A 115343-nucleotide genomic window follows, 5' to 3' on the forward strand; every position below is an offset into this window, starting at 1 on the left:
AGCAGGTAAAGCGACAGTACCACACGGTAACCATCGGGCAGTTGTTTCATGCCTTCTTTTACCAAAGCCACCTGGTATTGTATGTCTTCATCATCTTCTGGTTCTTCATCCGGTATATTTTCCAGATGGTCGCCCTCCAGTTCAATCAGTTCCAGTCTGCGCTTGCGCAACAGGTTGATAGAGCGGTTCACCACAATTTGTTTCAACCATAAACCAAATGTAGTATCCTGCCTGAAATCCCTTAATTTGTTAAAAGCATCCAGAAAAGCTTCCTGCAAAACATCTTCAGCTTCGGCAATATTGCCCACGATCCTAAAGGCGACGTTCAACATCGCTTTAGAATACAACCGGTACAACTCGTAACTGGCCTTTTTGCTTCCCTGTTTGCATTCAACCACCAGGTTATAATGCTTATCTACATATATGGCTTCCAAATTTCTGATCAGGTTTCAGATTAAATGACGCATCAGTTTTTGCAACGTTGCATCACCATGAAAAATAATTTACAGGAATAATAATTTTTTTTTCAAATAGGCGTTCTTGACCGTTGATTTAAGATGATTACACTGATGTCGTTGATTTGCTTAAACGCTTATTAACATAGTAAAAGGAGATATTCCTAATCCAGATATACGCTCTAAATAAGATCAAAAAAGCTGCGTAATCAATGAAATCATCTTAAATCAACGGTCAAGAAATTATCAACGGCTTTCACCGCGTTTTCATATCGGTCGTTCCCTATGCCGGATATGACCACGTAGCGGGCCTGTAATGCGGTAAGTTCCTGATGCCATATGGCCATAAAATGTTCACGTAATTCGGGGAAATTACGCAAAGGGTCATCCTGCCAGGGCAGGTCGATATCTAACAATAAATAAAAATCGTAAGGGTGTTTGGGAAGTTCGTCCAGTACTTCCTGCGGTGCCCGACCAAACATATGCTCGCTCCATATTTTTACGGTTAAAAAAGTGGTGTCGCATATCAGGAGCCCATTGGCTTTGGGTAGCAAAGCGGTTTCCAGCGCCAGTTGCCCTTGAAACATGTTGATCTCATCCTGCCAGGTACAGGGCCCGGTAAGCGCCGCACAATACTCCCGTGAATACTCGGGTACGGCAATGGTATGATAATGCGCGGCCAGATAATCAGACATGGTTGATTTTCCCGTTGATTCAGGCCCGACAACCGCTATTTTGGGAATGTGTTTCATGTGGTATCAAATGAAAATAGAGACGCATGTAATGCGTCTCTACAATGATTAAACGTAGAGACACATCACATGTGTCTCCTGCTGTCCTATTATCTTTCCAGTTTCGGTACCCTTGTAGGCGTATCCTTACCCGAAACAATAGTGCGAGAACTTAAGGCTATGGCCCGGATGGTAGAGGTGATATTGTTTACATCCAGCGAGCTAAATTCGTCTTTTACGGTATGGTACAGTTTATCAATATCTATCTGATCGGTTGATATGGTATGAGCCGGTACACCTTTTTCTGCTAATGACGCGTTATCGCTGCGGTAAAACAGGTCCTGATCTGGATAAGGATCGGGGTGAAACTCAAATTTGGTTCCCTTGAGGTTATTCTGCAGGATGGTGCCAAAATTGGAACGCTCAAACCCGGTGATAAAAGCCGAATTTTCACCAAATTTAGAAGCCTTGCCGATCATCTCGATATTGAACATGGCTACCACTTTATCCGGATCAACCTGGGTAGCAAAATACTGTGAGCCGTATTCGCCTATCTCTTCGGCGGTAAAGGCCACAAAGATGAGCGTGCGGGCATTGTTATTTAACTTTTTGTAGTATTTGGCTAAAGATATCACAGCCGTAGTGCCCGAAGCATCATCATCGGCACCGTTGGCTATGCTATCACCCTCCATGGCCTTGATGATACCCAAATGATCATAATGGCCCGAGAAAACTACAAACTCATTAGGCTTGGTTTTACCGGGGATGATACCTGCTATGTTAAACAGCGGCAATTCTTCGCTTTTGTTTTCATAGCTGATATTAAAGGAACTGATATTATCAAACTTGCCTAATATAAATGAAATGGAAGAAGCCGTTTTGCCTTTAAAACTCACGTTGCCTCTTGACGAATAATCGCGGATGCGGTTAAACAGACTCTGGAATTTTGGATCGACGATCATCAGTGTTTTTTTGCCGCTTTTTTGTGCGCCCATATATTCCTGCCTGAAATTTTTGTCGGCGGTTACGTTTACCACCTGTACATCCTTGTCGCTGGCCCAGGTAAAGGGTGCGCTGCCAATGGTGAAAACGCTATCGGGTACAATAGCTTTGCCATTTATTACCGCGGTTGTTTTTATGGGCGTTGAGCGTATCATCGTAAAACTCTGGCGGTAACCTGTATTGCCTGTCAGTGGTTTTAAGCCCGCTTGGATATACTCGCCCTCAATAAATTTGGCTGCTTTTTCAATACCCGGAGTAAAAGTTGCCCGGCCCTGCATATCATCGGCACTCAGGGTTTTGATGATGCGGGTTACATCATCCTGGTCAATCAGCTTGTTTACATCTTGCCCAAAGCTGTAGGTTGATGCAGCTAAAAGAGCGGTTATTATGGCGAGTTTTTTCATGATTATTAGCTTTTTCCCTCATGTCATTTCGAACGAGGTACGAGGAGAAATCTTTTGCAAGCGATATACTAAACGTTTAAGATTTCTCCCTCCGGTCAAAATGACAAGTGGGGTGTTAATTTGAGTCTGCAAATTTTATTTAACTTTTGATTGTAACCAGTTATTACGGAAAGTTTCCTGTTCTTTTGAAAGCGTTTTGCCTGCTTTTTCATAAGTAACCACTTCAAAGTACGGGCTTTCTTCCAGCGCAATGGTAGTTTCATGAGCGCCGGTGCGGTTCTTATAGTTCACAGTTATTTTGTCGCCTGGTTTTTTGCCGGCCAGTACATCCGAGAATGATTTTGGATCGGTAATGGTTTGGCCATCGGCTTTCAGTATAATATCACCTGCATCTAAACCCGCTTTGTAAACCGGTGTACCTATAATGGTGCTCGACAGGATAGGTAATCCCTCGGCACCGGCAGCACGCTGCTGACCCGAACGGCCGCGACCTGCATTGGTAGCCAGTGAACCTGCCCATGCTTTGCCGGGCTGCATTTTACGCAGTACCAGTCCGGCTTTGTTCAATAGTTCCTCATAATTGTTTTTGTCGGTACCGTAAATGTAGCGTTTAAAGAAATCGGCGGCAAACTTGGGGTTGTTGGTCATCTTTGCCAAATCGGCCTGCAGATCGGGAATGGTATATGGTTTCATGACCTTGCCGCGGTTTAACCAAACCTGGCGCATATAATCGTCAAGCGTAAGGTTAAATTCGCCACGCAAGCGCATATCCAGCGCCAGCGCTATGGCGCCCCCATAGGTGTAATAGCTGGTAAAATCGTTGATATTGTTGTTTGGGTCGATAGATACCCCGGCATCGGCAAATACCGAGTAACGGCTCATTTGTGTTGCCGGATATTTGGCAGCACCCGGTGTATTCAGGATCTGGTTAACCAGGCCGGCCAGCGTGCGGGTATAATCATCAAGAGGCGTAAACCCCGAGCGGACAAGCAGCAGCTCGCCATAATACTGGGTAAAGCCCTCGGCAAACCAAAGCTCGCTGCTCATGTTGGCATGCTCGAAATTAAAGGGTTCTAACGATTTTGGACGGATGCGTTTTACATTCCAGCTGTGGAAATACTCGTGAGAGAATATGCCCAGCAGGTCGTTCTCATTACCGGCAACCTTATTCAAGGGATCAACAATACAGGTGGAGTTGCGGTGTTCCATACCATCGCCCGAGTCGGTTGGGTAAACATCTGTCAGGAAAGTATATTCGCCGTAATCATAAGCAGGCAGTTCGCCAAAAACGGCTTTCTCTTCCAGTACCAGCTTTTGAACCATTTTACCGAAATTATCCACCGTGGCCTGGTCGTCATCAGAATGGATGCTTACATTTATTTTTTCTTTTTTGCCGTCGGTATTGGTCACATCCCAGTTGGTTACCCTGGAATTGGCCAGCTCGGTAGGGCTATCCATCATGTATTGCAGGTTTGGCGCGCTGTACACGTTGGCGCCTTCGGGTTTTAATTGTGTGGATACCTTCCAGCCGTATTTATCCAGGTCATTAAATTCAAATTTGACAGGTCTTTTTTCCTGGCCCAGCACCCACATAAAAGCGGCAGGCATGTTTAAGTGGGCATGACTGGGATCAATACTGGCATAAGTGCCATCGGTCCAGTTGCCAAACAGGGTATAACTTATTTTGATATTGTCCGGATGGGTACCCACTTCATACAGGTCGCCCTCTATTTGCGTAAAAGGAATTTCTGTACCATCAATAGCGGTTACTTTAACATTATAGATGTTTTTACCAAACTCATGCGTGGCATAACGCCCTGCCGATGAGCGACTCATCCGGAAACGTAAACTCATAGGCGCCTGTGGAATGGTCATCACCACTTCTGCCTCATGATGAGCGGCATTGGGGAATGATATGGAATAATAAATGGGTTTTATTTTATCCTGCGCTATAGCGGCAGTGCTCAATAAAGCAGCAACGGTAAATAGAAATATTTTTTTCATGAAGATCAGTATTATACTGGGCTGAAATTACAAATTAATCGGTGAAAAATGGAGTGGTGGTTTGTTAGTTGATAGCCACATTGCAGACGACAGGATGAGTTGGCCGTTTGATGATTTTAAACCGCATCTGAACTATTATACGTATATTTAAACAAATACCGAACTCATGATCCTTTTTTCAAGAAGAAATTTACATTATACCGATTACAAATGGAGTGTTTATAATCAAAACGATCCGCGGGTAAACGGTAAACCGGACACTACGCCGTTTACTAAGGATGAGGGCAATGAGGTAGTTTACCTGATCAATAAATTAATGATACTTTGGGATTACCGCTTTGCCAATACCGGTAACAAAATGGAAAAACTGATACATGACCAGTTACCTCCCGAAATTACCATGCAGGAAGATGTACAGCAATGGCTTAAAGCTAATTTGAAGTTTTAACATCTTACAAAACTTTTAGCAATAAAAAGATATCCCAGAACAGGAATGGGATTTTGTGCCCAATTAGCCAGCTCCGAAGTTATTATTTAATGATAACAGCGGTTCTTCTATCTATCTGATTATTTCGTTATATTTGTATATAACAAAACGGCCCGGTTCTTTGTAAAAAAGAGAACCGGGCCGCTTTGTTTACGGAAATAAAAAGCCAAAAAACTAACTGTTTGATATATAGGTTATTTGACAATCAATTATTTAATACTTTTTAAAGTTTTCAAAACTGCTCAAAAACGAGTTGGAATTTGTTAAAAAGTGTTAAAACGAGGTTTTTTCAACGGTTTTTTACCTGTTTTAGCCTGTTTTCGCGTAGAAAAGTGTTAAAATTTAAGGTTTAAAAAGTTTTTTGAGAGGTGTTTGACGATTAGTTTTGGCGCCACTCAATACTCACAACTCGCTATTCCTTTTTAAAATCATAAGCGCCGCGTTCTACAAAGTCGGCTACCTTAACTTTTACGCCAGTAACCCTGCCATTTTGTACATTGAACGGAAAAATAGCCTTACCCATAACCGGGTCAGAAAAAGTTACAAAGAAACGGTTACCACCCAGCGGTTGCAATTTGGCAAACATGGTGGGATGATGTTCAAAACGCATTTCCAGGTCGCTGTTTTCGCCCTGGGTTACGGTCATGCTGCCATAAAAGCTGTTGGTATACTTGCCGAGGTAGGAAGCTGAGGGTAATGCTGGTTTCAAGGCAAGCGCCACAGTATCACGTAGTTTGCGCTCAGCTTGTTGTTCGGAAGTGGTGTGTGCCTTATAATTTTTCAGGTAAGCATCACTGTAATTATGATAGGGCCTGCCAAAAAAGGCATCCAGAATTTCCCAGCGCAGGGCCTCATAAAGCAGGTTTTGATCGGTATTGGTGAGTATCACAATACCCAGGTTGTCCTGCGGTGAAAGGGTAACTGATGATAAATAGCCGTTTACGCCACCCTCGTGCATAATCAGGCGGTGGTTTAAATAATCCTGTATAAACCAGCCCAGTCCGTATAACTCAAAATTGTTTTCGCCATTCAGGTGGTATTCGCTGCCTACTATATCCTGCGGTTCGCGGGTGGCCATAACGGCTGCTTGGGGTATAATTTGGCGGTTGCCTACTTTGCCATTGTTTAGTAAAGCCATTACCCACTTGCCCATGTCGCTGGCCGATGAACTGATGGCGCCGGCTGGGGCAAGTCCGTCCAACTGGCAATAAGGTATAGGGGCAAGCCTGCCGTCGGTTAGGGTATGTGGTACGGTACGGTTGAGCGATTTAGGCAGATCTTTAGTTAATGCCAGGGTATTAGTCATACCCAGGGGAGCAAAAATGGCCTCTTTGAGGTAAACCTCCCATGGTTTGGTAGTTACCCTGGGAATAATTTCGCCGGCTGTTAAAAAAGCGGCGTTGGTATAACCCCATTTGGTACGGAAAGGGTAGACAGCTTTAAGTTCGCCAAGCTTTTGGATCACCTGCTGGCGGGTAAGATTGGTGTTGTAAAAAGTGAAGTCGCCCTGAAAGGTCTGGAAACCAAGCCGGTGGCATAGCAGATCGCGCACGGTAGCTTCCTGGCCGGCAAATTTATTCTCCAGTTTAAACTCAGGAATATATTTGGTTACTTTTTCATCAAGGGATAATTTATTGTTAGCCTGAAGCATAGCCAAAGCGGTGGCTGTAAAGGCTTTGGTATTGCTGCCTATCATAAACAGGGTGTTGATATCAACGGTATTTGGCAGCCCCAGTTCTTTAATACCATAGCCCTTCACCAGTACTATTTTGTTATCCTTTATAATACAAACCGCAATTCCGGGTACACGCCAGTTGGTTAAAGCCCGGCTGATATACAGGTCAAGACTGTCCCTGATAAACTTGGAGCGGTCGGTATGCTGGGCCTGAGCGGTTGTAAAAAGAGAGAAACAAATAACAAAAGATAGCAATATTTTTTTCATTACACTGGATAATTTACGTGCTTGATTTGTGCTAATTTAATGCAAAATTTACAGCGGCTTTACTTAATTATAAAATAACGCCGCAATCTTCATTAAAACACGCAGTATATGAAATTTTTTCGTTTGGGATCATTATTCCTTACCGCTGTATTGCTCATTTTGGGCGGGTACACAGCAAAAGCGCAACGGCTGCCAACCCATTGGACAAAGGATGGTTACCAGTATTACAAAATTACCGGTGATGGTATCCGAATCCTGGATACCCGCGATACCGGCAAAAAAACCTTGTGGATAAGCAAGGATATGCTTACCCCGCAGGGGCAGGCTCCGTTGAGCGTAAAAAGGTTTTCGGTATCAGCCGATGGCCAAAAATTATTGATCAATACCAATACCAAAAAAGTGTGGCGTTATGATACTCGGGGCGACTATTGGGTGTATGATACCAATACCAAAAAATTATGGCAACTGGGTAAAAACCCGCCGGAATCGTCGCTAATGTTTGCCAAGTTTTCGCCCGATGGTAATAAGGCCGCCTATGTAAGCGGGCATAATATTTACGTAGAGGATCTGGCAGATGCCTCGGTTAAGCAATTAACTACAGATGGTAGTACCAGGTTAATCAACGGAACGTTCGACTGGGCTTATGAAGAAGAATTTGGCTGTCGCGATGGTTTCCGCTGGTCACCAGACAGCAAATCGATAGCCTATTGGCAAATAGATGCTACCAAAATAAAAAGCTACCTGATGCTGAATACTACCGACTCTATATACCCTTATGTGGTACCTGTAGAATACCCTGTTGCCGGCCAGGATCCCAGTTCATGCAAAGTAGGCGTTGTGGATATTACTACCGGTAAAACTAATTGGATAAATACCCCTGGTGATGCCGTACAGCATTATATACCACGTATGGAATGGACATTGAACTCCAACGAAATTATCCTGGAGCAACTGAACAGGGCACAAACCGAAAGCAGGGTATTTATCGGCAACGTATCAAATGGTACTGCCCGCCTGATCCGTGAAGAAAAAAGCAATGCCTGGATTGATGGCAAAGAACGCTGGAACAATGGTGACCCCATGGGTTGGGAATGGGTAAATAAAGGTAAAGAGTTTTTATGGGTTAGCGAAAAAGATGGCTGGAAACATATTTACCGCGTAACCCGCGAAGGTAAAGAAACACTGGTAACCAAAGGGGATTACGATGTGATCAGCATAAACCTGATTGATGAAACCTCCGGTTATATTTACTTTATGGCTTCGCCGGATAATGCTACGCAGAAATATCTGTATCGCATTAAAATTGCCGGTGCAGCAAAACCTGAGCGGGTTTCACCGGCCGATGAACTGGGTACGCACGGTTATGATATATCGCCAAACGGCAAGGTTGCCCTGCATAATTTCTCCAATAGTTATACACCACCTGTAAGCGAGGTAGTGAGCCTGCCCGAGCATAAGCATATCGGTGGCAGCACTATAACACTGGATAAAAATGCCAAAAACAAGACCGAATTTTTTAAGGTTAAAACGGTTGACGGTATTGAAATGGATGGCTGGATGAAAAAGCCCACCAATTTTGATCCGCATAAAAAATATCCGGTGGTATTTATGGTTTATGGCGAACCGGCTTCGCAAACGGTTACCGATACATGGGGCGCTGGCAATAATAGACTTTATGTAGGCAGTATGGCCGATGACGGGTACATCTATATGTCGGTTGAAGGGCGTGGTGCACCGGCTCCAAAAGGCACAGCCTGGCGCAAGGCTATCTATAAAAATATAGGTATCGTGAACATCCGCGACCAGGCAATGGCGGCAAAGGAGATCTTAAAATGGCCTTTTGTTGATTCAACCCGTATAGCTGTTCATGGCTGGAGCGGTGGTGGTTCATCAACCCTTAACCTGATGTTCCAGTACCCGGATATTTATAAAACGGGTATAGCTGTAGCTGCCGTCGGCGACCAGCTGACTTATGATAATATTTATCAGGAACGCTATATGGGCGTACCCGTTAATGATGAAGGCCGTGCAGCATTTATCAAAGGATCGCCGGTTACGTATGCCAAAAATCTACGCGGTAATCTGTTATATATTCATGGCACAGGCGACGATAACGTTCATTATAAAAATGCCGAAGAGCTGATCAATGAGTTGGTAAAGTATAACTGCCAGTTTGAATTGATGTCGTATCCCAATCGCACACACAGTATTTCTGAAGGTGAGGGTACGGGACAACATTTAAGAACACTGTTCACCAGGTATTTAAAAGAGCACTGCCCGCCGGGTGGCAGATAGGTAAATGTATCAGCAAAATTTTGAGTTTACTCTCTGCGCCTGTGACACGGTGCAGAGAGTTTTTTGTTATGACTGTATCATTATAGTTTAAGGGGGCGTAAAGGTTGTTATACTTATCAAAATCCTGTTTTATGAAAAAAATAGCCAATCTTAACGCAGCTTTTACCCCATTGATATTGGCGTTGTTGTTTATGTTCTCTGCTTGTAAAAAAGACGCAGCTAATAACGACAACCTGATAGGAAAATGGCAGACAATTATTCCCTTGTCAACGCAGAAATCCGCCTACGAATTCAAAAGCGATCAGTCTTATGAACATACATTGTATGGTATCGATACCGTCACCAAAAAAGATCTGGGTATACTTGCCCGGGAAACGGGTAAATACAAGCGTACCGGTGCCAAATTAGTGCTTTATGATATATTGAGTTATCTGAGTAAAGATGGTAACCCTGCTCCTATTGATGATCTTAAAGCTATTGAGGGCTTAAAAACTATAGATTACGATATAGCTGTTACCGGTGGCAATAAGCTTATTTTAAATCATCAATGTGGTATTAATGAACTTTGCACTGCCAATTATGTGCCACCATTTTATTATAGGCTACAGTGATGTAATCATACTATAAAAATGTCTGCTGGTAATTTCAGCGGGCATTTTGCAGGCAGTACAGATATCAATAGGATTGATCACCATTTGTTGGGTTATCCAGGTAATTGAGCTGATCTTCTGGTTTAAAGCTCGATCTGTTTTCACCTTCAAAATCACTTTTGCGGCCAAGCATAGTGAAGTTTTCGGCCACTACTTCGGTGGTGTATTTTCTAATACCCTCTTTATCTTCAAAGGAGCGGGTACGTAGTTTGCCTTCAATATAAACTAATTTACCTTTTTGTAAAAATTTGGCAGCCATATCGGCCAGGCCACGCCACATTACAATATTATGCCATTCGGTTTGTTCAACTTTGCGGCCGTCTTTGTTAAAGGTTTCAGAAGTAGCTAAAGGGAAACTGGTTACGGATACTCCGCCTTCTAAAATTCGTACTTCTGGATCTTTACCTAAATGACCTACAAGTATTACTTTATTAATTCCTGACATGCCATAAAATAACGAAAATTATTTTATAAATTAAAAATATATTTTATTAATATAACTATGGGTTTTGGAAGAGCTAAATTTGGCAGGTTTTCAACTGTAGCGTAAAACCAGTTGAGTTCTAATTTAGTGGGCTTTGATTGTACTTTGATGACTCTGATATTCAGCCGTTGGTGGGTAAGTATATGCTTTTGTATCGGTACGATATCTTCTGATATTTTGATGTCATTGCCAAAAAACTCTTTTACCGCGGGATGATCCATCAGTTCAGGGAACGGTAAAAGTGAAGCGGTTTCCACCATAGGAAGGTCGTATAAATTGGCCCAGATGTCTTTATCGGCCCTTTTGTTCATTAATATGGAGTTACCATCGGTTACTAAAAAGTAATTAAAAAAGCGTTCGCGCACTTTTACCGTTTTTAATTTAACAGGTAAGGCAGTGGTGGCGTTAGTTGTAAAAGCCACGCAACTCAAGTGTACAGGGCAAATACCGCAAGCCGGATTTTTTGGTTTGCATAACATGGCGCCAAACTCCATCATGGCCTGATTATGTAATCCTGGAGTTTTCTTATTAATTAAATTATTGGCAAGTTCCTGGAATGTTTTTTTACCTCCGGTTGAATTGATCGGTTCAGCAATGCCAAAATAACGGGCAAGTACCCGGTAAACATTGCCATCAACAACAGCTTTGGCTTCGTTTGCCGAAAATGAGGCAATAGCCGCAGCGGTGTACTCGCCTATACCTTTTAATTTAATGAGCTCATCATAACGCTGAGGGAATTTACCCTGGTATTGCTCTTGCACCAGTTTGGCCGTTTTAAGCATGTTACGGCCGCGTGAATAATAACCCAGGCCTTGCCATAGTTTTAATACCTCATCCTCATGAGCCGTGGCAAAACTACTTACGTTTGGAAATCTTTCTAAAAAACGATAAAAGTAAGGCATCCCTTGTTCCACCCGTGTTTGCTGCAGGATGATCTCCGAAAGCCAGATTACGTAAGCATCGGTAGTATTGCGCCAGGGGAGGTCGCGTTTATTTTGAAGATACCATTGTACCAATTCGTCAGTAAAATTCATGGCTGCAAAAGTAAGGACTTTTGTGAGGAGCAAAGAGTAAGGATTTTTGGAGTAAGGATTTTAGGATAAGGTATTTTTAGACCTTAGAGGAAGGTAAGAAATATGTCTTTGATCCTTGTTCTTTGCTCCCGAAATCCTTGCTTCCTCAATCCCTTATCCTTACTCTAAAAATCCTTGCTCCTTAACGATTTAGCTTGCAATTTGTAACGATATTGTCCGTTTTGCATACTTGCAAAAAAAAAACTGTTAAATATTTCGCTCTTAAAATATAAAGCGATACTTTTGCAACCCCAAAACAGTTAAGTATTTATATATTAAATAAAAGTAAATCAGATATGACTAAGGCAGAAATTATAACTGAAATCTCATCTAAGACAGGTATAGAGAAAGTAGACGTGCAGGAAACAGTTGAGGCATTTTTTAAAGTAGTGAAAAGCTCAATGGTTGGCGGCGAGAACGTTTATGTAAGAGGATTCGGAAGTTTTGTTGTAAAGAAAAGAGCGAAAAAAACAGCCCGCAATATTTCAAAAAATACTGCCATCATTATTCCAGAGCATTTTGTACCAAGCTTTAAACCAGCAAAAACTTTTGTTGAAAAAGTTAAAACAGGTAACAAAAACAGCAAATAATTTATAAGCATGAATAAGAAACAAATAGCCATTAGTGCAGCCGTAGTTGTGATTATGGGCTATTTGTACTATTTACCCGTTAAAGGTTTAATAAAACCCAAAGAGGCTAAACCAGATAAAACAAGTGTAATGACAGGGAACCGCAAAGCGGCTACTGCTGTAACAGTTGATATGGTATCTGCAACTGCTAAAACCGCAATTGGGGCGGCATTAACAGCAAAGATAAACGACCTTGAAGGGCAATTAAAAAACGCATCAGGCGCGGATGAGCAAAAATTGCAGCAGCAGTTAGCCAGTCAGTGGGATGATGTTAACCAGCCGGCCCCGGCAGCTTTCTATTATCAGGCTTTGGCCCGTAAGGAAAACAAGCTGGAGGATTGGTTAAATGCAGGTAATCGTTTTAACGATGCTTACAAACTTACACAAGACACTTTATTGCAACCTGCATTTGTTACAAATGCGGTAGAAGCATTTCAAAGTGCCCTTAAATTAAAACCAGAAAGCCTTGTGGGTAAAACAGGATTAGGTGTTGCCTATGTAAATGGCGGCGCCAGCCCTATGCAAGGTATAGCCTTATTGCTTGAAGTAGTAAAAAAGGATCCGAATAACTGGAATGCAAACCTGAATTTAGGAATGTTTGCCATGAAATCGGGCCAATACGAAAAAGCGGTAGGCAGGTTTAAAACATTAATTGCCCAAAAACAAGAGCTGGAGCCAACTTTTTACCTGGCCGAAAGCTACAAACAACTGGGCATGAAAAAGGAAGCTATTGACGCTTACCAAAAATGTAAAGAAATGATGCCCGATCCTGTATTCGGGCAGCGCATTGATGAATACATCAAGGAGTTAAAGAATTAATCACACATTAAAATTATTATTATGCCGAGCGGTAAAAAACGTAAAAGACACAAAATGGCTACCCACAAACGCAAAAAGCGTTTAAGAAAAAACAGACATAAAAAGAAATAAGCTGCTTTTTTTAAAGCAGCTTACCTGCTTTTTTATGAAGCAGATAACTTTAGTAGTGTTTTTTACCCACTTATTAACATGCGGTTTTTACCGTTTTAAGAAATGGAGTAGCAGTTGATAAAAGAATTAATTATCGATTCATCCCCAAATGGGGCTACCATTGCATTATTACAGGACAAACAACTCGTAGAACTCCATAAAGAGCAGATCAGCAACAATTATACTGTTGGTGATATTTACCTGGGGCGTATCAAAAAGATTATGCCCAGTTTAAATGCAGCCTTTGTAGACGTTGGCTACGAGAAGGATGCCTTTTTGCATTATCTTGATCTTGGTCCGCAGGTACAAAGCCTGCTTAAATTAACCAAACAAGTACGTAGCGGGGGATACCAATCGAAGCTTTTGGACGGCTTTAAGCTGGAAGGTGATATCAATAAAGGAGGAAAGATCTCGGAGATATTATCAAAAAACCAGCTTATACCGGTACAAATAGCTAAGGAACCTATATCAACCAAAGGACCACGTTTAAGTTCTGATCTTTCAATAGCCGGCCGTTATGTGGTATTAGTACCATTTTCGGAGGCTATCTCTATTTCCAAAAAAATAAAGAGCAATACAGAGCGAAATCGTTTACGGAAGGTTGTTGAAAGCATTAAGCCAAAACATTTTGGCGTTATTATCCGTACAGTATCTGAAGGCAAAGGGGTTGATGAATTACAAAAAGACCTGCTTGATCTGATATCTAAATGGGAATCATTCATCACCAAGCTGCCGTCTGTTGAACCATCAAAAAAGGTTTTAGGCGAAATTGGACGTACATCAACTATCCTCCGTGATATATTGAACCCCGATTTTCAGCATATTTATGTGAATGATAATGGTATGTTCGAAGAGATTCGGTCATATATCCATGAAATATCACCTGATATGGAAAGTATAGTCCGGATGCATAAGCATAAGGAACCTATATTTGAGCATTTTGGTGTTGATAAGCAGATCAAGGGCGCTTTTGGTAAAACAGTTAATCTGGCTGGTGGCGCTTACCTGGTAATTGAACATACAGAGGCATTGCACGTTATTGATGTTAACAGCGGTAACCGTACAGCCAATAAGGAAAACCAGGAAGAGAATGCCTACCAGGTAAATAAAGAAGCGGCTAAAGAAATTGCCCGTCAGTTGCGCCTGCGCGATATGGGCGGCATTGTGGTGATCGATTTTATTGATATGCACAAGCCGCAAAACCGCAAGGAGCTATTTGACTATTTGCGTGCCGAAATGCAGTATGACAGGGCCAAGCATACCATTTTACCACCAAGTAAATTTGGTTTGGTGCAAATTACCCGCCAGCGTGTAAGGCCCGAAATGAATATTGTTACCAGCGAAGTGTGCCCAACCTGTAACGGTACAGGTACCATAAGGCCAACCATTTTGCTAATGGATGATATCGAAAATAACTTCAATTATATATTGGATGAGCAAAACGAAAAGGGCATTACCCTATGTGTACATCCATATATTGAGGCCTACATTAAAAAGGGCATTTACAACCGCCAGATGAAGTGGTTTGTAAAATACGGTCAATGGATCAAGGTTAAAAGCAACCCTGCTTACCAGATTACAGAGTTTCGTTTCTTCTCGTCAAAAGACGAAGAAATAAAACTGTAAAGAGATTGATTTGCAGCTATGCAGATTTCAAGTATGCAGCTATTTTAAAATAGCTGCATATTTTGTTTATAGGGGGTGTGAAATCAATGTATCCTGAATAGTAAACCATACCCAACATAATCGGCTTCGGTGCCATGAACATAGCCTTTAGCCTGTAGTGCCAGGTAAGGAGTTATAAAGTATTTAAAACCGGCGGTCCAGTATGTTTTGGTTGGATAGTAACTGTTATAGTGCAAATAATAACCATAGCCGGTCATCAGACCCAGTTTACCCAACCACAGATCAGGGCCCAGGGCAATACCAACCCTCCAGCGGTCGTAAGATGTGGCATGAGACTGAAAAGTATTCAGGAAGCTTTGTTCTGTATTGGTTTTTTTATCATAAATGGTGTTATAGTAAACGGCATCAGTACCCAGTTTAATACTTAATACCGGGCTAAACTTATAATTATAACCCATGTAAAACCCTGCTTTATAAAGTCCCTTGTTATTACTTATAGCCCCCCGGCTGCCAACATTGGCGCCAATTTCAAAAAAGTGCTTATTCTCAGTTTGTTGTTCATTGTCATTTACCGGGCCACTTTGGTTTATTTTTTGTACAAGGCCCAGTGTATAGGCAAACGCATTTATACCATTGTTAGGCAACTTGGTTGCACCGTTAGAGTAATGAAAAACCTCAACACCTGCCTGTATACCGGTTGTATGGGTTATGGGGGTAAATATCTTGAGGCCGGCTTGAGTGGCTAAATTGATGTGACTGCCTATAATAACGTTTTGGCTGTTGGTTACATGGGTTTCAGTAGCATACAAAAAGCCAAAGCCGGGGGTAAACAATAATTCGGTACGATTTATTTTTAACAAACCGATCTCTAAACGGCCCAGCACAGCATAGGTATTGCCGATGATGCCTTTAGTTGCCTGATCATGGTTTAATATTACACGGCTCATGTTGCGATAAGAAAATACTGCATCGATACTCTTGATGTTTAGTATCCGGATGTAATCACTTTTATTATCTGCCATATTAAAGTGATAAGCCAGCTCTCCGCCAAGCAGGGGGCCTGATAGATAATTTTTATCAGGTGTGAATATTTTGATGCCCGAAGTACCACTTATTTCAATACTGTTCCCTGTATCCTGCGCCTTTGCTGCAAAGCTGAATAGCACAAATCCAATAATAACGGATAAAAATTTATTCATAAAGGTGAGTTACAATAGTTAAAAACGCGATCGCCAATTGTGTTTTGAACATCCTCCGCTCTGATCAAGTATGAAACACGACAGTGATACGGCTAAAGATAGGTTTATGTTTCCTGATAGTTGCTTTAAGGATAATTAATTAAGCTTTTGCAAAATTGCATTTAAGGTATAATATATAGCGTAATAAATGCTAATTTAATTAGTAATTATATCTAGAATTAACATATAAATCTGCATATTTGTGCATCTGTAATATGCAGATTTAGATATGGCCAAAACCAGGTTCGCGTACTTCTGTCAAAGCTGTGGCTTTGAATCGGCTAAGTGGCTGGGCAAATGTCCCTCATGCCAGCAGTGGAATACTTTTGTTGAAGAAATTATTGATAAAGGTACCACCACATCGGTACCTACCTGGAAAGTGACATCGAATACCCAACAGCGCGCCAATAAGCCGGTGCAGGTGGCAGATATTACTTTTAGCGAAGAACACCGTATGCAAACACCCGATAAGGAATTTAACCGGGTGTTAGGTGGAGGCATAGTAGCGGGTTCATTGGTGCTTATTGGTGGCGAGCCTGGAATAGGAAAATCAACCCTGATGCTGCAACTAGCGCTCAATATGCCCGATCTGAAAGTGCTTTATGTATCGGGTGAGGAAAGTGAGCGGCAGATCAAAATGCGGGCCGAGCGGTTAGCCCCCCTGCCTTCCCAGCCACCTCAAGGGGGAGCTAAAGAGAATGGTTCAATAGTAATAAATTCAGAAACTTCCACTGCAGGAGGCGGGAGGGCTTGTTATGTACTTTGTGAAACCTCTACCCAAAACATCTTTAAACAGATAGAAGCCCTGGAGCCCGATCTGGTAGTGATAGACTCTATACAGACGCTGCATTCCTCACATATTGAGTCAACTCCCGGCAGCGTGTCACAGGTGCGTGAGTGTACTGCCGAGATGCTGCGCTTTGCCAAGGAGACTTCAACCCCTGTATTCCTGATAGGACATATTACGAAAGATGGTATGATTGCCGGGCCAAAAATACTGGAACATATGGTTGATACCGTTTTGCAGTTTGAAGGCGACAGACACCATATTTACCGCATATTACGCACGGTAAAAAACAGGTTTGGTTCTGCCTCGGAATTGGGAATTTATGAAATGCTGGGTGAGGGTTTAAGGGAGGTTTCCAACCCCTCAGAAATATTATTATCACAACGCGATGAACCTTTAAGCGGTATCACCATATCAGCTACACTGGAGGGGATGCGTCCCATGCTGATAGAAACGCAGGCATTGGTAAGTACATCGGCTTATGGTACACCGCAACGTACGGCCACTGGTTTTGATACCAAACGAATGAGCATGTTGTTGGCCGTATTAGAAAAACGCTGTGGTTTCAGATTAGGCGCCAAGGATGTGTTTTTAAATATTACGGGGGGCATCAGGGTTGAAGACCCTGCCATTGACCTGGGTTTGGCCGCCGCCATTATATCTTCGCATGAGGATATGCCTATACCTTTTAAAACCTGCTTTGCGGGTGAGTTGGGTTTATCGGGCGAGATAAGGGCCGTAAACCGGGTAGAACAACGTATTGCCGAAGCGCAAAAACTGGGCTTTAATCAGATATTTATATCCAAATATAATCTTCCAGCGGCAGGGCAGGATAAAAAGCGGATGGATCTGTCGCGCTATGATATCGACATAAAGATAGTAAGTAGCATAGAAGAGGTATTTAGCCTGCTTTTTGGATAAATTAGGGATTTTTTGGACTATAGGACTTTTGGATAAAAGATAAAGGACGAATAGATAAAGGATTTTATACCATCCCTGTTCCTTCGTCCTTTATATATAAGGATAATGGATCCTTTGTCTTTCAGCCCTCTTTTCCAAAAGTCTCCAAATCCAATAGTCCTATAATCCCAAATTCTATATTCCTGACGGAGGGACAAGCTTACGGATACGGTTATTGTTGCTGTCGGCTATCCAGATATTACCGCTGGCATCAGCTGCGAGGCCTTGTGGGGCGTTAAATAAAGCACTTGTACCTTGTCCGTCTGCAAATCCTGCTGTAGCGCTTTTTCCGGCTAATGAAAGTAAAACCTTATTGGCTGTAAGCTCTAATACACGGCCATTTTGATCGCTTATAAACAAGTTCCCTTTAGCATCAAAAGTAAGCGCTCCTGGATTGCTAATCAGTGCGGATAATTTAAGACCGCCAACAACAGTGGTTACCACCCCCGCAGCTGTTATTTTACGAATGGCGTAATTTTGCAGATCCGCAACATAAATATTGCCCTGTGCGTCCAATGCAATGCCATTGGGCTGATTGAACTGTGCGGTGGTAGCTGTAGCATTGTCAACGTAACCGGCTGTCGTTTTACCTGCAATGGTAGTTACAACCCCTGCAGCCGTAACTTTACGGATAAGATTATTACCCTGATCGGCCACATATAAATTACCCTGAGCATCCAGCGCCAAACCGCGTGGACTGTTAAACGTAGCTTTATTCCCTGTGCCATCGGCATAGCCGGCATCACCGCTTCCGGCTAAGGTGCTTACTGTGCCGTTTGCTGATATTTTACGGATCATATTGTTGCCAAAATCAGCTATATAAATATTCCCTGAAGCATCGGCCACCAGGCTTTGCGGCGCATAAAACTTAGCGCCGGCAATTGGGCCGTCAATATAACCTATGCTTCCGTCGCCGGCCACAGTTGTTACCACACCAGATGGTGTAACTTTTCGAATGGCACTATTAAAGGAGTCAGCCACGTAAATATTACCGGCGGCATCAATAGTTAGGCCCTGCGGACTGTCAAATACCGCACTTGAACCGGTTCCATCGGCGAACCCCGTAGTCGCACTGCCGGCAACCGTGCTCACCGTACCCCCTAAGGCCGATACGTCTGCGCTGGTGGTAAACTGTATAGTATTACCATAGGAGGTTCCGGAGGCGCTAATGGCATATGCCCTTAAATAATACGTTGTTTTAGGAGTTAAGCCGGTTATCTTACTGGCATAGCTCTCTATGGTAACTGTGTCCGCGGTTTTAGAGTCGGCAGTAGTTGGGTTTTGATTACTGGCGCTCCAGCATACGCCAATTCCTGTCAGGGTTTCGGTTAAAGGGGTTGTAATTAATCCACCGCTATACGCGCCTGTTCCGGTAGCGGTAGTAGTTACATCCATTGTTACCAGAGTTGGTGGGGTGCCGGTTGTATTTGTGCTTTTATTACATCCGGTAACTGTGAAAAAAATTGCTAACAGATATGCAGCAAAAAAGAACGATTTAGTTGAAGTTTTGTTCATGTGTGTTAATAGATTAAGTAATAAGTATGTTTATTAAGCACTTTATTAACTCTATGCATAGCTGCATATTATTCAGCTGCAGGGGTTTTAACATATATTAACAAATGGCATTAAAATCCTTTTTTGTAGTCTAAAAATGGCCTTTGTGATGTCTAAATAGATATTTTAGAATGAGCATAGTATGAAGAAGATAATATTAACAGGGCGGATAACATTTTGCCTATATAATTGTTACAAATCAACAAACAATAGCCATGAAATCTCTCCTATTTCCAATTGCTCTTTTACTTTCAACTGTTGCTTTTGCACAGCAGCATGTTCCGCTGCCCCATGGTATGGTTTATGGCGATAAACCAAATACTCAGGCCATGATGAGTGCCGCAAAGCTGGAAACCTTTATGGGGAAAAAAACCAGGATCAGTACCACTATTGAAGGCCGGGTGATCAGAGTGATCCGCGGAAAAGGTGGTTGGTTTGAGCTGGATGCCGGCAGAGGGAAAGTGATAACCGCGCATTTTAAAAATTACAGTATAAACATCCCGGATAATTTAGCCGGGCGTACAGTGATTATTGAAGGTGTGGCCCAAAAGCAATTTATAGCCGACGATCTGCAACATCTGGCCGGCGATACTGTTATTGACAAAAAACAGCATAAGGTAAAAACGGATACTAAAAGGAAACTAACCTTTGAGGTAAAAGGATTACTGGTAGATAGGTAGGCCCCTGAGGAGAACTTAAGCGGAATAATATCGAATAATGAATTTTGAATTTCCAACAAGGCTGTCATGGAGCTCCGTCGAAGCATGGTGAGCAGGCCTCTGCCCTCTACCCTTCGACGGAGCTCAGGGTGGCACCCTTTTTTAGTATTATCTTTTAATGCTGATTAAAACTTAGCGTCGCGTGTTAATACTGATGGTTCCAGGTATAGGTCGGAAGTGAAGAGCTCTTTTACCTTTTGGGCTACTTCATTACGATTAACAGTTGAGGCATCACGACGGCATTTGATATAATGTTCGCGGGCCACTTTTTCGGCCAGGTCTCCTAATGTTTTTACTTTAAGCTCCTTGCCAAATTTACCTGCAAGCATTAAGCCGGTTATAGCAATCAGTGCACCAATAAAAGCCATTGCAGGCTGATAAAAGAAACCAACTGCCGATGCTGCAAGCACAAATATAAATGTGCCTACAATGCCCTGTTTCGGCTGCAAAAGATTGATCTTGAAACCCATTTCGCGTTCAATCTCAGTGATCACTTGTAAGCGGGTATCTCTGGGGAAAATATCAGCCAGTTTGGTTTGGGGTTTTATTAACTCCTTTGGGGGTGAAATGGTGGAGTTAATGGCATTGCGTATTTTATAAAATGCCTGCTGAGTGGTACAGCTGTCGTTATTGGTTTGTTTTACCTTCTCTACCACAATATCACAAAGCTTGCCGAAGGTTTTTACATCCTTGCAGGATGTGTCGTCTAAACGGATATTAAAGGATCTTTCAATTTTTACAAGAACATCACCTATCTCCTCAGGATCAACATTATTCAGGTTGAATGCCTGTGTATTATTCGAATTAGCTTTCAATATATACTAACTTAGTTCAACAATATATTACCTGCAGCCCTGGCTGCAGGTAAATGTTATCGGTAATTAAACTGCATGCGCAATCTAATGTTTTAATTATTTTATTTGCTCAGGTACATTGACTTTTCTTTGTACAAATGCCTGAAATAAGGATCTTGAAGGTTAGGTATAAAACGGATAGCCTCGCCGGTCGATTTCATTTCGGGGCCCAATTCTTTGTTCACTTCAGGGAATTTATCGAAAGAGAACACCGGTTCTTTGATGGCATAGCCCCAAAGTTTGCGTTCAATGGTGAAATCTTTAAGCTTGTTAACGCCAAGCATTATTTTGGCGGCAATATTGATGTAAGGTACGTCGTAAGCTTTGGCAATGAATGGTACGGTACGTGAGGCGCGTGGATTAGCTTCGATCACATATACCTGATCATTTTTTACCGCGAACTGGATATTCAATAAACCGCGTACGTTTAATGCCTTGGCTATTTTTATAGTATATTCTTCCATCTGGCTGATCACATTGTCTGACAGGTCAAACGGAGGTAATACGGAGAATGAATCGCCGGAATGGATACCAGCGGGCTCAATGTGCTCCATCATACCTATAATGTGTACATCGTCACCGTCACTAATCGAGTCAGTTTCAGCTTCGGCAGCACGGTCAAGGAAGTGGTCAATCAGTACACGATTTCCGGGCAGGTTTTTCAACAAGCTAACTACGGCTTTTTCCAAATCTTCATCATTGATCACAATGCTCATACCCTGGCCGCCTAAGACATAGCTTGGGCGTACCAATACCGGGTACCCAACCTGATGGGCTACTTCAAGTGCTTCTTCAGCGCTTTCTGCAACACCATATTTAGGATAAGGGATCTCAAGCTCTTTTAACAGATCCGAAAAGCGGCCGCGATCTTCGGCGATGTCCATATCATTAAATGATGTACCGATGATCCTGATGCCATGCTCGTGCATTTTTTCGGCCATCTTTAAGGCTGTTTGCCCGCCAAGCTGAACAATTACACCATAAGGTTTTTCCAGCTCGATGATCTCACGTACGTGTTCCCAGTATACCGGCTCAAAGTAAAGCTTATCGGCCATATTAAAATCGGTCGAAACAGTTTCGGGGTTACAGTTCACCATGATGGCTTCAAAACCCGATTCTTTGGCGGCAAGCAGGCCGTGTACACAGCTGTAATCAAATTCAATACCCTGGCCTATACGGTTAGGACCTGATCCTAATACAATTATTTTCTTTTTATCAGACGATACAGATTCGTTCTCGCCTTCATAAGTAGAGTAGTAGTAAGGTGTTTTGGCCGGGAATTCTGCAGCGCAGGTATCAACCATTTTGTAAACCCGGTTAATGCCCAAAGCTTTGCGGCGCTGGTAAACATCCTCTTCGGTTACATTCCCCAATATATACGCTATTTGAGTGTCTGAGAACCCTTTTTGTTTCAAAGTATACAGGAACTCCTCGGGGATGTTGGTTAATGAATATCTGCGCAGTTCGTTTTCCAGGTTTACTACATCCTGGATCTGGTTCAGGAACCAGCGATCAATTTTGGTAACTTTACGTACAGATTCAATCGGAACGCCGAGACTTAATGCGTCATATACGTGGAAAAGTCTGTCCCAGCTTGGATGCTCCAGGCTGTGCATGATCTCTTCCAAATTGCGGCTCTGACGGCCATCGGCACCTAAACCGGCACGACCGATCTCTAAACTCTGGCAGGCTTTCTGCAAGGCTTCAATAAAGCTGCGGCCAATGCCCATCACTTCGCCTACCGATTTCATTTGCAGACCCAACTCACGGTTGGCGCCCTTAAATTTATCAAAGTTCCAGCGAGGTATTTTAACGATCACATAATCCAGCGTTGGCTCAAAATAAGCTGAAGTGGTTTTGGTGATCTGATTTTCAATTTCGTCAAGGTTATAACCTATAGCCAGTTTGGCTGCAATTTTAGCGATTGGGTAACCGGTTGCTTTTGATGCCAGGGCTGATGAGCGTGAAACGCGTGGGTTAATTTCAATGGCGATGATAGATTCATCGGCAGGGTTAACCGAAAACTGTACGTTACAGCCGCCGGCAAAGTTACCAATAGCACGCATCATTTTGATAGCCTGGTTACGCATATCCTGGTAACAGCGATCGCTAAGGGTCATGGCCGGGGCCACGGTGATCGAGTCGCCGGTATGGATACCCATCGGATCAAAGTTCTCGATAGAGCAAATGATGATCACATTATCGTTATTGTCACGTAACAGCTCCAGTTCATACTCTTTCCAGCCTAAAACCGCCTGCTCCACCAAAACCTCGTGGGTTGGCGATGCCTGCAAGCCACGGCTTAAAGCAGCATCAAAATCTTCTTTTTTGTGCACGAAACCGGCGCCTTTGCCACCCAGCGTATAGCTTGGACGGATAACCAATGGAAAGCCGATCTCCTGGGCCGCTTCTTTACCTTCTAAAAACGAGTTGGCAATTTTTGATGTAGCAACACCAACACCAATATCAACCATCAGTTGGCGGAAAGCTTCGCGGTTTTCGGTTTTTTCAATAGCGGCCAGGTCAACACCAACAATTTTAACACCATATTTTTCCCAGATGCCGAGCTCGGCAACGCTAATACAAAGGTTAAGCGCGGTTTGGCCGCCCATGGTAGGCAGTACTGCGTCTATCTGCTGTTCCTGTAGTATTTTTTCAATGCTTTCAGGTTCAAGCGGCAGCAGGTACACGTGATCGGCAATAACCTTATCTGTCATGATGGTAGCAGGGTTACTGTTAATGATGGATACGGTAATACCTTCGTCTTTCAGGGAAAGGGCAGCTTGAGAGCCGGCGTAATCAAATTCGCAGGCCTGGCCGATAATAATAGGGCCGGAGCCAATAATGAGAACGGATTTGATGGAATTATCTTTGGGCATAGGGCTTTTTTTAAATAAAAGTTCTAAGTCAAAAGTTAAAGGCTTTTTGAGGGCCAGTAAACGATTTTTCCTATGCACTGAAGGCGAGAAATCCCGACCTCAGTGTCGGGGTGCAAAGATATGCTTTTGTTAAACTTTTTTGAGTATTTTTTTATAAAATTTCAGAAAGCTCTTCTGGTTCAATTTTGCATGGCTTTTCATGCACTAAAATGTGTTTTTAAATACAAAAAATGTATTTTTAAATATTGTTGCGATAAACCAGTTCAAAACCTGCACATATTGTGTTTTTATAGGAATTTAAGGTAAATTATACCGAACTTTAGGTCGAGCTCCGTATAAGAGAATCCCCGGACTTTTATCCGTAGCTTACCGGTCAACCATCTGAATTAAAATGATGAAGAAACTTACATTTATTTTGCTTGCTTCAATTTTATTTTTGGGGAGCTGCGCCATGATGCAACGTGTTGTAAAGGGGACGTTCCCATATACAGCCAATATGGTAATCCCGGCATCAGCAAGTATAAGTGAGCCTCATACGGCTATAAGTACCGCAAACAGCTTTGATCAGGATTTTACCAAGGATGGAAATAATGCGGGTAAAATAAGCGAGGTGCGCATCTCATCAGCCAAGTTGGAATCGAAAGATCCCGCTAACTATAACATTGGCAATATCGCGTCATTACGGGTATATATGGCCAAAGCTGATGGGAGTGATGAGGTCATGGTGGCTGTACGAAATGATATTAGTGCTACCGTGGGGAATAGTATTGTGCTGGATATTGATAATTCACATTTTCTTGACGAGTTGGTGCGGCAATCCAGTGTACGTATCCGAATGGTTTACAAATTACGTAAAGCTGGTGATGTGGATGTAAGCCTGAAGCTATCACTCGGTATAGGTGCTGATCCCCGGTAGTTAATTACCAAGTGTAAAACTAATAGGAACGCTGTATTGTACCCTTACGGGCATGCCAAACTGTGTGCCTGGTATCCATTTAGGTGATTCCTTAAGCACCCGTATGGCTTCGTCATCAATAAGCGGAATTACCGATTTGCTTACTTTTATATCAGAAAGCTCACCATTTTTTTCAACTACAAATGTGAGTATTACCCTGCCTTGTATACCTTTTTGGCGAGCCAGATCCGGGTATCTAATGTTTCTTGATAAATACCGCCCAAAGCTTTCAATTCCGCCTTTAAACTCTGGAGGCACTCCTCTTGTGCCCGAGTAGGTGCTGGTTTTGCCATCTTCAGTTTGCGCATTTCCGGTTAACAGTTTACCATTGTCGTAATTTTCGGTAAATGTAACATGGGTGTGTTTATATTCACCTTTCCATTTTCCATCCCTTTTGCCGTTTTTGATATTGCCCTCTTCCTCAATATAGGTAAACTTATCGTCGTAGCCTTTGTAATATCCGTTTCCATTGGTTACGGTGGCGTTTCCTAATGAGTCTCTATTGGTTTGTATCAAGTGATTATCCCAGAATTGCGAACCCTGAGTGTAATCACCACCGAGATGTATAGTTTCCAGGTAAATTTTACCGTTTGGATAAAATTCAAGATCACTCCCTGTTTTAACTCCTTTTTTATAATTGATCACAGATTGTTTATTACCGTTTGCATAATAAGTAACACATGGGCCTTCATACTTGGGTGGATCGATACTTATTGATTTTCCTACAAGCTTCTGGGTACCATTGAGGTAAAACTCAGCCACATTGTATAGTGTTGAAGCGGAATCAGGTTCTCTCACTATTCTGATGTAATCGGCGCTGTCACGAACATCTACATATTTACCATTGTTTTTCAGGAAGTAAACATTTTGCCTTTGTGCAAAGCATATGCTTGCAGCCAGGAGAAAGAGAGAGGTAAAAAATAATTTCATCGAAATAGTGATGGTTTAGTCCTCAAAGCTACAGCAATAATTATAATTATTTACTATAAGAAGTAATCTGTTCAATGTGTATTTTAAATTTAAACAGGAGATAATCGTGGGAAGCCTGCCTATAGGTAAACTTCCCCGATTGTTAGTATTATAGATTTTGTAGCTGCCCTTATTATCCGTTATGTTGATGACATAATAACCGGGGATAAGCCGTTCAGGTCCAGTTTGCAATGTGTGGGCCGAGATGGGTTGAGCCTATGTCAGATTTACAGTAATAGATTTTAATTAACAGGCCGATATTATTTACCGGATATGTTCTTTTTTAAGAAACTGTATGTTTAAGAAGGGAGAAAATATGCAATAATATACCTATCCTCCTTGGAGCAGGGGCTTAGAAGAGAGATGTTTTTGAAAATCAGGCTTATTTGATCAGCTTATTATCAGCGTCGGGGAATATCAATATAGGTTCATAGGAACGGGCCTCTTCGGCATCCATATAAGCGTATGACATAATGATCACGATGTCGCCAACCTGGGCCAGGCGGGCGGTGGCTCCATTAAGGCAAACGGTGCCGCTGCCGCGCTCGCCTTTTATTACATAAGTTTCAAAACGGGCGCCGTTATTATTATTTACAATCTGCACCTTTTCATTAGGTATTATATTGGCTGCCTCAATCAAATCTTCGTCAATTGTAATACTGCCCACGTAATTCAATTCGGCCTGTGTTACCTTAACCCGGTGAAGTTTGGACTTTAATACTTCAATAATCATAGCGCAAAGTTAGGAATAATTAGTTGATTAGAAGTTCATAGTTAATGGTTGATGGTTCATAGTTGAGAATTTACAAAAAGATGTAAATAGCATGCGATAAAACACGATTAAATATAAAGTTATACGAGTTTCTGCTATGATCTATGAACCATAACCAATTGCTATTAGCCAATCAACATGTTATCTATCAGTCTTGTTTTGCCGGCACGGGCAGCAACAAGCGCAACAATGTTTTTGGTATCGGCGGTTGCGGTATACAAAGTTTTTCCATCGACTATCTCCAAATATTCCAGTTCAATTCCTGGCTCATTGCTAATCATTGCTTCGGCCTGTTGTTTTATTGTGGGGATATCGCCTGCATCAAAATTGGTTTTAACCCAGTTGAGTGTTTTTGACAGAACAAGTGCGTGTTCGCGATCATAAGGAGTTAAATGGATGTTTCTTGAGCTCATGGCCAATCCGTCAGTTTCACGTTGAATAGGGCACATGACCAGTTGAACAGGCATATGTAACAGATCAACCATTTTGCTGATCACCAGGAACTGTTGGTAGTCTTTCTGACCAAAAAAAGCAAGATCGGGTTTTACAATATTAAACAGTTTATTAACCACCTGGGTAACCCCCTGGTAGTGCCCTGGTCTGAATTTACCTTCGAGTAAATGTTCCAGATCACCTATGTCTAAATGCCATTTCTCATTATCATCATACATTTCATTAACCACGGGATTAAACAGCACATCACATCCGGCTTGTTCCAGCATGGCAATGTCTGCTGCTATAGGCCGGGGATATTTTTCAAGATCTTTTGGATCGTTAAACTGGGTCGGGTTTACAAAAATACTGCAAATTACTTCATCGCTATTTTGCTGAGCCTGTTTAATTAATGATATATGGCCCTGGTGCAGAGCGCCCATAGTGGGAACAAAGCCCACTATTTTGCCTTGTTTAGAGGTGAAATGATGAGCTATTTCATTTTTGGTGGTAAATATTTTCAACGTAAAAGTTATTACAAATTTTGGTAAAGGTGTGCATTTGTATAAAAAATACCAAAAGTTACTTGCGTAATTCGTTGACAGTTTATATAATAATGCTTATATTTGCAGACTCAAATTTTTTGACTTCTTTACATATTAATACTGATTAAGTGATGGGTAAATCTAAGCTTTTGTTTATAACTCATGAAATGTCTCCCTTTCTCGAACTCACTAAAATTGCTGAAATAACACGCCAACTTCCGCAGGCTATGCAGGAGAAAGGTTACGAGATCCGTATCCTTATGCCGCGTTTTGGCAATATCAACGAGCGCAGGAACAGACTTCATGAAGTGATCCGTTTATCGGGAATGAACATCATTATCAACGATAATGATAACCCGCTGATCATTAAAGTGGCATCTATCCCGGCGGCGCGTATGCAGGTATATTTTTTAGATAATGAAGAATATTTTCAGCGTAAACATGTGTTTGGCGATAAAGACGGTAAGTTTTACGCTGATAACGATGAAAGAATGATCTTCTTTTGTAAAGGTGCATTGGAAACAGTAAAAAAATTAGGCTGGGCTCCTGATATTATTCACTGCCATGGCTGGTTAAGCGCATTGGTTCCTGCTTACCTGAAAACTACTTATAAAGACGATCCGACGTTTAAAAACTCCAAGATCATTTATTCTATCTACGAAAATGATTTTAAAGAGAAATTAGATGTTGATTTTGCACAAAAAGCGGTAATGAGCAACATGACCGAACAACACGTTGAGGCTTATAAAGATGGCTCCAACTCTGCATTGTATGCAGGGGCTATCCAGTACTCAGACGGAATTGTTTTGGGCAGTGAGAATATAGATGCAGATGTGTTAAATAATGTTAAAAACAGCAATAAATCGGTTTTAGAATTTGATTCTACCGCAGATTTCGAAAATTATTACAATTTTTACGACGAAATTACCAACGACGAATTGGTGCATGTTGCTTAATCTTTAATATTATATATGAAATTTTTAAGATTAGACTTATTGACCCTGTTAATAAGTCTTTTTATTTTTAATAGTTGTAAACGACAGGATGGAATTGGTTTAGGTATTGATCCAACCAATCAGATCAATGGTAGCCTGGTTGTGGATACCAATATCATTATCCGCACAGAAGTTGACTCTACTGCTGTAACATCTGCACTTGCAAAAACACCGCTGGGTAATTTTACTGATCCTGCACTTGGATCTGTTACTTCAAGTGTGGCTTTGGGGATTTCATTACCTAACGACGCGGCTTATACTGTACCTGCAGGTACGTTGACTATTGATTCCGCCGTACTTGTGCTAAGATATGCTGATGGCTTTTACGGCGACTCGGTTGCAACGCGTTATACTGCCAATATTTATCAGTTAAATGAAAAGGCAACAGCCCAAACCTATTACAATACTAAGCGCTGGCAGGTGAATACAGGACTTGTATTAGGAACAAGAACATTCACAGCACGCACACACGATAGTGTAACTATTGCCAGGATCAGAAAAGATACGGTTGATACCGTACAAAAGGTAGGTCCGCAATTGCGTATTCCCTTTAGTAAGACGTTTATATATAATAACCTGTTTAATGCCAACAGCTCACAATTGGCCTCTACGTTACTTTTTCAAAATGCGATAAAGGGTTTATATGTTAGCTTGAGTAAGGGACAGGCTACAGATGCCGGAGGCATTCTACAATTAGCTCTAAACTCTTCACAGTTAGATGTATTCTATAAAACGGTTAATGGTTCAACAATTGACACGGCTTCGGTGACGTTGCCAATTGTATCACATAGTGCGGCGATAGAATATGTTTATAATGAAACTATCAAGGCATCATTAGCAGATCAAACAAATTCACAGAACACGATTTATTTACAGGGATTGGCAGGATTACGGGCTAAAATAAGTTTTCCGGGCCTTGATAAATTTAATCCGGATTCTATTGTGTTGAACCGGGCCGAATTGGTCATTACGCCTCAACCTAATTCCGGAATACCTTATGCACCATTACCAAAGTTAACTATGTATCAGTTAGACATAGCCCATCAACGGACGTATATTCAGGATGCTTCACCTGCCGATGCGCGTAATCAAATATCGGCGTTTGGGGGTAGGTACGATAAAACTAAGAAGGAATATCATTTTTTGGTTACAGCCTATATTCAGGATCTGATACGTAAAAAAACAATAGATTACGGAACTTTTGTTGCCCCTATTGATACCACTGAGATCACTACCCAAAGCGGAAGCAGCCTCAGTACAACAAGTATTACCCCGAGTGTACAAACTGCTGCCCGTACCGTTGTAATAGGGAGCGATAAAGCTTCACCGTACAAGATTAAGCTAAACATTATTTACACCCGGATACGTAAGTAAGTAAAAGCATATATAATTAAAGAATCCCCGTTAAGGGGATTTTTTGTTTAAGCAACTTCTACTTTTTAAAATTTATTTTTAAGTAGGGAAAAACTCTTCCTGTTTGTGAAAAAATCAAAATAATAAGCCGCGATTTATGTTATATAGCTAATTATTTTTGCTCCATTTACATCTTATTAAATTTATTATGTGCGGAATTGTTGGTTATATAGGTTACCGGGATGCTTATCCCATTATTATAAAAGGGCTTCATCGTTTAGAGTATCGGGGCTATGATAGTGCCGGTATTGCTTTGATTGACGAAGAACTGAAAGTTTATAAAAAGGCCGGCAAGGTTGATGACCTTGAAAAGTTTGTAAAAAATATTGACCTGAAAGGATCAATTGGGATGGGACATACCCGTTGGGCTACACATGGAGAACCCAGCGACCGTAACTCTCATCCTCATTCATCAGGAAACCGTAAGTTGACCATTATTCATAATGGCATTATCGAAAACTACGGTGTTATAAAAGAAACTTTACTGGCCAAAGGTCATATCTTTAAAAGTGATACTGATACAGAGGTTTTAATTCACCTGATAGAAGATATACAATTACAAGGCAAACTTGAGCTGCGCGAAGCCGTTCGGGTTGCTTTAAACAAGGTAATAGGGGCCTACGCTATTGTGATCATGAGTGTTGATGAACCTGACCAGTTAATAGCAGCCCGTAAAGGAAGCCCTATGGTGATAGGTGTGGGCAAAGGCGAATACTTTATTGCTTCGGACGCTACTCCAATTGTCGAATATACCAAAAATGTGATCTATTTAAATGATAATGAAATAGCTTACATCAATCGGGAAAATCTGCTGATCAAAAATATTGATAACTCGGTTCAGACACCATACATACAGGAGCTGGATCTGAAGCTCGAGATGCTTGAAAAGGGAGGCTATGACCACTTTATGCTTAAAGAGATATATGAGCAGCCCCGCTCCATCCGGGATTGCCTGCGTGGGCGTATATACCCGCAACAGGGTAAAGTACAATTGGGAGGTATTAAGGAGTATGCTGAAAAGCTAAAAAATGTAGATCGCATCATTATTATAGCCTGTGGTACTTCCTGGCATGCTGGTTTGGTTGGTGAATATCTGATCGAAGAGTATGCCCGTGTACCCGTTGAGGTGGAATATGCATCGGAGTTCAGGTACCGGAATCCCATCATTACCGAAAAAGACCTGGTGATAGCCATTTCACAGTCTGGAGAAACTGCCGATACCATGGCTGCTATTGAACTGGCGAAAGAAAAAGGGGCTACCATATTTGGAGTTTGTAATGTGGTGGGCGCTTCTATTCCACGCATTACCCATGCAGGGGTTTACACCCATGCCGGGCCGGAAATTGGTGTGGCTTCTACAAAAGCCTTTACAGCCCAGGTGAGCGTATTAACGCTAATGGCATTTTACATTGCGCAACAAAGGGGTACTATAACCCAAAGCAAACTGATAGAATACCTGACAGAATTGAACGAGGTTCCGCAATTGGTAGAAACAGCGTTGAGATCAAATGAACGCGTACAAGAAATTGCCGCGAAATTCAAGGATTCAACTAATTGTCTGTTCCTGGGCAGAGGAAGCTCTTTTCCGGTAGCATTAGAGGGTGCTTTAAAGCTTAAGGAAATATCTTACATACATGCCGAAGGCTATCCTGCTGCCGAAATGAAACATGGTCCTATTGCCTTAATTGACAATGAAATGCCAGTGGTATTTATAGCCACACAGCATTCATCATATGAAAAAGTGATCAGTAACATTCAGGAGGTGAAAGCCCGTAAAGGCCACGTTATAGCCATTGTTACCGAAGGGGATACCGAGGTGAAAAATATGGCCGATTATGTGATCGAGATACCGCAAACCAACGAAGCGTTCGTGCCGTTAATCGCTACTATACCGCTACAACTATTAGCCTACCATATTGCCGTAATGCGGGGCTGTAATGTAGATCAGCCGCGTAACCTGGCTAAATCTGTTACGGTGGAGTAACAGAGATTTGAGATATTAGATGTGAGATATGAGAATTTTAAATCTTATGCTCACATCTGATTTTTACAAATATGATGGCGCTTGATTTGTTAATCTCATGTCTCACGTCTCATATCTCAAATCTAAAACTATACCGCTTATGGAATTTACGATATTGGTTATCAGGTCATGCTTTGCCTGTGCCCCATTAATCGATATAAATTGCCTGGCTTCATTATAATATTTCGATAGAAAAAATCAATATTTGTTATATATTTGAATAGGATTTATCTATATGACTATTACCCAACTGGAATATATTGTTGCTGTTGATACCTACCGGAGTTTCGTGATCGCGGCCGAAAAATGCTTTGTTACGCAGCCTACATTAAGTATGCAGGTTCAAAAACTGGAAGATACCCTGGGTGTGAAGCTGTTTGACCGGAGCAAGCAGCCTGTAACCCCTACCGAAATTGGCATCGAGATTATTACGCAGGCTCGTATTATGCTATCGGAAAGCGAAAAAATAAAAGAAATTATTACCGACAGGCAAAAAGAATTATCGGGTGAATTAAGAGTTGGCATTATACCCACGGTTTCACCTTATATATTACCCAAAATTATTCGCGGTTTTATTGAAAAATACCCTCATGTTAAGCTAATAGTTTGGGAGCAAACTACGGAAGAGATCATACAACAATTAAAATTAGGCATGATTGATTGCGGTATCATGTCGACCCCGCTCCATGAAAGTTCATTGACAGAGATTCCTGTATTTTACGAAAACTTTGTAGCCTATGTGTCTAAAAATAGTAAACTCTCCAAAAAGAGAAATATCAACCCCGAAGATATTGATATGGAAGAGATCTGGGTGCTTAACGAAGGGCATTGTATGCGCGAACAGGTTTTAAATATTTGTCAGCGGCGTAAATCAACCAAAGGGTTTCTGCACTTTGAATATAATACCGGCAGTGTTGAAACCCTAAAGCGCATGGTTGACCAAAACAATGGCGCTACTATATTGCCTGAGCTGGCTTTAGCTGAACTAACGGAGAAGCAACTGGACAAGGTGCGCTATTTTAAGTCGCCTGAACCTGCACGCGAAGTAAGTATAGTGATACAACGTAATTTTTTAAAGCGCAGAATGATCGAAGCCCTAAAAAATGAAATACTTGAATTTGTACCCAAACGAATGAAGAGTAAAAAGAAAAAAGAGGTAATGGATATCTAAATTTTAACTAAATAAGTTGGTTTCGCTAATTTCCTGGTGCTGAATTTATTATTTAGAATAATTATAAATAATTTGGATTGTTAGGATCCGTGTCTTATTTTTGACGCATTGTTTATAATTAGTCTAAATAAAATGACGCAATCCCAACTTAATTTTCACAAACTATTCCCCCTCTCACTTTTTGCAATTATACTGCTCTTCAATTCAGCTGCAATTGCTCAGCAATCTAAAGGAACTATCAAAGGCCATGTTGTCATTCAAAATGATGGCCCGGCCGAAAATGTTTCGGTTACCTTAAAAGGTACAAAATACGGAACCATCACCAATGAAGATGGTGATTTTACTTTAAGAGCACCGCAAGGTAAATACACCATGGTTATATCGCAGGTAGGTAGCAAGAGCCAGGAAACGCTTGTCGACCTGGCGGCAGGGCAATCTCTTACATTACCTCAATTTACCGTTAGCAAAGCCTCCAACAACTTGCAGGAAGTAAGTATCAGTGGAAGTAAGGTAAATAAGTTTAAAACTAAAAAGAGTGTTGATGTTGCTAAAATGCCCTTAAGTAATCTTGAAAATGCTCAGGTTTATACTACTATAACCAACCAGTTAATACAAGAACAGCAACTTTTTTCGGTAGATGATGCTTTGCGTAACGCACCTGGCATACAAAAAATGTGGGAAGCAACCGGTCGTGGTGGCGACGGTGGCAGTTATTACAACTCGCGTGGTTTTATTGTACAAGCCAAGTTGCGCAATGGTATAGCAGGTAACATAACCTCAGGTATTGATGCCGTTAACCTGGATAGAATAGAGGTGATCAAGGGCCCATCAGCAACTTTGTTCGGAAGCACCTTAACTTCTTACGGCGGTTTAATTAACCGGGTAACCAAATCACCTTATGATTCATTTGGTGGCGAAGTTTCATTTGCCGATGGTAATTATAACTTTCACCGCGTGGCACTTGATATAAACACTCCCTTGGATGTTCAAAAAAGGGTATTGTTCCGCTTAAATACGGCCTTTAATAACGAGGGGAGTTTCCAGAATAATGGCTTTAACCGTGCATGGGCTATTGCACCAAGTTTGCTTTATAAAGTTAACGACAGGCTAACAATATCAGCAGATGCAGAATTGTCTTATGGTAAAAACATCGGCAAATCGATCTTCTTTATGCCTTATGGACAATCAGTTGCTGCTTTGGGATACACCAGTGCCGATCAGTTAAAACTGGATTATAAACAATCCTACTATGGCGATGATCTGACACAAACGTCAAGAAGCACCAACTTTTTTGGACAGATAAAATATAAAATATCCGATCAGTGGACAACAAGTACCAACATCAGTTCAACCCATAGTTTTTCAAACGGCTTTGGCCCTTACTATTATTTACTTCCCGGTGATTCAGTTTCGCGCAATGATCAGTCAACCCGTAACAGTACGGATAACATGATCGAGATACAGCAAAACTTCAACGGCGATTTTAAAATAGGCAAGTTCAGGAACCGGGTAGTTGCCGGGCTGGATTTCTTTCGCGAAAATTCCAATCAGTTCTTTTTCGGCAGCACGCTTGATACCGTATCGGTAAAAGGTAGTCATAACTACTCCAATTTTAACCAGGCAGCTATGAATGCTTTGTATGCTACTGGCAAATATGGTTTTACTTACCCTTCAATCTATAAAACAAATACTTACAGCGCTTATGTTTCTGATGTGTTTAATATCACCGATCAGTTAATAGCCTCGGCCGCATTACGTGTCGATCGATTTGATAATAAAGGTAATTACGACCCAACAACCAATACTACATCCGGAGGTTATAAGCAAACCGCGTTTTCACCAAAGTTCGGTCTGATCTATCAGCCGGTTAAGGATCATGTGGCATTATTTGCCAACTATCAGAATGGGTTTACCAATAAAAACGGAATAAGTGAAAATAGTAAGCCGTTGAAGCCAGAGCAAGCTAACCAAATTGAAGGCGGGGTTAAAATTGATCTGTTTGATGGTAAACTAAGCAGTACTTTAAGCTATTATAATATTAAGGTAAAAGACATCGTTCGTCAATCAACTATTAATCAGGCTCTATCTGTGCAGGACGGTACACAGATAAGCAAGGGCTTTGAGGCTGAAATAATAGCTAACCCTGTAACAGGCTTAAATATTATTGCAGGATTTGCATACAATGATTCAAAACTGGAGAAAACCGCTGATCTTACGGTAGAAGGTTTGCGGCCAACCACAGCCGGATCTCCTTATAGTGCCAATTTTTGGGCCAGCTATCGTATTTCAAAAGGTCTTGTAAAAGGTTTGGGCTTTGGTTTTGGCGGTAACTATGCAAGCGATAACAAGATTATAAACAGTAAAACGCTTGGTGTATTTTCGTTACCCGCTTATACTGTGTTAAATGCATCAGCATTTTATGATGTGCGCCAATACAGGGTAGGATTTAAAATGGATAACCTCAGCAACCAGAAATACTGGATTGGCTATACCACCGTTAATCCGCAAAAATTAAGAAGTTACGCTCTTACATTCGCCTACAAATTTTAACACTGATGACGAAATTTAAAAAAGTCATATTATTTTGTCATCGCTGGCTCGGATTTATTTCCGGGCTGGTGGTGTTTATAGTAAGTGTTACCGGCTGTCTTTTCTGTTTTCAGGATGAGATACAGGATGCTTTTTACAGTTACCGCAAAGTTGAGGTGCAGCATAAACCCTATCTTAATCCGTCAATTTTAAAAGCTGAAGCGTTAAATGGTCATAAGGGAGCTACGGCTACTTATATGTATTATTATGGGATTGACCGCCCTGCTGGTATATTGGTTAACCTACCTAAGGATGGGATGTTGTATGTTTACCTTAACCCCTATACCGGCAAAATAACTTATACAGAAAATCCCGCGAAGAACTTTTTTATAGTAGTAGAGTTTATACACCTTTACCTGTTACTACCTCCCAAAATAGGCAGCCTGGTGGTGGGTATATCCGTTATTATATTTATGGTGATTATGATCACCGGGTTAATATTATGGTGGCCAAAACGTAAAAGCGACCGCAAGCGCAGTTTCAATATCAAATGGAATGGGCGTTGGCGCAGGGTAAACTATGATCTGCATAACGTATTGGGCTTTTATGCTACCGCTATAGCGCTTATATTATCCATAACCGGTTTATCTATGGTGTTTGAATTGGTTAGGGAGGGGATTTATACTACTGCTAACCTGGGCCGTTCTTATCCTTCAGAAAAAGAAGTACTCAAGTCCGATTCGCTTTTAAAGAACAAAGTAAACGGCAAGCCGGTTATTGATCAGGTATTTGCAATTGCACAGGCACATTCACCCAAAGCCGAAATGTTTTCCATTAGTGAGGATGCCTCGGCAGCCGGAACCATTGGTATAAATGCCTACGCCCAAACGCTGCATTATTACAAAAGCGATGAGTTTGTTTTTGAAAAATATACGGGCAAACTCCTAAAACAAACCCCGCATAATAAAAAAAGTCCAGGCAAGAGAATGAACGACATGAATTATGATTTGCACGTAGGGCAAATAGGGGGGCTAACCACCAAGATCATCGCGTTTTTAATCAGTTTGATCTGCGCCTCATTACCCATAACCGGTTTTATTATCTGGCTCGGGAAACGCAAAAAATCCAAATCAAAAAAAGTAAAAGAAGTGGTGCATCGCAGGGGACATAAACAGCATTTGGCTTGATTTATAAAGAGGACCTGTCATCCTGAGTTATAAAATCCGCTGGATTCTGAAGGTGAAATGACATAGCTTTGTATAGCGGTGCAGCGTGGCCGACTGAGTTATAGCGCTTATTGCCTGTTCCTGAGTAATAGAGTCTGTAGGTATGGTACGTTCTGTGGCTAAGCAGATCTGTCCGATGGGTAGCCTGTCTTTTCCTTATGCTCCTTCGGGCACGGCTTATTTAAGGTAAGTTATTATGGAGAAAATGCGGATTCATGCAGCCGGTATAGATATCGGTTCAAGGCAGGTTTTTGTGAGTATAGAAAACCAGCCGGTTAAAATCTTTGAGACGTTCACCAGTGACCTGGAGTCGCTTAGTACCTATCTTTTAAGTAATGAGATAACTACGGTAGCCATGGAAGCCACCGGAAGCTACTGGTATGTCCTTTATGATATCCTGGCAGATTCAGGATTGGGTGTATGGTTGGTTGATGGGAGACAAACCCGGCAGGTGCCGGGCAGGAAAACAGATATCAAAGATTGTCAGTGGATACAGCAGCTGCACAGCTATGGTTTGTTGAACCGTTGTTATGTACCGGATTTACTGATCAAGGAATTGCGCAGTTACGAACGGTTGCGTGAGGATCATATCCGGAGTGCAGGGATACATGTTCAGCATATGCAAAAAGCGCTGATCGAGATGAATATCCGTTTGCCTGAAGTATTAAGCCAGGTTCATGGTGCAAGTGGAACAGCTTTGATAACGGCTATACTGTCAGGGGAAAGGGACCGGCATAAATTGGTATCATTATGTCACAAAAGTGTGCGGGAAAAGAAAGGAGAAGAACTGCTGAAAGCTTTGGAGGGCCATTATACACCACAAGGGCTTTTTGCTTTGGATCAGGCTTATAAAGCCTACTTGTTTTACCAGGGACAAATACTTGAATGCGATAAACAAATACAACGCACACTGGAAAAAATAAACAAAGATAAAAACCTTCCAGCAGATACGTCAGCAGGCAGCCGCAAACCGATCCGCCATAATAAACCTAAAGTAGACGGTCTTGGAAATCATCTGTTAAAGATATTTGACGGCCGGGATGCAACCAAACTACCGGGTATAACGGATTATAACTGGTTACAGCTTTATTCAGAACTGGGTTCAGACCTTAATAAATGGCCCAGTGAAAAGCATTTCACCAGTTGGCTTGGCTTATCGCCAGGTCAAAACAATTCAGGAAAACGTAATAAAAGCAAGGGCAAGCCCTCTGTCGGGCAGATATTCAAAGAAATGGCGCATGGCTTATTAAACAGCAAGTATATCGGCCTGGGGGCATTTGCGAAAAGATTGAGAAGTAAGAAAGGACCTGCCATAGCTATTAAGGCAACAGCGCGAAAACTGGCCGTTCAATACTGGCGCTTGATGGTTAAAGGAAGCGAATATATTGAAAAAGGTGTAGAAAACTACAAAGCAATCCTTAAACAACAACGACACAGATTATTACAGAGGCTTTCCTTAGAATTGAACGTTGGTTTAGTCCCTCTCTAATTTACATGTCATGGGTAGCTTGTTGAAGACTCGTGCGCAGAGGCCTGCCCACCATACTTCAACGGGCTCAGCATGACACCCTGTAGGTAAGTTACTCCCCAAACGCTATCACCACATCATCACTTACCGGGTGACCGGTACAGGTGAGCACCCAACCTTCGGCTATATCGGCATCAGTGAGCACATCATTTTTTACCATTTCAATTCTGCCGCTGGTGCACCGGGCGGTACAGGTTGAGCATACGCCGTTCCGGCAGCTATAGGGTAGCTGTACATTGTTTTGCAAGGCCGCCTGTAATATGGACTGATTTTCGCCGACAGGCAGGTCATGTAGTTCATTTTTAAACCTGATCCTGATAGTTCTGGGCGGAAAATTCAATACCGTGCGGGCAACGGGCACGGTTTCCAATACAAAATTTTCCCGGCGGATCTGCTTAGGGTCGATCCCCATATATACCAATGCGAACCTGATCATGCGCATATAAGGGAAAGGGCCGCACAGATAAAATTCCGCTTTATCTATACCTTGTTGTACTATCTGACGGGTAAGGGCTTCCACCTTATCGTTATTTAGCCGGTTGGCTTCGCTGCTGAGCAGGTAAATAATTTTAAACCTGTCGGAATGTTGTGCTGCCAGTTGATCCAGATCTTCTTTAAATACAATAGAATCAGCATCCTGGTTACTGTAAATAAGGGTAAGCCTACTTTTTCCCGGACGTTTGAGTACATACTTAATTTGCGAAAATATCGGGGTAATACCCGTGCCTCCTGCAAACAACAAAATATCTTTTTCCTGTTCAAATTGACTGATGGTGAACCTGCCTGCCGGAGCCAGCGCGGTTAAAACGTCGCCTGGATGTTCTTTAGCCAGCATAAAACGGGATATTTCGCCATTGGCGATACGCTTTACAGTGATGGATAATAATTCTTCATCCGGTGATGAACCTAAAGAATACGATCGCCTGATCTCCTCATTACGATGGTTAAATATCAGGGTAACAAACTGCCCGGCCTTATATGGGATGGGTTTGCCCGAAACATTGCTCAAATAAAAGGTAGCTGTATCCTTTGTTTCCCACTTTATTCGTTCAATTTTTAGTTTTATTATATCCTCATTCATGAAAGCTATTCCTATTTAGCTGCAAGTCTTTTGCGTATCACGCTGTTCTTTTTACCATAGGTGAAATATATAGCTAAACCAATTGCCAACCAAATTATTAATCGTAACCAGGTATCGCCAGGTAAAAAGGTCATCATGGCAAAACAAACCAAAATGCCCAATATAGGTACTACCGGTACCCATGGTGTTTTAAATGGCCGGTGAATATTGGGCTGCTGTTTGCGTAAAATAAGTACACCCGCGCATACCATCACAAAGGCCAGCAAGGTACCTATGCTGGTCATTTCGCCTACCACACGGATAGGGACAAATGCGGCGAACAGCGCGATAAAGGCACAAAGTACGATATTCGATTTCCATGGTGTGCGGAATTTGGTGTGCACATCTGAAAATACTTTAGGTAATAATCCATCTTTCGACATAGAGAAAAATACCCGTGACTGCCCCAGCAGATCAACCAGGATCACCGAAGTATAACCTATCAATATAGCCAGTACAATGGCCTTGCTCAGCCACTGGTAATGCGTTTTCTCAATAGCGATGGCAACCGGCGCGCCCGAACCGATGAACTCTTTATAATTGGCCATACCTGTCATCACATGGGCAAAGATCACAAACAGGATAGTACAGACCACCAACGAACCGATAATGCCTATGGGCATATTGCGCTGTGGGTTTTTAGCTTCTTGAGCTGCGGTTGATACCGCATCAAAGCCGATGAATACAAAGAACACCAATCCGGCGCCTCTCAATATGCCCGACCATCCGTAGTCGCCCCATACGCCCGTATTTTGGGGTATATAAGGATGGTAGTTCTGCGGGTTGATGAACGACCAGCCCACAGCTATAAATACCAACACCACGCCCACTTTTAAACTCACAATAATGGCATTCACCAGCGCCGAGCCTTTGGTGCCCCTGATAATGATACTGGTAACTACAATAACGATGAGTGCCGCGGGCAGGTTAATGATGCCCCTTACAATATCGCCATTGGCCGCTTTGGAAGTTTCAAATGGCGACAAGATCAATTGCGGCGGCAGGTAAAGATCGAACCAGGACAAAAACTTGGTTAAATATTGCGACCAACTGATGGCCACAGTTGCCGCGCCTACTGAATACTCTAACACCAGGTCCCAGCCAATGATCCAGGCAAAAAGCTCGCCCATAGTGGCATAGGAATAGGTATAAGCGCTGCCGGCCACCGGGATCATGGCCGAAAATTCGGCATAACAAAGAGCCGCGAAGGCACAACCTACGGCAGCTATTAAAAATGATATGGTAACCGCCGGCCCAGAATGTTGCCCGGCCGCAATGCCAGTTAGGGAAAATAAGCCGGCTCCAATGATAATGCCTATCCCGATGAGGATAAGGTTAACCGGGCCTAAGGTGCGTTTTAAAGAGTGCTCGCCCTCTTCCGCAGATTCCTGCAGCAGCAGGTCGATGGGTTTTTTGATCATGCCTAAAATAAAGTCCACAAAATTAGTAGATTATTTGCAATCATTTTATTTAATGGCCGGCAAGCACGAAATAAGTGTATTTAATAAATTAAAACATTGATAATAAAGTTTTTACATATTAACACCATAAATTTTGTAGCACAATTTTACCAAACTGTGAGGATTTTTCCATTTTGTCGATAGCTTTTTGGGCGTTTTTGAAATCGTATACCTCATCAACTACCGGCACCAACTCGTGTTTGCTTACAAAAGCCAGCATTGCCGTAAAATCGTCAGGAGTACCCATCGTGGTACCCAATAACTGCAGCTGTTTCCAGAATATTTTACGCCCATCAAGCGGGGGAATGTTGCCTGCTGTTCCGCCGAACACGACGATGCGACCACCGGGGTTACAAAGATCGGGGAATTTGGCAAAACCCGCACCAAGGGCGCTATCAATAATAATGTCAAAGCCATGAGCCATCATTTTCAGCTGTTCGGCCCAGTCCTGCGCTTTGTAGTTTACACCAGCCGCCGCACCCAGTTTTTTGGCACGTTCAATTTTTTCGCCGCTGCCTGATGTTACGAAAACCTGACAGCCTGCGGCAACTGCCCATTGCAGGGCAAAAACACCTGTGCCGGCGCCCACGCCCGATATCAAAACCTTATCACCTTTTTTTGCCTTAGCCTTGGTAAACAGCGCACGATAGGCAGTTAAACCGGCCAACGGAATGGCCGCAGCCTGCTCCCAGGTAAGGTGATTGGGTTTGGGATGCAGGTATTCTACCCGGGTTTTTACATATTCGGCAAAAGTACCATCATCGGGCAGGCCCAGTATTTTAAAATCGGTACCCTGGTAATCGTCGCTTTTACCATAGTTATTGCTGGGGTTAATCACCACTTCTTTATTGAGCCAATGTTTGTCCTCCTCGCTGCCTGCTTCGGCTACCACGCCGGCACCGTCTGAGCCCAATATGCTCGGGTATTTGATGCCAGCATATTTACCTACGGTTATCCAGTAATCGCGACGGTTTAGGGCGGCGGCTTTGATATGGACTAAAACCTCGCCAGGGGCAAGCGTTGGTTTCTCAACTTCTTTACATACCAATGGTTTATCGGCGGCTTCTAAAACGATGGCTCTCATAGGTTAATTATTGAATTATTCGTTAATAATTTGTTTTAAATGGTACTCATGAGTACTACGTAGTTATTGATTTAGTGAATTAGTGATTTTTTTTGGAACCTCATCTGCATATTTGCACATCTGCATATCCGGACATCTGTTCTTAAGACTTTTTAAAGTTAGAATTTTAACAATTTTTAGTCGAAAACAGGGCAAAAAACACATTAAAAACTGCTCAAAATTCATTCAAAATCATCGATTTTAACACTTTTTAACAAATTTTTAGCACGTTTTGAAAGTTTAAAAAGTATTGATCTATTGATTGTCAAATAACAATATGTTAGATGGTCGGTTTTTGTTCTTAACCAAGCAGCCCGGTTTTCTGTTTTTTAGAAAACCGGGCTGCTATATAAATGTAAGAAATTTTTTAGTGAGATAAAAGTTATACCGAGCTTATCTCGGCATCTCATAAGCAAGGTGTACAAGATAATGGTTAGTCTGTTCTGTGGGATCCTGAAACAGTTCAGGATGACGACTTATTATATAAGCCAATCTATCAACCATGTTGTTGTTAAACTAAAAAAGCGGCAGAATCATCAGATCCTACCGCTTTAAATATATGGGTGCTTAAAAAATTAAGCGGTTGCTTTTGCGTAAAGCTCGGCAACGTGTTTCCAGTTGATCACGTTCCAGATAGCCGCCAGGTAATCCGGGCGACGGTTCTGATATTTCAGGTAGTACGCGTGTTCCCAAACGTCGATACCTAAAATTGGGGTGCCTTTTACTTCGGCGATATCCATTAATGGGTTGTCCTGGTTAGGGGTTGAAGTTATAGCCAGTTTTTTATCGGCAGTAACAATAAGCCATGCCCAGCCAGATCCGAAACGGGTTGCACCAGCTTCAGATACTTTGGTTTTGAAATCGGCAAATGAACCGAATGTGCTGTTAATCGCATCGGCCAAAGCGCCTGTAGGCTCGCCGCCTCCGCTTGGAGAAAGCAAGGTCCAGAATAAGGAGTGGTTATAATGACCGCCGCCATTGTTGCGTACAGCAGGCGGGAATTTAGAAATGTTTTTGATGATATCGTCGATATTGCTGTCGGCCTCTGGCTTGCCTTCTAAAGCTTTGTTTAAGTTAGTTACGTAAGCCTGGTGATGTTTGCCATGGTGAATTTCCATAGTCAGTTTATCAATATGCGGTTCCAATGCATCTGTAGCGTAGGATAACGCCGGTAGTGTAAATGCCATAATAGTTATTTTATTAAGTTTAAAAGTTTAATGTTGTGACGTAACAAATATAAGAGATGAACTGAGTTTTTGTTCTAAAAAAATTGTCAGGTATTTGTCGGAACTCGAATTCGTAGAATTAAAGAATTGACAGAATGAATTAGCCGTTGTAGGCAAATTCGAAAATTCATTAATTCGATAAATTCCAGTTCAGACTTATCTCCTTTTTCCCTTAAAAAAACTCTTCACCAACTCCGAACATTCGTTTTCGCGGATGCCGCCGGTGATCACGGTTTTAGGATGGGTTATTTTTTGGTTGAGCCTGCCGAAACCCAGTTTGGCATCATAGGCCCCAAATACTATCCGGCTTACCTGGAACCAATACGATGCCCCGGCGCACATGACACAGGGTTCCATAGTTACATAAAGGGTGCAGCCTTGCAGGTATTTGCCGCCCATGGAGTTGGCCGCCGCGGTAAGGGCCTGCATTTCGGCATGGGCCGATACATCGCTTAACCGCTCGGTAAGGTTATGGCCCCTGCCGATGATCTTACCTCCAGATACCACAATGGCGCCGATGGGTATTTCGTCTTCTTCCAGGGCATATTTGGCTTCTTTTAATGCTTCGCCCATAAAAAAATCATCCGGCGAGATCGTCGGCTCGTCCTCAAAATTGAAGTATCTCATTTTTGTTCCTTATCAAAGGTTTTTTCTAAATGGTTTTCTGTTGATACAATTAAAAACAAACATGGGATTGGTCCGGAAGCAATTAAAAATAATGCGGTTAGGCCTTCTTTGAGTCGTACCGGAATGCTTACCTCTTTTAATATAAAGGTGACCAGCAATCCTGCTACCACTAAAAATATCCCGGTTTTTACCATGTAAATGGCCCAATAACGATTAGCCTCATCCCAGGTTGCCTGGTTTTTTTGTGCCGATGGCATTCTATAACCGTACCATTTATTAATATGTTTAGGAGGGTAGTAATGAAAGATAGATCCCAGCAATAGTAAAATCACTCCAACTATTTGCGGTCCTATTATCCAGGGGGCTACATTCATTCTAAATTAATTTGCTGCCGTTGGGCACAGGTTTATCCACAGCGGCTAAAACAATATCCCCGTTTTCATCGGCAAAGCCGGTCACCAAAAACTCCGACATAAATTTGCCGATCTGCTTTTTGGGGAAGTTGATCACGCCGATGATCTGGCGCCCGGGTAGCTGGTCTAAAGTATAATGTTTAGTGATCTGTGCGCTTGACCATTTAATGCCAAATTCGCCAAAATCAACCCGCACTTTAAAGGCCGGTTTGCGTGCTTCGGGGAATGTTGTTGCTTCAAGGATGGTCCCAATCCGGAGCTCTACTTGCTCAAAATCGTGCCAGGTAATCGTATCCATATCGGCAAAGGTAAAAATAGATGTGCAGATTTTGGATGTGTTGATGTGCAGATAGGGAAATAATAAGATGTGCAAACTGAAAATAATAATAACGCGTCATTGCGAGGTATGAAGCAATCCCCTTTATACAGGGCGAATAATGCAAGTCGCAGAGCGCTCACGGGAAAAAGAATGTTTTTTAATCAGTAATTCACTAAATCACTAATTCAATTAATAAATATCAATTGCCTTTCGCGTTGTATTTTATCGCGTCGGCTTTTACGGTTTCTTTATCATCGTGACCGGTTGTTTGCAAAATAATGATGCCATCCGCTCCCAGTGATTTTGCTTTTTCCGATAATTTGCTTTTAATGCGATCAGAATTGTTGGTGAAGTCCATCGATAAATGGCCAATCACTTTATAATCCTGCTTAACGTCTTTAGCATCATAATAAACATCGGCTTTTGGTGTTGCCGAATAGGTGTCGCCTACATAGGTAATGGGCGAACAGGCTGCCAGAAAAAGGCTGAAAGCAATGATGAGATGGTGTGATTTTAAGGTTTTCATAATGCTCAATTATTTAGGTATAAGATACAGAAAAGGCGCATTAGTTTAAAGCGGGAAACGCGGGTTGTGGTAACAAATTTGTTGGAGAAGGAAATGCATTGGTGCCGAACACTTTTAACTTATTGTAATTATCGACGTTCACGGGCCGGCAGGTGCATATATTTATCAATATACCATTGCTGTAAGGAGGAACGACGAAGCAATCTCATAGCTATTCTTATTCGTGAGAATGTACGGAGATTGCCGCGCTATCGCTCGTATGACGCGTGGAGAGGCAAAAATGCTAAAAGACAAAGAATAAGATTTACGACACGGTGATCTCGCCCCTTAAATCAAACTCCATATAATATTTTACCATCGCCGGGTCATCAAACATACCCAGCAGATACATCATTTTAGTTACAGCCGATTCAAAGGTCATATCATATCCGTTGGCTACGCCAATATCTTTGAGGGCACGACTGGTTTCGTATCGGCCCAACTCAACCGTACCTACCTTACATTGTGAAATATCTACGATCACTTTGCCACTGTCAATAGCGTTTTTCAACAGATCAATAAACCATTGATCTGTAGTGGTATTACCCGCACCAAACGTTTCCATTACAATGCCCCGTACGTCGGAGTTCAGGATAGTTTCTACTACCTTAGTGCCAATGCCGGGATATAGCTTTAATACAGCAACATCACTTACCAGGTTGTTATGGATAATGAGCTCGGTACCCTCCTGTGGATGCCTGATATCGTTAGCGCTAAAACGGAGGTGAACACCCGACTCGGCCAGTATAGGGTAGTTAGGCGAGCGGAACGCCTCGAATTTGGAAGAATTATATTTAAACGCCCGGTTACCGCGGAATAGTTTATAATCAAAGTAGATACAAACTTCGGGTACGCGTGCACGGTCGCCTTTTTTTGATTTGGCAATTTCAATGGCCGTCATCAGGTTTTCCTTGGCATCGGTGCGTATAGCGCTTATGGGCAGTTGCGAGCCGGTAAATATGATAGGTTTGCCCAGGTTCTCAAGCATAAAGCTTAAAGCCGATGCAGTATAGGCCATGGTATCGGAGCCATGTAAGATCACAAAACCATCGTTATCATGATAATTTGACTTGATGAGCCCCGCCAGTTCGCTCCAGATAGCCGGGTTCATGTTTGATGAATCGATGATCTCGTCAAAGGAGTGGACTTTAATCCGGCAGTTTAGTTTTTCCAGTTCAGGAACATTGTCCATGATCTGTTCAAAATTGATAGGCTTAAGTACTTTGGTCACAGGATCGGTCATCATTCCAATTGTCCCTCCGGTATAGATGATCAGTATCTGGCTCATGAAATAGGTTGTATGCTGTATAAATTCAATAAATAAATGTTGTTAAATCCCAAACAGCTGTTTTGAATTTTCAGTGGTTATATCGGCCACCATATCCAAAGTTATTTGGTGCAGCTCCGCCACCTTTTGTGCAATGTAGATCAGGTATGAACTTTCATTAGGCTTGCCGCGGAACGGAACGGGCGTAAGGTACGGAGAATCTGTTTCTAAAACTATATGTTTCAGGTCAATTTCGGCTACAACTTTATCCAAACCCGAATTTTTGTAGGTTACCACCCCGCCTATACCCAGGTAAAAGCCCAGATCTGTTACTTTTTGCGCTTGCTCCAGCGTACCTGTAAAGCAGTGAAATACACCACGCAGGTCTGCATCCTGTTCTTGTTGCAGCACCTCGTATACCTCGTTAAAAGCATCACGACAGTGGATAACAATAGGGAGTTTAAGACTTTTTGCCCAGTTGATCTGCTGGCGAAAGGCTTTTATCTGCTCATTTAAGGTGGTTTTATCCCAGTACAAGTCGATACCGATCTCACCGATAGCTACAATTTGATGCTGATGGTGCGCCTCCCGGATCTCATGAAGCTCCTGCTGCCAGTTTTCCTTTACCGAGCAGGGATGTAAACCCAGCATCGGGAAACACTGACCGGGATACGTTTTTACCAGGTCAAACACCAACGGTACGGATTCTCTGTCGACATTGGGCAAAAACAGGCGGCTGATGTTGTTGCTGAGGCAACGTTCCATGAGTGCAGCGCGCTTATCGGCAATGGTTTCGTAATACAGATGGGTATGTGTGTCAGTTAGTACCATAGTGCAAATATAGGTAGTGAAATGGTGAGTGGTGAGTGGTGAATTGGTGAGTAGGGAGTGGTGAGTAGTAAGTGGTAATTTTTTGCCTGAATCAGAATTTATCTAACTTGTCTCCCATTTTTTTAAACTCACAACTCACAACTCACTACTCACCACTCACTACTCACCACTCCCTACTCACCAACTCACAACTCACAACTCACCGCTCACCATCCTAATTTGTCTTTTTTGTGAGGGGCTTTCTGTAAACCCGTTTTTTGGCAGGGTTTATCACACCGGTTTTGGCTGCCGGGGCATGTTTAGCGGGTTTTACCTGTACAAGTTCCACATCAAATATCAATGTGCTGAATGGTGGTATATCCTGTCCGGCACCTCTATCGCCATAAGCCAGGCTCGATGGGATGATCAGTTTTGCTTTTGATCCTTCATTCAGTAGCAGCAAGGCTTCATCCCAACCGGGTATTACCTGTTGCTGGCCAAGTATTACACTTATCGGCTTATATTCACGGCCTGGCTGGTCTAAACCAGCGCTTTTGGCATCGGCCGCAATGCTGGAGTCAAATACTTTGCCATTCAGTATACGACCGGTATAATTTACCAGTACAGTATCGCCAGATAAAGGCTTACGTTTTACCGATGGTTTGGTAACCACGTATCTTAACCCAGAGCCGGTTGAAATAGCGTTTATTTTATTGGCAGCCAAATAGCTGTTGGCCTCGGTTAACTCTTTATCTTTTCGCTTTTGTCCTTCGGCATTCTTTTCCACAATCGCTTCATTCAGCGATTGGATCTTTTCTATTTTAATAACAAAGGTTAAATAGCTGCCTTTTGGAAAAAACGGAGGGCGAGCCTCTTCATGTCCTTTAAAAACAGAATCGGTAGGTACTTTAACCAGGGCGCTGTCTTTGGCCGCCAGCAAAGGAAATATATCCATCAGATCCCCTACATTTTGCGAGGCTTGTATTTGCGCCTGTACCGGCTTACCCGTTTTATAAGTGCTGTACAATAATGAATCTTTATCAGTAGTTTGGATAAAGTTAAAAGTGATCACATCATCTTTCTTTGCTTTTGGGCCCGTATTATTGGTAAATATTTTATACAAGGCACCATTAGCTGTCTTTTTCAGGTCGGTGGTTTGCTGGGCACTTGCGCTCATGGTAAATAAGGCAAGTAATGGCAGCAGAAAATAAATTGGATGTTTCATAATAACAAAAAAAGCCTTTTTGCCCGAAAGCAAAAAGGCTGTGTTCAATTTCTTTTAATTATTTAGTTGGCGGCGGTGTTAATTGCGGTACAACCGGTTTTGGTGCATTAGGGTTTGGTTTAACCACGTTTACCATTTCCATTTCAAACACCAGTGGAGTGTATGGGCCAATTGGGCCAACTCCCTGATCTTTATAAGCCAAATCAGATGGGATGATGAATATCGCTTTAGCACCTTTGTTTAACAATTGTAAGCCTTCGTCCCAGCCTGGTATTACTTTAGCCTGGCCAACAGGGATGCGGATAGGCGCAAACTGGCGCATAGGATCAACAGGTATTTTGGCTTTGGTTGCCTCTTCTTTAATACTGGTATCAAATACTTTACCGCTAACCAATTTACCGGTATAGTTAACTACCGCGGTATCGCCAACAGCTGGTTTTTCGCCGGTGCCCGGATTAGTAATTACATATTGTAAGCCCGATGCGGTTTTGGTTAATGTAAGGTGATGATCAGCAATATATTTTTTAATCTTAGCCGGCTCTTGTGTTTTTACTGCCTCACCAGCCGATTTAAGAAAATCCATTACACGACCACGGAACACCTCCTCATTAAGGTTTCCTTTAGCTATTACTTTTTCAACCTTAACTACAAACACCAAGTATTTGCTTTTAAAATTTGGAGGGCGCTGCATTCCCTTTTTAAATATCGAGTCAGATGCTATTTTAAATGTTGCACTATCCCCTTCACCTAACATTCTTACTCCCGCAATAAGCAGATCGCCTTTTGCCTGTTCTTTGGTAGGCATTGGAGTTTTTATCGCCTGGCCACTTTCATAAGTACTGTTCAGCACAGAGTCGCCATCGGTTTTCTGTACCATGTTAAGGACTATGTAGTCACCATCTTTAATTTTGGCACCGCCTTTAGAAGTATGAATATTATAAAGCAAGCCGCCATCGCCCTGCTTAAATCCACCGTTGCAACTTGCTAAACCGATAGCCGCAAGAGACAATAACATCAATTTTCTTTTCATTTTTACTGTTTTACTGTATTAATAGTTTTTTATATTCTGGTAATATTAGTTTAAATTGTTGTACAACCTGTTCGAGGCTATCCTCAGAATGGCCGCCGGCCGCATTACGGTGACCGCCACCATTAAAGTATTTTTTAACGATCTCATTAGCCGGAAACTCTCCTTTGGAACGCAGCGAAAGTTTTACCTTGTCGCGTCGTTCTACAATAAATGCCGCCAGGCGTATACTGGCCATGGATAAAGCATAATTTACAACACCTTCCGTATCTCCGGTATCAACGTCATACTTTTCAAGATCGTCTTTACTTACCGCGATAATAGCGGTATTATATTCGGGTAATACTTCAAGGCAACTGTCAAGACAATGCCCCAGGAACCTGAGCCGGTTTTCAGAAGCGCTATTATAAACCAGCTCATGGATCCGCCAGTTAACCGCGCCCGCATCAATCAGGTCGGCTACTATACGGTGTACGGTTGAGGTGGTATTGGGTAGCCTGAATGATGCCGAATCGGTCATGATGCCGGTATACAGGCAGGTAGCTACATCCTTATTAATTAGTTCGGGATGCTGCAGCTCATTCACAATAAAATCATAAATAAGCTGGGCGGTAGCACATGCGTTGATATTCCAGTGCCTGTAATCGTCAAAATCCTCGGGTTCCAGGTGATGATCGATCATGATCTTGTAAGCGCTGCTTTGGCCCACCAACTCACCCATTTGATTAATCCTGCCTAAGGCGTTAAAATCAAGGCAAAACACCATATCCGCATCAGCAATAAGCTTTGCCGACTGTTCCTGATGTTCGGTATAAATAATAACATCCTCGTTGCCGGGCATCCAGCTCAAAAAATCGGGATAATCTGTAGGGGTGATCACCTTGGCATGATGGCCTTGCTGTATCAGATAATTATATAACCCTAACGACGAGCCCATCGCATCGCCATCAGGTTTATGATGGGTAGTGATCACTATTTTTTGAGGCTGTGCTAAAAGTTCTTTAAGCGAGGCTAAATCTAACATCAATTTTAAAAAAGAGTTGCAAAGCTAAATAAATAAATTAAATACAAACCATCTAATTTAATTCAAAACGCTTTATGTTACAGATGTAAAAACCTATTTTTGCGCCAATTTTAAAAAGTAAAAATGAAAACCAACAGAACTTTTACCATGATAAAGCCAGATGCGGTAGCAAACGGCCACATTGGTGCGATTATAGACAAGATCACGAAGAGCGGATTCAAGATCATCGCCCTTAAATATACCTCATTGAGCCCCGAAAAAGCCGGTCAGTTTTATGAAGTGCATAAAGAACGCCCTTTTTATAAAGACCTTGTTAGCTTTATGTCATCGGGGCCTATCGTAGCCGCCATTTTAGAGAAAGACAATGCTATTGAAGATTTCCGTAAACTGATCGGCGCTACCGATCCGGCTAAAGCGGAAGAGGGAACTATCCGTAATCTGTTTGCCAAATCAATTGATGCAAACGCCGTTCACGGATCTGATTCTGACGAGAATGCAGCGATAGAAGGTAATTTCTTCTTTTCGGCTTTCGAAAGATTTTAACTCTTAGATAATTTACCGGTGTAATTCAGTTAATTGCACCGGTAAATGTTATTTTTTTGTTCTGTTTTGGTATATGTTTTGTAGATTTACCTTACAGGGTTAATATTTTGGTTTTGTTTATTTCACCCTGAATTAATAACCCTGGTAATTTTTAAAGTTATACAGTATGAAACTATTTCTGAAATGTATCATATACCTGTTACTCGTTGTGTGCCTGGCAGCAGCTTCTATCCTGTTATATAAAGCCCACCCCGAGGTTCAGCTGGCTTTTATTATTCCGGGCATATTTATTTTTGCCTACTCCATGATTAGTGATGACATTGGCGTAAAGCACAAGCTTCGTTTTTCTAAAGGAAAATAATTTCCTCAACCAATACCCCGTTTGCTTTCTCGTTTATCTTGTCCATGATCTGGGCACGCATCATCATGAGTTCGTTTTTGATCACGGATGATTCTATACGCAGAAACAATTTTTTATCGCGGATAAATAGCTCTTTGGTTCTGTTAGCTACAGGCTTCCCCACCAGCTCGGGCCAGGCGGCCACTACGGCAGTTTCATCAAAGCGGCGTTTAATTTTATAAACGTTCAGCATTTGGTCAATAGCATCTTTTAACGATTTGTCATTTGCTTTACGCATCAATTACCCCTCCTGTTACTTTAAATAGTTTTACCTCTACGTCTATTCGCTGAAAAATGTCCTGTACGCGGTTTACGCTGGTATCAGTAATAAACACTTGTCCAAAATCATTATTGGATACCATTTTCATCAGCTTGGTAACACGCCCGTCATCCAACTTATCAAAAATATCATCCAGCAGCAGTAGGGGTTTAAATCCTTTTTGCTGATATAAAAATGTATACTGTGCCAGTTTAAGCGCAATTAAAAACGATTTTTGCTGCCCCTGCGAACCGAATTTTTTCATTGACATGCCATGGATGCCAAATTGCAGGTCGTCCTTATGTATGCCCACGGTGGTACGCTCCAGCGCCCGGTCGCGTTCCACATTCTTTTTTAACAAAGCCGCGAAATCGTCCTGTAGTAACTGCGACTCATAAACCAGCTCAACGCGCTCGGCCCCATCACTTAAAAAACCATAATGACTGTTAAAAATAGCGGTAAAGCTTTCCATAAAAGCTTTGCGTCTTTCAAATATACGGTTACCGGAATTCGCCAGCTGTTCGTCAAGCACCTCCAGCAAACTGGGGTCATAGCGACCGGTATCGGCAATTAATTTTAACAACGCGTTACGGTTGGCCAGTACCTTATTGTAGGTAATGAGCTCGTCCAGGTAATGGTTATCGGTTTGAGATATCACATTATCAATAAACTTGCGGCGCTCCTCACTGCCTTCGGTAATAATACTGGTATCGTACGGCGAGATCATCACCAGTGGCAACAACCCTATGTGATCAGCCAGGCGCTGATAATCTTTTTTATTCCGTTTAAACTGTTTTTTCTGATTCCGCTTAACAGAACAGGCCACCGCCTCGGTTTGCTCGTTTTTATTAAACACCCCGGTAATGATAAAAAAGTCCTCGTCCTGTTTTATCTGCTGGCTGTCAATCGGGTTAAAATAACTTTTACATAACGACAGGTAATGAATAGCATCCAACAGATTGGTTTTGCCAGCACCATTGTTACCGGTGAAGGCATTCACCCCCGCGCTAAAGGTAAGCTCGGCCTCCTGGTAATTTTTAAAATTGATGACTGACAGTTGCTGCAAATACATAACGGGGAGGCAAAGTTAGGGAATTAGTTCATTAGTTCACTTGTATCATTGGTTCATTAGTTTGTCCAAACAAGAATTTATTTGTAGTCCGCTAATACAAACCCAGGTCTTTTTTATCCATCAAAACCAATGAACTGATGAACAAATGAACTATAAAACCATCTCCATAAAGATTTAATACAAAAGCTATTGTCAGAAATTTTGAAAACCGTAACTTTGCACACTTAATTTTAGAACAACAATGTCAAAAACCCAGGCGAACACCAAAGCTGCAGCACCAGAAAGTAATTTTGGACAAAGCGGAAATTTCGTGCGCGAGAATCAAAAAAGCCTATTATTTATAGGTGGGGCCATCATTGCCCTTATTGCTATTTATCTTTTATATCTGAAATTATATTTAGGTCCGCGCGAAGTTCAGGCTGCCGATCAGATGCACGTTGCGCAGGATTTTTGGGCTAAAAAAGATTGGGACAAAGCTATAAAAGGCGATGCCAGCTATCCGGGTTTTGAAAAGATCATTGCCGAGTACAGCAATACCAAAGCCGCTAACCTGGCTTATTTTTACTTAGGTACCGCTTATTTAAACAAAGGCGAATACCGTAAAGCCCTTGATAACCTGAACAATTATCGCGGTGACGACAGCATGGTAGCTGCAGAAGCACTGGGCAGCGCGGGTGATGCTTATGTAGAGCTAAAAGATTATGATAAAGCGGCCTCATCATTTAACAAAGCTGTTGATAAAGCGAAAAATAAATTTTTATCGCCTCTTTACTTAAAGAAATTAGGCTTGGTTTACGAAGAGCAAAAAGACAATAAATCGGCTACTGAGGCTTACAAAAGGATAAAGACAGAATATCCTGAAAGCGCCGAAGCACAAAATATTGACGAGTATATAGCTCGCGCCGAAGCGAAACTTTAATTGTTTAAAGGTTGCAATGTTTAAAGGTTGTAATGTTATGAGAGCTGAATCTCCCATAATTTTACAACCTTTAAGCGTTTAAAAGGAGTACGTTCTTAACCTTAAAACATTTCAACTTTTTAACTTTACAACAAAATGGCTACACAGCTTAAAAACCTATCTGATTTTTCAAATACCGAGATCCCATCGGCAAAACCATACCGCTTTGGCATTGTGGTAGCCGAATGGAATGCCGAAATTACCAATGCGCTTTACCAGGGTGCCTATCAAAGTTTGGTAAATAATGGTGCCCTGCCCGAAAATATTGTAGTATACCCGGTACCCGGCAGCTTTGAGCTTACCTCGGGCGCCGATCTGTTGTTGAAAAAAGGCGGACTGGAAGCGGTGATATGCCTGGGCTGTGTGATACAGGGCGAAACCCGTCATTTTGATTTTATTTGTAATGCTGTAGCAAATGGCGTAAGTAATGTTGCTATAAAATATTCAAAACCTGTTATATTTGGTGTATTAACCACTGATAACCAGCAGCAGGCTATTGACCGTGCCGGTGGTAAACATGGTAACAAAGGCGATGAGGCTGCTATTACAGCTATAAAAATGGCACATCTTGCCGAAACATTAAACAACTGATCAACGTAAAAACCTGTATCAATTAATACGATGAAAAAAATTATTTACATAGCGTTTATAGCCCTGGCGGTTGGCTGCATCATCTCATCATGCTCCAATAAACTATGCCCGGCTTATGGTTCATATCCTAAAAGCCGTCGTTAACAGGCAATTGTCATTTTTTATTTTCATTTAAAGCTATAGGAAGTTTTTTGCGTTATTTTGTGTTTTAATAACACTTATAGCACTGTACACTATATCATTATCTTTATGAATTGGATTTCGTTGGAGTCGGTAGATCAATTGAATAGCATTAAACAGCACCAGGGCTACAGCCTGATATTTAAACATAGTACCCGTTGTTCCATCAGCATGATGGCAAAAAAACGTTTTGAGTTGGACTGGGATGATCTTCCGGAAGACATGCCCCTTTATTTCTTAGATCTGATCAGCTATCGTGATCTGTCAAAACAAGTAGCCGAAATTTTCCAGGTACACCATGAATCACCGCAGTTGCTGCTGATCAAAGACGGTGAATGCGTGCTTGATCAATCACATGGCCAGATCTCGGTTGACGAAGCCCTGTCGGTTTTAAATTAGGTCCCCTATCCCCCTGAAGGGGGTACTTTCTGAAGAGCAGGCAATTTCTTAATCAAGACTGATTTATTAATTTCATCTGCACATTTGCATATTTTAAATCTGCACATCTGTATTATAATTTATTCGTAAAACTTGCGCTGTAGCCCATAAAGGGTTATTTGGTTTTTAACTACATTTGCATCATGATTGAATTACCGGTAGTTCCTGCTGTGAGCCAACAACCGCAACGTAAGCCTGATTGGCTTAGGGTTAAGCTTCCCATTGGAAAAGAGTATACGCATGTACGTGGTTTGGTTGATGAGCATAAGCTGCATACCATCTGCGAAAGTGGTAATTGCCCTAACATGGGCGAGTGCTGGGGAGCCGGTACTGCTACCTTCATGATATTGGGTAATATTTGCACCCGTTCCTGCTCATTTTGTGCCGTAGCAACCGGCAGACCATTAGCCGTTGATGTAGACGAACCAAACCGTGTAGCTACTTCGGTAAAACTAATGCAGGTAAAACACTGTGTGATTACCTCTGTCGACCGTGACGATTTAAAAGACGGCGGATCCATAATCTGGGCCGAAACCATTAACGCTATACGTCGCGAAAGCCCTGATACTACATTAGAAACTTTACTGCCTGATTTTAGGGGTAATTGGGATAACCTGGCACGTGTGCTGGAAACCCGCCCCGAGGTAGTATCGCATAACCTGGAAACTGTACGCCGCCTTACTAAGGAGGTACGCATCCAGGCTAAGTACGATCGTAGCCTGGAAGCTTTAAAACATGTATCAGAAGCTGGTTTACGCACCAAATCGGGCATTATGCTGGGTTTGGGCGAAACCGAAGATGATATTTTAGAGGCCATGGACGATCTGTTGGCGGCCGGCGTACACATACTTACTTTAGGCCAGTACTTACAGCCTACCCGTAACCACCACCCCGTAATTGACTGGATACACCCTGATCAGTTTGCCCGCTTAAAACAATTTGGATTAGATAAAGGTTTCAAATACGTAGAGAGCGGCCCATTGGTACGTTCATCCTATCATGCAGAAAAGCATCTGTTTGATATGTGATAATTCCTTTATATATTCACACTGTTGAGTAAGAAACATAAAATATCGCTGACCGAAGAGCAGTTGGTTCTTTCATTGAGAAATCATGAAAAAATAGCTATTGAGGCTTTATATGATATGTATTCTGCTTCACTGTTCGGCGTAATTTCACGTATTGTTGTTGATACCGCCATTGCTGAAGATGTTTTACAGGAAACTTTTGTAAAGATCTGGCACTCCTTCTCCAGCTATAACACTGAAAAAGGCCGCTTATTTACCTGGATGGTAAATATCGCACGTAACCTGGCTATAGATAAGATCAGATCAAAGGATTTTAAAAACCAGCATAAAAACCAGGAGATTGAAAATACCGTAAATGCTATTGACGAACAAAACAGTACAGTTTACAAGCCTGAGTTGATGGGTATTAAAGATCTGGTTGAGACATTAAGGCCTGAACAAAAATCAATAATCGATCTGGTGTATTTTAAAGGTTACACGCATGTGGAAGCTGCTGATGAATTAGGCGTTCCGCTTGGTACTATAAAAACGCGGTTGCGCATGGGGATACAGCAACTCAGAAAAAATTTTAATTGAAGTAGTGGAAGATATAAGAGCATATATTGAATCGGGGATATTGGAACTTTACGTTCTGGGGGATGTAAGCCCCGACGAAAGGTTACAAGTAGAAGAGATGGCCCAAAAGCATCCTGCCGTGAAAGCGGAGCTGGATGAAATTGAGCGCTCCCTGGAATCATATGCTCTGGAAAATGCCGTTGAACCATCAGAAAATTTACGTAGCCGGGTAATGGGCAGTATCCTCACTAATTTTGGCGACGATAATAACTTCCCGGAAAAGCCACACTCAGTTAATCATAAAGTGGTTGAGCTAACCGCCCGTAAAGAAACCAATTTTTATAAATATGCCTTTGCGGCCAGTTTGGCCTTGTTAATAGCCAGTACCATTGCTTTGGTAAGCGTTTACTCGCGGTTGCAGCAATCCAACAACCAATTGGAGGCTATACAGGTGCAAAACCAGCATTTCAGCAATCGTGTAAACTTAATGGACAGGGAACTGGGCATTTTCCGCGACCCATCTTTTAAACTATTAAAACTACAGGGAACAGCCGAAACTCCAGCCTCGGTTGTAACAGTGGCATTTAGCGCGGCCAGGAAAAAAGTGATGATAGATATGGGGAATGTCAAACTGCCGGAGAATGATAAAGACCATCAATACCAGCTTTGGGCATTGGTAGGCGGAAAACCGGTTGACCTTGGTGTTTTTGACGCCAAAAACGATTCGACAGGTATGAAGGAGATGAAGTCGATTGCGCTTGCAGATGCTTTTGCCGTAACCCTTGAACCTAAAGGCGGCAGCATAAACCCTACCATGGATCAAATGGTGGTTCTGGGTAAATTCTGATCCTCGTTATTCTCCTGTTTTATTGCATTTGTCATATTATGGCTCCTATAGCCCCTTCCCAGTTTAACAAATTTTAACACATTTTTTAGCTCAATTTAAGCTGTTTCTGGTTACTTTTGTAAACAAACCAGCGCCTTATTATGTTATTTAACAATTATTTAACCAAAATCAACACAAAATATTTGTTTTTTTGTAACTATTAGGGTAGTTAGTGCGTCTTATGTATAGTTAGATCGAAAAACCTGACGAATATCATAAATCTAACACCATAAATTTGAGTATTTAGTTCTTTATAAGATCAGTTAATAGTTAATCAAAAACGGTTGTATCAATACTTGCAACCGTTTTTTTTATGCTATTAATTTGGCCATGGTTATTGGCAATTGCGCGGTGAGCTTACCTGGCAAAACCACATTCAACCTATTTGGCAAGGCCAATTCATCGCCGGCTTTGCCGTGTATATAGATACCGGTAAGGCAGGCTTGCAGAGGCGTATATTTTTGAGCCAGCAGAGCCGCAATGATCCCGGTTAACACATCACCCATCCCACCTGATGCCATAGCCGCATTACCTGATGAATTAAAGTAAGCCTGCCCTTCTGGCGAAAGGGTTATGGTATAATCATTCTTTAAAACAATATGAAGATTCAGCTTTTTAGCCTGCTCCATACCTGTTTGCAACCGCTGCCACCAGTTTTTATGCTCCCCGAACAAACGATCAAACTCTTTCATATGGGGTGTTAGCACACTCCCTTCCGGTAATTTTTTCAATAGCTCCGGATGTTCTGCCAACAAATTAAGGGCGTCGGCATCAACAACGATAGGCTTTTTATGGTTTTTGATTACGGCTGATAGTAATTCAAGTGCATCATCACCCTTACCCAAACCAGGTCCAATGGCTATCGAACTAAATTTATCCCATTCTATTTGGGGCAGGTTATTTTCATTACGCACGATGGCCATAATCTCCGGCAGATAACTGTTCAGGGCAGTAAGGCCGCTTTCGGGAACACAAGCTGTGGTGAGACCTGCGCCCGCATGTACCGCGGCAGAAGCGGATAGTAGTGCCGCCCCCATGGTTTTGGCCTGCCCGGCTATGATAAGGGCATGTCCGTAAGTACCTTTGTTGCTAAAATGCCGCCGTGGTTTCAGCCAGGTCTTCACATCCTTTTCCTCTATAAACTGGTAAGGTGAGTTTATGGATCGTACATACTTTTCGTCGATACCAATATTTACCGCTTCCCAGCAATGAATATACTGGGCTGACTCCGGCAGCAAAAAGTTGATCCTGGGTTGCTGAAAGGTTATCACCAGATCGGCTTCAATAGCTGTGGCGTCCGCTTGTATCTCTCCGTTGCAGAAAAGCCCTGTAGGTACATCAACAGCCACCACTGTTTTGTTTAGGGCATTGATATGTTTAACCAGGCGCTCATAATCGCCGGTAAGCGGTTTGTTCAGTCCGCTGCCTAAAAGGGCATCGATAATGATGGCGCTGCTTTCATCCGGCAACTCATCGCCTTTATTTATTTCGCTTATCGGGATATCGGTTTGCTTTAAGCGCCCGAGGTTAATGTCAAAATCGGCAGAGGTTTTATCGCTGAAACGCACAATTTTGACAGTCAGTTTTTTATACTGATGCTGATGGAGTATGCGTGCAATAGCCAACCCGTCGCCGCCATTGTTGCCCGTGCCACAGTAAAAACTGATCGATTGTTTTTTATCCGGAAAGTGATTGATAAACCAGCCCACAAATGCTTTAGAAGCCCGCTCCATCAGATCGACAGAGGAGATGGGCTCATGGGCTATGGTATAGGCATCAGCCTGGCGTATTTGGTCGGCAACTAATAAAGGCAGCATATAATTCTAAAGTAAGGAATTATATGTTTTGTTTTGTAAAGAATGATTTTCAAATCTGGGTATCAAAATGAATATCAAAAGCCAATTAAGGCTAAAGCCTTATAGGTTTCTATTTGTAATCCGTTGGCTAAAGCCAAACGGCAATGATAAATATAAGGGGCTTAAATATTTCCATTCATTGCCGTCCCTATTTATGGGACGGATGGAGGAGGTAAAAGGCGGCTTTAGCCAAACCCTCAAAAGATAACTTCTTTATAAGCAGAATCAAGCACAATTTTCATTAATGCTTTTTGGAGAGGCTACGAAAGTGTACTTTACTTAACTTGTAATAATTTTGCCCGGTAATATCCTCTTTGTTCTCCCAGTTCTCTAAAGTTTCGTCTAATTGCCTTGACAACAATTTTACGGCGAAACGTCTGATCTCTGCAAAACCAGCCTCAGGCAGGGGCTTTTTTAATAGCCTCAACATCAATGCCTGTTGTTCATTTAAAGCATCCGACGATAATTCCTCCGCTCCCATAATTCAAATATAACGAATTCATTAGTAATATTTTGCTTTACAAGTTTAATGCACAAAGCTAAACTTACCCATCAGCACAGCGGGGTTATTACCAATGGTCATAGGTTCGCCGCACAGGGCCTCGTTACCCAGCAGGGCAAATAGTATAGCCTCTTTGGCATCGGGATCAATCCCCAGACTGCCGGTATCGGCAATAAGGGTATCGGCTAATGCCTGTTTTAAATAATTAACCACAAAAGGGTTTCGGGCACCACCTCCGCTTATAAATACGTGCAGATCATGGGCCGTGATATTTGTCCGGATAAAATGCTCGATAGCTACCGCGGTAAACATGCTTAGTGTACTTACCAGGTCTTCATTTTTAATATGTTCCGTCCCTGTTCGTAACTGCGCCTGCTCCACATAAGTTAAACCAAATAATTCGGGTCCCGTGGTTTTGGGAGCTGCTTCCTCAAAAAAAGCATGATTGAGCAATGCCCGGAGCAGATCCTCGTTTACCTTCCCGCTATAGGCAATAGCCGAATCTTTATCATACGCCGTATTAAAAAATTTACGACATGCCGCATCGATCAATGTATTCCCGGGACCGATATCTGTACATAAGATTTGAGTAGCATCGCCGTCCGCAGGCAGATAGGTGAGATTGGCTATCCCCCCTATATTTAATAATATCCGGTTTTCACCGGGCTTACTGCCTAACAGCACATCGCCATATAAAGCCAAAGGCGCACCTTCGCCACCGGCGGCAATATGTTTCTGTCTGAAATCGCTGATGGTTAATATCCCGGTTTTTACCGCCAGGTGGTCGCCATCGCCAATTTGCAGGGTGGCGTTGGGATAATTGACCCGGTGATGCAGGCGTTGGGGGGCATGGTAAATGGTTTGCCCATGACTGGCTATAAAATCAACCGTGCCTGCATCTATGTTCCAGCCGGCCAGCGCTTCCAAAACCAATTCGCCATGATAATTACCTATAAAAGCGTTCAGTAAAGTTACCTGCTCCAGGTCGGCCGTTTTGCGGGCAAAAACCTGTTGCACTTCATCCTTAAAACTTTGCTGATAAGGTATGGTGATAAATTGCAGCAACTCGAACTGGGTTTGCAGGCCACTACCGGTAAAACTGCACAAAGCAATGTCCAATCCATCCAGCGAAGTGCCTGACATGAGACCAATACCCATTTTTTTATTTTTTTGGGCGATATGGAACAGCTGCTGCAGATTTTGATTGAACGGTAACATGGCTTTAAATTACAATTTGTTGCGGGGCTTTGCAAAAGTTAAATTAATAAGCGGCCGCATCTCAACCCTTCTGCATCCCGATAGCTATCGGGAGACGGACTTTACACAAACGTTTGCGAATCAAAGTAAGAGAAATTAATGCCCTCACTACATAAATATCTGATATATTTGTTTTGGAACAAGCATATAAACTTATTAATACTGATACATGGCCCGATTAAATTTATTGGAAGAGACCCGGTACGAGAAGCTGCCGGTAAGCGTTTATGGAACCCAGCAACAAGCCTCGGTAGCGGTGGCTGCCCGCATTGCAGCGCTCATCCGCGACAAACAATCGCGCGGTGAAAAAGCCGTGCTCGGTTTGGCTACCGGTGTTACCCCCATCGGTGTGTATAATGAACTGGTTCGGCTGCACAGGGAGGAGGGGCTGTCTTTCCGTGACGTGATCACTTTCAATCTCGATGAGTATTATCCCATGAAACCTGACGCGGCCCAAAGCTATGTCACTTTCATGTATGAAAACCTTTTCAGCCATGTAGATATCGATAAAGCTAATGTGCACATCCCTGATGGTACTTTAGATAAAGATGATGTGGTGGCTTTCTGTTTAAACTATGAGCGCCAGATCGAAGAACTGGGTGGCCTGGATCTCCAGATCCTGGGTATTGGCCGTACCGGTCACATCGGTTTTAATGAACCGGGCTCTGCACCTAACTCGGGTACCCGTTTGGTGACCCTGGATGACCTGACCCGCAGTGATGCCGCCCGTGATTTTGGCGGCAAGGCCAACGTGCCTACCAAAGCCATCACCATGGGTATCGGTACCATTTTTAAAGCCCGTGAAATTATCCTGATGGCCTGGAGCAAGAAAAAAGCACCGATCATCAAAAAAGCGGTGGAAGGCGAAATGTCTGGCGAAGTACCGGCTACTTACCTGCAATTGTCAGACCATGTAGAATTTGTACTGGATGAAGCCGCGGCTTCGGAACTCACCCGTTTTGATACCCCATGGCTGGTTAAAGATTGTTCATGGGAGGATAATATATTGAAGAAGAAAGCGGTGATCTGGCTGGCGGATACGATCGGTAAACCGGTATTGAAACTAACCGAGGAAGATTACAATAACCATGGCATGGCGCAGCTGGCCGTGGAACAGGGTCCGGTATACAACATCAACATTGATATTTTTAACCAGATCCAGCATACCATTACCGGCTGGCCGGGTGGCAAGCCGGATGCGGATGATTCACAGCGCCCGGAAAGAGCTTTGCCTGCCAAAAAGCGTTCGATCATTTTCTCACCCCACCCGGATGATGATGTGATCTCGATGGGGGGTACATTTATCCGTTTGGTAGATCAGGGGCATGATGTGCACGTGGCTTACCAAACCTCGGGTAATACCGCCGTTTGGGATGATGATGTGTTACGTTATATGGAGTTTGCCATTGATTTTACCAACAGTATCGGTGAAGATCCTGGTCACCTGAAAAAACTGTATGAAGAGATGCGGGCTTTCTTTCCGCAGAAACAGCCTAACCAGATCGATACCCAGGAGATCCGCAATGTAAAAGGCTTCATTCGCAAGACCGAAGCTATCTCGGGTGCCCGTTACGCGGGTTTGCCGGATGACCATATCCATTTTATGGCTTTGCCTTTTTACGAAACCGGCAAAACCAAGAAAAACGCCGTGGGTGAGGAAGATATCCTTTTAACCATTGAACTGTTACAAAAAGTAAAACCACAGCAGATCTTTGCTGCCGGTGATTTTGCCGATCCGAATGGCACGCACCTGGTTTGTTTCAACATTATCCTGGCTGCTTTGGCACGCCTGAAAGGTAAGGAAGCCTGGGTGGATGATTGCTGGCTGTGGATGTACCGTGGTGCATGGCATGAGTTTGAAACCTATGAAATTGAAATGGCCGTGCCGCTTTCGCCACAGGAGGTGATCCGTAAGCGCAATGCCATTTTTAAACATCAGTCGCAAAAAGATCGTCCCGTGTTCCCGGGTGATGATGCAAGGGAATTCTGGGTGAGGGCCGAGGACCGTACCCGTGACACTGCCCAGCGTTATGACCGCCTCGGACTCGCAGAGTATGAAGCCATGGAGGCGTTTAAGCGTTATATATTTTAGGTTATACGTTTGACGTGGTAGACAAACAACATGTCATTGCGAGCGGAGCGTGGCAATCTCTTCGCGTTTATATGCACCCATCGGCTGTGTCCTCACAGCCGATTTGTTTACCAATTGAAATAGTAGCCAGTGAGGACACAGGCAACGGGAATAAAAAAAAGCCTGGGTATGTGCGCTTAATGAAACCCCTCCCTGCCTTTGCGCGCAAGCCAACCGCACCCCTCCCGTGGGGAGGGAATTAAAAATAAAACGAAAACCTAATGACCGCCACGCAAAATAAAATCCAAAACTCAAGACTAATTTCTCTTGACGTGATGAGAGGAGCTACCATCGCCGCCATGATATTAGTAAATGATCCCGGCGATTGGGGACATATTTATGCGCCGTTGGAACATTCTAAATGGGATGGTTGTACACCTACCGATCTTGTGTTTCCCTTCTTTCTGTTTATGGTGGGGGTTTCTGTGGTGTATGCCATGGAAAGTAAAAAGGCTGCCATGCCGCATGGCAAACTGTTGCTAAGCGCCTTGCGCCGTACTGCTATCCTGATCGCTATTCCCTGGATCACGCAGTTGATCTTTCATCCGGATGGAGGATTGGCTCATTTACGCCTGCCTGGCGTTTTGCCGCGTATCGCGCTGGTTTATTTTATCTGTACCATCCTTTACCTCAAAACATCGCAAAAAACCCGCGACTGGATATTTGCCCTCGCACTCATCGGTTATTTTATCATCATGACCTGCATACCGGTTCCCGGCGTAGGTTATGCCAACCTGAAACCCGAAACCAATATGGGTGCCTGGATTGATCGCCTGGTGTTTGGCACCAACCACCTCTGGCGCGAATCGCATACCTGGGATCCCGAAGGTTTGCTTGGCACTATACCAGCCCTGGCTACAGGTTTGTTTGGCATACGGGTAGGCAGCTGGTTAAAACGTAAAGACCGCGACGATAATGTTAAGGTAAGCTGGATGTTTACTTATGGCGTAATTGCTGTGCTACTGGGGCTGATCTGGGACCTGTTTTTCCCCATCAATAAAGCATTGTGGACGAGCTCATTTGTGCTATACACCGGCGGACTGGCCACTATTGCCCTGGCCCTGTGTTATTGGCTCATTGATGTACAGGGTCGTAAACGGTTCACCTACTTTTTTGTGGTTTTTGGAGCTAATGCCATTACCGCTTATGTATTATCCGGTTATATCCCGCATTATATGGGGATGATCAAAATTGGCGGGGCATCCATTTATCAAACCTTATTTGTACCTTTCTTTTCGCCCATCAATGCTTCGCTGGCCAGCGCTATATTTACAGTAGCTATCCTGTGGCTGGTGATGTGGGTGTTCTATATCAAAAAGATCTTTATCAAAATATAAACATGAAATTAAAACTCAACCTTATCATCCTTACGGCAACTGTTTTTTTGTTTGCCACTCATTTAAAAGCGCAAACTACTTCTCCCGATTTTAAACCATCGCACCTGAAGGCTGCCGAGCAATATTTGATAGCTACAGGAGTGAGCGCTCAATTTGGCGATATATTAAATAAAATGGTAGATGCCTCAAGCGCACAGATACCCGAGGCAAACCGGGCATCATACGTAAAAGTAATGAACGCTTTTATGGCTAAGTACTTCACCTGGGATGCCCTGAAAGATCGACTTGACAAAACCTATGCGGCTGAATTTACCGAGGATGAGCTTAAACAATTAACTGCTTTTTATAGTACCCCGCTCGGAAAAAAAGTGAGTGTTAAAACCCCAATTCTGATACAAAAGGGGATGTTATTGGGGCAACAAGCAGTTGCCGATCATCGCCCGGAGCTGGAGCAAATGATGAAGGACGCGTTTCAGGCCGACGCAGCTCCGGCCCAAAAGAATAATTAACATTTAGTAATTTGTAACTAAGAATTTCGTTTTGCATCTTAGCATTAATATATTCCACTAAAACTATATGAATTTAAACCTAAAGCTTTCTGCAGTTGCCCTGGCAGTGATTATCAGCTCGGGAAGCGCCATAGCACAAGTAAAGAAAAAGCCGGCCGCATCGACAAAAAACAAACCAGCTGCAGCACAAGCCGCTGCTAAAGGTAACACCTTGCCCGTTGATGATCAGGTGATCATCGGTAAGTTGCCCAATGGTTTAACTTATTACATCCGTAAAAATGTGGAGCCTAAGAACAAGGCCGAACTATACCTGGTGAATAAAGCCGGATCGGTTTTGGAAACTGACGATCAGCAGGGTCTTGCCCACTTTACCGAGCATATGGCTTTTAACGGTACCCGCGATTTCCCAAAGAATGCCATGGTTGATTACCTGCAAAAATCGGGCGTAAAGTTTGGCGCCGACCTGAATGCCTATACATCCTTTAATGAAACCGTATACCAGCTGCCTATCCCTTCGGATACGGTTAAGATATTTGAGAACGGTTTTAAAATACTCGCCAACTGGGCCGGTTATGTAAGCTTTGACCCCGGCGAAATTGATAAAGAACGCGGCGTGGTATTGGAAGAAGAACGCCTGCGCGGTAAAAACGCGCAGGAGCGTTTACAGCTGCAAACTTTACCAGTGCTGCTGAATAATTCGCGCTATGCCCTGCGTTTGCCTATTGGGAAAGAGGATATTCTGAAAAATTTTAAACCGGAAACCATCAAAAGCTTTTATCACGACTGGTACCGCCCCGATCTGCAGGCGGTGATAGCCGTGGGCGATTTTGATCCTAAACGGGTAGAAGAGCTCATCAAACAAAATTTTTCACCTTTGCAAAATCCGACCGGTGAAAAACCACGCACCAAATATACCGTACCGCCAACACCTGGCACCGCGGTTAAAATAGCTACTGATAAAGAGTTTCCGTATACGCTTGCTCAGATCATTGTAAAACACCCCGGAGCGCCTACCAAAACCACTACCGATTATATGCAGCAAATACGCGAGCAACTGTTTAACCAGATGTTGAACGCGCGTTTGGGCGAGCTGTTGCAAAAGCCTAATCCGCCATTCCTGTATGGCCGCTCCAGCTATGGTGGCTTTATTGGCGAACAGGACGCGTTTACCTCTATAGCCGTATCTAAACCCGGCGAGCTGGAAGCCGCTGTTAAAGCTGTAGTTGCCGAAACCGAACGCGCGCGCAAATTTGGCTTTACCCTTACCGAACTTGAACGCGCCAAACAGGATGCCCTGGTAGGTATAGGCAACGCTTATAAAGAACGTGATAAAACCCGCTCGGTAAATTTTGTGAGGGAATACCAGCAAAATTTTTTAACCGGCGAAGCTATTCCCGGTATTGACTTTGAATACAATTTCTATATCAATAACATAGGCAAAATAACCCTTGCCGAAATGAATGCCCTTGCCGGCAAATTCATCAGCGACCAAAACCGGGTGGTGATTGTGGAAGGACCAGATAAGGATAAAGACAAACTGCCCGACGAAAAAACCATATTACAATGGATAGCGTCGGCCGGGCAAAATGTAACCGCTTATGTGGATAATGTATCGTCTGATCCACTGATCAGCAAGCTTCCTGATGGTACCAACGTGGTTAACGAAGTAAAGGATGAGGCCATCGGCACAACTACCCTTACCTTAGGCAACGGGGTGAAAGTGGTTTTAAAACCTACCGATTTCCGTAACGATCAGATCCTGATCAACGGCTACTCCTTTGGTGGTACATCATTGGCTAATGATGATGATTTTACTTCGGCCAATTTAGCTGCTCCAATAGTAAGCAGCAGTGGTATTGCCCAGTTTAACCAGGGCCAGCTGGATAAAAAGCTTGCCGGTAAAAATGTAAATATTTCGCCTTATATCAGCGAATATGCGCAGGGTATCAACGGTAATTCGTCGCCGGCAGATTTTGAAACGGCTATGCAGCTTATTTACCTGTATTTTACACAGCCACGTAAGGACAAGGATATCTGGCAATCGCAAATTGATCAAACCCGGTCGCTGCTGGCCAATCGCGGTCTCGACCCGGTAAATGTATTCCAGGATACCGTATCGGCTGTTTTGAGCAACCATAATTTCAGGTCGATGGTAACCACTATCGACAGGTTAAACAAGGCTACTCTGGATAAGGCTTATGCGTTTTACAAAAGCAGTTTTGCCGACGCCAGCGGATTCACCTTTACCCTGGTCGGCAATTTCAATGTCGAAACCATTAAACCATACCTAACCCATTACCTGGGCGGTTTGCCATCAACCAACAGCAATACCACTTATAAGGACCTGGGGATCCATCCGCCGGCAGGCATCATCAACACTACGGTAAATAAAGGCGTGGGCGAAAAAAGCAGTGTGCAGCTGGTTTTTAGTGGCGATTATGAGTATAACGATGCCAACAACCTGCAAATGGACGCGCTGGAAGAAGTATTAAATATTAAGTTGATAGAGCGCTTACGCGAGCAGGAAAGCGGTGTATACTCACCAGGGGTACGTGCCTCTTACCGTAAAATTCCGGGTGGCAGGTACAGCATCTCGGTTTACTTTGGTTGCGCTCCTGAAAATGTAGATAAGCTGATTAATGCCACCATCGAAGAAATTGGCAAGATTAAACAGAACGGCGCCCAGCCAACAGACATCCAGAAATTTGTGGCTAAAGAAGCCCGTTCAACACAAGAACAACTGAAAGAAAACTTTTTCTGGGCAAGCTATCTGGCCTCCTCGTTGCAAAACAAAGAGAACCCCGACCAGATCCTGAACCACGTAAGCAGCCTGGACCAGGTAACCGTTCAAAGCACCAAAGATGCCGCCAACAAATACCTGAGCGGTAAAAACTACATCAAACTGGTATTAATGCCCGAGAAAACTGAAAAGAAATAATTTCTATCAGGGATATAATTAAAAACGCCCCGCCGGTCAACCCGGCGGGGCGTTTTGGTTGTAGCTTCTTTATTTCTCATGCTCTTTACCATACATAAAAAGCATGTCATTTCGATAGAGCACGGGCCGGCATGAGCGTTGTGCGAAAGAGAAATCTTTTGCTGTGAAAAAAGTCCAAATTGCTTGTCGAAGAAGATTTCTCCTCGTACCCTCGTTCGAAATGACAAACATGCGAAAGAACTTTTTAAGAGAGGTTTATATGTCCGATAATATTGCTAAGTTCTCAATGCATATTTAAATAAGCAACGGACGTATCGTGTAGCTGATGTACCACCACGCCTACACACTTACCGGTGGCATCTATCTCAAAAGAGATACCCTTATCCAGGTCGGTATAAACCTGTACTTTGCCGGTTTTATTTTGATAATCGCTGGTTGGTTTCAGGTTATAGCTTTTTTTAATCTCGTCAAGGCTGCTGCCAACGCCCAGCCCCTCTGCTGTTTTATACTCCGGCGAATTAACCAGTACCTTCTGTATGCGGCTAATGATCTCATCCTTATCACCCATTTTACGGTGCGCAAATACGCTGGTACGATAACCACCGGCTTTGTGCCATACCATTAGCGAACTTCCCATGGCCGCATCCGAGCTATCGGGCCGGCCCAATAGCTGGCTCACATTGGCCACATCCCCGCTTAATACAATGTCACCAATGCTTCTGCCCGGAGTGATCAGTTTATTGGTTATAGCGGTTTTGGCTTTAGCTGTATCGGCAGTTTGCGCCGTAGTATCAGCGCTGTTTTGTTTTTGCGCCGGCTGTTTACAGGCAAATAAGGCGGCGCAGCATAATAATAGTATGGTATTCTTCATCATGTTTTTCATAACGGTATTATATTTATTTTGTTGGGTAGTTTGATATATGTATAAGAAAATTTCGTGGTAGCATGCCGTCAAACGACTCACCTCGTCTTCGCTTCGCTTGACGACCCTCTCTGCCGCAAGCGGCAAAGAGGGTGAAAAATTATTATTTTTATCTTTCATATTTTCAAATCCCCTCTTTCCGCTAAAGGCGAAAAGCGGGTGACCAAGCGTAGCGATGGTCGGGTCGACTATACGACAAATTATTTGATTCCTATTCTGATACCTAACCAAATTAACATTAATTTGTTGAACAAATAAATGACATCCAAAGGCCAACAGGTTATACAGCAATGGTACAGGCAAAAAAACTGGCAGCAATTTCCCTTTCAGCAGGAAATGGAGACAGCGTACCTTTCGGGTTACTCCGGTTTGCTCAACGCGCCTACCGGCAGCGGCAAAACCTTCGCGCTGTTCCTGCCCTTTCTGGCCGGGTTCATCAACCAGCATCCTGATACCTATACTACCCAGAAAAATAATGGCCTGCTTATGCTGTGGATAACACCCTTGCGCGCGCTCACCAACGATATCCGCAAGGCTATGCAGGAGGCCTGCGACGAAATTGGTCTGCCCTGGCACATCGCCACCCGCACCGGCGATACTCCCGCCGCCGAAAAACAGGCCCTCAAGAAAAAACTGCCAGAAGTACTGCTCACTACCCCCGAAAGCCTGCACTTAATGCTGGCACAAAAGGAGTATCCCAAAATATTTGCCGGCTTACAGGTTGTTGTGATCGACGAGTGGCACGAACTCCTGGGCACCAAACGCGGCGTACAGGTGGAGTTGGGATTGTCAAAGTTGAAAGTTTTGGGTGCGGGGAGCGGGGAGCGGGGTGCGGGAAATGAAAATAAAACTGCATGGAAAAACTCCGACTCAAACCTCGCGCCTCGTTCCCCGGGCCTCGAACCCGACTCCCCGAACCTCCGCACCCCGCTTCGCATCTGGGGTATCAGCGCTACCATTGGCAACCTGGAGCAGGCCGCCGAAGTTTTGTTAGGTAATGATTTCCCGCCGGGGCGTATCAAAATGGTGCGGGCCAACCTGGATAAAAAGCTGGATATCCGGTCTATTATCCCGGAAAATGTCGAGAACTATTCCTGGGCCGGACACATCGGGTTAAAGCTGCTGCCCGAAGTGATGGAGATTGTGGCGCGCAGCAAAACCACGCTCATATTTACCAATACCCGGTCACAATCCGAGATCTGGTACCATGCCATTTTGGATAATTACCCCGAGTATGCGGGTATCATGGCCATGCATCACGGCTCGCTGGATAACGAACTGCGCAACTGGGTAGAACAGGCCCTGCATGCCGAAGCTTTAAAACTGGTAGTATGTACCTCCAGTTTGGACCTTGGGGTCGATTTTCGCCCGGTTGATACCGTGGTTCAGGTAGGCAGCCCCAAAGGTGTAGCTCGTTTTATGCAGCGCGCCGGCCGGAGCGGTCACCATCCCGGTGCGGTATCAAGGGCCTATTTTGTACCTACCCATTCGCTGGAACTGCTGGAAGGCGCCGCCCTGAAAGAGGCCATCAGAAAAGGTATTTTTGAAAGCCGCGACCCCATGCTGCTCACTATGGATGTACTGATCCAATATATGGTTACCCTGGCAGTATCCGATGGATTCAGGGCAGAAGAATTGTTCGAAGAAATAAAAACCACCTACGCCTTTGCCGACCTTACCCGAAATGAGTTTGGCCAGTTGCTCGATTTTATCACCACCGGCGGCAAAACACTGGCCCAGTACGATGAGTTTTTAAAGGTGGAGGTAGAGAATGGCCTGTACAAAGTAAACAGCCGGCGCGTGGCCATGCGCCACCGCCTCAGTATCGGCACTATTACCAGCGATCTCAGCATACGTGTAAAATGGCTCAGCGGCGGTAGCCTTGGCACTATCGAAGAATCATTTATATCCCGATTGAAACCCGGTAACACGTTCTGGTTCGCAGGGCGCAGCCTGGAATTTATCCGGGTAAAAGAAATGACAGCCTATGTCAAAAAATCAAACTCCACTAAGGGCATTATCCCCAGCTGGAACGGTGGCCGCATGCCCTTATCATCGCAATTGGCGGCTGTATTTAGAGACAAGCTGGATGAGGTAGCGCACGGGGTAGAAAAGGACGAAGAAGTGATCGCCCTTAAACCACTTTTCGATCTGCAGCAGCAGCTTTCGCACCTGCCCCAGAGTCATGAGTTTTTGATCGAGTCGTTCAAATCGCGCGAAGGGCACCACCTGTTGTTTTATCCTTTTGAAGGGCGGTTGGTACATGAGGGTATGGCATCGCTGCTGGCCTTTCGCATCAGCAAAATAAAACCGGCCAGCTTCTCCATCGCCATGAACGATTATGGCTTTGAGCTGCTGACCGATGAAGATGTGCCGATTGAACAGGTGCTGGAAGATGCAGGCTTTTTTTCGATAGATAACCTACTGGATGATATCCAGCACAGCCTCAACGCCAACGAAATGGCCCGCCGGCGTTTCAGAGATATCGCCCATATCGGCGGACTGGTATTTACCGGTTATCCTGGCCAGCCCGTAAAAAACAGGCACCTGCAGGCATCCACATCGTTACTGTTTGAAGTGTTTTCTGAGTATGAGCCCAACAACCTGCTGGTACGACAAGCCTACAACGAAGCATTGGCCTTTCAGTTAGAAGAGTTTAGGCTAAGAGCAGCCCTGCAGCGCATCGCCACCCAAAATATCATCCTCAAAACTATCGAACGGCCAACACCATTCGCGTTCCCTATCATGGTTGATAGCCTGGGACGTGAACGGCTCACCACCGAAACACTCGAAGAACGTATTGCCAAAATGGCCCGCAACTACGGCGCTGAAGGTTTTGCAGAACCCGCTGAACGGAAAATCCGGAAGCCTGGAGTTACAAGGAAGAAGGGGTTTTAGAGGTTAAAAAAATACAGGTCATTATTATAAGCAATAGCCGGGCAATCTCATACCAAGTAAATGTATGCAAGGAGATTTTTTCGTTGTTCTTCTCCGCAATGTGATATTATCAGATGTTTAGATTCGTTCAGGATGGCAAATTATTTATGTCTGTACCCCTCAAAATATCCTTTGATTGATCACCGCCATAAAGCCATCCTTAAATTTTTCGCTTACGGGGATATGCTTATCGCCAATATAAATGTGGTTGTCCTGTATCTTGTTGAGTTGCTTGGTATTGACGATGTAAGAGTTATGTACCCGCACAAAAGGAACAGTAAGCTGCTCTTCAATATCTTTTAATCTGCGGTAGATCAACAGCTGATCGGTTTGGGTAACAACCCGCACATACTCTTTTTCGCCTTCAAAGTAAAGAATATGTTCCAGCAGGATCTTGCGCAGCACCTTGCCCGATTTTACAAAAAAATATTCCTGATCAGACTGTACAGGCATGGCAACTGCAGCCGGGGCCTTACCAAAGTAAAATTCTATTTTTTGCTGTGCCGCCAGGAAACGTTTCAGGGTAATAGGTTTCAGCAGGTAGTCGATGGTTTTAAAAGTATAGCTTTCGGCAGCAAACTCGGAATAAGCCGTAGTAAAGACAATTTTGGTGTCGGAGGGTAATAAGCCGGCAAGTTCCATCCCGCTCAGGTGGGGCATATTGATATCTAAAAATATAAAATCAACCTTGTTTTTGTTCTCCTTTAAAAAAGCGAGCGCTTCCAGCCCGTTATAGCATTTGGTTAAAAGCTGCCATTGCGTAGTTTGACCGATCAGCATTTCGAGCAGTTTTACCGCATTTGGTTCATCGTCAATAATAATGCAATTTAAATTCACGCTAATGGGATCTTTAAAAAAGCGGTAAATGATTGTTCGTTCTTATGGGTATCCAGTTCAAAATTATTTTGATAGAGCAAGGTAAGTCTTTTGCGTAAATTAGTGATGCCAAATCCATTGCTGCCGTTTTGCTTCGGTTTGTCGTAGATCCGGTTCACGGTTTCAAACATCAGGTAATTATCCTCCTGAACCAGTGAAATTTTGATGCAGTTATCCAGGCTTGATTTATCGATGCCATGCTTAAAAATATTCTCTACAAAAGTCATCAGCAGCATAGGCGGGATACGCAAGTCGGTATTAAATTGTTTTGTGAAGGTAAGCTGCACTTCATGACGGATGCGGATCTTTTCCAGCTCCAGGTAATTCTCCAGAAATTTAACCTCGGTGTTAATGGAAACCTCATCCAACGGGCTTTCATCTAAAAAATAACGCATAATGTCTGACAGGCGCTCAATCAGCGCTGCTGTTCGCGGAGCTTCGCGGTAAGCTTCATAATAAATATTGTTAAGTGTATTGAACAAAAAATGAGGCTGTACCTGCGATTTGAGCAGGTTGAGCTCGGCCTGGCTTTTTTGCACCATGATCTCTTCGGTTTGCTGCTTTAATTTAAAATAAGCGATGGCTATACGGAATATAAAGCTGAGCGCGAATATGAGGCCGCCACCCAAAACAAATTTCAATAAGGCGGGAAATGTTATCGGCTCGGCTTGTCCGGGTTTGGCAAAATAGGTGTTATAAAAGTAGGTGCTCAAATAACCCCTACCCATCCCTGCAACAAATAAAAGGAGCAGGGAAAGTAGTGCATACAAAACATACCTGCGGGTTTCATAAAAACGGGGATACAGAAAGCGGATATTGCCGTATATGATCAATACATAATAAACAATATACATGTTGGTGTAAAACACACTTTCCTTAATACCATCCATGGAGGTAAAGGAAAGGAAGAGTATAATATAAACGGAGATCCAGACCAGCCATTGGAGCTGGGTAATAGTGGCCTTACCCTTAAACACTTGCATCATGCTTAAAATTACAAAGGTTTTTTGGGGTTGTGGTCTTTTTTCAACGCTTACCCGGCTTTATTCAACTAATATGCTTTGACAATCAATTCCCTGGCCTGTAATGCCCTTGTTGAACATATGACCTTCCTGGTTAAAAATAGCCCCATGACAGTTGAAATGATTTTTGACAATAGTATATAAACAACAGCTTTGATCATACAATAATCTTTAACCATTAACTATCATGAGAACTGACTGCTCCATCTTTAAATTTATAATTACCACTTTAGCCCTGCTATGGGCATTAATGGGTAATTTGAAACCGGTATGGGCACAGACCGATACCATACGTCTGACTGATAAACGGCTCTTGACACAAGTACTGAAACCCGGCAACCGGCAGTATCTGGTGTATTTTCAGATGCTGAACAACAAAAAGAACTTACGTTTTTGGTATTGGATACGTAATACCGCTATTGAAAGCCGCAGCGGCGAAAAGGTATTTACCATAAACCAACATTGGTTTGGCAGCGATACGCTTGCCTACCGCTCGGTATACTCAGTTAACAGAATGGCTGATTTTGCACCGCTTTACCATACAGAAACTATTAACAATAAAACAAAGGCTTATAATTGGGGCGTGGATAAAATTACCGGGGCTGATAGTGTAAAAGGTAATACAGCTAAAAATTTTTCGCTGGTATTTAAGCAGCCCAATTTTAACTGGAACCTGGATATTGAAACTTTTGAAATGCTGCCCCTTGCAGCAGGTAAAACCTTTGTAATTAATTTTTACGATGCCGGGTTGGCACCACCTGAATATGTAACCTATAAGGTAACCGGCAGCGAGATGCTGAGCACGCTGAATAATGACAAAGTTGACTGCTGGAAACTGTTTACCGAGAGCGAATATCAGGGCAAGCACTATACCGAAACCTATTGGATAAGCAAAAAAGGCCACGAGTTTTTAAGGGAGGAGGATACTTTTGATGGCGGCTATCGCTATAAAATTAAACTGCCCCTGATGACACCTGATCTGATGAAAAGGTTTAAGCAATAAAAAGCATTTGTGTACAGAGGGTTAGTCGGAAGGCAAAAAGTCGAGCGCCTTTTTTATAGTCAGTAAACTTGTTCCAAAAGCCAGTTCGGCTGCCTGCTGCTGACTTTTAAGCAAGTACGAAATAAATATCACTACACAAAAGGCACTGAGTATGCTCAGTAAAAAGAACTTAATGGCCCTGGCGTCAGTGTAAGTTAATTCACGGGTGGTTTGATCATGATGCAGATGAGCAATACTGCTTTTTAGTAATACCAGTGAAAAAAGCAAAACCAGTGTCAGTATTTTGGGCAGTTCCTGCCAGATCAATAAACTGTAAATGACGATCAGTGTTCCTATCAGTAAAAAGATCATCAGTAAAGCAATAATTGTTTCGCGGACTCTTTCCATGTTTGTTGTTTAAGGCTGTGACACCAAACATGGGCGTTTACCCTTACGCCAGACATAGAAAGTTTTACTTCATGACCTTTAAACCGGAGTCCTGAAAACATGGTGCTCCAGAGGAACATCCTGTTTATAGAAAATAGATAAACAATCTTTTGGCTCCGGGGGAACCTCCTTCATTCGTCTTTTTTTACATGCTTTATCCCCGATAGCATACGTCATGATGATTACCCGCCAAAGAAAGCTGAAGACGAGCCTCACCTAAATCCTCTCTTTTGGAGAGGATTTAGGTGAGGCTCTTTAAATCCCGCAAATGTAAGCCGGTTGCCCGCCATTATTTTACCGGCTGTGTTTTGTAAATCAAAATATCACCATCGCGCAGATGGGCGGTGTTGCTGATAAAGCGCTGGATGTGCGGCTGGCTGTTATGCAAATCCAAACCGGCGGCATCACTCCATTCTTCGTGAAAAATGAAGGTGTTCTCATCATCGGCCTGATGCAGATCATACTGGAGGCAAGCGATTTCTTTGGTAGAATGGCTTACCAGTTCCAGTAAATGCGCTTTTAAAGTTTCGGCCTCGCCGGGGATGCTTTTAACTATTGCAGTTAAGTAAATGCTCATATTGTTGTGTTTTTGTATGGGTGATAAAATTTTCAGTAAGATGATTGATATAAACGGGCAAATCGCGTTCAATATTGGCATTTTTTTCTACATCGTGAAAATGCAGGCTTTTTAACGGTGTCATTCCGGTAAAGGCATTCATCCGGTGAAAACCGAACAGCACACCATCGTCCACACTGGTTTCATTAAAAAATTCATTGGGCAATGTAAAGGCTTCACGAGGGGCGTTCCATGATGAAGTTAACATATACTGCCTGCCATGCAGCATACCGCCGGTACCATAATTGATAGCCGGGTTGGCTGATGAACGGCCATCACTGTGATAAATACCTTTAGCGTGTCCTTCGGTAAACACCACGTCTATATATTGTTTCAGCGCGTGAGGCACCTGGAACCACCAGATAGGGATGTGATAGATCACTACGTCGGCCCAAACATATTTTTCAACCTCTTCGGCAGGATCATAATCGTCGTTAACATCGGTATATTTTACCTCATAACCAGGCTGGCTATTAAAAAATTCGACACTGACGTCGCTGATGGTTTTGTTGAACTTACCTCCGGAATGACCAAATTTTTGACCTCCGTTTATTACAAATATTTTTTTCATGTTTTATTTTAAATTTTGATAACACAAAATTATGCCAGATTTATCTACTATTAAAATAATTTAAATCATACATTTGTATCATAATTATAATAGTTAAGTTATGGTAAATTTAGAATGGTACCGTACTTTTAAAGCGATATATGAAACAGGAACCCTTACCGGTGCGGCCGAGGCACTGTACGTATCGCAACCCGGCGTGAGCCTGCACCTCAGTTCGTTAGAGGCTTATGTGGGCTATAAATTGTTCGACCGTACCTCACGTAAAATGGTTTCGACTGAGCGCGGCAAGATCCTGTATAACTATATCCAGGAAGCGCTGGAAAAACTGGAATCGGCCGAAAAGCATTTCCATCGCAGTACCGAAAAAGATACGCCCACCATCAGCATAGGCATGTGTTTTGAAACTTTCCAGATCACGCTGGAGCCCTACCTGGCAACATTACCTTTTAATGTGATCATTAAGTTTGGTGAATACCCGCAGATGCTGGCCGACCTGGACAATGGCATCCTCGACCTCATCATCACCCCCGAAAAGGGTAGTAACAAAAGCATCGAATACACCCCTTTTTCCAAAGAAACCATTGTGCTGGTGGCCGGTAAAAATATTGACTGTGCCGAATTTGACAAACTACTGGCACAGGATGATATAGCCGGTATAGAACAATGGCTTACCGCGCAGCGCTGGTATGGCACTACCGGCGATATGGAGCACTGGCTGCGTTTTTGGTATAACAACTTTAACCGGAGGCCCAACTTTAAGCCCAATTTTATTGTACCGAATTTAAATTCGATAGTACGCTGCCTGAGTAGCGGCACAGGTCTGGCGGTGATCCCTGATTTTTTATGCAAGCGGGAGATAGAAAACGGAGATGTAAAGCTGATATGGGAAGGCCGGAAGAAGGTAGAGAACACCCTGTATTTTTCCATGCGCAAGAAAACTACTTACGCTAAAGAAATTGAGCGCACCAAGGAAATTTTTATAAAGGAAATGGCATAGATAACTCCATTACGTCATACGAGGAGGAACGACGAAGTACAAATAATAAAGATTGTCATTCTGAGCATAGCGAAGAATCTATTATGCTATAGAAATGTCTGCGAACAGATCCTTCGTTCCTCAGGATGACAACTTGAATTATAGAGATTGCAACGCTGCGCTCGTGACATGGTTTAAAAGCCCCCTCTCGGAGAGGGTGCGGAAGGCTTTTACTTCTTCCACTCATTATCAACCATGCGCCAAATACCCAGCGGATTGGCATTCTGCAGAGCCAGCGGCAGTTGATTATCCGGCCAGTTTTGGTAACATACCGGGCGAACCCAGCGTTTTACGGCATTAATGCCAACAGCGGTAAAGCGGCTATCGGTTGTAGCAGGCGAAGGGCCCCCATGTACCATGCTGGCACAAACCTCCACCCCGGTAGGTACACCATTAAATAATATTCTACCGGCAAGTGATGGCAGCAGATCTATCAGCTCGGGATGATCGGTGAGGTCTTTTTCAGTACCCATTACCGTGGTAGTGAGCTGACCAGATACGGACTTTAAAACTGCTATCAGTTCCTGTTCATCACGACAGCTTACCATGAGCGAGTACGGGCCAAAAACTTCTTCGTGCAGCAGCGGGTTCTGCAAAAACGTTTCGCCGCTTACCTGGGCAATAATAGGCAATGCTTCTATATCATAGGCTGTTGCTTCGGCCTGTTCAACCAAGGCCACTCCATTTTGCTTAAGTGCGGCAGTGCTTTTTTTCTGATATGCGGTGTGGATACCGGCGTGCAGCATTTTGGCAGGTTGTACCGCTTTGATACCGGTGCTTAAATGTTCCAGGAAATCATGCAGGGCCGGACTTTCTATGGCAAGCATTAGTCCGGGATTGGTGCAAAACTGTCCCATGCCCAGTGTAATGGAGCCAGTGTATTGTGCGGCCAGGTCGGTTGTGTTTTTTTGCAAAGTATCCGGTAAAAAGATCACCGGGTTGATGCTGCCCATTTCGGAGAATACCGGTATGGGGTTTTCCCTTTGTGCCGAATAAGCAAACAGGGCCTTGCCACCTGCAGTTGAGCCGGTGAAACCTACGGCCGCCGTGTGCTCAGCTTGTACTAACGCCTTGCCGCTTTCGAAAGAAGTACCATGTACATGCTTAAAAACATCAGCGGGCATATTGCAGATGGCTATAGCTTTTTTAATAGCCTCATATACCATTTCTGAGGTTTCGGCATGGGCAGGATGGGCTTTTACTACTACCGGGCAACCCGCAGCCAGTGCACTTGCGGTATCGCCGCCAGCGGTAGAATAAGCGAAGGGAAAATTACTTGCCCCAAAAACCACCACAGGTCCCAGTGGAATCAGCATTTTGCGCAGATCAGGTTTGGGTAGCGGTGTGCGCTCTGGCTGTGCGGTATCAATGGTAGCCTCTACCCAGCTACCCTCACGCAGCATGGTGGCAAACATGCGCAGTTGTCCTGTAGTGCGGGCGCGTTCGCCGGTGAGGCGGGGAATTGGCAGGTTAGTTTCTTCGGATGCTTTTTGCAGCAGGGCATCACCCAGTGCCTCAATCTCCTGGGCTATAGTATCCAGAAACTTGCTCTTTTCTTCGATGCTTTTTTTTCTGTAGATCTCGAACGCCACGTATGAGCGCTGCATTACCTGGTTTATTTCGTCGACACTGGATTCTTTAAATGGGTTAGCCATGACAGATGTTTATAATAGATGATCATACAAGCGGCCTTAGCCGCAAATATTTTTAACAAAGATATTTAAACAAGGTTCAATAAAATTCACCGAAACTATCCTTTAATGTTATGATTTTGGCCTTTTCCCGAAAGAGATAAATGAAGCTAAATTTTATCGGTTGTTTAGTATGCTCCATTTAAGCATTTGGATCCCTTTTTTTATTTTATGCTTAAAGGTAAATGTGTTTTTTCGAAACAGGTAAAACATTAGGTTTTGCCAGGCAAATAAAGTGTCTGTTTTATTCATAGCTAAATACAAACAGCAATACACGGAATCGTCTAAGCACTTTTGATAGGCCAGGGTTTGTTTTACGGCATTATGTTTTAATAAAAACCTGTAGTGATAGCTGTAAAATTTATAATCATAGTTTTGTGAACTAAAACCACTTTCGCCATAGAGGCAGATGTCGATGTTTACATAATGTGTTTTGTATAAATTGCTGACAAATACTTTTAAAGTAAAATGATAGTCGGCTGCTATTTTAAATGAATTGCTGTAGCCGCCTAACTCTTCAAAAAGGGTTCTTTTATAGAAGGCGCTTTGGTGATGGAGTCCCTCTGTTAAAACTCTATCTCCTGTATCATAAGCATACTTTGTGTTTGATAACTGACCAATAACATTACCATATATCAGGTGGCATGAATTGTGGCTTAACTCCTGGTGTATAGCCGATAATACCTCTGTATCATACAATGTATCATCGCTCCCCATAAAGTATAACCAATCGCCGCAGGATAGTTTTATGCCCTTGTTCATGGCATCATAAATGCCTTTGTCTGGTTCTGATAAATATTGAAGAGGTAACTCTTTAGCATAACTATTGATTACAGACATGGTATTATCTGTAGATAAACCATCGATAACAATTACCTCATAGTTGGTAAATGTTTGGTTTAAAATACTATTTAAAGCATCTGATAGTGTGGCTGCACCATTGAAAACCGGTATGATAATGGAAAAGAAGGGCTTATCTGGCATAGATTTAATAGCGAACTAATGTATAAAATTATTACTTTAGTTCGCTATCGCCAGCCTGATTATGATTGATAAATTGCCTGTTTCTGCCATTATTGTAGGGTATAATGAAGCCCGGTTATTGAAACAAGCCTTAAAACCCTTGTCATTCTGTGATGAGATCTTATATTTTGACCTGGGCTCTGAAGATGATTCTAAAGAAATAGCTTTACGGTTTGGCGCTAAGGTAATTGATCATGCCCGGGTAGATAGCTGCGAGTGGATACACGCTAAATACTCCAGGTCAACAAAACATGAATGGGTGTTGATCACCGATCCGGATGAGGTGCTGAGTGAAGAGCTGGTTAATGAAATTCACCATATTTTTAAGGGTGGCGTACCGCTGGATAATGTTGGAGCCATTAGTTCGCCATGGATATTTTATTTTAAAGGAAAACGACTTTACGGCACTAACTGGGGTGGTATAAACAGGAGAATATTACTGGTGAATCATAATCGCTTTGAATTTCGGGAACTTATTCATCTGGGCCGAAAAGTAAAAGATGGTTACACTACCCATGATATTGTTTTTAAAGGGAAAAACTTTATTCATCATTACTGGATGATAAGTTACCGGAACCTTTTTGAGAAACATTCCCGGTATTTGCGTAACGAAGGAGAGGCTCGCTTTAAGAATGGGATCCGTAGCACACCACGTGAAATAGCTTTGCAGCCTTTCCGGTCGTTCCGTAACAGTTTTATATCTGCAAGGGGGTACAAAGACGGTTTTACCGGTTTTTTTCTCTCCTGTTTTTGGGCATGGTATGAAACCAATGCCAAAATCCGGAATTATATATATCAAAAGCAAACAGGCAATTAACCGAAGTCTCCAACTAAAGCATTGTGTTCCGGGTAAAACCCGGAGCGCATTTTGTTTTTATACTACTGGTTAAATTAAAACCGCTTATGCAATAAAATATGCTTACCTTTAAGCAATTCCTTCCATGCCATTAAATAAATTCTTAGGCATTGCCATTTTCCAATACGGTGATAATTAAGTTTTAGCTAATAAAACAATACCAACATCATCACCAAAATGAGCAAAACAATTGTTTGCCTTCTTGTTAAAAACAATGTTATTGTATCATGAATTGCCAGTGCTGTTGTAAACAAGTAAAACAAGTAAACCATGATAATAGACAAGCAAGCTATAGAAAAACAAACCCGTATGTATATGTTCGATTTATTAAATACTGCCAAAGAACATGGTTTTAAAGGAGAAGATAACTGGGAATTAAGTATGGCTACGGATATCGAACGAATAAAAATCCAGAAAGATTATTATCCAACAATTGCAGCCAGGATATTCCCGGAGATATTATTACAGGTCTTTCATACCATTAAATCAAGACTCAATCAGCCGAATTACCAGGAAAATCATAAAGAAGGAACGCGGAACGTTTTGAATGAAGAGCTAACCTATTTGGTAGCATTTAACCCTAAGCGGCCTCGTACGTAATATAAGATCTGGATATGACTGACCGCCTGAAAAATAAACAAAGTGATGTGATATGGAAATTTAATTTGATGAGTCAGGCATCAAATTAAATGATGTGGCAGGCCCTTAACGGGTGCTCTCTACGGTGTATACAAAGCTATCAGCTTTATAGTATCCCAAATTATATTCAATTGGCCTTTCACCTTGATCAAAAACAAATCTTTTTCTAAACAGTACCGGACTGCCAACAGCTACTCTCAATTTTTCGGCAATAAAGGTATTAGCTGATTTTGCACTGATCTCTTCTTTTGACAAGGTAGCTATAACAGAATGATCCTGCTCCAGCATTTCATATAATGGTCTTTTAAAATCCTCATCGCCCGTAAGGCCAACACGAGGATGGAAATAGGAAGCAAAGTAGACAAATGGCTCATCAGTACGACCTCTTACCCGTTCCATTTTCAATATTTTACGGTCTGTTTTTATTTCGAAAAACTTTGCCAGCGCCTCATCCGGAAATACCCAGGTAACGTGCAATTCAAAGTTCCTGATAGGGATTCCTCTTAAAGCCATTTCCTGCGAAAAGCTTAACCAGTTGTTTGATTTTGAGCTAACTGCAGCCTGCGCAACCTTGGTGCCGAATCTTTTTTTACGCACCAGTAATCCTTCAAAAACCAGTTTGTTGATGGCTTGTCTTAAAGTGGTACGTGATATAGCCAGCTTTTTGGCCAGATCTACCTCGTTTGGCAAAAGTTTACCTTCCTGGTACTCTTCTTCTGCTATCAACGTTCTTAAAAGGGCTTCGGCCTGTACGTGTAAAGGGATAGGACTTTTATGATCTATAGCGTATTTCATTTATTAGTGTAAATTACAATAATAGCCATTTTATTCAACAAGTTTATTTGTTGCTACATAAAGACGTACCTAAACCGTTTTTAGTATTTGGCAATTATTATTTTCAAGTACAAAAATAAGTTAATTGGAAATTACTTGTATGATAAATTTATTTATATGTTTGTACATAATATATCATAAGTCGACTATTTGCAAATGTTTTTTTGATGATGAGGCTCTTTTAAGATTCTTATACACTCAGATAAATATGTACGTACATTATTACAAATAAATGAATGTCAATCTAAACTATACAAATACATCCGGTTGGGGTAAATCTGCCAACGAAAAGCTCCGGAAAACTTCACAATTTTTAATGCCTGTAAGATTAACAAATAACAGCAGTATTGCACAGGATGAATATAATGTTTACCCGGTAAGTTCATTAGAAGGAGGAAAGATTTTTAACGGATATCATTCATTAGCCCGGTACATCATCGGGAAAAAAACTGTAATTATTGATGGATATGCAGGTGTTTTTTGGAATGCAATAAAGGAAGCCTTAAATGAACATTTTGCAGAAGAAGGATTAACGGTTAACTGGGTAGAAACTTCAGCATATTTAAGGTCACAGCAGGAAATTGAGAATTTAACTGAACCTTTTTTGGGAGCTTCCGATGCTGTTTGGGGAACCAAATGTACCCTAACCCTTCGTGATCTGTTTGAACTGGATAAATTAACGGAACAATTACCAGTTAACGCTGCGTATCTTAACATAATTATAGGTCCGGGAGCGGCATTAAGCAACTGGGATGCGCCTGTAATTTATATCGACCTGCCCAAAAATGAAGTGCAGTTCAGAATGCGGGCAGGCGCTATAACCAACATAGGCGCTCATGAAGCTAACGATCCGTTTTACATGTATAAACGCTTTTATTTTGTTGACTGGGTTTTACTGAACAATCATAAAAAACAAATACTTAATAAAATTGATGTTATAGCTGACGGGCAATGGCCAGATGATATTAACTGGATGTACAAAGCCGATTTCATGGATGGCCTGAATAATCTTAGCCGGTCGGTGATCAGGGTTAGGCCCTGGTTTGAACCTGGAGCCTGGGGTGGTCATTGGATACAGGAGCACATCAAAAACATCAATAAAGATGTAGTTAATTATGCCTGGTCGTTTGAATTGATTGTGCCGGAGAATGGATTGGTATTTGAAAGCGACGGTTATTTGCTTGAAGTATCTTTTGATTTCCTGATGTTTAATAACCAGCAAGAGGTACTGGGCCTGCATGCTCAAAAGTTTGGTGATGAGTTCCCTATCCGGTTTGACTTTTTGGATACCTATGGTGGAGGCAATTTATCTATCCAATGTCATCCTTCGCTAAAATATATACAGGAGAATTTTGGTGAGACTATAACCCAGGACGAGACTTACTATATATTGGATTGCAAGGATAAGGCCGAGGTTTATCTTGGTTTTCAGGAAAGTATTCAGCCCGAAGAATTTAGATCGGTATTGGAAACCAGTCAGCATAATAACAAGGAGGTGGCGATTACAAATTATGTTCAGGCACATGCAGCCAAAAAACACGACCTGTTCCTGATCCCAAACGGTACCGTACATAGTGCAGGAGCTGATAACCTGGTGCTGGAGATTAGCGCTACACCCTATATTTTTACCTTTAAGATGTACGATTGGCTAAGGCTCGATCTTGACGGTAACCCGCGCCCGATTAACATTGAACATGCTTTTAATAACCTCAATTTTGAGCGTAAAGGTGAAAAAGTAAAAACAGAGCTTATTTCCAAACAAGAGGTTATAAGGCAAGGCGAAGACTGGCAACTGGTACATTTGCCAACGCATCAGGAACATTTTTATGATGTACACCGAATAGAATTTGACAAAGAGTTCACCATTGAAACTCATAACCAATGCCATGTGATGATGTTGGTTGAAGGATCGACCATTACCATAAAAACAGCTAACGGAACCAAACAAACTTTTGCCTATGCCGAAACCTTTGTTGTGCCGGCAGCGGCACAATCATATACATTAACCAACTTGGGTAAAAGCCGCGCAAAGGTGATTAAAGCCTTTTTAAAATGAGTGAAGTGATTGATATTACGGCCGCAAAACCGGGCAAGATCTACCTTTATCTGGTATGTCTTGTGGCCGCCCTTGGTGGGTTTTTATTTGGTTTTGATACCGCTGTAATTTCAGGGACGGTAAGTTTGGTTAAGCATAACTTTAACTTAAACGCGGTTAGCGAGGGCTGGTTTGTAAGTTGTGCGCTGTTAGGTTGTATCATAGGCGTTAGCCTTTCTGGTAAATTAAGCGATAAGTATGGCCGCAAAATCGTACTGATTATTTCGGCCGTGCTTTTCCTGGCATCGGCTTTAGGTTGTATGCTATCAGGCTCATTTACCACTTTAATTATATTTAGATTAATTGGCGGTTTGGGCATTGGTGTAGCTTCTATGGTATCACCTTTGTATATTTCAGAATTCTCGCCATCACGTCTCCGTGGAATGATGGTATCGTTATATCAGCTCGCCTTAACCATTGGCATTGTACTGGCTTATTTTTCAAACGCTTATCTGGCAAATCATGCCACCGATGTGTTTAACAATGCTGATATCAGTAAAATATTTTCGGCCGAGGTTTGGCGCGGTATGTTAGGATTAGGAGCATTGCCCGCTGGTATATTTTTGATCTGTTTGTTTTTAGTGCCCGAATCGCCACGCTGGTTATTATTAAAAGGGCAGGAGCAAAAGGCAATAACAGTGCTCACAAAAATTGATGGAACCGAGATGGCGCAGAAGGAAATGGATGCTTTTAAAGCGTTGAACAAAAATAATGAAGGCGGCTCCATTAAAGAATTGTTTACGCCGGTTTATCGGAGGGCTTTATGGATAGGATTACTGCTGCCCTTTCTGTCGCAGGTATGTGGCATTAATGCGGTAATTTATTATGGCCCAAGGATTTTGGAGCAGGCGGGTTTCACGCTAAATAATGCGCTTGGCGGTCAGGTAACCATAGGTTTGGTTAACGTAATATTTACTTTTGTAGCCATTTTTACCATTGATATATGGGGACGCAGACCCTTATTGTTTACAGGTATTGGCGGCGCGGTTATTTCATTACTCATTATTGGAGCTTTGTTTGCATTAGGAATAACTACCGGGCCGTGGATATTGATCTTTATAATAACATTTATATCCTGTTTCGCATTCTCTTTTGGGCCGGTTTGCTGGGTAGTTGTAGGCGAAATATTTCCTAATGCCATCAGGGGAAAGGCGATGGCCTTGGCCACACTATCATTGTGGATAGGTAATTTTTTAGTAGGGCAGCTAACACCTATGTTATTAGAAGGTTTGGGCTCCTCATGGACATTTTGGCTATTCGCCCTTTGCTGTTCACCTGCATTATGGCTTACTTTTAAACTCATTCCCGAAACCAAAGGCCGTTCATTGGAAAATATCGAAGCTTACTGGAAACGGACTTATATCCAAGAAAGCAGATCAGATAAATCGTAATATTCGGTTTTAGGTATTTAATTAAAACAATGAGCCATAAAGGCCTATATTTAAGCTTTTTTAAACCAAATAGTAAAATGAACTTAAGTTAATGATTGTGATGTTGTTGCTCCCGCATTATTTTTATATCGCTTCTATCTTATCTGGAATTACGGTGTTCTTTCCGCTTTTAATGACCATTAGAATGTTAAAAATGCCTTTTACGCGGTAAACATCTTTAGCCTGAAAGTTAAGGAAAACTGTTAATCTATGTGAGAGTAGTTGTAAGTCGAAAGGCTCTTAAAATTAAAGCTTAATGAAATCAGATCGCCATGTTGATGGCTAGTAGGGCACATTGGCATTGGTAAGAAAGGGCGCCGCTACCGATGCAGGATTGGCTATACCGGTGGTTTCTATCACCAACTCATCAAACTCTTCGCGGCCTTCCCATAACACTTCCAGCAGCGAGTAGAAGTCTTCATTCAAAATGCAGCACAAGCAGCCATTGCTGAGTTCAAACAGCTTATCATCAGCGCAAATACCAGTTGACCATCTATCCCTTCCTGACCAAATTCATTTTCAATCACGGCGAGTTTTTCGGTATTTCGATAGGCTATTAGTCCGTTCAGGAAAGTGGTTTTACCGGCGCCGAGAAAACCAGTGATTATAGTAACGGGCTTTGCTGCTGTCACGCTCATTCTTCAGTCTGCTTAAATTTAAACAAATATAATTAATAAATGCAATTATGTTGCTTTTGATGTTGTTGGACGAGTAAATAATAATACAGTTGCAAGTCCGTTTTTATACAGCAAAGTGTTTTAATAACACTTTGTAAATTTTTAATAACTAAAATGTTACGGTGAAAAATAAAAAATCAACGAAACTATTACAATCCAGACTTGATAGGTTGTTGATTTTTTTTCAGTTTTGTCGATTGGTTAATATTTTAATTACATCCTATTAACCTGCTGTTACCTAAGTTATGATTGATTTCACAGAAGAACTGTCCGAAGAGGAACTGATACGGTTGCTGAAGCAAGACAGGCTTGGTGCGTTCCGTGAGATATACTCCCGGTACTGGAAAAAATTATTTGATGAAGCATACAAGAGGCTAAAGAACAGAGAATTGGCCGAAGAGGTTGTACAGGAACTTTTTACTAATCTTTGGACAAAAAGACAAGTACTGCAAATCAACACTACTATAGGCGCATACCTGCATTCGGCAATAGCTAACCAGGTTATTGACATCTATCGTAAGGAATTGGTGCGATCAAAGTATAAAGAGGCCTTTAAAGTTGTACATACGGAGGTTGATAACTCAACCGTAGATTCCATCATGTTAAAAGACCTGGTTTATACCATTGATGAGGAAATAAGCCACCTGCCCGACAAATGCCGCTCGGTATTTGAATTGAGCCGTAAAGAACACAAAAGCAATAAGGAAATAGCCACCTACCTGGGGATATCCGAGAAAACGGTAGAACAGCATCTCACCAAAGCCTTAAAACAAATAAGGCTTACCCTTACCCACTATCTTACCCTTATGCTGTTTTTATTACTAAAATAATTTTTTAATAAAAAGTTTCAAACCGACTAAGGGATGTGTCTTTCTCAAACGTCAATCATAGTATAAACCGAATTTTTTTTCTTTTCATGAAAGAACATCTATCTATTGAATTACTGGAAAGGTATATTAATGGCGAATGCACGGATGATGAAGCTACCCTGGTAAAACAATGGTACCAATCATTTGAACATGATACTAATTATACTTCGGCTCTGAACGCCTCTCAACAAAAAGAGTTGGAAGAAAAAATATATAACAGTATACTGAGCAATATAGATGCTGTAAATGATCAGGACGCGCCGATAATAAATAACAGAAGTAATACCTGGTTATGGGTAGGTGCAGTAGCTGCCATGCTATTGATAGCTATTATGATAGGTTTATTCCGTAAAACAAATACGGGTACCCAAGATACACTGGCCAGTAACCAGCAGGAAATGGTGTCTATTACCAATAACTCCCACCGTATTTATAAATCAAAACTTCCCGATGGCAGTACAGTTTGGTTAAACCCTAATGCCCAATTAAAATATCCCAAGAGGTTTGCGGCATCGGCGCGTATGGTTTTCATGTCGGGCGAATGCTTTTTTGAGGTCACTAAAAATCCAGAACGCCCTTTTATAATCAGTAGTCATTCTATTATTACCAAAGTTTGGGGAACAAGTTTCCGGGTTCGTGATAATGGGCAAAGCAGTGAGGCTGATGTGGCGGTAGTAACTGGTAAAGTATCTGTGAGTATTAAAACCAAACAGAGCGTAAACAACACCCGGTTAAATATAGAAAACGGGGATGTGATGCTGTATCCGCATCAGAAGGCGGTGTACTCTGTGCATGATCATACATTGAAGCCTATCACCAAATCTGATGAAACCACGCTTAAAATATGGAACCACGAGGATTTGTTATTTGATAATAAACTGATGAAGGATATTGTACCTGCACTAAACGCGAGGTATAAAACACACATTGTTGTAGCCAACGAAAAATTGAACCGCTATATGCTTAACGCAGATTTTACGGGCTTTAACCTGCCCGATGTTCTTGAGGCGCTTAATAAATCGTTAAGTATTGATTACGAAATAAAAAATAACACTATCGAACTTAAATAAACCAACTATTAACCAAACCCATGATTGAATGAAAGAGAGAACAAAAGCCTAAAAATCAGTTATAAGCCAGCAAGAAAACTGGTATAAATAAAAAAACTTAGAAGTGTTGCGACCACTCCTAAGTTCAGATTAGCCCAAATCAATTGACACCATTTTTAATGGTGGCGGGGCGTTAATTGTCTCATTTTTAAAAAGAAACATAACAAATATATGAAATTTCGTTTACGAACACCTATTCCCTGGTATCAAATCATGAGGATAACATTTATACAAATTCTGATATCAACCATGTTAACCGGTATGGCATACTCAAACACCTTGAGCGCCCAGGGTATACTTGATAAAAAGATAAGTATATCATTAAATAATACTACCCTGGTTGATGTATTAACTCATTTGCAAAAGAATGATAATATTAAGTTTATATACAGCAGCACAGCTATCAACGGCACTCAGAAGGTTTCTGTTAATATGGAAAACGAGTCGCTTAAAAATGTGCTTGACGAAGTATTAAAAAGTAAAGGTATAAGCTATGAAGTACTGCAGGGCAGGATTGTTTTAGGCAAAGCCAGCCCCGTTGATGAAACAGTTCCGGTTCCTGTAACCACTCCGGCAAATACAGAAACAGATATTGCTGCAACGCCAATAACTGGTAAGATTGTTGACCAAAGCGGTCAGCCTATTATTGGAGCCAGCATCCTTGAAAAAGGCACCACAAATGGCGTGTCAACAGATTTGAATGGTAACTTTAAACTGAACGTAGCTGGTCCGTCATCTGTATTGGTGGTAGCTTATATTGGTTATAATAACCAGGAGATAACTGTTGGCAACCAAACTAACATTACCATAACCCTTGTTGAAAACGTTAAAAACCTGAACGAGGTTGTTGTTGTAGGTTACGGCACACAAAAGAAAGCTACCGTTACAGGTGCTATCAGCAGTGTTAAAGCTGCCGATATACAAGATCAGCAGGTAACTCGTATTGATGATGCTTTAAGAGGCCGCGTTAGTGGGGTAAGCGTAGTACAAAGCTCCGGTCAGCCTGGTGCTGCTCCGCAAATACGTGTAAGGGGTGTTACATCAAGAATAAATAGCGATCCGTTATATGTTGTTGACGGAGTTGTTGTTGATGACATATCGTTATTGAACCCTAATGATGTTGAATCAACGGAGGTTTTGAAAGATGCGTCTGCAGCTATTTACGGTTCTCGTTCATCAAATGGTGTTATCCTCATCACTACCAAAAAAGGTAAAAAAGGTGATGCTGTAATTAGCTATAACGGCTATATAGGTTTTCAGGGGCCGGTAAGCAAGGTTAAATTGGCCAATGCATCACAGTATGCCACTTTAAGAAATGAAGCACAGGTTAATGATGGCAAAGCTCCTATATTCACCAATCCGGGATCATTAGGCGCGGGTACCAACTGGCAAAATGAGATTTTCAGTAACAATGCTCTGATTCAGAATCATAACCTGAATATCAGCGGCGCTACTGATAAAGTTACTTACTATACCTCATTTGGTTATCTTGATCAAAAAGGTATCGTAATGCCTGACATTTCTGATTACAAGAAATTCAACTTTACAACCAATACTACTTATAAAGTAAAAAAATGGTTCACTATTGGTGAAAATTTCACCTATTCTTATAACCGAAATAAGAGTGTAGGTAATACCAATAGTGTATTTGGTGGTCCACTTAGTTCTGCTTTAAACCTTGATCCGCTTACCCCGGTAACAGTAAGTGATATTGGTGCCCAACCAAACGCGTCTGTTTATACCGATCAGGCCAATTACATAGTAAGAAATGCACAGGGATTGCCGTATGGTATATCCAACTATGTATCGCAGGAGATCACCAACCCTTTTGCATACGCTCAAACCCGGGTAGGTAATTACAACTATGCGACCAATCTCCTGGGTAATGCTTTTGCTGAGATTGAACCGATTGAGGGTTTAAAGATCCGTACACAGATAGGTGCCAAACAATCATATTATGGGCAGGATGGATTTACTCCGCTTTATTATCTAAATTCAAGCACAAGTAACCTTTCAAGCACTTCACAGTATCAGGAAAACGACAGAAACCTGTCATGGAACTGGGATAATACAGCTACTTATACCCGTTCATTCGGTAAGCACAATTTATCTGCTTTAGTAGGTACCAGTGCACAGAAAATAACGTCATCGGGCTTAGGTGGCACATTCATTGGTGAGCCGGTAAATTCATTTGCCGACGCTTCAACCGGGTTCGCTTTACCGGCAGCTAACAGGATAGCTACTGGTATCATAGCTCAACCACACACACTGGCCTCGTACTTTGGCAGGGTGACTTATGATTATGATCAAAAATACCTGTTCACAGGTATCATCCGCCGGGATGGTTCGTCAAGGTTTGGTAGTAACAATGTTTACGGTACGTTCCCATCAGCCGAAGCTGGTTACGTAATCAGCCGAGAAGACTGGTTCCCGAAAAATACCTTTGTTGATTTTATTAAACTACGTGGTTCATACGGTATTGTAGGTAATGAGATGGCCGTTGGCGATTTTGCCTACGCTGCAACTATTGGTAGCGGTCGTAATTATGTATTTGGTAATGATAACCTGATTGTTGGTTACAGCCCTAATGCTCCGGCCAACCCGGATTTGAAATGGGAAGAAACCCGTACTGCTGATCTCGGTTTTGATGCTACCTTGTTCAATAACTTAAGCGTAACCTTTGATGTTTATAGAAAGCTGACCAAAGGTATGCTGCAAAATGTGCAGTTACCAACTTATGCCGGTTTTAGCGGTCAACCATTTGCCAATGTTGGTGATATGGAAAACAAGGGTGTGGAGTTAAGCCTGGGATATACCGGCAAAGTAGGTGATTTTAAATATAACGTAGGTGGTAACATATCTTATAATCACAACGAAGTAACCAGCCTGGGTAATCAGATAAACTACTTTACTGTAGGTAGTGTACAAAGCTCCACCTATGAAATTGGCCGTACTGCTGTTGGTCAGCCGGTGGGTGCGTTCTATGGCTTCCAGGAGCTGGGTGTATTCCACTCACAGGCAGAAATTAACGCTTATACTAAAAATGGCCAGTTAATACAGCCTAACGCTAAACCAGGTGATTTTAAATGGGCTGATGTAGATGGTGATGGTAAAATAACCGCGTCAGATCGTAAATTCCTGGGTAACCCGTTACCTACCTTCACTTACGGTGTAAACTTTAACGCCAGCTACAAAAACTTTGACATAAAAATATTTGGTCAGGGTGTTTGGGGTAATAAGATTTACCAGGCTTACCGCAGGTTAGATATCGCTTCGGCAAACTATCCTATCGCGGCTGTAAATGCATGGACGCCAGAAAATTCAGGCAGCAACTATCCTCGTTTAACTGATGCTGACCCAAACCAGAATTTTAAAAACCCATCAAATTTTTACCTGCAAAACGGCGCTTACTTCCGTATTAAAACCTTGCAGTTAGGATATAACCTGCCACAAAGCTGGTTAAAATCCGCAGATGTTAAAAAGGTAAGAGTATTTTTAAGTAGCAACAACCTGGTAACTATTACCGGTTACAAAGGTTATGACCCCGAAATAAGTGGTGGTATCGATATGGGCATTTACCCTCAGGCCCGCACATTTATGGCTGGTTTAGACATTACTTTATAATAACAAATAACAAGATTGATCATGAAATCAAAATATATTATATATACGGGAGCAATTTTGCTGGGTGTAAGTGCTTTAGCTTCCTGTAAAAAATCATTCCTGGAATTAACGCCGCAAGGGCAGTTTCTGCAGTCAAACTATTATGCCAACCCTGCGGAGGCGCTTACCGCTGTGGTGGCTGCCTATGACCCTTTGGTTACCGAAACAGGTGGTATTGATAATACCTATTCATCACCTCTGGGTGCATTGAACGCTGCATCGGATGATTGTTACGCAGGTGGTGGCAGTTCGTCAGACGTACCCGCATGGCAGGCTATTAATAATTATACCCTGTCGCCAACTGTTGGCCCTCAAAACCAATTCTGGGCTATTAATTTTCAGGGTGTAAACCGTGCCGACGTTTTGTTAGAGCAATTACCTAAAGTACCGGGCCTAAGTGCTGATCTGTTAAAAAGGTATACAGCCGAGGGCCAATTCCTGCGTGCGCACTATTACTTTGACCTGGTTAGGTTATTTAAAAACGTGCCCTTAATACTCACTACTTTAAATATCAGCAACGTGTATCAACAGCCTCAGGCTCCTACAGAAGCTGTATATGCGCAGATAGAAAAGGATCTTTTAGCAGCTATTGATGGCCTACCGGTAACTATTATTCCTTCAGAGAATGGTCGGGTATCTCAAGGTGCAGCAAAGGCCCTTTTGGGTAAAGTGTACCTGTATGAAAAAAAATGGTCAGATGCCGCACGCTTATTAAACGATGTAAATACCAATTACAGCTATAAACTGCTGCCTAATTATGGTGATATATTCAGCACCAAAAATAAGTTCAACAGTGAATCTATCTTTGAATTGGTACACTCTGGTACACAAAGCTATACCTGGAGCAACTGGGATCAGTTTAAATCAAATGTGTATGTACAAATGGTTGGCCCAAGAAGTTATACCGGTCCAATTTACTACAGCGGTGGTTATGGCTTTAGCCCGGTTACTACCCAGTTAGCCGATGCCATGAAAGGTGATCCGCGGTATGGTTATACTATTGTAAATATCGACAGCTTAACCAAAGCTACTAAAACAAGCTATGCGCCAAGCTATCAGAATACTGGTTACTTTATACAGAAATACGCACCTATCAACGCCAATAAAGTAACAACAGGTATTACCGAACTGAACTGGCCTAATGACTACATCGAGATCCGGTTGGCTGATACTTACCTGATGGAAGCTGAAGCTGATCTGAATGGTGGTGGCAGCACCGCGCGTGCTCAAACTTTGCTTGATGCTGTACGCAGCCGTGTGGGTTTACCATCTGTAGCGGCAACCCTGCAAAATGTGTATACCGAAAGGCGTTTAGAGCTGGCTACAGAAGGTCATCGTTGGTTTGACCTGGTACGCTGGGGACAAGCACCCACTGCTTTATCGTTTAAAGGCTTTAAAGCAGGTGTAAATGAAATTTTACCTATCCCATTGAATGAGACAACCAATGGCAGCCAGGTAAAACAAAACCCAGGCTACAATTAATACAACCGCTTATATAGAAGGGCTGCCGCGTTATGTGGCGGCCCTTTGTTTTTTATTTGTTTTATATAATTATTGAGGTAAATTGTTGTTGATTTTATCAGCTTACCCCAGTCGATAAAATCAAATTTAAACCACCGGTATCCAATTTGTGAATTAACGACATGCTTAAGAAAAAGACCTTCTTTTTTGTTTTAATTTCCCTTATCCCCTTAAGTTTTATTTTAACACAGTGTTATAACGCCGGTGCTCCGGAAGATGATCCGCGGGGGCAGTTATTTGCCGGTTCGGAGAGTTGTGTTAAATGCCATAGCGATGTTTATAATTCCTATACGCATACCGCCCACTTTCAAACTACACGCCCGGCTGCGGCCGGCAATATTAAAGGTAGCTTTGATAAAGGCTTTAACATTTTAGATTATGGTAGCGGGCTGCATGTAGCTATGGAAAAGCGTGGTGATAGCCTTTACCAGGTTGGATACATGAACAACAAACAAACCGAGGCTGAAAAGTTTGAAATAACTGTAGGCCTGGTAAATGCCCAAACCTATTTGTATTGGAAAGAGAACCAATTATTTGAGTTGCCGGTATCTTACTTTACGGCTTTGCATGGCTGGGCTAATAGTCCGGGATATGATCCAACCCGCGTAAACTTTCAACGCCCTATATTGCGTAAATGCCTGGAGTGCCATTCCTCCTACATCAGCGACTTGCCCCAGGCGAGTATGCAGGTAGGATTTGATAAAACCTCACTGATATATGGTATTGATTGTGAGCGATGCCATGGCCCGGCTGCCAATCACGTTAATTATCATACCGCTTATCCGGATGAGAAGAAGCCCAAATATATCACCACCTACGCATCTTTAACAAGGGGGCAAAAAATGGATGCCTGCGCAGTTTGTCACTCGGGTACCAACGGCGATTTTCAGCGTACGTCTTATGCCTTTCACATGGGTGATACTTTGTCTAAGTTTAAAGAGATGACCTTTTTGCCTGATGATCCTAAACATCCAAGCCCTGATGTGCATGGTAATCAGAGCGCGTTGTTACCTGCCAGCAAGTGCTTTATCATGAGTAAAATGGATTGCAATACCTGCCATGATCCGCATGTTAATCAGGAACGGAACCTGGCTATGTTTACCCAGAAGTGCCTGAGTTGCCATAGCGAGGCCAAACACAATTTTTGTAAAATGGCTCCACAAATAGGAGCGGTGATTAATAACTATTGTATTAACTGCCATATGCCGCAGCAATCATCGCATGTGATCATGGTAGGAGGAGGTTCCCAGGGTAAAATCAGCGCGCCTTATTTGCTACGCAATCATCACATAGCAGTTTACCCGCAGGAAACCCAAAAGGTGCTGGATTTTGTTAAGACCAAGAAGATATAAACAGGGCATAGAAAGGCGCATGTAATGTGTCTCTACGTGTAAATATTTTGTAGAGACGCATTACATGGGTCTTTTTAACAAGTTAATAGGTAAGCGTTAAGCCTCCCCCCCAACCCATGTCGCTATCATAATGACTGGAGAGTGAAAAATTGCGGGTAAAAATATACCTGAACCCTGCCGCGTATTCCTTATCCGTATTACCCATAAAGGTAAAACGCAGGCGGCTGGTAAGCGGTATATCATCCCTGCTAAGTTGAAATCTTAGCTTGCCATTACCATCAATACGGGCATCGGCTACTATCAGCATGGGCAGGGTATAAGCTAAACCGGCAACTACTGTTTTGCGGTTATTTTTATTGCTTACCTGACCGAACAGGTTCTTTTCAGGCCCTCCACTTTCTTTCTTGTAATGATAATCAAAACCACTATAAGCGTATAGCCATTGCATACGGCCAAAATACCGGCCGAGCATGGTTTCACTTTCATAGCCATCATGATCATGCAAGCCAAGATGCCACAGGGTCGAAAACTTCCAGCGGGTATTAGCCAGTGCAGCGGTACCATCGCTGCCATTGCTTTCCAACCCGACTTTTGCCGATGCATAAAAATGCTGATCATCCGCATAGATCTTTTTGATGGCTGCTGCCGGATCAGGGATCTCGGGATTGGGCGGTGAATTTTCATAACTGAATATACGTCCCATACCACTCATCATATGGTAAAGGATGTGGCAGTGGAAAAACCAGTCGCCGCTTTCGCTTGCCCTGAATTCAATGGTGTCCCTTTCCATCGGCATAATATCCAATGTATTTTTTAAGGGAGAATGATCGCCCTGGCCGTTCAATACCCTGAAGTAATGCCCATGCAGGTGCATAGGGTGCCGCATCATGGTATTGTTGTACAGGATGATGCGCACGTTTTCGCCCTTTTTAATCAGGATCTTGTCCGACTCAGAAACGGTTTTGTTATTGATCGTCCACACGTAACGGTTCATATTGCCAGTAAGATCAAACCGAAGTAGTTTGGTTGGCCCTTCGGGTAGTGTAGTTACCTTGGTTGATCGTAGCATACCATAGTTCAGAGTCACAATATCAGAGGAACTACCGCTCATGTCCATGCCATCTATATTCATGTTGCCCATGTCTTTGTCAGCTGATTTATTGCCACTCATGTCCATACCACCCATTTTGTTGGCTTTCTTCTTCTTTTGACCAGCAGATTTTTCCGCATCCCCGGTGATTTCTGGATATATCACCGTGTTCATATCCATCACCTGGTTGGTCATGGTCATGCCATCCATCTCTTTCATGTTGCCTTGCATATCCATCATCCCGTTCATCATTTTCATGCCCTCAAAATATTTCAGGCGCGATAGATGCTTGGCTTTATGCTGTGTACCCGAACCCAGCCAAAGCGAAGTATATTTGGTTCGATCTTCGGGAGTAGCTAAAAATTCATAGCTGCCATCTTTGGGGATGGTGACCACCACATCATAGGTTTCGGCGGTAGCGATGATCAGGCGGTCAACCTTTACAGGTTCCACATCTTCGCCATCATTGGCTACTACGGTGATCTTACCACCCGCATAATTAAGCCAGAAATAGGTTGATGAACTGCCGTTAACCACGTGCAGCCTTACCTGGTCGCCGGCTTTAAACTGCGGCGCAGTGCTCTCCGCTTTGCCATTGCTGAAAAAACGATCGTAGAATACATCGCTCACATCCATGGCTGTCATTCGCTTCCATTCGTTGGTAATTTTGGTTTTAAACTGACCTTCTTTAATAGCCTCAGCATAGTTCTGTGTGCTGCCTTTGCGTATGGCATACCAATCGGTAGCGTTATGCAGCAGGCGTTGCACTTGCTCGGGATTATCATCTGTCCAATCGCTCAGTAACAAGGTATAATCCTTAATGGATGATGATTGCTTTTCATGAATGATAAAAGCGCCATACATCCCGCTTTGCTGCTGGGTCATGGTGTGCGAGTGGTACCAGTAAGTGCCATGCTGTACCAGGGGAAATTTATAAAAGTGAGTTTCACCAGCCTTTACAGGTGATGTGGTGAGGTAAGAAACCCCATCATACCGGTTAGGCAGTATCAGCCCATGCCAGTGGATGGATGTTTCCATCATCATGTTATTATGCACATATATCTCGGCAGTATCACCCTCGGTAAAGGTAAGGGTAGGAGCCGGTATCGATCCGTTGATGGCCATTGCGGGCCTGGCCTTACCGGTGTAATTTACCGTGGTATCGCCTATATATAAATGGTAAATCTCCCTGTTGCCTATTTTGGTATAGAAAGGCTCCCGCTTAACGCCGGCACCCTGATCCATTTTCATAGATAGGTGATGCTGACCGAAAGCAGTAGCCGCCAGGAACAGATTTACCCATATTAAAAGGTAAGTCTTCATAAAAAAGCCTGTTTGTTATTTGGCAGCCGGAGTCAGCGTTTCTGTTGTTTTACCACAGGTTAGCATTTGCTTTCCGTAGTATGGATTTTTAATGATATTGTTTTCGCTCAGCCAGGTGGCCTTTTTCATAGGGCAGTATTGCTCATAAACCGTATTGGTGTTCAGTTTAAGGCCTTTAACTACGGCATACATGTTTTTAGATAAACTGGTGAAATGTTCGCGTTGGTGATCAATGGCATCGCTCTCGCTGATATGGCGACTGTCAAATTCCAGTTTCTCGGCATAGGTCATCCATAGTTTATACTGATCGGCAGTTAACTTATCCATGGGCATAGCGGCAATGGCGGTTAATAGGTCTTTGGCCTTAGCTTTGGTTTGCACATTATTATCGGCAGTAAGGGCATTCTTAACGTCCAGGTAAGCGCTTAATACATTATTTACAGCGGTATTGGCTGTTTTATCCTGGGCTTTTACGGTTGAATAAGTGATCAGTATGGTTAAAAGTATTATGAAGGATTTTAACGTTCTCATGATTTTTATGATTAAAGTAATTAATTTTTTGATGGTTATATCGTTGATTGACAGTTAGTAACCATATAGCTGTCAAATGACAGGGCATTATATTGCCCGGCTTAAAAACAGAATTACTTTATCAGATTTGGAGAGAACGTTGTTGTATGGCTATCGCTTTGCCCGATAAACCCGGTGGGGCCTTACCTAAACTTAGCTTAAATGTATTTAAAACAAGGTAATGTGTAGCAGCCGGGATTGGCTGAAATGGTCTGGTAACAATAGCTACCAATGACGCTTGAACATCAACCCCTGCTGGTTTTATATTTTCTTTGATCACATAATTGCCATGCTTTTTGCAGCAGTCGCAATCATCGTTTTTGGAATTGTGTTTATGATGATGAGCTGTTTTGTGATTCATGGCCTGCATAGCCATTTGGTTGCCGATTAAGCTTTGGCCGGTACAATGTACCAGGCATACGAACATCCCTGTGGTGAGTAACAGGTAAAATGTTGCTATGCTTAAAACGGCGGCTCTTTTCATCCAGCAATAAAGTTAAAGCATTATAACGGATATGTTTTATAAAATTTCATGTACCATTTATAAAATTTTGGTCAATAAAAAGCACTTAGCTAAGGGAACTAAAGGCAATAACCATTACTGAGGGCCATATTTCGCTTTGATATAGTCTATCGTAGAAGTGATCATTTGCCGGAGTACCCCCTCATTAATATCTTCCAGTTTTTTGATGTAGGTACAGCCTTTCCCGGTTTTGTGCCTGCCGAGTTTCGCGAGTAGCTTTTCTTTTTCCGCAGGCTCCTGCATCAGGTAGAGGCTGATTTCAGCCTTACGTGGAGAGAAAGCGACCAGCGGCATATCGCCCTCGCGACCGCTCTCATATCTGTAATGGCAGCTGCCAAAGCCTACAATAGCGGGTCCCCACATTTTGGCTTTCAGGCCAGTTTGTTCTTCCATGATCTGTGCCAGCCTGAAGCTATCCTTGCGCTTAGTTTCATCCGCTACCGCATTCAGAAATTCGGTTACACTGGCGGTGGTTTCTTTAGTTTTGTTTTCGGCCATGGTTTGACAGGTTGAAAGTGACAGGTTCCTGAGATGGATACAAGTTAATTAAAGATAATTATAAAATTCAAACAGCATATAGTGCGCGTGTGACTTTTTAAACCTTGATTTTAACACTTTTCTTATCAAAAACGGGGTGGAAATGAACCGAAAACTGCTCAAAACTCATTCATAACTATCTATTTTAACACTTTTTAACAAATTTTTGACACGATTTTTAGGATTTAAAAAGATTAATTTGATTGATAATCAAATAACCACATGTCAATCGGTGGAATTTTGAGACCTTTTTTCTCTTTAACCAAACAGCCCTGCTTACAATTTTCAAGTAAGCAGGGCTGGTGATTGAATATACTTAAAGATACAAAAAATGCTTGGAATTTGCAATAAGATGGGACGGGTGGGAGATAAATAAAAAACGCGTTATTGCGGTACGAAGCAATCTCTATGCTTTACAGGGCGAGTGACGTATCATCTTAATCTTCCTGTGTAGAGATTTGCTTCGTACCTCACAATGACGTGCTGAGAAAGAATGCTTTTCTTTCCACCGCAGGTGAAGAGAGGGCGATCCAGCGAAGCGTAGATGGGAGTGAGTCAAATCCGGTTTAAAACCTTTTTATCTTAATGAAGAATAATTATAAAACTGGAGCCGGCCGGTGCCGTTTACTTTGATTGTTTTTGTTTCGTCGGCGCCGTGGCTGTTTTTTAAGGTAAGACTGATCTGGTTTTCGCCTTTTTGCAGTGGAATGCGCGCGTATGAAATGTATGATGGCAGGGTTTGCCAATTGCGGGTATCGGCTTTTTCAGAGAGCAGGCTGTACAGCTGTATGCCATAACCTATGCCTTGCAATAAGGAGTTGGTATTGCCATTGTTATCTTTAGCGGCGGCACGTACCGAATATTCTGCTATCTTTTTTACAGCCAGCCTGGAAAGTACCTTGCCCATCTCGTTTAAGGTACGTTGCTGTAGGGTTTTAAAGGCCAGCTCATTGATATCCTCGGCTTTTTCAAGTGGGATCTGCTGCTGGTTATTGGTAATTACCGCACCCGAGTAATACGGGGTTTGGGCCACGTATTTTGGCCAGGCTACACGCAGGCTTTCTACCGATTTGGTGTTTACTTTGTTCCTGTCGCCGCTATAATTGAAAGGGATTACTAAACCACCGGCTGCATCGGTAAAGAAAAGGTCGCCGTTGTTGTTCCGGATCAGGCTGAAAAATAAATCGACCTGGGTTTTAACCGGTGCAAGGCCGTTTTCCCAAAAAAGGATCAGCTCGCCGCCTTCGCTGGGTTTGGGCAGTACATAATTGCTGATACCGAAGGTTGTTTCAAATTGATCTGCCTCTGTAGTAAAACCATTAAGCATGGCCGTGCGGATCACATCCTGCTGCAGGCCAAGCGGCATAGTAGTACCGTAATAGGTTTTATCGGGGTTTTTCAGGTACAGCTCGGCCGCGTTACGGTAAGATATAAATGCGTTATTAACATCGTTATTGCTTTCATACAACATGCCCTGCAGCATGAGCGAAAACGCGTCGTTTGAGTAACGGCTATCCTTATTGTTAAATTTATCGCCTTGTACCTGTGCCTGCAGACTAATGCGCCTGGCTTCTACAATGGCATCCTCCGTATTGTGCAGGTACATGTAATTGAGCGCCTTGTAATAATGGATCATGAATTTCTCAAAATCCTCACCTTTATAGCGTTGCGTCATGGGGTTTACCAATGCTCCAACAGCCTCATCTGCCGCACTGGTAAGGCCATGCTCCAGCATCGAGTCGGCCTCATTAAAATATTGGTTGCTGTTCTTATATTCTCCGTTCAGCTGACTTATCCTTCCTTTTTCCATCAGGTAAAGGAGCCGGTTACGGGGTTTTTGGATCAGGCTGTTTTTGTCCAGCTCAGTCTCGGCCGCTTTGTAATTCCCGGCCGAAACATTTTTATAATACGGAAGAATACGGTCATTATAAGATGCGCAGCCCGACAAAAAAAGCATCAATCCTATAACAGATGATGCCAGGAGAATATACTTGCGGAGGTTTATCATTATTTATAAGAGTTCAGGAGCAAGGATAGAAGGAGCAAAGAGCAAGGATCTTTTTATTCGAGTAAAGATTTATGGAATAAGGAGTAAGGATTTTCTTTGCTCTTTCTATCCTTGTTCCTTTTATCCTTAATCAAAAAGTCCTTGCTCCTTATTCCAAAAAGTCCTTGCTCCGTCTTATATTAGTTTTTTACGTATTTGGCTATTTTCTTTTCGCCTATCCAAACTACTTCGTTGGTTTGGATGTTGGTCAGTTCCAGGTTTACCTGGTAGTAAACTACTTTTTGGCGTTTGTGCGCATCAACAATGGAGTTGATAGAACCTTGCAGTATATAATCGGCACCATTTTCCAAACCGAATTTTTTCATGCTTGAAACGGTAGCGTTGGTTTGCTGATCTTCTTTTTCGGCACGCAGCTCTTCACGTTTCTTGCCGCCCTGTACCAAACGTACTTTTTGGGTTTGTATAAAGGCGCTTTCTACATCTTTTACAAAGGTTTCGGCATCAATATGCTCGTGGCTTTTGTTTTGAACAAAGCCCACAATAACTACCGGTCTTTTACCCTGATGCTCTTGCTGGTGTGTATTGATCCAGTTGGCATTTAATATTTTATCGGTAAGATCGGCTGCTACTAATCTCGAGTCGCTGTTGTTCCAGTTACCGCTGATATCGATAGTTTCGTCTGTACTAACACGTGTTACTTGTCTGGAGCATGAGGCTACTAACATTCCTGAAACTGCAAGGGCAGCAACTGCTATAATTTTGTTGAATTTCATGTGTATTGTTCGGGGTTTTATATAGTAAGATTGTATTTTATGTAAATTGTTACCAGCCAAATCCTATTCCAACGCTGGTACGTCCGCCCCAGCCGCCACCACGGTGGCCACCCCAACGGTTGCCCCAGCTACCGCCCCAGCCGCTATTCCAGCCCCAATTACTGTAGGGGTATGAGTAACCGCCATAAAGGCTCCATGATGGGCTATAATCATAACCATTCATCCGTTCTTCATGGCGCCATTCGCGGTTTTGCCTGCGGCGTTCCAGTCTGGCCTCGTACCAATCGTAAGCTTTATAAGTGTTTTGAACAGTAGTGCCGTGCAGGCTGTTCAAGCTGTCGGCGCCACGCATATATTTATACTGACTTTCCAGATATCTGGGATTTTGATCAGGTTCTAAAGCGGTTGTTTGTTGGGCGTGTACTACGCCGCTGTAAAAACAACCTATCAGTAAGCTGGCAATGATAATTAATTTCCTTTGCATGACTTTAAATTTGATGTAGCAAAAATAAGTAAAAACAAATCGCTTGTACCTACATAAAGTTGACGTACAGTCATTTATTTAACGTTTTTTAACTATAACGATCATATATAAACGAATAAAAAAGCGGCTCTGCCATTTTGATGGAGATATGCTTTTCCTATCAGACTTAAATTGTAGGGAATGGATTAATGGGGTTGCAAATAAATTTGGTTGAAACGCCCTGGTATCGACTCACCCCGACTTCGCTGCACTCGTCACCCCTCTCTCCGCTTCGCGCATAGAGGGGTTTCCTTTCTTTTTTCTTTACCCTCTTTGCGGCAAAGCCGCAGAGAGGGTGGTCCAGCGAAGCGTAGACCGGGTGAGTTGGCTATACTCCATACTATTTCATCAAAATTTGCTTACTACTATACTAAAGCATATTGCTATCCTTTAGTATAGTAGTATCCTTTACATAGTTATAGTAAATACCTTTGACCAAACAAAAAAATAAAGAAACAATGAAAAAGATATTGAATATCATTTCGAGTGTTAAAGGGAACGAATCCTACAGCAATAAACTATCTGGCGCTATATTGGAAAAACTGACCGCCACTTATCCCGGCAGTACTGTACAGACGCACGATCTGACCAGAAATCCATTCCCTCATCTGGAAGCATCAAAGTTCACCGCGTTTTATACACCAGAAGAAGCACGTACACCTGAGCACCGCGAGGCTGTTAAACACTCTGATGAAGCGATACGTGAGCTTAACAATGCTGATATCATTATAATTGGCGTGCCGATGTATAATTTTGGGATCCCGTCTACATTAAAATCATGGATAGACCATATTGTTAGAGCTGGTGTTACTTTTAACTATCAGGAAGGTGGTATGCCAGAAGGTCTTGTAAAAAACAAAAAAGTTTACCTGACTATCGCTTCGGGCGGGGTATTTTCTGACGGCCCCTTGAAAAGTTACGATTTTACAGAGCCATACCTGAGAACCGTTCTTGGTTTAATTGGTTTGACAAACATCACCACTTTCCGTGTGGAAGGACATTTCAGAGGCGAAACCAAAGAAACCGCTTTGCCTAAAGCATTGGGTGCTGTTGAGGAATATGCTTATTAACTATACTGGAGTAGACTCTTAGAGGTGGTGCGGTGATAACACCGACCACAAGCTCAACTACGTGAGTTTTTAAGAAAGAAAGAAATAAAAAGGTTGTCATTTCGAACGAGGTACGAGGAGAAATCTTCTGAGATTCGCAATTGAAACTTTGTATTACGCAGAAGATTTCTCTTTCGCGCAACGCTCATACCCTCCCATGCTCTATCGAAATGACAACCATTTTTTATAGGGGCTGTCATCCTGAGGAACGAAGGATCTTCTTCAATATGTCTTGACGAAGAAGATGCTTCACTCCGTTCAGCATGACAAATTTATTCTTTAATAAGGCAAGAGCTCGGGATATTGGCCCATTTAGTTATGATCAATCTGCGACGTAAGCGTTACCGGCGCATTTCCCCAGATATCGTTATAATATACTGAGTTGAGAACCTGTATATTTTGAGCTTTTTTTGTGCCTATAACCTTAGGGTTATCCTGCGCTCGTACCATTTTTATACCGCTGATGCTGGCACCGATCACGTCATCAAAAAACAGGACATAGCGGTTGTCGCGTTTTTCATAATTAAAGGTGCAATTATTGATGGAGATATCTTTCACATGCCTGGCCCAAAGTCCGTAGGAGGGCTGGATCTTCAAATCGGCTACATTATATTGCCCTACGCCCAGTTCAGCCGGAGCGCTGGCTGTATCGGCTAAAGGGTTGCCACCTTTTACCAGGAAATTGACATCATCAAAAACTACATTTTTAATATAGCCCGTATGCAAACCATTGGGAAGTTTAAAATCCAGCCCGCCGGTAACATCGGCATTATCGGGCAGCTTGTAGCCGGCAATGATCGGGGTGGCCTTGCGTTGGGAGCCATCGTAAGGCTTCTTTTTGCCACCGTATGAACTGCCACCATAAACTTCATACACATCCAGGCCTTTGAGGTTAATGTTTTCAACCAGGCCAATGTTTACGTTTTTAATCAGCAGCTCATCATGCTTTTTGCCGTTTTCGGTAAATACATATCTGCCGGCTTCGGCGCCGATAACCCGCCCGCGATTAGATATGGATATAAAAAATGGCGTGGTGGCCCGGTACATTTTGGAACGCTCACGAATAGGGCCGGTTCGGCCGCTGTTAAGGTAAATATCTTTTACATGTCCGCCATCGTTGGTGGATATGGAAAACCCGGCTTTATTGGCGCCCAGCACATAAATATTATCTACGTAAACCTGCGTAATGTCATCCGCAGTTTCGGAGCCTAACTGGATGAGGTTGCAATTGGTATCGCCAATAATGTTGCGTACCAGGTAATTACTGGCCGGACGGGTAAAGCCCAGCGAACAATCGGAGCCGGGTTTTACCACATCATCGGAGCTAACCCGAGAAAAAATGTTGGTCACCCTTACATTGTTACACTCCATAAAATCATACACATCGCGCACGTTGGTTTGATTGTTTTTGCAGATATAAGTATCGTGGATGTTGATGCCATCGGTACCGGTAGCCAATAAGGCAAAATGCCCCGAACGATCGAGCTTGAGCATGTTATCACTGTCGAATACTTTTGTGCCATTGCTGCCTATATAATAAGGTTCATCTTTAGTTTCATCATACCACAGATCTTCTGGGTGATAGATGCCGCCAATTTCAACATGGGTACATAGTTTGAGTGAAAATAGCTTATCGCAACGATTATCTGGCGCGTTTTTCATTACGCCGTCGCCGTTAACCAGGCTGCCGTTCCCGTTGATCTGGCCATTGCCAATAATTTTTACATTGTCGAGCCGTTCGCCAGAGAACATGGCGTTTTTAAAATAATGGTGACCCACATCCTGCTTGGTCATATAGTTTTCCGGGTCGGCATAAGGGCCGGCATCAGTAGGGGAAAGACCCGAGCGGTATTTACGGTCGCTAAACCAGGTTGATTCCGGTGCGTCACCGCCTTTCAGGGCTTTGATGATGGCGTCTTTTTCCAGGCACAGGAAAACATTGCTTAGCAGGTGAACGGTGCGTACCATGTAAGTACCCTGGCTAAATAACAGGGTGCCGCCGCCCAGCTGATTGATATAGGCGATGGCCTTGTTGATGTTTTCGGTATCATCGGCGCCGCTGCCGGTAACGCCAAAAGACTTGATATCCATTTTGCCCGAGTAAAACCAAACGGCGTTGGAATAACCTTTTTGTATACCATTTTTAACGCTCAGTTTAAAGGTGTACAATGTATTGGGAGCCAGGCCCCAAGCCGATGCGGTGGCTGCTTTAGTGTCGATTTTGGCTCTTGCCGTCGACCATGTTTTGCCTTTATCTGCAGATTGCATTAATTGCAGTCCGGATGCATTACCGCCTTTTCCCCATTTAAAATAAGCTGTTGTATACATCGTCGGTATTTCACGATAGCTCATGGTTGTATCAGGTAACCGTTCCAGATCAGAGATGGTGCGGGTGGCGGTCAATACTGCCGTTTCGGGACCGGTGCCCGGACTTGTTAATACTTCCGGTTTAGACGTACTGTACACCGCTTTGAACAGATATCTCCCGGCTTTTTTAAGATTCACACCGCTGATCCTGAGTTTAAGATCGGCGCCGTTTGCTGGCCTCAGGTCGAGATGGCTGAAGGTGATGACCGATCCACTGCCCGAAGATCCGGAAATAGTTACATCGCCAACTTTAGCGTAAGAGTACTTGGTACCCACCCTCCCGATGGATTGCGTTGCGAGGCCACTTAGCTTTACATCGCCCCGGCCTATAACGTTTACTGTTGTGTTGTCCATAGTAACGGTAATGCCGGCGGGGATATAAACTTTTATGGTTGCATCCGGGCTGCGTTGTCCCGCTGTGAAAGATAATACGATATCGCGGCGGGTATTGGCGGTTATGGATGGATTATCTAAACTTAACTGCCCGCTCAGCGCCATGGGTTTAACAGCAATATAATAAACTTTGGTTGGTATACCCCTTGATGTTACTACGAGCTTATCGCCGGTTTGTATATCGCCACTGGTTTTTGTTATGCCAGCTTTATCGATGATGGTATAGTGTTGAGCAGAGCCATCGGATGCTAATTGCCCTGGCAAATCATTTACGCTTACTTTGGTGGAGATGAGACCCTGATCTTCGGGCGTATCCACCGTAAACAGGTAAGTAGTACCGCTGATGAGCACCAGTGAATCGTTAGTTATCCGTGCGATGTTCCGGGCGTTTTTACCAAAAGCTATATGGGTGCCCGCCCGTTGTGTTTGACTTTTTACAACTATTGCCGACAGCACAAAATACAAAAGAAACGCGGATTTTATTGCAAATAACCTGATCATATTATCAATATCAAATAGTTTGGGGAAAGAGAGGCTGACCGGGGCGAAATCAGCTATACAAATAAATAGGAAATTGCAACAGTGCGCCTATCAATTATTGACTAACTATTCATCTATTTTGACATTCTCAATAGATCTAAACATAAATTTACCTGAACACCATAAAGTGCTTTATAATTGATGCCTGTAATTAGGTATATAACAGCAAAGTCTCATCAATTTGATGAGACTTTGCTGTTATTGAAAATGAGATCATACCTTAATTAGGCGCGCTCCATCCATCGCCCCAGCCACTACCTCCGGTATTTTTTGACTCTTTTATCAGCTTATCATACTTTACTGCTTGTTTAGCAGTTAAAACGGCTTTTATTTTGGTTATGGTAGCCGTGCGAAGAGGTTTTATAGCAGTTAACATTTTGTTATTATCGCCATGCGCATCTGTCTTGATCTTATCAAACTTTTTGGAAGACTCCTCGTATATTTTTTCAATCTTAGTGGTTTGCGCATTATTGAGCTTAAGCTGTTTTTGCAGCTCCTTAGCTTTTTCGGCCGGACTATTGGTTCCCGGGTGGTTTTGGGCATTGCTTGCCGTTGTTATTCCAACAAGGATGAAGCAGGCTAATAAAAAATTTCTCATGGCTTAAAATTAGAGTTGATGGTCAATTATTTATCTAAATGTAATCTATTTTAACAATATATAAAAGCTGTAATACCACTGGTTGTTTTTTAAAATAGGACCTTAATTCATTTTGGCGGTCATTGGCATACAAACCGGTGCTCCATGCTGTTTATCTATAAAGGTTAATTTACTCAACGGAATGGTTTGATAATAATCATCACCCTCAGTGATCTGTAGGAATTGATTGGGCATAACATTTTTAAAATGCTGCACAGTATTACTGCCTGCCCACTTAATTTCAACATCATCTATCAGTTTGGCCCGTCCTATACCCATTTCCTGCCGCAAAGGCGAAGAGCCAAAACTTCCGCCTGAATTTACATCTTTATAAACACTCCGTTTAGCTCCATTTTCGGTAAAAGTTAATTTAATGTGGCTGCCTATAGCTGCTTTATTTGCCTTAACGCCATTTAACTTTAAACTTATCCAATTATTATTGCTTACACCCGGATTCATATATAATGAGCTGGTATAGGAATCACCGATGTAGGCACCTCCCATTTCAATAAATATGTCCTGGTTGCCAGTATTCCTGAGGTCGGCAAAAGCTACGCCATGTCCTTTCTGAAGGTTACCTGTACGTGAAGATGTGGTAATATCAGCAAATCTTTTCCCCTCAATATTTCTGAAAAATTTATTGGGCACCAGTGATTTGAAATCGGGATTGCCTGTGCCAAAATACATATCAGGATATCCGTCATTATCAATATCGCCAAAATTTCCTCCCATGCTATAAACCACTTTATTTAGGCCGGCATCTTTAGTTACATCTGTAAACGTACCATCGTGATTATTTTTATACAGGAAAATATTACCGGCTCCGGGAACCGGCGAACCCAATGCCTCAGCGGCGCTATAGTATGCCAGGGCGCGATCAAACTGGTAGTCGGCCACCATAATGTCTTGCCAGCCGTCATTATTATAATCATAAAACCAGGTAGTAAATGTTCTTTCTTGATTTTTATCTATCCCGGCTTTCACGGTAACATCTTCAAAATCGACATTAGGGCCGGCTATTCCTTTATTTCGAAGTAAAAACTTTTTGCCATCCATAGTTGAAATGAATATATCGGGCCATCCGTCATTATCATAGTCGGCTGAAGTAACACCTTTTATAAACGCGCTGATATTACAATGGGCCGCTGCAGAAATATTGGTGAATGTTCCGTCGTGATTATTGATATACATGGCACAGGCGGATGCGTTTGGATCATAAGGATTGGTTGAACTTTCTGTGCCTACAAATACATCCAACCAGCCATCGTTATTAAAATCGGCCCAGGTGGCAGTTTGAGTTGGATGAAAAAAGAGGAGACCACTGGGTATGGTTACATCAGTAAAAGTACCATCGCCATTATTGCGCAACAAGGAGCTTGGCTGATTGCCAAAGCCTTTGGTAAGCCAGGCACCTCTCAAAACAAAAATGTCTGTATAGCCATCATTGTTATAATCCGTTTGCTGAATATTTAAGCCCCCGGTTATGCCTTTTAAACCGCTTTGTTCAGAACGATCACTAAAAGTGCCATCTTTGTTATTTTGAAAATAGTGCATAGGGTCGCTCAGGTCCCATCCCGATGTGATAATGTCGAGATAACCATCGTTGTTAAAATCATCAACAATAACGCCTCCGGCCCTGCCATTGATATTAAGCCCCAGGCTGCCGGCCATATCCCGAAATGGCTTTACCTGGTTACCGGTATCCGGATTTAAATTAGGTATCAGTAATTGTTTGGGTACTTTTTGCGGATATTGGCCCATGGTCATGTAGGCAATATTGATTAACCACCGGGATTCAAGATCATCCGGCTTATTTTTTAAAATGGTTTTATAAATTTCAATCGCTTTTTTAGAACCGGTTTGTATTTGATGAACACCTTCATCTTTAATGGGATAAATACAGGAAGACCCGTTGTGGTTAAGCATACAGTTATTGCGCTCCCCTAACCGCATATAGGCTATGCCTAAATCTGGCAACATGTTATCGCCCAGCATAAAATCCATATGGTACAACAAGTTTTCATAGATCTTTACTGATTGCTCTTCTTTACCGGCCTTGAGTAAAAGGGACGCTTTTGAAGCTAAAAGATATTGGTTTTGGCTATTGCCTGATTTTTTAAGCAAAGAATCACAAAAAGCGATTTTGGCCTCCTGATTAAAGGGGTGACCGGTATTGTTATTTTGTTTATTAATTTTTTGAAGTATCCGGATCATTTCATCATGTGGCGAATCCTGACGGAATGCTATGATTATAGTGCCAAGTAATAGGGCAACTAATCCACAGATCATTAATTTTTTCATCATGTTTATTGGTTTACCTGGAGGTATCTGTTAAGGCATACCTTATTACAGATATGTATTATTCATATTCGGTTAATGCACAGGGGCTTTGGCATTCCTCATTAAATAACTCCATGTTTCAATTTGCGTCATATGTATATCTGAGCGAAACGTATTAATGTCCCGGCAGATACAGCTTTAATTGATGTGACAAATGAGAATGGAATTAGATAAGGAAACGCACTGCATTCTTTTTAGGAGGTTGCTCCGGAATATCTTTCTGTTGATAGATCAATTGTTGAACAGGCTGTTCAATATTTTGAGGCAGGCTTTTTACAGGGCAATAGAAATCAAATTGTACAAAGCAAAAATTCAGGTTATCCTGTAAAACGGATTTACCGAATGGTACATGGCCTTTCTGGGGAATTGATTCTCCCTGTATGCCCTTCGCTTTGAGAATATTTTCGGACGATAAATGAGTGGTTTCATAGTTAGGAATGCACATTAAGTACATGACATTCTGTGTAAGCCTCATTTTTACATAGTTATAATTGGTGTTTTCGAACTGAATTTGTCCGCTTATATTTGCAAAACGGCTCCAATTTCTAATACCCGGTAAATTAACAGGAATAGCTACTTCTGTCAGATCTTCTACATTGTAAAGGCCTTTACGTATCTGTTCGTTGAATAATTTGTCAGTTTTATAAACTAAATATTGATGTAATGCCAATTGCCCACCAATATTAAAAAGGTGTATAAAAAGTATGAGTATGGCAATTTTCTTCTTCAAAGATCAACAGGCTCAATTGGTAAAATATAAAAATAAGTTTTTTTATTAAAGTTATTCCTAATAACCGGTATTTTATTGATAATTATGTGCTTATATAGGACCGCTATAAAGGAAATGATATATGGATCTGATTAAAATGCCGATTAAATTAAGTGATCAGATCCATATTTTAAAGTATATTTATATATTCATTACATGCCTGAATGAAACCTAAAATAACTTTATTGATCATATTTTATATCCCGATGGTGTTTCGGGTATACGGTCAGCGGCCCGGCCGCGAGATACAGATCAATATTGATACCCTGTTAAATGCCCGACCGGTAACTACGCTTACTCATGGCAAATTGGTAACCTGGAGCAAAGGCATCGACGGTGATGGACAAGGCGATGGTTATCTTACGATGGCGGCGGCCTTGTTTAATAAGGATAAAGTTGCAAACGCGCTGCCGGATAACTCAAGGATAGAAGCAACACCCGAACATCCGTCGATTGCGCTGCATTATAAAAATAACGATGGTACAGGTTACCAGACCCGTTTTGTTTCGGGCGAAGGTGGTTTTGGATTTAATGTACCGCCTAAAAAGTATATGGGCATGTATCTGAGCGTCACCAGTGCCGAAGGGGGATCGCAATTAGAAATAGAATTAACCTACCAGGACGGGACAGCCATAAAAAATTGCTGGCTGCCCGATTATTACAATGACATTATTGCCCGCGACACCTGTTTAAGTTATGTAGTGCATGACCTGGGCAAATGGGATAATAAAAATAACATGGCAGAGCCCAACCATCATAATATTGACGCCCTGAACATTTACCCCGATCCACGACGGATCTTACTGCATATCAGAGTCAAAAAGGGTGCTGCCGGATATCTTGTGTTTTGGGCTGCTACCGGCGTGCCCGTTAAGTAAAGTTTTATGGAGTATACGCCCGCTTAATTATAAAGGGGTTATAAAACAACCAATTATTACAATAAATTTGCAGCAAAATTAACGGGCTTTATATTTTGCTTTTTAAATGCGTTTAACTACCTGGTGTTTCCTGCTTTTATTATGGAGCTGTTCGGCTGTGTTTGCTCAACAGGACTCGGTAATTACGGGTAATAGCACGCGCAGACCAGCAATTACCCGCAGAACCGGTACCTCAGTGCTCGACTCTGTGGCAGCAGCCATGCATGCCCGAAAGATCTTTGTAGCCGATTCTATAGCCTTCCGATATATACACGCGCCCGATTCTGCAACTACAAGGGAGTTTACCGATAGTTTGCTGGCCCATGCTTCATACATATATAAAGGATATGGATTTTTAGATATGCCTTCCAAGTCAAAGGGTTTGGTGAGGGATGGGCACAACCGCCCGCTGCGCGATCCCTGGATAGTTATTGTTATTGTTGGCTTACTTTTATATACGGCCGCCCTTAACATCGGCTTAAATAAGGATGTGACCTATGTGCTGCAATCGTTTTATAGTAAACGCGTACTTTCACAGGCAGGTAAAGAAGAAGGTTTTGTGAGTTCATGGGCTTTTTTGGGCCTTTTTTTATTGTTTTGTTTAACCTGCGGTTTGTTCCTGTACCAGTTGGCGGCCTACAAAAGTGTTTATTATGTAGTGAGCGGTACGCGTTTATATGTGTCGTTAACGGTTATCATCATCGTTTTATTCGCCTTGAAGTTTTTGGCCCTTAAATTTTTAGGATTTGTTTTTGATATAAACCGCCTGGTAAGCGAATACCTGAATATATTGCATCTTACCTACTTTAATTTAGCGTTTATATTTTTACCGGTTGTAATTTGTTTTAGCCTATTAACCAGCCGGTATGTGCCGGCGTTGCTTGATGTAACATTGATAATAACAGTAGTCATATTTATATGGCAGTACCTCCGGAGCAGCGTAAATATAATTTCTACTTTTCGATTTCATAAGTTTTATTTATTTACGTATCTTTGTGCCCTCGAAATTTGCCCCGTTTTGATTTTGATAAAGGCATTGAATATTAGAATTTAGGTAGTTTAAACGAATTGACTTGGAAGACAGAAAGAAAAAGGTTAAAAGTATATTAGTTACTTTATCAAAACCCGAAAACGATAAGAATCCGTATGCAGAACTGGCTAAAAAGCTAAACCTGAAAATTGACTTCAGATCATTCATTCACGTTGAAGGCGTTCCTGCAAAAGATTTCAGAAAGGAAAAAATAAACCTGAGCGATTTTACCGCGGTTATTTTTACCAGCCGTAACTCGGCCGACCATTTTTTTCGTATTTGCGAAGAAATGCGCTTTGAGGTGCCGGTAGAAATGAAATATTTCTGTCTTTCTGAAACCATAGCGCTTTATCTGCAAAAATATATTCAATACCGCAAGCGTAAGATATTTTTTGGCAAACAAACTGCTGCCGACCTGGCAGAAGTGCTCAAGAAACATTCGGCCGAAAAATTCCTTTACCCATGCTCAGATGTGGCGGCAGAAGAAACACAACGCTTTTTGTTAGAGAACGGTTATAACTTTACGCCAGCCGTATTATTCCGTACCGTTTGCAGTGATCTTTCAGATCTGGCCGATGTATTCTACGATGTGATTGCGTTTTTTAGCCCGTCAAGCATCCAGTCGTTATATAAAAACTTTCCTGATTTTAAACAAAATAATACCCGTATAGCTGCTTTTGGTGCAACCACGCACAAAGCAGTGCTCGAAGCAGGTCTGATCCTGGATATTCCGGCACCAACCCCAGCTGCCCCATCCATGACCATGGCTATTGAGCAATATGTTAAGCTGGTAAACAAATAAATAATTTTAGAAATTTATTGACCCCTATTGCAACTTTTTGTGAAATGTTAGCGTATTAATGCCAACTAATTCACATTATTGTGATTAGATTTTTGCTCCTTTACAATGCAATAATTTGTCGTTAAAATAGCGCGGAGAACGTTTGTTGACTTTATTTTAGGTTAAAAAAATGTTTTTTGGGTTTGTTAGCGCAAATTTTTAATATATTCGGGGGGCTCATAATGTTATAGTTTATATAACTGAATTTGTTTAAAAATGAAGCATATCTACTTTTTAATAGTTGTTTTGGCGGGTGGGTTTTTGAGCGGTTGCAGCAAAGGAGGCGATAGAGGGGAGGTTACCGGTATCCCACAACGTTCATTCAGGTCCGAAGTGCCTTATGGTATGGTTTATATACCCGGCGGAACCTTCCTGATGGGACAAACCGATCAGGATGTAACCTTTGCGCAGATAGCGCAAACCAAGCAGGTTACCATTGCTCCTTTCTTCATGGATCAAACCGAAACCACCAACAGCCAGTACAAACAGTTTGTTTACTGGGTTCGCGATTCCATCGCCATTACCAATTACGCTAACGATAATAAATATTACATCCAGCCCAAAGGCGCAGGCGCCAATGCCAATAATAATAATGGCAAAAAATTCATTAACTGGGATTATGTAAAAAAGAATCCTGTTTGGAGTAATAAAAAAGGTCAGGCCGGTAATGCTTCAAAATTACAGGGCATGTATTATCAGGGCGACGACCGCGTGTTTGACCGCAATGAAATAGATGTACGTATATTAAAGTATAACTACTCTATTATGGTACTGCGTGATGCGGCCAATTATAAAAACGATAAAACCAAAAGACGTTCTGATTTCATTTTGCGCGATACCGTAGCCGTTTATCCGGATACCCTGGTATGGCTGAGCGATTTTTCATACGCGGCCAATGAGCCTATGGTTGAAGGTTATTTTTCGCACCCGGCTTTCCGCAATTATCCTGTAGTTGGCGTAACCTGGAGGCAGGCGCGGGCATACACCGTATGGCGTACCCGTTATAACGATGCTTATAAAGATTCACGCCGCTTACCGCACCGCTTACCATACAGTTTGCCTTCCGAGGCTCAATTTGAATATGCCGCGCGGGGCGGCAGGATAGGTACCGACTATCCATGGGGCGGCCCTTACATTAAAAATGCTAAAGGCTGTTTGCTGGCTAACTTTAAGCCTGGCCGTGGTAATTATACGGATGATGGCGGCGCTTATACGGTAAACGTTCGCTCGTATTTTCCTAATGATTATGGCCTGTATAACATGGCCGGTAACGTAGCCGAGTGGACATCGTCAACATATGATGAGTCGGCATCATCATTTGTGCACGACCTTGCGCCTACATTTAATTACGAAGCTAAATCAACAGATCCGGAAGTATTAAAACGTAAAGTTGTACGCGGCGGATCATGGAAAGATATCGGATATTTTCTTCAAAATGCGACCCGCACCTATGAATATCAGGACACCGCGAAATCATACATTGGTTTCCGTTGCGTAACTGATTATTTGGGCCGCGATATTAAAGACAAACGATAAACAAAAACTAATTAATAAACATCTACACAAATTATTTCTGAATTATTATGGCAGGGAAGAAAAAACCTTATGGAATAGGAAATGTGATATCATGGGGAGCTACAGTAGTGATCATCGGCTTGTTATTTAAAATACAACACTGGCCAATGGCATCTACTTTTATAACCGTAGGATTAGGTATGGAAGCTTTCCTATTCTTCTTATTAGGTTTCCAGAGAGAAGATAAGGATATTGACTGGGTACGTGTTTACCCTGAATTAAGCGAAGAATTTAGCGGGGAATTGCCAAAAGCAACCACCAGACCGGTGATAAGTAATTCATCTAATACTCAGGCTTTGGATAAAATGCTGGAGGATGCTAAGATCGGTCCGGATCTGGTACGCAGTCTGGGCGATGGTTTAAG

The 115343-nt window shown here is 42.5% G+C and carries 100 protein-coding genes (2 of these 100 running past the window's edge); 46 read left to right on the forward strand and 54 right to left on the reverse strand.

What is annotated here, in order from left to right; translation table 11 throughout:
* From ACNURT_RS05040 to ACNURT_RS05055, 4 genes are all read right to left on the reverse strand, one after another.
* A protein-coding gene (locus ACNURT_RS05040; RefSeq protein WP_370994934.1) for an RNA polymerase sigma factor crosses the window boundary here: on the reverse strand, nt 1-434 show its 5' portion. It extends 127 nt beyond the left edge of the window; the window shows 434 of its 561 coding nt (coding positions 1-434); the start codon lies at nt 432-434; the stop codon falls past the left edge of the window.
* A 239-nt stretch (nt 435-673) separates the two neighbouring features.
* Nucleotides 674-1207, reverse strand: a complete 534-nt coding sequence (locus tag ACNURT_RS05045) for an AAA family ATPase (RefSeq protein ID WP_419700812.1) — start codon at nt 1205-1207, stop codon at nt 674-676.
* An 89-nt stretch (nt 1208-1296) separates the two neighbouring features.
* Nucleotides 1297-2592: a M20/M25/M40 family metallo-hydrolase gene (locus ACNURT_RS05050; protein ID WP_419700813.1), complete on the reverse strand. Its 1296-nt coding sequence runs from the start codon at nt 2590-2592 to the stop codon at nt 1297-1299.
* 135 nt (nt 2593-2727) lie between these two features.
* Nucleotides 2728-4596 (reverse strand): M61 family metallopeptidase, encoded by a 1869-nt coding sequence (locus ACNURT_RS05055; RefSeq protein ID WP_419700814.1) that lies wholly within the window; start codon nt 4594-4596, stop codon nt 2728-2730.
* A 166-nt stretch (nt 4597-4762) separates the two neighbouring features.
* Between ACNURT_RS05055 and ACNURT_RS05060 the strand changes: the two genes are divergently transcribed.
* Complete coding sequence (locus tag ACNURT_RS05060; protein ID WP_370994930.1) at nt 4763-5044, forward strand: hypothetical protein; 282 nt, start codon at nt 4763-4765, stop codon at nt 5042-5044.
* 451 nt (nt 5045-5495) lie between these two features.
* Here ACNURT_RS05060 and ACNURT_RS05065 read toward each other — a convergent pair whose 3' ends face one another.
* Nucleotides 5496-7025, reverse strand: coding sequence for a serine hydrolase (locus tag ACNURT_RS05065; protein ID WP_419700815.1), 1530 nt, complete (start codon nt 7023-7025; stop codon nt 5496-5498).
* 108 nt (nt 7026-7133) lie between these two features.
* On the opposite strand from ACNURT_RS05065, the gene ACNURT_RS05070 reads away from it, so the two are divergent.
* The gene (locus tag ACNURT_RS05070) at nt 7134-9320 is read left to right on the forward strand and encodes a S9 family peptidase (RefSeq protein ID WP_419700816.1); all 2187 of its coding nucleotides are present in this window, start codon (nt 7134-7136) and stop codon (nt 9318-9320) included.
* 131 nt (nt 9321-9451) lie between these two features.
* Nucleotides 9452-9931 (forward strand): hypothetical protein, encoded by a 480-nt coding sequence (locus ACNURT_RS05075; RefSeq protein WP_370994927.1) that lies wholly within the window; start codon nt 9452-9454, stop codon nt 9929-9931.
* Nucleotides 9932-9995: 64 nt separating this feature from the next.
* On the opposite strand, the gene ACNURT_RS05080 is transcribed toward ACNURT_RS05075, so the two are convergent.
* On the reverse strand, nt 9996-10415 hold the full coding sequence (locus tag ACNURT_RS05080) for a single-stranded DNA-binding protein (protein ID WP_370994926.1): 420 nt from the start codon (nt 10413-10415) through the stop codon (nt 9996-9998).
* A 23-nt stretch (nt 10416-10438) separates the two neighbouring features.
* Entirely contained in the window at nt 10439-11488 is a 1050-nt protein-coding gene (gene mutY, locus ACNURT_RS05085; RefSeq protein ID WP_419700817.1) for an A/G-specific adenine glycosylase, read from the reverse strand.
* A 335-nt stretch (nt 11489-11823) separates the two neighbouring features.
* On the opposite strand from mutY, the gene ACNURT_RS05090 reads away from it, so the two are divergent.
* From ACNURT_RS05090 to ACNURT_RS05100, 3 genes are all read left to right on the forward strand, one after another.
* On the forward strand, nt 11824-12117 hold the full coding sequence (locus tag ACNURT_RS05090; RefSeq protein WP_090470293.1) for an HU family DNA-binding protein: 294 nt from the start codon (nt 11824-11826) through the stop codon (nt 12115-12117).
* Between the two features lie 9 nt (nt 12118-12126).
* Nucleotides 12127-12975, forward strand: coding sequence for a tetratricopeptide repeat protein (locus tag ACNURT_RS05095; protein ID WP_419700818.1), 849 nt, complete (start codon nt 12127-12129; stop codon nt 12973-12975).
* A 225-nt stretch (nt 12976-13200) separates the two neighbouring features.
* Nucleotides 13201-14751 (forward strand): Rne/Rng family ribonuclease, encoded by a 1551-nt coding sequence (locus tag ACNURT_RS05100; protein ID WP_419700819.1) that lies wholly within the window; start codon nt 13201-13203, stop codon nt 14749-14751.
* A gap of 83 nt (nt 14752-14834) precedes the next feature.
* Here the strand turns inward: ACNURT_RS05100 and ACNURT_RS05105 are convergent, their stop codons facing one another.
* A complete protein-coding gene (locus ACNURT_RS05105; protein WP_419700820.1) occupies nt 14835-15950 on the reverse strand; it encodes an acyloxyacyl hydrolase in 1116 nt (371 codons plus the stop codon).
* 268 nt (nt 15951-16218) lie between these two features.
* Here ACNURT_RS05105 and radA point away from each other — a divergent pair, with 268 nt between their 5' ends.
* Entirely contained in the window at nt 16219-17697 is a 1479-nt protein-coding gene (gene radA, locus ACNURT_RS05110; RefSeq protein ID WP_419700821.1) for a DNA repair protein RadA, read from the forward strand.
* A gap of 174 nt (nt 17698-17871) precedes the next feature.
* Here radA and ACNURT_RS05115 read toward each other — a convergent pair whose 3' ends face one another.
* Nucleotides 17872-19251: an NHL repeat-containing protein gene (locus ACNURT_RS05115; protein ID WP_419700822.1), complete on the reverse strand. Its 1380-nt coding sequence runs from the start codon at nt 19249-19251 to the stop codon at nt 17872-17874.
* 254 nt (nt 19252-19505) lie between these two features.
* Here ACNURT_RS05115 and ACNURT_RS05120 point away from each other — a divergent pair, with 254 nt between their 5' ends.
* Nucleotides 19506-19970, forward strand: coding sequence for a DUF4920 domain-containing protein (locus ACNURT_RS05120; protein ID WP_370994919.1), 465 nt, complete (start codon nt 19506-19508; stop codon nt 19968-19970).
* 164 nt (nt 19971-20134) lie between these two features.
* On the opposite strand, the gene ACNURT_RS05125 is transcribed toward ACNURT_RS05120, so the two are convergent.
* The gene (locus ACNURT_RS05125) at nt 20135-20824 is read right to left on the reverse strand and encodes a hypothetical protein (RefSeq protein WP_370994918.1); all 690 of its coding nucleotides are present in this window, start codon (nt 20822-20824) and stop codon (nt 20135-20137) included.
* Between the two features lie 101 nt (nt 20825-20925).
* Nucleotides 20926-23742 carry a carbamoyl-phosphate synthase large subunit gene (gene carB / locus ACNURT_RS05130; RefSeq protein WP_419700823.1) on the reverse strand — a complete coding sequence of 939 codons (2817 nt, stop codon included), beginning with the start codon at nt 23740-23742 and terminating at the stop codon, nt 20926-20928.
* A 391-nt stretch (nt 23743-24133) separates the two neighbouring features.
* Between carB and ACNURT_RS05135 the strand changes: the two genes are divergently transcribed.
* Entirely contained in the window at nt 24134-24658 is a 525-nt protein-coding gene (locus ACNURT_RS05135) for a hypothetical protein (protein WP_419700824.1), read from the forward strand.
* Here the strand turns inward: ACNURT_RS05135 and ACNURT_RS05140 are convergent, their stop codons facing one another.
* The 3 genes from ACNURT_RS05140 to panC all read right to left on the reverse strand — a co-directional run bounded on the left by ACNURT_RS05140 (nt 24659) and on the right by panC (nt 27394).
* Nucleotides 24659-25627: a TonB family protein gene (locus ACNURT_RS05140; RefSeq protein WP_419700825.1), complete on the reverse strand. Its 969-nt coding sequence runs from the start codon at nt 25625-25627 to the stop codon at nt 24659-24661. It abuts the gene before it with no gap.
* Between the two features lie 421 nt (nt 25628-26048).
* A complete protein-coding gene (gene panD, locus ACNURT_RS05145) occupies nt 26049-26399 on the reverse strand; it encodes an aspartate 1-decarboxylase (RefSeq protein ID WP_370994915.1) in 351 nt (116 codons plus the stop codon).
* Between the two features lie 164 nt (nt 26400-26563).
* A complete protein-coding gene (gene panC, locus ACNURT_RS05150) occupies nt 26564-27394 on the reverse strand; it encodes a pantoate--beta-alanine ligase (RefSeq protein ID WP_419700826.1) in 831 nt (276 codons plus the stop codon).
* A gap of 152 nt (nt 27395-27546) precedes the next feature.
* Between panC and ACNURT_RS05155 the strand changes: the two genes are divergently transcribed.
* The 7 genes from ACNURT_RS05155 (at nt 27547) to ACNURT_RS05185 (ending at nt 38261) form a co-directional block, all read left to right on the forward strand.
* Nucleotides 27547-28371 (forward strand): glycogen/starch synthase, encoded by an 825-nt coding sequence (locus tag ACNURT_RS05155; protein ID WP_370994913.1) that lies wholly within the window; start codon nt 27547-27549, stop codon nt 28369-28371.
* A 15-nt stretch (nt 28372-28386) separates the two neighbouring features.
* A complete protein-coding gene (locus ACNURT_RS05160; protein WP_419700827.1) occupies nt 28387-29784 on the forward strand; it encodes a DUF4270 family protein in 1398 nt (465 codons plus the stop codon).
* A gap of 187 nt (nt 29785-29971) precedes the next feature.
* Nucleotides 29972-31807 carry a glutamine--fructose-6-phosphate transaminase (isomerizing) gene (gene glmS / locus ACNURT_RS05165; RefSeq protein ID WP_419700828.1) on the forward strand — a complete coding sequence of 612 codons (1836 nt, stop codon included), beginning with the start codon at nt 29972-29974 and terminating at the stop codon, nt 31805-31807.
* A gap of 274 nt (nt 31808-32081) precedes the next feature.
* Complete coding sequence (locus tag ACNURT_RS05170) at nt 32082-33017, forward strand: LysR substrate-binding domain-containing protein (protein ID WP_419700829.1); 936 nt, start codon at nt 32082-32084, stop codon at nt 33015-33017.
* Nucleotides 33018-33149: 132 nt separating this feature from the next.
* The gene (locus tag ACNURT_RS05175; protein WP_419700830.1) at nt 33150-35567 is read left to right on the forward strand and encodes a TonB-dependent siderophore receptor; all 2418 of its coding nucleotides are present in this window, start codon (nt 33150-33152) and stop codon (nt 35565-35567) included.
* A 5-nt stretch (nt 35568-35572) separates the two neighbouring features.
* Complete coding sequence (locus tag ACNURT_RS05180; protein ID WP_419700831.1) at nt 35573-36733, forward strand: PepSY-associated TM helix domain-containing protein; 1161 nt, start codon at nt 35573-35575, stop codon at nt 36731-36733.
* Nucleotides 36734-36968: 235 nt separating this feature from the next.
* Entirely contained in the window at nt 36969-38261 is a 1293-nt protein-coding gene (locus ACNURT_RS05185) for an IS110 family transposase (protein ID WP_419700832.1), read from the forward strand.
* 91 nt (nt 38262-38352) lie between these two features.
* Here ACNURT_RS05185 and ACNURT_RS05190 read toward each other — a convergent pair whose 3' ends face one another.
* The 13 genes from ACNURT_RS05190 to ACNURT_RS05250 form a co-directional block, all read right to left on the reverse strand.
* The gene (locus tag ACNURT_RS05190) at nt 38353-39381 is read right to left on the reverse strand and encodes a 2Fe-2S iron-sulfur cluster-binding protein (protein WP_419700833.1); all 1029 of its coding nucleotides are present in this window, start codon (nt 39379-39381) and stop codon (nt 38353-38355) included.
* An 11-nt stretch (nt 39382-39392) separates the two neighbouring features.
* Nucleotides 39393-40841 (reverse strand): amino acid permease, encoded by a 1449-nt coding sequence (locus tag ACNURT_RS05195; protein ID WP_370994906.1) that lies wholly within the window; start codon nt 40839-40841, stop codon nt 39393-39395.
* A gap of 118 nt (nt 40842-40959) precedes the next feature.
* Complete coding sequence (locus tag ACNURT_RS05200; RefSeq protein WP_419700834.1) at nt 40960-41964, reverse strand: zinc-binding dehydrogenase; 1005 nt, start codon at nt 41962-41964, stop codon at nt 40960-40962.
* Between the two features lie 614 nt (nt 41965-42578).
* On the reverse strand, nt 42579-43190 hold the full coding sequence (locus tag ACNURT_RS05205) for a superoxide dismutase (RefSeq protein ID WP_419700835.1): 612 nt from the start codon (nt 43188-43190) through the stop codon (nt 42579-42581).
* 195 nt (nt 43191-43385) lie between these two features.
* Complete coding sequence (locus ACNURT_RS05210; RefSeq protein WP_419700836.1) at nt 43386-43856, reverse strand: nucleoside deaminase; 471 nt, start codon at nt 43854-43856, stop codon at nt 43386-43388.
* Nucleotides 43853-44230 (reverse strand): SdpI family protein, encoded by a 378-nt coding sequence (locus ACNURT_RS05215; RefSeq protein WP_419700837.1) that lies wholly within the window; start codon nt 44228-44230, stop codon nt 43853-43855. Before ACNURT_RS05215 ends, ACNURT_RS05210 begins: the two co-directional genes overlap by 4 nt.
* Nucleotide 44231: 1 nt before the next feature.
* Entirely contained in the window at nt 44232-44567 is a 336-nt protein-coding gene (locus ACNURT_RS05220) for a tRNA-binding protein (protein ID WP_419700838.1), read from the reverse strand.
* A 220-nt stretch (nt 44568-44787) separates the two neighbouring features.
* Nucleotides 44788-45114 carry a hypothetical protein gene (locus ACNURT_RS05225; RefSeq protein WP_419700839.1) on the reverse strand — a complete coding sequence of 109 codons (327 nt, stop codon included), beginning with the start codon at nt 45112-45114 and terminating at the stop codon, nt 44788-44790.
* A gap of 304 nt (nt 45115-45418) precedes the next feature.
* Nucleotides 45419-46441, reverse strand: coding sequence for an asparaginase (locus ACNURT_RS05230; RefSeq protein ID WP_419700840.1), 1023 nt, complete (start codon nt 46439-46441; stop codon nt 45419-45421).
* A gap of 42 nt (nt 46442-46483) precedes the next feature.
* Nucleotides 46484-47251 (reverse strand): TatD family hydrolase, encoded by a 768-nt coding sequence (locus ACNURT_RS05235; protein ID WP_419700841.1) that lies wholly within the window; start codon nt 47249-47251, stop codon nt 46484-46486.
* Nucleotides 47252-47465: 214 nt separating this feature from the next.
* Nucleotides 47466-48503: an FKBP-type peptidyl-prolyl cis-trans isomerase gene (locus ACNURT_RS05240; RefSeq protein ID WP_419700842.1), complete on the reverse strand. Its 1038-nt coding sequence runs from the start codon at nt 48501-48503 to the stop codon at nt 47466-47468.
* Between the two features lie 10 nt (nt 48504-48513).
* On the reverse strand, nt 48514-49485 hold the full coding sequence (locus tag ACNURT_RS05245) for an FKBP-type peptidyl-prolyl cis-trans isomerase (RefSeq protein ID WP_419700843.1): 972 nt from the start codon (nt 49483-49485) through the stop codon (nt 48514-48516).
* 10 nt (nt 49486-49495) lie between these two features.
* On the reverse strand, nt 49496-50506 hold the full coding sequence (locus ACNURT_RS05250) for a DHH family phosphoesterase (RefSeq protein ID WP_419700844.1): 1011 nt from the start codon (nt 50504-50506) through the stop codon (nt 49496-49498).
* Between the two features lie 123 nt (nt 50507-50629).
* On the opposite strand from ACNURT_RS05250, the gene ACNURT_RS05255 reads away from it, so the two are divergent.
* A complete protein-coding gene (locus ACNURT_RS05255) occupies nt 50630-51049 on the forward strand; it encodes a nucleoside-diphosphate kinase (protein ID WP_419700845.1) in 420 nt (139 codons plus the stop codon).
* Between the two features lie 166 nt (nt 51050-51215).
* Complete coding sequence (locus ACNURT_RS05260) at nt 51216-51410, forward strand: hypothetical protein (RefSeq protein ID WP_370994893.1); 195 nt, start codon at nt 51216-51218, stop codon at nt 51408-51410.
* Here the strand turns inward: ACNURT_RS05260 and ACNURT_RS05265 are convergent.
* Both ACNURT_RS05265 and recF read right to left on the reverse strand, forming a co-directional pair.
* Nucleotides 51397-51687: a DUF721 domain-containing protein gene (locus tag ACNURT_RS05265; RefSeq protein WP_370994892.1), complete on the reverse strand. Its 291-nt coding sequence runs from the start codon at nt 51685-51687 to the stop codon at nt 51397-51399. The genes ACNURT_RS05260 and ACNURT_RS05265 overlap by 14 nt on opposite strands.
* Nucleotides 51680-52780: a DNA replication/repair protein RecF gene (gene recF, locus ACNURT_RS05270; RefSeq protein WP_419700846.1), complete on the reverse strand. Its 1101-nt coding sequence runs from the start codon at nt 52778-52780 to the stop codon at nt 51680-51682. Before recF ends, ACNURT_RS05265 begins: the two co-directional genes overlap by 8 nt.
* A 241-nt stretch (nt 52781-53021) precedes the next feature.
* Between recF and ACNURT_RS05275 the strand changes: the two genes are divergently transcribed.
* The 6 genes from ACNURT_RS05275 to ACNURT_RS05300 all read left to right on the forward strand — a co-directional run bounded on the left by ACNURT_RS05275 (nt 53022) and on the right by ACNURT_RS05300 (nt 57377).
* Complete coding sequence (locus ACNURT_RS05275; protein ID WP_419700847.1) at nt 53022-53699, forward strand: tetratricopeptide repeat protein; 678 nt, start codon at nt 53022-53024, stop codon at nt 53697-53699.
* A gap of 135 nt (nt 53700-53834) precedes the next feature.
* Nucleotides 53835-54329: a 6,7-dimethyl-8-ribityllumazine synthase gene (gene ribH / locus ACNURT_RS05280; protein ID WP_090472642.1), complete on the forward strand. Its 495-nt coding sequence runs from the start codon at nt 53835-53837 to the stop codon at nt 54327-54329.
* A 249-nt stretch (nt 54330-54578) separates the two neighbouring features.
* Nucleotides 54579-54908, forward strand: a complete 330-nt coding sequence (gene ytxJ, locus ACNURT_RS05285) for a bacillithiol system redox-active protein YtxJ (protein WP_419700848.1) — start codon at nt 54579-54581, stop codon at nt 54906-54908.
* A gap of 182 nt (nt 54909-55090) precedes the next feature.
* Nucleotides 55091-55975: a lipoyl synthase gene (gene lipA, locus ACNURT_RS05290; RefSeq protein ID WP_370994888.1), complete on the forward strand. Its 885-nt coding sequence runs from the start codon at nt 55091-55093 to the stop codon at nt 55973-55975.
* A 24-nt stretch (nt 55976-55999) separates the two neighbouring features.
* Nucleotides 56000-56551 carry an RNA polymerase sigma factor gene (locus tag ACNURT_RS05295; RefSeq protein WP_419700849.1) on the forward strand — a complete coding sequence of 184 codons (552 nt, stop codon included), beginning with the start codon at nt 56000-56002 and terminating at the stop codon, nt 56549-56551.
* Between the two features lie 4 nt (nt 56552-56555).
* Nucleotides 56556-57377 carry an anti-sigma factor gene (locus ACNURT_RS05300; RefSeq protein ID WP_419700850.1) on the forward strand — a complete coding sequence of 274 codons (822 nt, stop codon included), beginning with the start codon at nt 56556-56558 and terminating at the stop codon, nt 57375-57377.
* A gap of 350 nt (nt 57378-57727) precedes the next feature.
* On the opposite strand, the gene ACNURT_RS05305 is transcribed toward ACNURT_RS05300, so the two are convergent.
* From ACNURT_RS05305 to ACNURT_RS05315, 3 genes are all read right to left on the reverse strand, one after another.
* Nucleotides 57728-59233, reverse strand: a complete 1506-nt coding sequence (locus ACNURT_RS05305) for an NAD(P)H-hydrate dehydratase (protein WP_419700851.1) — start codon at nt 59231-59233, stop codon at nt 57728-57730.
* Nucleotides 59234-59513: 280 nt separating this feature from the next.
* Nucleotides 59514-59753 carry a hypothetical protein gene (locus tag ACNURT_RS05310; RefSeq protein ID WP_419700852.1) on the reverse strand — a complete coding sequence of 80 codons (240 nt, stop codon included), beginning with the start codon at nt 59751-59753 and terminating at the stop codon, nt 59514-59516.
* Nucleotides 59754-59798: 45 nt separating this feature from the next.
* Complete coding sequence (locus ACNURT_RS05315; protein ID WP_419700853.1) at nt 59799-60992, reverse strand: anhydro-N-acetylmuramic acid kinase; 1194 nt, start codon at nt 60990-60992, stop codon at nt 59799-59801.
* Between the two features lie 208 nt (nt 60993-61200).
* On the opposite strand from ACNURT_RS05315, the gene nagB reads away from it, so the two are divergent.
* The 4 genes from nagB (at nt 61201) to ACNURT_RS05335 (ending at nt 67946) form a co-directional block, all read left to right on the forward strand.
* Nucleotides 61201-63123: a glucosamine-6-phosphate deaminase gene (nagB, locus tag ACNURT_RS05320; protein WP_419700854.1), complete on the forward strand. Its 1923-nt coding sequence runs from the start codon at nt 61201-61203 to the stop codon at nt 63121-63123.
* Nucleotides 63124-63383: 260 nt separating this feature from the next.
* Nucleotides 63384-64499: an acyltransferase family protein gene (locus tag ACNURT_RS05325; RefSeq protein WP_419700855.1), complete on the forward strand. Its 1116-nt coding sequence runs from the start codon at nt 63384-63386 to the stop codon at nt 64497-64499.
* A 2-nt stretch (nt 64500-64501) separates the two neighbouring features.
* The gene (locus ACNURT_RS05330) at nt 64502-65008 is read left to right on the forward strand and encodes a DUF2059 domain-containing protein (protein ID WP_419700856.1); all 507 of its coding nucleotides are present in this window, start codon (nt 64502-64504) and stop codon (nt 65006-65008) included.
* A 67-nt stretch (nt 65009-65075) separates the two neighbouring features.
* Nucleotides 65076-67946 (forward strand): M16 family metallopeptidase, encoded by a 2871-nt coding sequence (locus tag ACNURT_RS05335; RefSeq protein WP_419700857.1) that lies wholly within the window; start codon nt 65076-65078, stop codon nt 67944-67946.
* Nucleotides 67947-68229: 283 nt separating this feature from the next.
* On the opposite strand, the gene ACNURT_RS05340 is transcribed toward ACNURT_RS05335, so the two are convergent.
* On the reverse strand, nt 68230-68820 hold the full coding sequence (locus tag ACNURT_RS05340; RefSeq protein ID WP_419700858.1) for a hypothetical protein: 591 nt from the start codon (nt 68818-68820) through the stop codon (nt 68230-68232).
* A gap of 306 nt (nt 68821-69126) precedes the next feature.
* Here ACNURT_RS05340 and ACNURT_RS05345 point away from each other — a divergent pair, with 306 nt between their 5' ends.
* Nucleotides 69127-71766: a ligase-associated DNA damage response DEXH box helicase gene (locus ACNURT_RS05345; protein ID WP_419700859.1), complete on the forward strand. Its 2640-nt coding sequence runs from the start codon at nt 69127-69129 to the stop codon at nt 71764-71766.
* Between the two features lie 159 nt (nt 71767-71925).
* On the opposite strand, the gene ACNURT_RS05350 is transcribed toward ACNURT_RS05345, so the two are convergent.
* Both ACNURT_RS05350 and ACNURT_RS05355 read right to left on the reverse strand, forming a co-directional pair.
* Nucleotides 71926-72642: a LytR/AlgR family response regulator transcription factor gene (locus tag ACNURT_RS05350; RefSeq protein ID WP_370994876.1), complete on the reverse strand. Its 717-nt coding sequence runs from the start codon at nt 72640-72642 to the stop codon at nt 71926-71928.
* Nucleotides 72639-73667 carry a sensor histidine kinase gene (locus ACNURT_RS05355; RefSeq protein ID WP_370994875.1) on the reverse strand — a complete coding sequence of 343 codons (1029 nt, stop codon included), beginning with the start codon at nt 73665-73667 and terminating at the stop codon, nt 72639-72641. The genes ACNURT_RS05350 and ACNURT_RS05355 overlap by 4 nt, the downstream gene beginning before the upstream one ends.
* Nucleotides 73668-73890: 223 nt before the next feature.
* Between ACNURT_RS05355 and ACNURT_RS05360 the strand changes: the two genes are divergently transcribed.
* The gene (locus tag ACNURT_RS05360) at nt 73891-74706 is read left to right on the forward strand and encodes a hypothetical protein (RefSeq protein WP_419700860.1); all 816 of its coding nucleotides are present in this window, start codon (nt 73891-73893) and stop codon (nt 74704-74706) included.
* Nucleotides 74707-74727: 21 nt separating this feature from the next.
* Here ACNURT_RS05360 and ACNURT_RS05365 read toward each other — a convergent pair whose 3' ends face one another.
* From ACNURT_RS05365 to ACNURT_RS05375, 3 genes are all read right to left on the reverse strand, one after another.
* Nucleotides 74728-75093: a hypothetical protein gene (locus tag ACNURT_RS05365; RefSeq protein WP_419700861.1), complete on the reverse strand. Its 366-nt coding sequence runs from the start codon at nt 75091-75093 to the stop codon at nt 74728-74730.
* A gap of 328 nt (nt 75094-75421) precedes the next feature.
* Nucleotides 75422-75709 carry a putative quinol monooxygenase gene (locus ACNURT_RS05370; RefSeq protein ID WP_370994872.1) on the reverse strand — a complete coding sequence of 96 codons (288 nt, stop codon included), beginning with the start codon at nt 75707-75709 and terminating at the stop codon, nt 75422-75424.
* Entirely contained in the window at nt 75681-76319 is a 639-nt protein-coding gene (locus ACNURT_RS05375; protein ID WP_419700862.1) for an NAD(P)H-dependent oxidoreductase, read from the reverse strand. The genes ACNURT_RS05370 and ACNURT_RS05375 overlap by 29 nt, the downstream gene beginning before the upstream one ends.
* Nucleotides 76320-76419: 100 nt before the next feature.
* Here ACNURT_RS05375 and ACNURT_RS05380 point away from each other — a divergent pair, with 100 nt between their 5' ends.
* Nucleotides 76420-77316 carry a LysR family transcriptional regulator gene (locus ACNURT_RS05380; RefSeq protein WP_419700863.1) on the forward strand — a complete coding sequence of 299 codons (897 nt, stop codon included), beginning with the start codon at nt 76420-76422 and terminating at the stop codon, nt 77314-77316.
* A 209-nt stretch (nt 77317-77525) separates the two neighbouring features.
* Here the strand turns inward: ACNURT_RS05380 and ACNURT_RS05385 are convergent, their stop codons facing one another.
* The gene (locus ACNURT_RS05385; RefSeq protein WP_419700864.1) at nt 77526-79010 is read right to left on the reverse strand and encodes an aldehyde dehydrogenase (NADP(+)); all 1485 of its coding nucleotides are present in this window, start codon (nt 79008-79010) and stop codon (nt 77526-77528) included.
* Nucleotides 79011-79163: 153 nt separating this feature from the next.
* Nucleotides 79164-80030 (reverse strand): glycosyltransferase family 2 protein, encoded by an 867-nt coding sequence (locus ACNURT_RS05390; protein WP_419700865.1) that lies wholly within the window; start codon nt 80028-80030, stop codon nt 79164-79166.
* A gap of 61 nt (nt 80031-80091) precedes the next feature.
* Between ACNURT_RS05390 and ACNURT_RS05395 the strand changes: the two genes are divergently transcribed.
* Complete coding sequence (locus ACNURT_RS05395) at nt 80092-80886, forward strand: hypothetical protein (RefSeq protein ID WP_419700866.1); 795 nt, start codon at nt 80092-80094, stop codon at nt 80884-80886.
* Between the two features lie 309 nt (nt 80887-81195).
* Complete coding sequence (locus ACNURT_RS05400) at nt 81196-81525, forward strand: hypothetical protein (protein WP_370994865.1); 330 nt, start codon at nt 81196-81198, stop codon at nt 81523-81525.
* Between the two features lie 105 nt (nt 81526-81630).
* Here ACNURT_RS05400 and ACNURT_RS05405 read toward each other — a convergent pair whose 3' ends face one another.
* Nucleotides 81631-82359 (reverse strand): GntR family transcriptional regulator, encoded by a 729-nt coding sequence (locus ACNURT_RS05405; RefSeq protein ID WP_419700867.1) that lies wholly within the window; start codon nt 82357-82359, stop codon nt 81631-81633.
* Nucleotides 82360-82630: 271 nt separating this feature from the next.
* Here ACNURT_RS05405 and ACNURT_RS05410 point away from each other — a divergent pair, with 271 nt between their 5' ends.
* Nucleotides 82631-84454 (forward strand): class I mannose-6-phosphate isomerase, encoded by a 1824-nt coding sequence (locus tag ACNURT_RS05410; RefSeq protein WP_419700868.1) that lies wholly within the window; start codon nt 82631-82633, stop codon nt 84452-84454.
* Entirely contained in the window at nt 84451-85884 is a 1434-nt protein-coding gene (locus tag ACNURT_RS05415) for a sugar porter family MFS transporter (RefSeq protein ID WP_419700869.1), read from the forward strand. Before ACNURT_RS05410 ends, ACNURT_RS05415 begins: the two co-directional genes overlap by 4 nt.
* Before the next feature lie 321 nt (nt 85885-86205).
* Here the strand turns inward: ACNURT_RS05415 and ACNURT_RS05420 are convergent, their stop codons facing one another.
* Together ACNURT_RS05420 and ACNURT_RS05425 are read right to left on the reverse strand one after the other, a co-directional pair.
* Nucleotides 86206-86349 (reverse strand): GTP-binding protein, encoded by a 144-nt coding sequence (locus tag ACNURT_RS05420; RefSeq protein WP_419700870.1) that lies wholly within the window; start codon nt 86347-86349, stop codon nt 86206-86208.
* Nucleotides 86346-86561 carry a GTP-binding protein gene (locus ACNURT_RS05425; protein ID WP_419700871.1) on the reverse strand — a complete coding sequence of 72 codons (216 nt, stop codon included), beginning with the start codon at nt 86559-86561 and terminating at the stop codon, nt 86346-86348. The genes ACNURT_RS05420 and ACNURT_RS05425 overlap by 4 nt, the downstream gene beginning before the upstream one ends.
* A gap of 284 nt (nt 86562-86845) precedes the next feature.
* On the opposite strand from ACNURT_RS05425, the gene ACNURT_RS05430 reads away from it, so the two are divergent.
* The 5 genes from ACNURT_RS05430 (at nt 86846) to ACNURT_RS05450 (ending at nt 95114) form a co-directional block, all read left to right on the forward strand.
* Nucleotides 86846-87430, forward strand: coding sequence for an RNA polymerase sigma-70 factor (locus ACNURT_RS05430; protein ID WP_370994858.1), 585 nt, complete (start codon nt 86846-86848; stop codon nt 87428-87430).
* An 86-nt stretch (nt 87431-87516) separates the two neighbouring features.
* Nucleotides 87517-88539 carry a FecR family protein gene (locus ACNURT_RS05435; RefSeq protein WP_419700872.1) on the forward strand — a complete coding sequence of 341 codons (1023 nt, stop codon included), beginning with the start codon at nt 87517-87519 and terminating at the stop codon, nt 88537-88539.
* 252 nt (nt 88540-88791) lie between these two features.
* Nucleotides 88792-92202 carry a TonB-dependent receptor gene (locus ACNURT_RS05440; RefSeq protein ID WP_419700873.1) on the forward strand — a complete coding sequence of 1137 codons (3411 nt, stop codon included), beginning with the start codon at nt 88792-88794 and terminating at the stop codon, nt 92200-92202.
* 21 nt (nt 92203-92223) lie between these two features.
* A complete protein-coding gene (locus ACNURT_RS05445) occupies nt 92224-93723 on the forward strand; it encodes a RagB/SusD family nutrient uptake outer membrane protein (protein ID WP_419700874.1) in 1500 nt (499 codons plus the stop codon).
* A 161-nt stretch (nt 93724-93884) separates the two neighbouring features.
* On the forward strand, nt 93885-95114 hold the full coding sequence (locus ACNURT_RS05450) for a multiheme c-type cytochrome (protein WP_419700875.1): 1230 nt from the start codon (nt 93885-93887) through the stop codon (nt 95112-95114).
* Nucleotides 95115-95196: 82 nt separating this feature from the next.
* Here the strand turns inward: ACNURT_RS05450 and ACNURT_RS05455 are convergent, their stop codons facing one another.
* From ACNURT_RS05455 to ACNURT_RS05485, 7 genes are all read right to left on the reverse strand, one after another.
* Nucleotides 95197-97527: a multicopper oxidase domain-containing protein gene (locus ACNURT_RS05455; RefSeq protein ID WP_419700876.1), complete on the reverse strand. Its 2331-nt coding sequence runs from the start codon at nt 97525-97527 to the stop codon at nt 95197-95199.
* 15 nt (nt 97528-97542) lie between these two features.
* A complete protein-coding gene (locus tag ACNURT_RS05460) occupies nt 97543-98058 on the reverse strand; it encodes a DUF3347 domain-containing protein (RefSeq protein WP_419700877.1) in 516 nt (171 codons plus the stop codon).
* A gap of 121 nt (nt 98059-98179) precedes the next feature.
* The gene (locus tag ACNURT_RS05465) at nt 98180-98581 is read right to left on the reverse strand and encodes a hypothetical protein (protein WP_419700878.1); all 402 of its coding nucleotides are present in this window, start codon (nt 98579-98581) and stop codon (nt 98180-98182) included.
* A gap of 114 nt (nt 98582-98695) precedes the next feature.
* Entirely contained in the window at nt 98696-99118 is a 423-nt protein-coding gene (locus tag ACNURT_RS05470; protein WP_419700879.1) for a DUF1801 domain-containing protein, read from the reverse strand.
* 616 nt (nt 99119-99734) lie between these two features.
* Nucleotides 99735-101165, reverse strand: a complete 1431-nt coding sequence (locus ACNURT_RS05475) for a COG3014 family protein (RefSeq protein ID WP_419700880.1) — start codon at nt 101163-101165, stop codon at nt 99735-99737.
* A 179-nt stretch (nt 101166-101344) separates the two neighbouring features.
* Nucleotides 101345-101938, reverse strand: coding sequence for a penicillin-binding protein activator LpoB (locus tag ACNURT_RS05480; RefSeq protein WP_370994847.1), 594 nt, complete (start codon nt 101936-101938; stop codon nt 101345-101347).
* Between the two features lie 49 nt (nt 101939-101987).
* Nucleotides 101988-102422 (reverse strand): hypothetical protein, encoded by a 435-nt coding sequence (locus ACNURT_RS05485; RefSeq protein ID WP_419700881.1) that lies wholly within the window; start codon nt 102420-102422, stop codon nt 101988-101990.
* A gap of 497 nt (nt 102423-102919) precedes the next feature.
* Between ACNURT_RS05485 and ACNURT_RS05490 the strand changes: the two genes are divergently transcribed.
* Nucleotides 102920-103531 (forward strand): FMN-dependent NADH-azoreductase, encoded by a 612-nt coding sequence (locus tag ACNURT_RS05490; RefSeq protein WP_419700882.1) that lies wholly within the window; start codon nt 102920-102922, stop codon nt 103529-103531.
* A 351-nt stretch (nt 103532-103882) separates the two neighbouring features.
* Here ACNURT_RS05490 and ACNURT_RS05495 read toward each other — a convergent pair whose 3' ends face one another.
* The 4 genes from ACNURT_RS05495 to ACNURT_RS05510 all read right to left on the reverse strand — a co-directional run bounded on the left by ACNURT_RS05495 (nt 103883) and on the right by ACNURT_RS05510 (nt 110577).
* The gene (locus tag ACNURT_RS05495) at nt 103883-106831 is read right to left on the reverse strand and encodes an endopygalactorunase (RefSeq protein WP_419700883.1); all 2949 of its coding nucleotides are present in this window, start codon (nt 106829-106831) and stop codon (nt 103883-103885) included.
* 259 nt (nt 106832-107090) lie between these two features.
* Nucleotides 107091-107468, reverse strand: a complete 378-nt coding sequence (locus ACNURT_RS05500; RefSeq protein WP_419700884.1) for a hypothetical protein — start codon at nt 107466-107468, stop codon at nt 107091-107093.
* 102 nt (nt 107469-107570) lie between these two features.
* A complete protein-coding gene (locus ACNURT_RS05505; RefSeq protein ID WP_419700885.1) occupies nt 107571-109811 on the reverse strand; it encodes a CRTAC1 family protein in 2241 nt (746 codons plus the stop codon).
* Between the two features lie 202 nt (nt 109812-110013).
* A complete protein-coding gene (locus ACNURT_RS05510) occupies nt 110014-110577 on the reverse strand; it encodes a hypothetical protein (RefSeq protein ID WP_419700886.1) in 564 nt (187 codons plus the stop codon).
* Nucleotides 110578-110780: 203 nt separating this feature from the next.
* Here ACNURT_RS05510 and ACNURT_RS05515 point away from each other — a divergent pair, with 203 nt between their 5' ends.
* The 5 genes from ACNURT_RS05515 to gldL form a co-directional block, all read left to right on the forward strand.
* Complete coding sequence (locus ACNURT_RS05515) at nt 110781-111494, forward strand: hypothetical protein (RefSeq protein ID WP_419700887.1); 714 nt, start codon at nt 110781-110783, stop codon at nt 111492-111494.
* A 106-nt stretch (nt 111495-111600) separates the two neighbouring features.
* Entirely contained in the window at nt 111601-112587 is a 987-nt protein-coding gene (locus ACNURT_RS05520) for a DUF4271 domain-containing protein (protein ID WP_419700888.1), read from the forward strand.
* Between the two features lie 13 nt (nt 112588-112600).
* Nucleotides 112601-113365, forward strand: a complete 765-nt coding sequence (locus ACNURT_RS05525; protein WP_076376218.1) for a uroporphyrinogen-III synthase — start codon at nt 112601-112603, stop codon at nt 113363-113365.
* A 255-nt stretch (nt 113366-113620) separates the two neighbouring features.
* On the forward strand, nt 113621-114940 hold the full coding sequence (locus tag ACNURT_RS05530) for an SUMF1/EgtB/PvdO family nonheme iron enzyme (RefSeq protein WP_370994838.1): 1320 nt from the start codon (nt 113621-113623) through the stop codon (nt 114938-114940).
* Nucleotides 114941-114987: 47 nt separating this feature from the next.
* Nucleotides 114988-115343: the start of a gliding motility protein GldL gene (gene gldL / locus ACNURT_RS05535; RefSeq protein ID WP_419700889.1), read on the forward strand. The gene runs 445 nt beyond the window's last position; only the first 356 of its 801 coding nucleotides appear in the window; the start codon lies at nt 114988-114990; its stop codon lies beyond the right edge, outside the window.

The sequence above is a fragment of the Mucilaginibacter sp. NFX135 genome (assembly GCF_048565145.1).
Lineage (GTDB): Bacteria > Bacteroidota > Bacteroidia > Sphingobacteriales > Sphingobacteriaceae > Mucilaginibacter.

Excerpts from the sequence above, each read along its gene's own strand:
- ACNURT_RS05360 (WP_419700860.1), top strand. The coding sequence starts at position 73,891 with ATGAGAACTGACTGCTCCATCTTTAAATTTATAATTACCACTTTAGCC.
- ACNURT_RS05235 (WP_419700841.1), bottom strand. The coding sequence starts at position 47,251 with ATGGTACTAACTGACACACATACCCATCTGTATTACGAAACCATTGCC.
- ACNURT_RS05450 (WP_419700875.1), top strand. The coding sequence starts at position 93,885 with ATGCTTAAGAAAAAGACCTTCTTTTTTGTTTTAATTTCCCTTATCCCC.
- carB (WP_419700823.1), bottom strand. The coding sequence starts at position 23,742 with ATGCCCAAAGATAATTCCATCAAATCCGTTCTCATTATTGGCTCCGGC.
- ACNURT_RS05050 (WP_419700813.1), bottom strand. The coding sequence starts at position 2,592 with ATGAAAAAACTCGCCATAATAACCGCTCTTTTAGCTGCATCAACCTAC.
- ACNURT_RS05335 (WP_419700857.1), top strand. The coding sequence starts at position 65,076 with ATGAATTTAAACCTAAAGCTTTCTGCAGTTGCCCTGGCAGTGATTATC.
- ACNURT_RS05440 (WP_419700873.1), top strand. The coding sequence starts at position 88,792 with ATGAGGATAACATTTATACAAATTCTGATATCAACCATGTTAACCGGT.
- ACNURT_RS05090 (WP_090470293.1), top strand. The coding sequence starts at position 11,824 with ATGACTAAGGCAGAAATTATAACTGAAATCTCATCTAAGACAGGTATA.
- ACNURT_RS05175 (WP_419700830.1), top strand. The coding sequence starts at position 33,150 with ATGACGCAATCCCAACTTAATTTTCACAAACTATTCCCCCTCTCACTT.
- ACNURT_RS05325 (WP_419700855.1), top strand. The coding sequence starts at position 63,384 with ATGACCGCCACGCAAAATAAAATCCAAAACTCAAGACTAATTTCTCTT.
- ACNURT_RS05520 (WP_419700888.1), top strand. The coding sequence starts at position 111,601 with ATGCGTTTAACTACCTGGTGTTTCCTGCTTTTATTATGGAGCTGTTCG.
- ACNURT_RS05080 (WP_370994926.1), bottom strand. The coding sequence starts at position 10,415 with ATGTCAGGAATTAATAAAGTAATACTTGTAGGTCATTTAGGTAAAGAT.
- ACNURT_RS05395 (WP_419700866.1), top strand. The coding sequence starts at position 80,092 with ATGATTGATAAATTGCCTGTTTCTGCCATTATTGTAGGGTATAATGAA.
- ACNURT_RS05390 (WP_419700865.1), bottom strand. The coding sequence starts at position 80,030 with ATGCCAGATAAGCCCTTCTTTTCCATTATCATACCGGTTTTCAATGGT.
- ACNURT_RS05225 (WP_419700839.1), bottom strand. The coding sequence starts at position 45,114 with ATGAAAACCTTAAAATCACACCATCTCATCATTGCTTTCAGCCTTTTT.
- ACNURT_RS05220 (WP_419700838.1), bottom strand. The coding sequence starts at position 44,567 with ATGGATACGATTACCTGGCACGATTTTGAGCAAGTAGAGCTCCGGATT.
- ACNURT_RS05485 (WP_419700881.1), bottom strand. The coding sequence starts at position 102,422 with ATGCAAAGGAAATTAATTATCATTGCCAGCTTACTGATAGGTTGTTTT.
- ACNURT_RS05370 (WP_370994872.1), bottom strand. The coding sequence starts at position 75,709 with ATGAGCATTTACTTAACTGCAATAGTTAAAAGCATCCCCGGCGAGGCC.
- ACNURT_RS05495 (WP_419700883.1), bottom strand. The coding sequence starts at position 106,831 with ATGATCAGGTTATTTGCAATAAAATCCGCGTTTCTTTTGTATTTTGTG.
- ACNURT_RS05430 (WP_370994858.1), top strand. The coding sequence starts at position 86,846 with ATGATTGATTTCACAGAAGAACTGTCCGAAGAGGAACTGATACGGTTG.
- ACNURT_RS05435 (WP_419700872.1), top strand. The coding sequence starts at position 87,517 with ATGAAAGAACATCTATCTATTGAATTACTGGAAAGGTATATTAATGGC.
- ACNURT_RS05345 (WP_419700859.1), top strand. The coding sequence starts at position 69,127 with ATGACATCCAAAGGCCAACAGGTTATACAGCAATGGTACAGGCAAAAA.
- ACNURT_RS05195 (WP_370994906.1), bottom strand. The coding sequence starts at position 40,841 with ATGATCAAAAAACCCATCGACCTGCTGCTGCAGGAATCTGCGGAAGAG.
- ACNURT_RS05065 (WP_419700815.1), bottom strand. The coding sequence starts at position 7,025 with ATGAAAAAAATATTGCTATCTTTTGTTATTTGTTTCTCTCTTTTTACA.
- ACNURT_RS05200 (WP_419700834.1), bottom strand. The coding sequence starts at position 41,964 with ATGAGAGCCATCGTTTTAGAAGCCGCCGATAAACCATTGGTATGTAAA.
- ACNURT_RS05115 (WP_419700822.1), bottom strand. The coding sequence starts at position 19,251 with ATGAACAAAACTTCAACTAAATCGTTCTTTTTTGCTGCATATCTGTTA.
- ACNURT_RS05355 (WP_370994875.1), bottom strand. The coding sequence starts at position 73,667 with ATGATGCAAGTGTTTAAGGGTAAGGCCACTATTACCCAGCTCCAATGG.
- mutY (WP_419700817.1), bottom strand. The coding sequence starts at position 11,488 with ATGAATTTTACTGACGAATTGGTACAATGGTATCTTCAAAATAAACGC.
- ACNURT_RS05275 (WP_419700847.1), top strand. The coding sequence starts at position 53,022 with ATGTCAAAAACCCAGGCGAACACCAAAGCTGCAGCACCAGAAAGTAAT.
- ACNURT_RS05530 (WP_370994838.1), top strand. The coding sequence starts at position 113,621 with ATGAAGCATATCTACTTTTTAATAGTTGTTTTGGCGGGTGGGTTTTTG.
- ACNURT_RS05255 (WP_419700845.1), top strand. The coding sequence starts at position 50,630 with ATGAAAACCAACAGAACTTTTACCATGATAAAGCCAGATGCGGTAGCA.
- ACNURT_RS05490 (WP_419700882.1), top strand. The coding sequence starts at position 102,920 with ATGAAAAAGATATTGAATATCATTTCGAGTGTTAAAGGGAACGAATCC.
- ACNURT_RS05405 (WP_419700867.1), bottom strand. The coding sequence starts at position 82,359 with ATGAAATACGCTATAGATCATAAAAGTCCTATCCCTTTACACGTACAG.
- ACNURT_RS05315 (WP_419700853.1), bottom strand. The coding sequence starts at position 60,992 with ATGTTACCGTTCAATCAAAATCTGCAGCAGCTGTTCCATATCGCCCAA.
- ACNURT_RS05415 (WP_419700869.1), top strand. The coding sequence starts at position 84,451 with ATGAGTGAAGTGATTGATATTACGGCCGCAAAACCGGGCAAGATCTAC.
- ACNURT_RS05155 (WP_370994913.1), top strand. The coding sequence starts at position 27,547 with ATGGGTAAATCTAAGCTTTTGTTTATAACTCATGAAATGTCTCCCTTT.
- ACNURT_RS05445 (WP_419700874.1), top strand. The coding sequence starts at position 92,224 with ATGAAATCAAAATATATTATATATACGGGAGCAATTTTGCTGGGTGTA.
- ACNURT_RS05305 (WP_419700851.1), bottom strand. The coding sequence starts at position 59,233 with ATGCTGCCTTTATTAGTTGCCGACCAAATACGCCAGGCTGATGCCTAT.
- ACNURT_RS05455 (WP_419700876.1), bottom strand. The coding sequence starts at position 97,527 with ATGAAGACTTACCTTTTAATATGGGTAAATCTGTTCCTGGCGGCTACT.
- ACNURT_RS05170 (WP_419700829.1), top strand. The coding sequence starts at position 32,082 with ATGACTATTACCCAACTGGAATATATTGTTGCTGTTGATACCTACCGG.
- ACNURT_RS05500 (WP_419700884.1), bottom strand. The coding sequence starts at position 107,468 with ATGAGAAATTTTTTATTAGCCTGCTTCATCCTTGTTGGAATAACAACG.
- ACNURT_RS05375 (WP_419700862.1), bottom strand. The coding sequence starts at position 76,319 with ATGAAAAAAATATTTGTAATAAACGGAGGTCAAAAATTTGGTCATTCC.
- recF (WP_419700846.1), bottom strand. The coding sequence starts at position 52,780 with ATGTATTTGCAGCAACTGTCAGTCATCAATTTTAAAAATTACCAGGAG.
- ACNURT_RS05140 (WP_419700825.1), bottom strand. The coding sequence starts at position 25,627 with ATGAAATTATTTTTTACCTCTCTCTTTCTCCTGGCTGCAAGCATATGC.
- ACNURT_RS05205 (WP_419700835.1), bottom strand. The coding sequence starts at position 43,190 with ATGGCATTTACACTACCGGCGTTATCCTACGCTACAGATGCATTGGAA.
- ACNURT_RS05400 (WP_370994865.1), top strand. The coding sequence starts at position 81,196 with ATGATAATAGACAAGCAAGCTATAGAAAAACAAACCCGTATGTATATG.
- ACNURT_RS05250 (WP_419700844.1), bottom strand. The coding sequence starts at position 50,506 with ATGTTAGATTTAGCCTCGCTTAAAGAACTTTTAGCACAGCCTCAAAAA.
- glmS (WP_419700828.1), top strand. The coding sequence starts at position 29,972 with ATGTGCGGAATTGTTGGTTATATAGGTTACCGGGATGCTTATCCCATT.
- ACNURT_RS05185 (WP_419700832.1), top strand. The coding sequence starts at position 36,969 with ATGGAGAAAATGCGGATTCATGCAGCCGGTATAGATATCGGTTCAAGG.
- ACNURT_RS05470 (WP_419700879.1), bottom strand. The coding sequence starts at position 99,118 with ATGGCCGAAAACAAAACTAAAGAAACCACCGCCAGTGTAACCGAATTT.
- ribH (WP_090472642.1), top strand. The coding sequence starts at position 53,835 with ATGGCTACACAGCTTAAAAACCTATCTGATTTTTCAAATACCGAGATC.
- ACNURT_RS05120 (WP_370994919.1), top strand. The coding sequence starts at position 19,506 with ATGAAATCTCTCCTATTTCCAATTGCTCTTTTACTTTCAACTGTTGCT.
- ACNURT_RS05505 (WP_419700885.1), bottom strand. The coding sequence starts at position 109,811 with ATGATGAAAAAATTAATGATCTGTGGATTAGTTGCCCTATTACTTGGC.
- panD (WP_370994915.1), bottom strand. The coding sequence starts at position 26,399 with ATGATTATTGAAGTATTAAAGTCCAAACTTCACCGGGTTAAGGTAACA.
- ACNURT_RS05410 (WP_419700868.1), top strand. The coding sequence starts at position 82,631 with ATGAATGTCAATCTAAACTATACAAATACATCCGGTTGGGGTAAATCT.
- ACNURT_RS05260 (WP_370994893.1), top strand. The coding sequence starts at position 51,216 with ATGAAACTATTTCTGAAATGTATCATATACCTGTTACTCGTTGTGTGC.
- ACNURT_RS05230 (WP_419700840.1), bottom strand. The coding sequence starts at position 46,441 with ATGAGCCAGATACTGATCATCTATACCGGAGGGACAATTGGAATGATG.
- ACNURT_RS05330 (WP_419700856.1), top strand. The coding sequence starts at position 64,502 with ATGAAATTAAAACTCAACCTTATCATCCTTACGGCAACTGTTTTTTTG.
- ACNURT_RS05385 (WP_419700864.1), bottom strand. The coding sequence starts at position 79,010 with ATGGCTAACCCATTTAAAGAATCCAGTGTCGACGAAATAAACCAGGTA.
- ACNURT_RS05075 (WP_370994927.1), top strand. The coding sequence starts at position 9,452 with ATGAAAAAAATAGCCAATCTTAACGCAGCTTTTACCCCATTGATATTG.
- ACNURT_RS05095 (WP_419700818.1), top strand. The coding sequence starts at position 12,127 with ATGAATAAGAAACAAATAGCCATTAGTGCAGCCGTAGTTGTGATTATG.
- ACNURT_RS05045 (WP_419700812.1), bottom strand. The coding sequence starts at position 1,207 with ATGAAACACATTCCCAAAATAGCGGTTGTCGGGCCTGAATCAACGGGA.
- ACNURT_RS05310 (WP_419700852.1), bottom strand. The coding sequence starts at position 59,753 with ATGGGAGCGGAGGAATTATCGTCGGATGCTTTAAATGAACAACAGGCA.
- ACNURT_RS05210 (WP_419700836.1), bottom strand. The coding sequence starts at position 43,856 with ATGAGATACTTCAATTTTGAGGACGAGCCGACGATCTCGCCGGATGAT.
- ACNURT_RS05365 (WP_419700861.1), bottom strand. The coding sequence starts at position 75,093 with ATGGAAAGAGTCCGCGAAACAATTATTGCTTTACTGATGATCTTTTTA.
- ACNURT_RS05105 (WP_419700820.1), bottom strand. The coding sequence starts at position 15,950 with ATGAATAAATTTTTATCCGTTATTATTGGATTTGTGCTATTCAGCTTT.
- ACNURT_RS05380 (WP_419700863.1), top strand. The coding sequence starts at position 76,420 with ATGGTAAATTTAGAATGGTACCGTACTTTTAAAGCGATATATGAAACA.
- ACNURT_RS05480 (WP_370994847.1), bottom strand. The coding sequence starts at position 101,938 with ATGAAATTCAACAAAATTATAGCAGTTGCTGCCCTTGCAGTTTCAGGA.
- ACNURT_RS05465 (WP_419700878.1), bottom strand. The coding sequence starts at position 98,581 with ATGAAAAGAGCCGCCGTTTTAAGCATAGCAACATTTTACCTGTTACTC.
- nagB (WP_419700854.1), top strand. The coding sequence starts at position 61,201 with ATGGCCCGATTAAATTTATTGGAAGAGACCCGGTACGAGAAGCTGCCG.
- lipA (WP_370994888.1), top strand. The coding sequence starts at position 55,091 with ATGATTGAATTACCGGTAGTTCCTGCTGTGAGCCAACAACCGCAACGT.
- ACNURT_RS05060 (WP_370994930.1), top strand. The coding sequence starts at position 4,763 with ATGATCCTTTTTTCAAGAAGAAATTTACATTATACCGATTACAAATGG.
- ACNURT_RS05180 (WP_419700831.1), top strand. The coding sequence starts at position 35,573 with ATGACGAAATTTAAAAAAGTCATATTATTTTGTCATCGCTGGCTCGGA.
- ACNURT_RS05215 (WP_419700837.1), bottom strand. The coding sequence starts at position 44,230 with ATGAATGTAGCCCCCTGGATAATAGGACCGCAAATAGTTGGAGTGATT.
- ACNURT_RS05070 (WP_419700816.1), top strand. The coding sequence starts at position 7,134 with ATGAAATTTTTTCGTTTGGGATCATTATTCCTTACCGCTGTATTGCTC.
- ytxJ (WP_419700848.1), top strand. The coding sequence starts at position 54,579 with ATGAATTGGATTTCGTTGGAGTCGGTAGATCAATTGAATAGCATTAAA.
- ACNURT_RS05475 (WP_419700880.1), bottom strand. The coding sequence starts at position 101,165 with ATGATAAACCTCCGCAAGTATATTCTCCTGGCATCATCTGTTATAGGA.
- ACNURT_RS05135 (WP_419700824.1), top strand. The coding sequence starts at position 24,134 with ATGATGAAGAAACTTACATTTATTTTGCTTGCTTCAATTTTATTTTTG.
- radA (WP_419700821.1), top strand. The coding sequence starts at position 16,219 with ATGGCCAAAACCAGGTTCGCGTACTTCTGTCAAAGCTGTGGCTTTGAA.
- ACNURT_RS05265 (WP_370994892.1), bottom strand. The coding sequence starts at position 51,687 with ATGCGTAAAGCAAATGACAAATCGTTAAAAGATGCTATTGACCAAATG.
- ACNURT_RS05160 (WP_419700827.1), top strand. The coding sequence starts at position 28,387 with ATGAAATTTTTAAGATTAGACTTATTGACCCTGTTAATAAGTCTTTTT.
- ACNURT_RS05515 (WP_419700887.1), top strand. The coding sequence starts at position 110,781 with ATGAAACCTAAAATAACTTTATTGATCATATTTTATATCCCGATGGTG.
- ACNURT_RS05190 (WP_419700833.1), bottom strand. The coding sequence starts at position 39,381 with ATGAATGAGGATATAATAAAACTAAAAATTGAACGAATAAAGTGGGAA.
- ACNURT_RS05425 (WP_419700871.1), bottom strand. The coding sequence starts at position 86,561 with ATGAGCGTGACAGCAGCAAAGCCCGTTACTATAATCACTGGTTTTCTC.
- ACNURT_RS05055 (WP_419700814.1), bottom strand. The coding sequence starts at position 4,596 with ATGAAAAAAATATTTCTATTTACCGTTGCTGCTTTATTGAGCACTGCC.
- ACNURT_RS05340 (WP_419700858.1), bottom strand. The coding sequence starts at position 68,820 with ATGATGAAGAATACCATACTATTATTATGCTGCGCCGCCTTATTTGCC.
- ACNURT_RS05245 (WP_419700843.1), bottom strand. The coding sequence starts at position 49,485 with ATGAAAAGAAAATTGATGTTATTGTCTCTTGCGGCTATCGGTTTAGCA.
- ACNURT_RS05460 (WP_419700877.1), bottom strand. The coding sequence starts at position 98,058 with ATGAGAACGTTAAAATCCTTCATAATACTTTTAACCATACTGATCACT.